Annotated in this window: 110 protein-coding genes and 1 pseudogene (1 of these 111 only partly in view); 50 read left to right on the forward strand and 61 right to left on the reverse strand. The window is 72.7% G+C overall.

Annotation, left to right across the window (positions count from 1 at the left end):
- The first annotated feature begins 37 nt into the window (after window positions 1-37).
- Window positions 38-1084: a zinc-dependent alcohol dehydrogenase family protein gene (locus tag IF06_RS0111115; RefSeq protein WP_030270767.1), complete on the forward strand. Its 1047-nt coding sequence runs from the start codon at window positions 38-40 to the stop codon at window positions 1082-1084.
- Between the two features lie 63 nt (window positions 1085-1147).
- On the opposite strand, the gene IF06_RS0111120 is transcribed toward IF06_RS0111115, so the two are convergent.
- Entirely contained in the window at window positions 1148-4378 is a 3231-nt protein-coding gene (locus IF06_RS0111120) for an Ig-like domain-containing protein (RefSeq protein ID WP_030270773.1), read from the reverse strand.
- Between the two features lie 255 nt (window positions 4379-4633).
- Window positions 4634-5203 (reverse strand): winged helix-turn-helix domain-containing protein, encoded by a 570-nt coding sequence (locus IF06_RS0111125; protein WP_013285208.1) that lies wholly within the window; start codon window positions 5201-5203, stop codon window positions 4634-4636.
- A gap of 259 nt (window positions 5204-5462) precedes the next feature.
- Between IF06_RS0111125 and IF06_RS0111130 the strand changes: the two genes are divergently transcribed.
- Window positions 5463-9860 carry a S8 family serine peptidase gene (locus tag IF06_RS0111130; protein WP_013285207.1) on the forward strand — a complete coding sequence of 1466 codons (4398 nt, stop codon included), beginning with the start codon at window positions 5463-5465 and terminating at the stop codon, window positions 9858-9860.
- Window positions 9861-10020: 160 nt separating this feature from the next.
- Here IF06_RS0111130 and IF06_RS0111135 read toward each other — a convergent pair whose 3' ends face one another.
- Window positions 10021-10512: a winged helix-turn-helix domain-containing protein gene (locus IF06_RS0111135; protein WP_013285206.1), complete on the reverse strand. Its 492-nt coding sequence runs from the start codon at window positions 10510-10512 to the stop codon at window positions 10021-10023.
- Window positions 10513-10798: 286 nt separating this feature from the next.
- Here IF06_RS0111135 and IF06_RS34945 point away from each other — a divergent pair.
- Window positions 10799-10987: pseudogene (locus IF06_RS34945) on the forward strand (hypothetical protein); the annotation flags it as partial.
- Window positions 10988-11017: 30 nt separating this feature from the next.
- On the opposite strand, the gene IF06_RS0111145 reads toward IF06_RS34945, so the two are convergent.
- Window positions 11018-12052 carry a sigma-70 family RNA polymerase sigma factor gene (locus IF06_RS0111145; RefSeq protein ID WP_013285205.1) on the reverse strand — a complete coding sequence of 345 codons (1035 nt, stop codon included), beginning with the start codon at window positions 12050-12052 and terminating at the stop codon, window positions 11018-11020.
- Window positions 12053-12148: 96 nt separating this feature from the next.
- Here IF06_RS0111145 and IF06_RS0111150 point away from each other — a divergent pair, with 96 nt between their 5' ends.
- Window positions 12149-12976, forward strand: a complete 828-nt coding sequence (locus tag IF06_RS0111150; RefSeq protein WP_030270779.1) for an alpha/beta fold hydrolase — start codon at window positions 12149-12151, stop codon at window positions 12974-12976.
- Between the two features lie 68 nt (window positions 12977-13044).
- The gene (locus IF06_RS0111155) at window positions 13045-13272 is read left to right on the forward strand and encodes a hypothetical protein (RefSeq protein WP_030270782.1); all 228 of its coding nucleotides are present in this window, start codon (window positions 13045-13047) and stop codon (window positions 13270-13272) included.
- 48 nt (window positions 13273-13320) lie between these two features.
- Here IF06_RS0111155 and surE read toward each other — a convergent pair whose 3' ends face one another.
- Genes surE through IF06_RS0111170 form a run of 3 tightly spaced genes read right to left on the reverse strand, consistent with a single transcriptional unit; the run spans window position 13321 to window position 15337 of the window.
- Window positions 13321-14151 (reverse strand): 5'/3'-nucleotidase SurE, encoded by an 831-nt coding sequence (gene surE, locus IF06_RS0111160; RefSeq protein ID WP_030270784.1) that lies wholly within the window; start codon window positions 14149-14151, stop codon window positions 13321-13323.
- Complete coding sequence (locus IF06_RS0111165; protein ID WP_030270785.1) at window positions 14141-15082, reverse strand: 1-phosphofructokinase family hexose kinase; 942 nt, start codon at window positions 15080-15082, stop codon at window positions 14141-14143. Before IF06_RS0111165 ends, surE begins: the two co-directional genes overlap by 11 nt.
- A gap of 42 nt (window positions 15083-15124) precedes the next feature.
- On the reverse strand, window positions 15125-15337 hold the full coding sequence (locus tag IF06_RS0111170) for a hypothetical protein (protein ID WP_013285200.1): 213 nt from the start codon (window positions 15335-15337) through the stop codon (window positions 15125-15127).
- 165 nt (window positions 15338-15502) lie between these two features.
- Here IF06_RS0111170 and IF06_RS0111175 point away from each other — a divergent pair, with 165 nt between their 5' ends.
- Complete coding sequence (locus tag IF06_RS0111175; protein ID WP_030270787.1) at window positions 15503-16207, forward strand: hypothetical protein; 705 nt, start codon at window positions 15503-15505, stop codon at window positions 16205-16207.
- 9 nt (window positions 16208-16216) lie between these two features.
- On the opposite strand, the gene IF06_RS0111180 is transcribed toward IF06_RS0111175, so the two are convergent.
- The 4 genes from IF06_RS0111180 to IF06_RS0111195 form a co-directional block, all read right to left on the reverse strand.
- Window positions 16217-16699: a hypothetical protein gene (locus IF06_RS0111180; RefSeq protein WP_030270789.1), complete on the reverse strand. Its 483-nt coding sequence runs from the start codon at window positions 16697-16699 to the stop codon at window positions 16217-16219.
- A 57-nt stretch (window positions 16700-16756) separates the two neighbouring features.
- On the reverse strand, window positions 16757-17710 hold the full coding sequence (locus IF06_RS0111185; protein ID WP_030270790.1) for an FAD-dependent oxidoreductase: 954 nt from the start codon (window positions 17708-17710) through the stop codon (window positions 16757-16759).
- A gap of 70 nt (window positions 17711-17780) precedes the next feature.
- Window positions 17781-18695, reverse strand: coding sequence for a CU044_5270 family protein (locus tag IF06_RS0111190; RefSeq protein WP_013285196.1), 915 nt, complete (start codon window positions 18693-18695; stop codon window positions 17781-17783).
- Window positions 18688-19302 carry an RNA polymerase sigma factor gene (locus tag IF06_RS0111195; protein ID WP_030270792.1) on the reverse strand — a complete coding sequence of 205 codons (615 nt, stop codon included), beginning with the start codon at window positions 19300-19302 and terminating at the stop codon, window positions 18688-18690. The genes IF06_RS0111190 and IF06_RS0111195 overlap by 8 nt, the downstream gene beginning before the upstream one ends.
- Window positions 19303-19480: 178 nt before the next feature.
- Here IF06_RS0111195 and IF06_RS0111200 point away from each other — a divergent pair, with 178 nt between their 5' ends.
- Genes IF06_RS0111200 through IF06_RS0111225 form a run of 6 tightly spaced genes read left to right on the forward strand, consistent with a single transcriptional unit; the run spans window position 19481 to window position 22313 of the window.
- Window positions 19481-19894 carry a YbaB/EbfC family nucleoid-associated protein gene (locus IF06_RS0111200; protein WP_030270794.1) on the forward strand — a complete coding sequence of 138 codons (414 nt, stop codon included), beginning with the start codon at window positions 19481-19483 and terminating at the stop codon, window positions 19892-19894.
- Entirely contained in the window at window positions 19891-20220 is a 330-nt protein-coding gene (locus tag IF06_RS0111205; protein ID WP_013285193.1) for a hypothetical protein, read from the forward strand. The genes IF06_RS0111200 and IF06_RS0111205 overlap by 4 nt, the downstream gene beginning before the upstream one ends.
- A gap of 3 nt (window positions 20221-20223) precedes the next feature.
- Window positions 20224-20718 carry a hypothetical protein gene (locus IF06_RS0111210; protein WP_013285192.1) on the forward strand — a complete coding sequence of 165 codons (495 nt, stop codon included), beginning with the start codon at window positions 20224-20226 and terminating at the stop codon, window positions 20716-20718.
- Window positions 20711-21238 (forward strand): hypothetical protein, encoded by a 528-nt coding sequence (locus IF06_RS0111215; protein WP_013285191.1) that lies wholly within the window; start codon window positions 20711-20713, stop codon window positions 21236-21238. Before IF06_RS0111210 ends, IF06_RS0111215 begins: the two co-directional genes overlap by 8 nt.
- Entirely contained in the window at window positions 21235-21780 is a 546-nt protein-coding gene (locus tag IF06_RS0111220) for an SUKH-4 family immunity protein (RefSeq protein ID WP_013474679.1), read from the forward strand. Before IF06_RS0111215 ends, IF06_RS0111220 begins: the two co-directional genes overlap by 4 nt.
- Window positions 21777-22313: an SUKH-4 family immunity protein gene (locus IF06_RS0111225; protein ID WP_013285189.1), complete on the forward strand. Its 537-nt coding sequence runs from the start codon at window positions 21777-21779 to the stop codon at window positions 22311-22313. Before IF06_RS0111220 ends, IF06_RS0111225 begins: the two co-directional genes overlap by 4 nt.
- Before the next feature lie 2 nt (window positions 22314-22315).
- On the opposite strand, the gene IF06_RS0111230 is transcribed toward IF06_RS0111225, so the two are convergent.
- Window positions 22316-23215 (reverse strand): hypothetical protein, encoded by a 900-nt coding sequence (locus tag IF06_RS0111230; RefSeq protein WP_013285188.1) that lies wholly within the window; start codon window positions 23213-23215, stop codon window positions 22316-22318.
- 48 nt (window positions 23216-23263) lie between these two features.
- The gene (locus IF06_RS0111235; RefSeq protein ID WP_013285187.1) at window positions 23264-23878 is read right to left on the reverse strand and encodes a dihydrofolate reductase family protein; all 615 of its coding nucleotides are present in this window, start codon (window positions 23876-23878) and stop codon (window positions 23264-23266) included.
- A 159-nt stretch (window positions 23879-24037) separates the two neighbouring features.
- Between IF06_RS0111235 and IF06_RS0111240 the strand changes: the two genes are divergently transcribed.
- Entirely contained in the window at window positions 24038-24400 is a 363-nt protein-coding gene (locus tag IF06_RS0111240) for a hypothetical protein (RefSeq protein WP_013285186.1), read from the forward strand.
- A gap of 48 nt (window positions 24401-24448) precedes the next feature.
- On the opposite strand, the gene IF06_RS0111245 is transcribed toward IF06_RS0111240, so the two are convergent.
- Window positions 24449-25186: a VOC family protein gene (locus IF06_RS0111245; protein WP_030270799.1), complete on the reverse strand. Its 738-nt coding sequence runs from the start codon at window positions 25184-25186 to the stop codon at window positions 24449-24451.
- Window positions 25187-25330: 144 nt separating this feature from the next.
- Between IF06_RS0111245 and IF06_RS0111250 the strand changes: the two genes are divergently transcribed.
- Complete coding sequence (locus tag IF06_RS0111250; protein WP_013474672.1) at window positions 25331-25756, forward strand: iron chaperone; 426 nt, start codon at window positions 25331-25333, stop codon at window positions 25754-25756.
- 25 nt (window positions 25757-25781) lie between these two features.
- Here IF06_RS0111250 and IF06_RS0111255 read toward each other — a convergent pair whose 3' ends face one another.
- Together IF06_RS0111255 and IF06_RS0111260 are read right to left on the reverse strand one after the other, a co-directional pair.
- On the reverse strand, window positions 25782-26372 hold the full coding sequence (locus IF06_RS0111255; RefSeq protein WP_030270801.1) for an FAD-dependent oxidoreductase: 591 nt from the start codon (window positions 26370-26372) through the stop codon (window positions 25782-25784).
- A gap of 70 nt (window positions 26373-26442) precedes the next feature.
- Entirely contained in the window at window positions 26443-27159 is a 717-nt protein-coding gene (locus IF06_RS0111260) for a hypothetical protein (RefSeq protein ID WP_030270804.1), read from the reverse strand.
- 205 nt (window positions 27160-27364) lie between these two features.
- On the opposite strand from IF06_RS0111260, the gene IF06_RS0111265 reads away from it, so the two are divergent.
- The 3 genes from IF06_RS0111265 to IF06_RS0111275 are packed head-to-tail and all read left to right on the forward strand — an operon-like array spanning window position 27365 to window position 28516.
- Window positions 27365-27697 (forward strand): ArsR/SmtB family transcription factor, encoded by a 333-nt coding sequence (locus IF06_RS0111265; RefSeq protein WP_013285182.1) that lies wholly within the window; start codon window positions 27365-27367, stop codon window positions 27695-27697.
- Window positions 27694-28170, forward strand: a complete 477-nt coding sequence (locus IF06_RS0111270; RefSeq protein WP_030270807.1) for an SRPBCC family protein — start codon at window positions 27694-27696, stop codon at window positions 28168-28170. Before IF06_RS0111265 ends, IF06_RS0111270 begins: the two co-directional genes overlap by 4 nt.
- Window positions 28148-28516, forward strand: a complete 369-nt coding sequence (locus IF06_RS0111275) for a nuclear transport factor 2 family protein (protein WP_013285180.1) — start codon at window positions 28148-28150, stop codon at window positions 28514-28516. Before IF06_RS0111270 ends, IF06_RS0111275 begins: the two co-directional genes overlap by 23 nt.
- Here IF06_RS0111275 and ftrA read toward each other — a convergent pair.
- Window positions 28483-29484 carry a transcriptional regulator FtrA gene (gene ftrA, locus IF06_RS0111280; RefSeq protein ID WP_030270809.1) on the reverse strand — a complete coding sequence of 334 codons (1002 nt, stop codon included), beginning with the start codon at window positions 29482-29484 and terminating at the stop codon, window positions 28483-28485. The two genes, IF06_RS0111275 and ftrA, sit on opposite strands and share 34 nt — an antisense overlap.
- A gap of 62 nt (window positions 29485-29546) precedes the next feature.
- On the opposite strand from ftrA, the gene IF06_RS0111285 reads away from it, so the two are divergent.
- Window positions 29547-30011: a rhodanese-like domain-containing protein gene (locus tag IF06_RS0111285; protein ID WP_013285178.1), complete on the forward strand. Its 465-nt coding sequence runs from the start codon at window positions 29547-29549 to the stop codon at window positions 30009-30011.
- Between the two features lie 54 nt (window positions 30012-30065).
- Complete coding sequence (locus IF06_RS0111290; RefSeq protein ID WP_030270811.1) at window positions 30066-30644, forward strand: dihydrofolate reductase family protein; 579 nt, start codon at window positions 30066-30068, stop codon at window positions 30642-30644.
- Here the strand turns inward: IF06_RS0111290 and IF06_RS0111295 are convergent.
- The 3 genes from IF06_RS0111295 to IF06_RS0111305 form a co-directional block, all read right to left on the reverse strand.
- The gene (locus tag IF06_RS0111295) at window positions 30626-31336 is read right to left on the reverse strand and encodes a helix-turn-helix domain-containing protein (protein WP_013285176.1); all 711 of its coding nucleotides are present in this window, start codon (window positions 31334-31336) and stop codon (window positions 30626-30628) included. The genes IF06_RS0111290 and IF06_RS0111295 overlap by 19 nt on opposite strands.
- 72 nt (window positions 31337-31408) lie before the next feature.
- Window positions 31409-31921, reverse strand: a complete 513-nt coding sequence (locus tag IF06_RS0111300) for a hypothetical protein (protein WP_232236656.1) — start codon at window positions 31919-31921, stop codon at window positions 31409-31411.
- 27 nt (window positions 31922-31948) lie between these two features.
- Window positions 31949-32842, reverse strand: coding sequence for a sulfotransferase domain-containing protein (locus IF06_RS0111305; RefSeq protein WP_030270814.1), 894 nt, complete (start codon window positions 32840-32842; stop codon window positions 31949-31951).
- Window positions 32843-33086: 244 nt separating this feature from the next.
- Here IF06_RS0111305 and IF06_RS0111310 point away from each other — a divergent pair, with 244 nt between their 5' ends.
- Both IF06_RS0111310 and IF06_RS0111315 read left to right on the forward strand, forming a co-directional pair.
- Complete coding sequence (locus IF06_RS0111310) at window positions 33087-36359, forward strand: hypothetical protein (protein ID WP_030270816.1); 3273 nt, start codon at window positions 33087-33089, stop codon at window positions 36357-36359.
- Window positions 36360-36404: 45 nt separating this feature from the next.
- Window positions 36405-36830, forward strand: a complete 426-nt coding sequence (locus IF06_RS0111315; protein ID WP_030270818.1) for a VOC family protein — start codon at window positions 36405-36407, stop codon at window positions 36828-36830.
- A gap of 3 nt (window positions 36831-36833) precedes the next feature.
- Here the strand turns inward: IF06_RS0111315 and IF06_RS0111320 are convergent, their stop codons facing one another.
- The 4 genes from IF06_RS0111320 to IF06_RS0111330 all read right to left on the reverse strand — a co-directional run bounded on the left by IF06_RS0111320 (window position 36834) and on the right by IF06_RS0111330 (window position 39550).
- Window positions 36834-37823 (reverse strand): BtrH N-terminal domain-containing protein, encoded by a 990-nt coding sequence (locus tag IF06_RS0111320; RefSeq protein ID WP_030270820.1) that lies wholly within the window; start codon window positions 37821-37823, stop codon window positions 36834-36836.
- On the reverse strand, window positions 37820-38359 hold the full coding sequence (locus tag IF06_RS34290) for a hypothetical protein (protein ID WP_232236657.1): 540 nt from the start codon (window positions 38357-38359) through the stop codon (window positions 37820-37822). The genes IF06_RS0111320 and IF06_RS34290 overlap by 4 nt, the downstream gene beginning before the upstream one ends.
- Window positions 38259-38900: a hypothetical protein gene (locus IF06_RS34295; RefSeq protein ID WP_232236658.1), complete on the reverse strand. Its 642-nt coding sequence runs from the start codon at window positions 38898-38900 to the stop codon at window positions 38259-38261. Before IF06_RS34295 ends, IF06_RS34290 begins: the two co-directional genes overlap by 101 nt.
- A gap of 77 nt (window positions 38901-38977) precedes the next feature.
- On the reverse strand, window positions 38978-39550 hold the full coding sequence (locus IF06_RS0111330) for a DUF4240 domain-containing protein (RefSeq protein ID WP_030270822.1): 573 nt from the start codon (window positions 39548-39550) through the stop codon (window positions 38978-38980).
- A gap of 93 nt (window positions 39551-39643) precedes the next feature.
- Between IF06_RS0111330 and IF06_RS0111335 the strand changes: the two genes are divergently transcribed.
- Together IF06_RS0111335 and IF06_RS0111340 are read left to right on the forward strand one after the other, a co-directional pair.
- Window positions 39644-40585: a daunorubicin resistance protein DrrA family ABC transporter ATP-binding protein gene (locus IF06_RS0111335; protein ID WP_013285168.1), complete on the forward strand. Its 942-nt coding sequence runs from the start codon at window positions 39644-39646 to the stop codon at window positions 40583-40585.
- The gene (locus tag IF06_RS0111340; RefSeq protein WP_013285167.1) at window positions 40582-41328 is read left to right on the forward strand and encodes an ABC transporter permease; all 747 of its coding nucleotides are present in this window, start codon (window positions 40582-40584) and stop codon (window positions 41326-41328) included. The genes IF06_RS0111335 and IF06_RS0111340 overlap by 4 nt, the downstream gene beginning before the upstream one ends.
- On the opposite strand, the gene IF06_RS0111345 is transcribed toward IF06_RS0111340, so the two are convergent.
- The 4 genes from IF06_RS0111345 to IF06_RS0111360 are packed head-to-tail and all read right to left on the reverse strand — an operon-like array spanning window position 41312 to window position 46341.
- Entirely contained in the window at window positions 41312-44449 is a 3138-nt protein-coding gene (locus tag IF06_RS0111345; RefSeq protein ID WP_030270824.1) for a BTAD domain-containing putative transcriptional regulator, read from the reverse strand. The genes IF06_RS0111340 and IF06_RS0111345 overlap by 17 nt on opposite strands.
- Window positions 44450-44501: 52 nt before the next feature.
- Window positions 44502-45188, reverse strand: a complete 687-nt coding sequence (locus IF06_RS0111350; protein WP_013285165.1) for a hypothetical protein — start codon at window positions 45186-45188, stop codon at window positions 44502-44504.
- Entirely contained in the window at window positions 45185-46006 is an 822-nt protein-coding gene (locus IF06_RS0111355; protein ID WP_013285164.1) for an ATP-binding cassette domain-containing protein, read from the reverse strand. Before IF06_RS0111355 ends, IF06_RS0111350 begins: the two co-directional genes overlap by 4 nt.
- Window positions 46003-46341 (reverse strand): PadR family transcriptional regulator, encoded by a 339-nt coding sequence (locus tag IF06_RS0111360; protein ID WP_013285163.1) that lies wholly within the window; start codon window positions 46339-46341, stop codon window positions 46003-46005. The genes IF06_RS0111355 and IF06_RS0111360 overlap by 4 nt, the downstream gene beginning before the upstream one ends.
- Window positions 46342-46487: 146 nt before the next feature.
- Between IF06_RS0111360 and IF06_RS0111365 the strand changes: the two genes are divergently transcribed.
- A complete protein-coding gene (locus IF06_RS0111365) occupies window positions 46488-47465 on the forward strand; it encodes a hypothetical protein (RefSeq protein ID WP_030270827.1) in 978 nt (325 codons plus the stop codon).
- A 142-nt stretch (window positions 47466-47607) separates the two neighbouring features.
- Complete coding sequence (locus tag IF06_RS0111370) at window positions 47608-48243, forward strand: helix-turn-helix domain-containing protein (RefSeq protein ID WP_221488115.1); 636 nt, start codon at window positions 47608-47610, stop codon at window positions 48241-48243.
- A 75-nt stretch (window positions 48244-48318) separates the two neighbouring features.
- Here the strand turns inward: IF06_RS0111370 and IF06_RS0111375 are convergent, their stop codons facing one another.
- From IF06_RS0111375 to IF06_RS0111465, 19 genes are all read right to left on the reverse strand, one after another.
- Window positions 48319-49410, reverse strand: coding sequence for an alpha/beta hydrolase (locus IF06_RS0111375; RefSeq protein ID WP_232236660.1), 1092 nt, complete (start codon window positions 49408-49410; stop codon window positions 48319-48321).
- Window positions 49411-49415: 5 nt separating this feature from the next.
- Complete coding sequence (locus IF06_RS0111380) at window positions 49416-50414, reverse strand: LLM class flavin-dependent oxidoreductase (RefSeq protein ID WP_013285159.1); 999 nt, start codon at window positions 50412-50414, stop codon at window positions 49416-49418.
- Complete coding sequence (locus tag IF06_RS0111385; protein ID WP_013285158.1) at window positions 50411-50740, reverse strand: TIGR04076 family protein; 330 nt, start codon at window positions 50738-50740, stop codon at window positions 50411-50413. The genes IF06_RS0111380 and IF06_RS0111385 overlap by 4 nt, the downstream gene beginning before the upstream one ends.
- A complete protein-coding gene (locus IF06_RS0111390; RefSeq protein ID WP_030270832.1) occupies window positions 50737-51741 on the reverse strand; it encodes a zinc-binding dehydrogenase in 1005 nt (334 codons plus the stop codon). The genes IF06_RS0111385 and IF06_RS0111390 overlap by 4 nt, the downstream gene beginning before the upstream one ends.
- Window positions 51738-52151, reverse strand: a complete 414-nt coding sequence (locus tag IF06_RS0111395) for a nuclear transport factor 2 family protein (protein WP_030270835.1) — start codon at window positions 52149-52151, stop codon at window positions 51738-51740. The genes IF06_RS0111390 and IF06_RS0111395 overlap by 4 nt, the downstream gene beginning before the upstream one ends.
- Window positions 52148-53413: an amidohydrolase family protein gene (locus IF06_RS0111400; RefSeq protein ID WP_030270837.1), complete on the reverse strand. Its 1266-nt coding sequence runs from the start codon at window positions 53411-53413 to the stop codon at window positions 52148-52150. The genes IF06_RS0111395 and IF06_RS0111400 overlap by 4 nt, the downstream gene beginning before the upstream one ends.
- Window positions 53410-55080 (reverse strand): hydantoinase B/oxoprolinase family protein, encoded by a 1671-nt coding sequence (locus tag IF06_RS0111405; RefSeq protein WP_013285154.1) that lies wholly within the window; start codon window positions 55078-55080, stop codon window positions 53410-53412. Before IF06_RS0111405 ends, IF06_RS0111400 begins: the two co-directional genes overlap by 4 nt.
- The gene (locus IF06_RS0111410) at window positions 55073-56761 is read right to left on the reverse strand and encodes a hydantoinase B/oxoprolinase family protein (protein ID WP_030270839.1); all 1689 of its coding nucleotides are present in this window, start codon (window positions 56759-56761) and stop codon (window positions 55073-55075) included. Before IF06_RS0111410 ends, IF06_RS0111405 begins: the two co-directional genes overlap by 8 nt.
- Entirely contained in the window at window positions 56758-58809 is a 2052-nt protein-coding gene (locus IF06_RS0111415) for a hydantoinase/oxoprolinase family protein (RefSeq protein WP_013285152.1), read from the reverse strand. Before IF06_RS0111415 ends, IF06_RS0111410 begins: the two co-directional genes overlap by 4 nt.
- The gene (locus IF06_RS0111420) at window positions 58806-60839 is read right to left on the reverse strand and encodes a dipeptide ABC transporter ATP-binding protein (protein ID WP_030270841.1); all 2034 of its coding nucleotides are present in this window, start codon (window positions 60837-60839) and stop codon (window positions 58806-58808) included. Before IF06_RS0111420 ends, IF06_RS0111415 begins: the two co-directional genes overlap by 4 nt.
- Window positions 60840-60841: 2 nt before the next feature.
- Window positions 60842-61726, reverse strand: coding sequence for an ABC transporter permease (locus tag IF06_RS0111425; protein ID WP_030270843.1), 885 nt, complete (start codon window positions 61724-61726; stop codon window positions 60842-60844).
- Window positions 61726-62736 (reverse strand): ABC transporter permease, encoded by a 1011-nt coding sequence (locus tag IF06_RS0111430; RefSeq protein WP_013285149.1) that lies wholly within the window; start codon window positions 62734-62736, stop codon window positions 61726-61728. Before IF06_RS0111430 ends, IF06_RS0111425 begins: the two co-directional genes overlap by 1 nt.
- 15 nt (window positions 62737-62751) lie before the next feature.
- The gene (locus tag IF06_RS0111435; RefSeq protein ID WP_030270845.1) at window positions 62752-64407 is read right to left on the reverse strand and encodes an ABC transporter substrate-binding protein; all 1656 of its coding nucleotides are present in this window, start codon (window positions 64405-64407) and stop codon (window positions 62752-62754) included.
- 277 nt (window positions 64408-64684) lie between these two features.
- Complete coding sequence (locus IF06_RS0111440; RefSeq protein WP_030270847.1) at window positions 64685-65473, reverse strand: ATP-binding cassette domain-containing protein; 789 nt, start codon at window positions 65471-65473, stop codon at window positions 64685-64687.
- Complete coding sequence (locus tag IF06_RS0111445) at window positions 65473-66735, reverse strand: alanine racemase (RefSeq protein WP_030270848.1); 1263 nt, start codon at window positions 66733-66735, stop codon at window positions 65473-65475. The genes IF06_RS0111440 and IF06_RS0111445 overlap by 1 nt, the downstream gene beginning before the upstream one ends.
- 19 nt (window positions 66736-66754) lie before the next feature.
- On the reverse strand, window positions 66755-67735 hold the full coding sequence (locus IF06_RS0111450; protein ID WP_013285145.1) for an ABC transporter permease: 981 nt from the start codon (window positions 67733-67735) through the stop codon (window positions 66755-66757).
- A complete protein-coding gene (locus IF06_RS0111455; RefSeq protein WP_030270849.1) occupies window positions 67736-68713 on the reverse strand; it encodes an ROK family protein in 978 nt (325 codons plus the stop codon). It abuts the gene before it with no gap.
- Window positions 68713-69705 (reverse strand): phosphotriesterase family protein, encoded by a 993-nt coding sequence (locus IF06_RS0111460; protein WP_030270850.1) that lies wholly within the window; start codon window positions 69703-69705, stop codon window positions 68713-68715. Before IF06_RS0111460 ends, IF06_RS0111455 begins: the two co-directional genes overlap by 1 nt.
- A 109-nt stretch (window positions 69706-69814) precedes the next feature.
- On the reverse strand, window positions 69815-70930 hold the full coding sequence (locus IF06_RS0111465; protein WP_030270851.1) for a substrate-binding domain-containing protein: 1116 nt from the start codon (window positions 70928-70930) through the stop codon (window positions 69815-69817).
- 370 nt (window positions 70931-71300) lie between these two features.
- Between IF06_RS0111465 and IF06_RS0111470 the strand changes: the two genes are divergently transcribed.
- From IF06_RS0111470 to IF06_RS0111525, 12 genes are all read left to right on the forward strand, one after another.
- Window positions 71301-72488, forward strand: coding sequence for an ROK family transcriptional regulator (locus IF06_RS0111470; protein WP_030270852.1), 1188 nt, complete (start codon window positions 71301-71303; stop codon window positions 72486-72488).
- 356 nt (window positions 72489-72844) lie between these two features.
- Complete coding sequence (locus tag IF06_RS0111475; protein WP_030270854.1) at window positions 72845-74152, forward strand: cellulose binding domain-containing protein; 1308 nt, start codon at window positions 72845-72847, stop codon at window positions 74150-74152.
- A 288-nt stretch (window positions 74153-74440) separates the two neighbouring features.
- Window positions 74441-76870, forward strand: a complete 2430-nt coding sequence (locus tag IF06_RS0111480; RefSeq protein WP_030270856.1) for a ricin-type beta-trefoil lectin domain protein — start codon at window positions 74441-74443, stop codon at window positions 76868-76870.
- A 124-nt stretch (window positions 76871-76994) separates the two neighbouring features.
- Complete coding sequence (locus IF06_RS0111485) at window positions 76995-78719, forward strand: family 43 glycosylhydrolase (protein ID WP_052166162.1); 1725 nt, start codon at window positions 76995-76997, stop codon at window positions 78717-78719.
- Window positions 78720-78730: 11 nt separating this feature from the next.
- Window positions 78731-79855, forward strand: coding sequence for an RICIN domain-containing protein (locus IF06_RS0111490; protein ID WP_013474637.1), 1125 nt, complete (start codon window positions 78731-78733; stop codon window positions 79853-79855).
- A gap of 104 nt (window positions 79856-79959) precedes the next feature.
- Complete coding sequence (locus tag IF06_RS0111495) at window positions 79960-80376, forward strand: PPOX class F420-dependent oxidoreductase (RefSeq protein WP_013285135.1); 417 nt, start codon at window positions 79960-79962, stop codon at window positions 80374-80376.
- Window positions 80377-80419: 43 nt separating this feature from the next.
- Window positions 80420-81010, forward strand: coding sequence for a DinB family protein (locus tag IF06_RS0111500; RefSeq protein ID WP_030270860.1), 591 nt, complete (start codon window positions 80420-80422; stop codon window positions 81008-81010).
- Between the two features lie 89 nt (window positions 81011-81099).
- Window positions 81100-82911 carry a hypothetical protein gene (locus IF06_RS0111505; RefSeq protein ID WP_030270862.1) on the forward strand — a complete coding sequence of 604 codons (1812 nt, stop codon included), beginning with the start codon at window positions 81100-81102 and terminating at the stop codon, window positions 82909-82911.
- 15 nt (window positions 82912-82926) lie between these two features.
- Window positions 82927-83961, forward strand: coding sequence for a glycosyltransferase family 2 protein (locus IF06_RS0111510; RefSeq protein WP_013285132.1), 1035 nt, complete (start codon window positions 82927-82929; stop codon window positions 83959-83961).
- 114 nt (window positions 83962-84075) lie between these two features.
- Window positions 84076-85206, forward strand: a complete 1131-nt coding sequence (locus IF06_RS0111515) for an SPFH domain-containing protein (RefSeq protein WP_030270864.1) — start codon at window positions 84076-84078, stop codon at window positions 85204-85206.
- A 53-nt stretch (window positions 85207-85259) separates the two neighbouring features.
- On the forward strand, window positions 85260-86291 hold the full coding sequence (locus IF06_RS0111520; RefSeq protein WP_232236662.1) for a hypothetical protein: 1032 nt from the start codon (window positions 85260-85262) through the stop codon (window positions 86289-86291).
- Between the two features lie 147 nt (window positions 86292-86438).
- Window positions 86439-87137, forward strand: coding sequence for a DUF4386 domain-containing protein (locus IF06_RS0111525; RefSeq protein ID WP_030270868.1), 699 nt, complete (start codon window positions 86439-86441; stop codon window positions 87135-87137).
- Window positions 87138-87143: 6 nt separating this feature from the next.
- Here IF06_RS0111525 and IF06_RS0111530 read toward each other — a convergent pair whose 3' ends face one another.
- Window positions 87144-87941: an SDR family NAD(P)-dependent oxidoreductase gene (locus tag IF06_RS0111530; protein ID WP_030270869.1), complete on the reverse strand. Its 798-nt coding sequence runs from the start codon at window positions 87939-87941 to the stop codon at window positions 87144-87146.
- A gap of 87 nt (window positions 87942-88028) precedes the next feature.
- Here IF06_RS0111530 and IF06_RS0111535 point away from each other — a divergent pair, with 87 nt between their 5' ends.
- A complete protein-coding gene (locus IF06_RS0111535; RefSeq protein WP_030270871.1) occupies window positions 88029-88880 on the forward strand; it encodes a helix-turn-helix transcriptional regulator in 852 nt (283 codons plus the stop codon).
- A 74-nt stretch (window positions 88881-88954) separates the two neighbouring features.
- Here the strand turns inward: IF06_RS0111535 and IF06_RS32825 are convergent, their stop codons facing one another.
- Window positions 88955-90190 carry a cellulose-binding domain-containing protein gene (locus IF06_RS32825; RefSeq protein WP_030270873.1) on the reverse strand — a complete coding sequence of 412 codons (1236 nt, stop codon included), beginning with the start codon at window positions 90188-90190 and terminating at the stop codon, window positions 88955-88957.
- 241 nt (window positions 90191-90431) lie between these two features.
- Window positions 90432-91295 (reverse strand): DUF6745 domain-containing protein, encoded by an 864-nt coding sequence (locus IF06_RS0111545; RefSeq protein ID WP_013474629.1) that lies wholly within the window; start codon window positions 91293-91295, stop codon window positions 90432-90434.
- Between the two features lie 152 nt (window positions 91296-91447).
- On the opposite strand from IF06_RS0111545, the gene IF06_RS0111550 reads away from it, so the two are divergent.
- A complete protein-coding gene (locus tag IF06_RS0111550; protein ID WP_030270875.1) occupies window positions 91448-91909 on the forward strand; it encodes an SRPBCC family protein in 462 nt (153 codons plus the stop codon).
- A gap of 46 nt (window positions 91910-91955) precedes the next feature.
- Here the strand turns inward: IF06_RS0111550 and IF06_RS0111555 are convergent, their stop codons facing one another.
- The 4 genes from IF06_RS0111555 to IF06_RS0111570 all read right to left on the reverse strand — a co-directional run bounded on the left by IF06_RS0111555 (window position 91956) and on the right by IF06_RS0111570 (window position 98363).
- Window positions 91956-92648 (reverse strand): hypothetical protein, encoded by a 693-nt coding sequence (locus IF06_RS0111555; RefSeq protein WP_013285123.1) that lies wholly within the window; start codon window positions 92646-92648, stop codon window positions 91956-91958.
- A gap of 16 nt (window positions 92649-92664) precedes the next feature.
- Window positions 92665-94974 (reverse strand): fibronectin type III domain-containing protein, encoded by a 2310-nt coding sequence (locus tag IF06_RS0111560; protein WP_232236663.1) that lies wholly within the window; start codon window positions 94972-94974, stop codon window positions 92665-92667.
- Between the two features lie 161 nt (window positions 94975-95135).
- On the reverse strand, window positions 95136-96995 hold the full coding sequence (locus IF06_RS0111565) for an AfsR/SARP family transcriptional regulator (RefSeq protein ID WP_030270880.1): 1860 nt from the start codon (window positions 96993-96995) through the stop codon (window positions 95136-95138).
- 189 nt (window positions 96996-97184) lie between these two features.
- Window positions 97185-98363, reverse strand: coding sequence for a hypothetical protein (locus IF06_RS0111570; protein WP_030270882.1), 1179 nt, complete (start codon window positions 98361-98363; stop codon window positions 97185-97187).
- A 142-nt stretch (window positions 98364-98505) separates the two neighbouring features.
- On the opposite strand from IF06_RS0111570, the gene IF06_RS0111575 reads away from it, so the two are divergent.
- Together IF06_RS0111575 and IF06_RS0111580 are read left to right on the forward strand one after the other, a co-directional pair.
- Window positions 98506-99078 (forward strand): hypothetical protein, encoded by a 573-nt coding sequence (locus tag IF06_RS0111575; RefSeq protein ID WP_013285119.1) that lies wholly within the window; start codon window positions 98506-98508, stop codon window positions 99076-99078.
- 113 nt (window positions 99079-99191) lie between these two features.
- Window positions 99192-99596 (forward strand): DoxX family protein, encoded by a 405-nt coding sequence (locus IF06_RS0111580; protein ID WP_030270886.1) that lies wholly within the window; start codon window positions 99192-99194, stop codon window positions 99594-99596.
- Between the two features lie 23 nt (window positions 99597-99619).
- Here IF06_RS0111580 and IF06_RS0111585 read toward each other — a convergent pair whose 3' ends face one another.
- Entirely contained in the window at window positions 99620-100744 is a 1125-nt protein-coding gene (locus tag IF06_RS0111585; protein ID WP_030270888.1) for a glycoside hydrolase family 53 protein, read from the reverse strand.
- 11 nt (window positions 100745-100755) lie between these two features.
- On the reverse strand, window positions 100756-101931 hold the full coding sequence (locus tag IF06_RS0111590) for a cellulose binding domain-containing protein (RefSeq protein ID WP_030270889.1): 1176 nt from the start codon (window positions 101929-101931) through the stop codon (window positions 100756-100758).
- Window positions 101932-102141: 210 nt separating this feature from the next.
- Between IF06_RS0111590 and IF06_RS0111595 the strand changes: the two genes are divergently transcribed.
- The 3 genes from IF06_RS0111595 to IF06_RS0111605 all read left to right on the forward strand — a co-directional run bounded on the left by IF06_RS0111595 (window position 102142) and on the right by IF06_RS0111605 (window position 104123).
- Window positions 102142-102420: an FmdB family zinc ribbon protein gene (locus tag IF06_RS0111595; RefSeq protein ID WP_013285115.1), complete on the forward strand. Its 279-nt coding sequence runs from the start codon at window positions 102142-102144 to the stop codon at window positions 102418-102420.
- A 21-nt stretch (window positions 102421-102441) separates the two neighbouring features.
- Window positions 102442-103695 (forward strand): formamidase, encoded by a 1254-nt coding sequence (gene fmdA / locus IF06_RS0111600; protein WP_013285114.1) that lies wholly within the window; start codon window positions 102442-102444, stop codon window positions 103693-103695.
- A 98-nt stretch (window positions 103696-103793) separates the two neighbouring features.
- Entirely contained in the window at window positions 103794-104123 is a 330-nt protein-coding gene (locus IF06_RS0111605; protein WP_013285113.1) for a cupin domain-containing protein, read from the forward strand.
- A gap of 85 nt (window positions 104124-104208) precedes the next feature.
- Here IF06_RS0111605 and IF06_RS0111610 read toward each other — a convergent pair whose 3' ends face one another.
- A complete protein-coding gene (locus tag IF06_RS0111610; protein WP_030270892.1) occupies window positions 104209-105105 on the reverse strand; it encodes a hypothetical protein in 897 nt (298 codons plus the stop codon).
- Window positions 105102-105485, reverse strand: coding sequence for a PadR family transcriptional regulator (locus IF06_RS0111615; protein ID WP_030270894.1), 384 nt, complete (start codon window positions 105483-105485; stop codon window positions 105102-105104). The genes IF06_RS0111610 and IF06_RS0111615 overlap by 4 nt, the downstream gene beginning before the upstream one ends.
- A gap of 91 nt (window positions 105486-105576) precedes the next feature.
- On the opposite strand from IF06_RS0111615, the gene IF06_RS0111620 reads away from it, so the two are divergent.
- Both IF06_RS0111620 and IF06_RS0111625 read left to right on the forward strand, forming a co-directional pair.
- Window positions 105577-106824 (forward strand): FAD-dependent oxidoreductase, encoded by a 1248-nt coding sequence (locus tag IF06_RS0111620; protein ID WP_030270897.1) that lies wholly within the window; start codon window positions 105577-105579, stop codon window positions 106822-106824.
- An 8-nt stretch (window positions 106825-106832) separates the two neighbouring features.
- Window positions 106833-107321 (forward strand): MarR family transcriptional regulator, encoded by a 489-nt coding sequence (locus IF06_RS0111625; protein WP_232236664.1) that lies wholly within the window; start codon window positions 106833-106835, stop codon window positions 107319-107321.
- A gap of 17 nt (window positions 107322-107338) precedes the next feature.
- Here the strand turns inward: IF06_RS0111625 and mraY are convergent, their stop codons facing one another.
- Window positions 107339-108442 carry a phospho-N-acetylmuramoyl-pentapeptide-transferase gene (gene mraY, locus IF06_RS0111630; protein ID WP_030270901.1) on the reverse strand — a complete coding sequence of 368 codons (1104 nt, stop codon included), beginning with the start codon at window positions 108440-108442 and terminating at the stop codon, window positions 107339-107341.
- Between the two features lie 118 nt (window positions 108443-108560).
- Here mraY and IF06_RS0111635 point away from each other — a divergent pair, with 118 nt between their 5' ends.
- From IF06_RS0111635 to IF06_RS0111640, 3 genes are read left to right on the forward strand one after another with little or no spacing between them, the layout of a single operon-like run.
- Window positions 108561-108770 (forward strand): hypothetical protein, encoded by a 210-nt coding sequence (locus tag IF06_RS0111635; RefSeq protein ID WP_013285106.1) that lies wholly within the window; start codon window positions 108561-108563, stop codon window positions 108768-108770.
- Window positions 108771-108783: 13 nt separating this feature from the next.
- Entirely contained in the window at window positions 108784-109119 is a 336-nt protein-coding gene (locus tag IF06_RS34850) for a hypothetical protein (protein WP_157551486.1), read from the forward strand.
- Window positions 109106-109912 carry an aminoglycoside adenylyltransferase domain-containing protein gene (locus IF06_RS0111640; protein WP_030270904.1) on the forward strand — a complete coding sequence of 269 codons (807 nt, stop codon included), beginning with the start codon at window positions 109106-109108 and terminating at the stop codon, window positions 109910-109912. The genes IF06_RS34850 and IF06_RS0111640 overlap by 14 nt, the downstream gene beginning before the upstream one ends.
- A gap of 109 nt (window positions 109913-110021) precedes the next feature.
- Here IF06_RS0111640 and IF06_RS0111645 read toward each other — a convergent pair whose 3' ends face one another.
- On the reverse strand, window positions 110022-110876 hold the full coding sequence (locus IF06_RS0111645) for an aldo/keto reductase (protein ID WP_013474614.1): 855 nt from the start codon (window positions 110874-110876) through the stop codon (window positions 110022-110024).
- Window positions 110877-110972: 96 nt separating this feature from the next.
- Between IF06_RS0111645 and IF06_RS0111650 the strand changes: the two genes are divergently transcribed.
- Window positions 110973-111386: a nuclear transport factor 2 family protein gene (locus IF06_RS0111650; protein WP_013474613.1), complete on the forward strand. Its 414-nt coding sequence runs from the start codon at window positions 110973-110975 to the stop codon at window positions 111384-111386.
- 38 nt (window positions 111387-111424) lie between these two features.
- Here the strand turns inward: IF06_RS0111650 and IF06_RS0111655 are convergent, their stop codons facing one another.
- A protein-coding gene (locus tag IF06_RS0111655) for a phosphotransferase family protein (protein WP_030270906.1) crosses the window boundary here: on the reverse strand, window positions 111425-111438 show its end. Its footprint extends 964 nt past the window's final position; only the last 14 of its 978 coding nucleotides appear in the window; the start codon falls outside the window, past its right edge; the stop codon is at window positions 111425-111427.

Here is a 111438-nt window from a genome sequence, read left to right on the forward strand (position 1 = left end):
GGCGGGAGGTGGGGCGGGTGGGTGTGAGGATCGGGGCATGCGTGCTGTGGTGTTCGAGCAGTTCGGGGTACGGCCGGAGGTCCGGGAGGTGGGCGACCCGGCGCCGGCGCCGGACGGGGTGGTCGTCCGGGTCGGCGCGACCGGCCTGTGCCGCAGCGACTGGCACGGCTGGCAGGGCCACGACCCGGACATCCGCCTGCCGCACGTGCCGGGGCACGAGTTCGCCGGTGTCGTCGTGGCCGCCGGCGCGGACGTCCGCGGCTGGCGGCCCGGCGACCGGGTGACAGCGCCGTTCGTCTGCGCGTGCGGGCGGTGCCCGTCCTGCCTGGCCGGCGACCAGCAGGTCTGCGAGCGGCAGACCCAGCCGGGCTTCACCGGGTGGGGCTCGTTCGCCGACCTGGTCGCGGTACGGCACGCCGACGTCAACCTGGTCCGGCTGCCGGACGAGCTGGACGAGGCGGCCGCTGCCGCGCTCGGCTGCCGGTTCGCCACCGCGTTCCGGGCCGTCGTCGCGCAGGGCCGGGTCGCGGCGGGCGAGTGGGTGGCCGTGCACGGCTGCGGCGGCGTCGGCCTGTCCGCGGTCATGGTGGCGGCGGCGAGCGGGGCGCGGGTGGTGGCGGTGGACGTGTCGTCCGGCGCGCTGGAGCTGGCCCGCCGCAGCGGCGCCGCGGTCTGCGTGGACGCGAGCGCGCTCGGCGGTCCCGCCGAGGTGGCCGCCGCGATCCGGGAGGCCACCGGCGGGGGCGCCCACCTGTCGCTGGACGCGCTCGGCAGTCACGCCACCTGCGTGGCGTCGATCGAGGGCCTGCGCCGGCGCGGCCGGCACGTGCAGGTCGGGCTGCTGCCCGCCGCGCAGGGCCGGCCCGCGCTGCCGATGGACCTGGTGATCGCGTACGAGCTGGAGCTGCGCGGCAGCCACGGCATGCCGGCGCACGCGTACCCGGAGATGCTGCGGCTGGTCACCGCCGGGGTGCTGCGCCCGGCCGAGCTGGTCACCCGCACCATCGACCTCGACGCCGCGCCTGACGCGCTGGCCACGATGGACCGGCCGGCCACCGCCGGGATGTGCCTGATCCGGCCCTGAGACGAGCACGGGCCGGCCCGGCGCCGGGAGACCCGGCGCGGACCGGCCCGCGAGGCCGTCCGGTCAGTCGGTGACGGTCACCGTGACGGTACGGGGCGGCTGCTGGTACTGCCCCCGGTTGTCCATGCCGCGGATCGTCACCGTGTACGTGCCGGCCGGGATCACCGGCGACGTGTACGCGAAGTTCGACCCCGGCGACCCCGGGCTGGTGAGGAACGTGGCGATCCACGGCCAGCTGGTCGGCGCGCCCGCCCGGCCGAACGTGCCGGCCGAGTTCATGCCCTGCCCGGCGCTGTTGCCGATCTGCACCTCGACCTTCTGCATCCCGCCGTCGTCCACGGCCCGGCCGGTGATCACGATCCGGCCACCGGTGTACGCCTGACCCTCGACCGGCGTGATGCTCGGCTCCAGCGTCGGGTCGGTGTCACCCGGGTAGACCAGGTAGCGGGCGGTGGCGCCGCTGGTCGAGTTGTCCTGCTGACCGGCGGTGTCCACGGCCCACGCCTCCACGCTGTACGTGCCGCGCGTGGGCAGGTCGATCGAGAGCGTGAACGCGGTGCTGGTCGCGCCGGGCGCGGCGAGCGTCGCGTCGACTGTGGCGAACGCGGCGGCCATGGTGCCGTTGGGCTGCACGTACCGGCCGGTGTCCAGGTCACGCAGCGCGATCCGGACCGCCCGCACGCCCTTGTCGTCGGTCGCCGTACCGGTCAGGTCCAGGTGCAGCTGGTCGACGTCCTGGTTGGTGCCGGTGAAGCTGAGCAGCCCGTTCGGGAAGGCGTCGCCGGGCACCTGGGCGGTGACTGTGAGCCGGCCCATGTTGGTGCTGGACGTGGTCAGGCCGAGCTTGTCGGTCGCCCGTACCCGGAAGTCGTAGACGCCCGGGGTGAGCGGCACCGTGGTGAACGACCAGTCGAACGTCGCGGCGTCGAGGTTGGTCGGGGAGATCCGGTGGTAGCCGGCGACCGAGTCGGCGCCCCACGTACCGTCGCTGGCGAGCGCCTCGCGGGTGGTGTTGTTGCGCAGGTAGATCTCGACCGACTTCAGGGCGTCGTCGTCGCTCGCCGTACCGGCGAACGTGACCGCGCCACCGGGCGCGACGGTGAACGGCGCCGGGTTGCCCGGCGGGGTCATCGCCACCGGCGAGGTGATCGCTACTGTCGGCGGTACGCCGTTGGCCGAGACGGTCCAGTCGCGGGTGTCGCCACGCAGGTCGCTCTGCCCGGTCGTGTCGACAGCGGTGGCGGTCATCTTCCACTGTCCCTCGACCGGCAGCGTGACCTCGTACTGCCAGGTGGTGGACGTCGCGCCGATCACGTCCGGCTCGCCGCGGAAGGTGTTGTAGACGGCGGCGACGGTGCCGTCGTCCTGGAGGTACCGGTTGTCGGGCGTGCGGAACGAGTAGATGAGCGAGTTGACGCCCTTGTCGTCGGTGGCGGTGCCGGAGGCCACGAAGGTCTGCGTGGCGAGCAGGCCGGCCGACGGCGAGCTGATCCGGGTCGACGGCGGCAGGTCGTCGAAGCGGAACGTCTCGATCTTCTTGACCGCCTTGGTGGTGTCGCCGGCCCCCTTGCGGTCGAACGTCTTCGCCTGCAACTGGTAGACGCCGGCCGGCAGCGTCACCGGCAGGCTCCACGTGGTGGAGGTGGCGTTCGGCGCGGCGACAGTCGTGTTGATCGCCTTGAACGCGCCCCAGGTGGTCAGGTCGGCCTGGAGGTACTTGCCGCTGTTGCGGTCCTGGATCTCCAGCTGGACCCGCGCCACGCCGGCCGGGGCGAGCGCCTGGCCGCTGATCGTGAACGACTCGCCGGCCGGCTTCACCGCGCCCTCGATCGGCGTCGTGACGGTGGTGTCCAGCGCCGCGGGCGCGGGCTGCTTGGAGAGGTCGAAGAAGGCCACCCGGCCGGTGGTCTTGCCGCCCTTGACGTTGCCGTCACCGCCGACGAGCAGGCCGCGCGAGGTGGCGAGCATCGCCTTCTCGCCCTCGTACGAGTTGGAGCCGGGGTTCCACTCCAGCGCGGTGCCGGTGAGCGGGTCCAGCGCGCCGAGGTGGTCGCGGCGGACCACCTGGTCGCCGAGGCCGTAGCCGCTGAGCCCCTGGCCGGTGCCGTATCCGACGTTGTCCAGGCCGGGCCACGGCACGTTCGACGTGGGCGACTCCTGCCAGCTGAAGTGGCCGCCGACGTAGACGGCGGTGTCGGTGATCGCGACCGAGTAGATGCTGTCGAAGTGCCGGGAGATCCAGAGCGGCTCGACGTTGTCGTTTCCGGTCAGCGGGTACGCGATGGCGGTGTCGTTGATCGGCGGCCGGTCGCCGCCGGAGCCGCTGGTGACCACGAAGTACGAGTCGTCCGGCGCGATGTCACCGGCGAAGACGCGCTGGATGCCGCCGACGAAGGAGAGGTTGTCCTCCCACAGCCGGGTGCGCCACGGCAGCAGCGCCTTGGTGGCCGTACCGATGAGCGCCACGCCGTAGCGGTCCTGGCCGGCGATCTGGCGGCCGGTGTGCACGACCAGCAGCTTGCTGCGGTCGTGGGTGAGCTTGAGCTGCTGCACGGTGAGCATGCCGCCGACGCCGATGCCGCCGGTGACCGGCAGGTTGAAGCCGGTGTCGACGGCGCCGGTGGTGGGGTTGAGCGCGGCCAGGCCGCTGCGGCTGACGCCGTTGACGGTGGCGAACTGGCCGCCGACGTAGACGGCGTTGGCGCTGACGGCCAGCGCGGTGGCCCGCGCGTTCGCGGTGGCGGTGAACGCGGCGACCGGTGCGCCGGTGGTCGGGTTCAGCCGGGCGATCTTGCGCTTGGTGACGCCGTTGACGGTGTTGAACGCGCCGGCGATGTAGAGCGACTTGCCGTCCGGCGACGCCTCCACCGCGGCGACCGCGCCGTCGATGACCGGCTTGAACCCGGTGTCCACCTTGCCGGTGTCCAGGTTGTACGACGCCAGGGACCGCTGCGTGATCGCGGACCCGCCGACGTTCGCGATCGAGGTGAACGTGCCGGCGATGAAGACGCGGTTGCCGATCACTTCGATGTCGACGATCTCGCCGTTGGTGATCCGCGGCGTGTCGGTGCGGGGGGTGGTCGGCATCAGCCGGGTGTCCCCGGGGGTGACCAGCGCACGGGTCGCCGTGGTGCGCGCGGCGCCGAGTGCGGCGCTGCTTCCCGTCGCCTGTGCGCCGGTGTGGCCGGCCACGCCGGCGTCCCGCACGGTGACGGTGGCGGCGAGCGCCGGCACTCCCGCCACCACGACCGCGCCGGCGACGACGACCGTCACCGCGCGAAGCCAAACTCGCATCGAGACAACTCTCCCTGTCCGCCGGGACGGCCCCCTCGGGTGATTCCCGAGTCCCCTCCGTCCGCGTGCCGGACGCCACCGTAGGAGGCAAAGACTTCTCGCGATACGTGCCGCACCGGTAATCGACCGGTCGCCATCAATTCCGGCCACACCGGCAGGGCGCCTCCACCGATCGGGTCACCGGCTGTCACCGTCCGGCCGTGCGCGCCGTCCGGTCCGGGACGTGCGGCCTTACACAGCGGACCCAGGGGTGGGTCAGTCGCCCCGTACCCGGGGGTGGCGGTGGTCGGTCAGCCGCAGGCCGACGCCGCGTACCGCCGCGATGGTGACACCGGTGCCCAGTTCGTCGAGCTTACGGCGCAACCGCTTGACCAGGGACTGCACGTCGGCCCGGCCGTGCGTCGGCGCGTCGTGCCAGACCGCGTGGTGCAGCTCGGCGTAGCTCCACACCCGTACCGGCTCGACGGTCAGGCAGGTCAGCAGGTCGCGTTCCAGCCGGGTCAGGGCGGTCTCCCGGTTGCCCCACCGGGCGGTCGACCGGGCCGCGTCGATCACCAGCGCGCCGTCCGGCGCGGGCTTGTCCCGGGGTACGGGTGCAGCCGGCGCGACGGCCGGGGCAGGTGCGTGCGCCGAGGCCGGCGCATCCGTGATCAACTCGCGCAGCTCGTCCAGATCGGCGACCATCAGAAGGGGCGCGACGCCGTCCAGCAGCTCGGTCAGCCGCAGCCGTTCGGCCGGGGACGACGTCACCCCGATGACGAGCGAGAAGGGGCGCTCCGACGGGTCGGTGCCGGAGTTCGCCGCGTTCGTGCCGTCAGTCGTCACCGCGCCCCACCGTGACAAAAACTGTCAACAGGCCGTCCGATCCGGGGGCCTGTTGGTGACATGTTGCTCACGTACGGTCATTGATCGTTCCTTGCTGTCGATCATAGTGTCCACTCAGGCGTCCGGCGCAGACCCGCACGGCGCCTAGGGGGCCTGGGGGGTTCTTTTCACACCGGTGTAGCAGTCGGGAGAGCACGTCTCCTGGCCCTTCTGCCATGGCTCGATCATCAGCGGGTCATCGGAGGAGGAGGCAGCACCGATGCTGAGACGTCCACACAGATGGGGCCCGGCCCGGCGGCTGGTGAGCGCGGGCGCCGCCCTGGTGCTCGCCGCCACCGCGCTGGCCGCGACCGGCACTGCGGCACAGGCCGAGACGGGCGCGGGCGCGGCGGCCGGCGACAAGATCCGTCCCGAGCTCACCCGCCAGCTCCAGGGCAAGAGCGAGGGCGACTTCTGGATCCACTTCGGCGCCAAGGCGGACCTGAGCAAGGCCGCCTCGATCAAGGACTGGAACGAGCGCGGCGCCGCCGTCGCGGCGGCGCTGAAGAAGACAGCCGCCGACAGCCAGTCGAAGATCCGCGCCGAGCTGGACCGCTCGGGCACGAAGTACCAGACCTTCTGGGCGACGAACGCCATCAAGGTCACCGACGGCTCGCTGACCATGGCGCAGAACTTCGCCGCCCACTCCGAGGTGGACGGCCTGTACGCGCCGGTGGAGTACAAGCTGCCGGAGACCACCCCCGGCACCGACGAGAAGTCGGCGAACGCCCTGGAGTGGGGCATCGCCAACATCAACGCCGACGACGTCTGGTCCCAGTACGGCGTCAAGGGCGCCGGGATCACGGTGGCGAGCATCGACAGCGGCGTCCAGTTCAACCACCCGGCGCTGGTGAACGCCTACCGGGGCAACAACGGTGACGGCACCTTCGACCACGACTACAACTGGTTCGACGCCGCAGGCGAGTGCGCCACCGCGCCGTGCGACTCCGACGGCCACGGCACGCACACCATGGGCACCATGGCCGGCGCCGACGGGGCCAACCAGATCGGTGTCGCCCCCGAGGTCAAGTGGATCGCCGCGAACGGGTGCTGCCCGTCCGACGCCGCGCTGATCTCCTCCGGCCAGTGGATGCTGGAGCCCACCGACCTCAACGGGCAGAACCCGGACGCCAGCAAGCGGCCGAACATCATCAACAACTCGTGGGGCACCACGGCGCCGTCGAACGAGCCGTTCATGGAGGACGTCACGAACGCGTGGACCGCCTCCGGCATCTTCGGCGTCTGGTCCAACGGCAACAACGGCCCGTCCTGCCAGACCAGCGGCTCACCGGGCAGCCTGGCGAGCAACTACTCGGCCGGCGCGTACGACGTCAACAACAACATCGCCAGCTTCTCGTCCCGGGGTACCGGGCAGAACGGCGAGATCAAGCCGAACATCTCGGCGCCTGGTGTGAACGTGCGCTCCAGCGTGCCGACCAACTCGTACGCCAGCATCAGCGGCACCTCGATGGCGGCGCCGCACCTGGCCGGCGCGATCGCGCTGCTCTGGTCGGCGGCGCCCACGCTGGTCGGCGACATCACGGCGACCCGCGCGCTGCTCAACGACACGGCGATCGACAAGGGCGACTCGCAGTGCGGCGGCACCACCGACGACAACAACGTCTACGGTGAGGGCCGCCTGGACGCGCTCGCGCTGCTCGCCGCCGCCCCCATCGGCGACAACGGCACGCTGGCCGGCAAGGTCACCGACGCCGCCACCGGGGCCGGGATCGCCGGCGCGACTGTCACCCTCTCCGGGGCGGCCGATCGCACGCTGACCACCGGCGCGGACGGGACGTACTCCTCGCTCCTGCCGGCCGGCGACTACCAGGTGGTCGTCTCGGCGTTCGGGTACGCGACCCGCACCCTGCCGGCGACGATCACCGCGAACACGACGACCACGCTCGACGTGGCGCTCACCGCGGTAGCGAGCGTCACGGTCAGCGGGCAGGTCACCGACGGGTCCGGGCACGGCTGGCCGCTGTACGCGAAGGTGAGCGTCGAGGGCACGCCGATCTCCGACTACACGACGCCGACGACCGGCCGCTACAGCCTGTCGCTGCCGTCCGGGGCGACGTACCGGCTCAAGGTCGAGCCGCAGTACGCCGGCTACCTGACCACCACCAAGGAGGTCACCGTCGGCACGGGCAACGTGACCGCCAACATCGCGGTGCAGGCGAACCCGGAGGCGTGCACCACCGCCCCCGGCTACACCGTCAGCTCCGACGGCGAGTACGAGACGTTCGACGGCACCGGTGTCCCGGACGGCTGGACCGTGGTGGACAACGCCGGCACCGGCCAGGTCTGGGAGTTCACCGACGCCGGTGAGCGCGGCAACCTGACCGGCGGCAGCGGCAACTTCGCCATCATCGACAGCGACAACTACGGCAGCGGCGGGCGGCAGGACACGTCGCTGGTCAGCCCGGTGGTCGACCTGACCGGTGTGACCGCTCCGGTGATCCGGTTCAACCAGGACTACAACTGGCTCAACAGCGACCGCGCAGACGTGGACCTGAGCCTGGACGGCGGCACCACGTGGAGCAACGTGCTCCGGCAGGCGGCCGACGTCCGCGGCCCGCGGGTGACCGAGGTGCCGATCCCGCAGGCGGCCGGCCAGTCGCAGGTGCAGGTGCGCTTCCACTACTACGAGGCGAGCTGGGAATGGTGGTGGCAGGTCGACAACGTCCTCATCGGCAGCAAGCTCGTCTGCAAGCCGGTCAAGGGCGGCCTGGTGCTCGGCCACGTCCGCGACAAGAACGACAACAGCTACGTCAACGGCGCCACGGTGACCAGCAAGGACCGCCCGGCGGAGAAGGCCACCACAGTCGCCACGCCGGACGACACCGAGCTGCCCGACGGCTTCTACTGGATGTTCTCGTCGCTGACCGGGACGCACCCGTTCACCGCCGGTGCCGGCAACTACGTGAGCCAGACCAAGCAGGTGGCGGTCGAGGAGGACTGGGCCACAGCGGCCAACTTCCAGCTCGCCGCCGGCCGGCTGTCGGTGAAGCCGACCTCGATCACCGGCACGGTCCGGATGCCCAGCGGGAAGGTCAGCAAGACGTTCACCGTCACGAACACCGGCGGGGCCCCGGTCACCGCCGAGTTCAGTGAGCGCGACGGCGGGTTCGTGCTGCAACGGGCCGACGGCTCCCGGCTGTCCGAGCAGGCGCTGCTCGGCTCCACCGGCGCACCGGTCCAGCGGCTGACCGCCGCCACGTCGTTCGCGGCCCGCTCGTCGGGCAAGTCGTCGAACGCGATCGCCGCCGCCGCACCGCAGGCGGACCCCTGGACCACCATCCCGGGCTACCCGGCGAACGTGATGGACAACCGGGTCGTCAACGTCGACGGCACCGTCTACTCCATCGCCGGTGGCGACGGCACCGCGTCGAGCGCCAAGAACTACCGGTACGACCCGATCACCCAGGCGTGGACCGGCATCGCCGACCTGCCCGGGGCACGTAACGCCATGACGGTCGGCGTGCTCGACGGCAAGATCATCGCCACCGGTGGCTGGGGTGCCGCCGGACCGGACGCCGCCACCTTCTCGTACGACCCGGCGGCGAACACCTGGACCCGGAAGGCCGACAACCCGGCGCCGCGCGCGGCGGCCGGCCAGGCGGTCGCGGGCGGCAAGCTGTACGCGATCGGCGGCTGCACCACAGCGAGCTGCACGCCGATGGCCAACTCGGTGGTCCGGTACGACCCGGGCGCCGACGCCTGGGAGACGCTGCCGGCGTACCCGAAGTCGGTGGCGTTCCTGTCCTGCGGCGGGATCGACGGCACCGTCTACTGCACCGGTGGCAACGACGGCACCACGTCGCAGAAGGTCGGTTACGCCTTCGACCCGGCCGCAGGCGCCTGGACCGCCATCCCGGACGCGCCGGCCGACAGCTGGGCCTCCTCGTACGCGGTGGCGAACGGCAAGCTGCTGGTCGTCGGCGGGTCGCAGGGCGGCGCCATCACCAACGCCGGCTTCGCGTTCGACCCGGCGACCAACTCGTGGGCCAACCTGCCCAACGCCAACGCCCCCCGCTACCGGGGTGGCGCGGCCTGCGGGTTCTACAAGATCGGCGGTTCGTCGGGCGGCTTCACGGCCACCAAGGACAGCGAGGTCCTGCCCGGCTTCGGCGAGTGCGCCGAGGGCGCGGCCGACGTGAGCTGGCTGACCGTCGACAAGTCGAAGGTCACGCTGGCGCCGGGTGAGAAGGTCACCGTCACGGTCGGCATGGCCGCGAACGTCGACCAGCCCGGCACGTACTCGGCCTCCGTGGTGATCAAGGAGAACACCCCGTACACGGTGGAGCCGGTGGCGGTGACGATGATCGCGCAGCCGCCGACCACCTGGGGCAAGCTGTCCGGCACGGTCTCCGGCAAGAGCTGCCAGGGCGCCACCGCGCCGCTGGCGGGCGTGACCGTGCAGGTCGACTCCTGGGCGAACTCGTACACCTTCACCACCGACGCCCAGGGCCGGTACGCCTACTGGATGGACCGGCGCAACAACCCGCTGACGCTGATCGTCGCGAAGGACGGCTGGAAGCCCCAGACGCGCCAGACGAGGATCAACAGCAGCACGCCCACGGTTGAGGACTTCACCCTCTCCCCCACCCGCTGCTGACCCCAGCGGCTGACGAGGACGGCCCGCCCGGCACACCCGCCGGGCGGGCCGCCCCCTTTCCCCGGCGATCTTGCACTCGCGGCCCCGGCAAGGCAGACAAAAGCCCCACCCGAGGGGCCGTAACTGCAAGATCAACGGCGAAACCGGGCGGGGTCAAGGGTTACGGGGTGAGGCGGAAGCCTACGCCTCGGACGGCGTGGATCATGGCGGGGGCGTCCAGGCGGCCCAGCTTGCGGCGGAGGCGGCGTACCACGGAGTGCATGTCCGAGCCCCGCCCGAGATGGTCGTTGCCCCAGACGGCGCGGTGCAGCCGTGCGTACGTCCACACCTGGCCGGGCGTACCGGTGAGGCAGACGAGCAGGTCGTGCTCCAGCGGCGTCAACCCGATCTCCCGCTCCCGCCAGCGCAGCACCCGCCGGTCGGAGTCGACGGCCAGTTCCCGCCCGGGTGGCTCGGCCGGCGCCTCGTCACTCGCGGGCGGGTGCGGCGCCGGGGCCAGCGCGGGCCGGCGTACCAGGTCGAGGAAGCGGCGGGCCTGATGGGCGCTGGACACGATCAGGAACGACTCGGTGCCGCCGAGCAGTTGGGCGAGCTGCCGGCGCTCGGCCGACGAGGACGCGATGCCGATGACCAAGGACGGGAGCCCTGTCATCCGTTCCCACCTTTCCGGCAGGCCGAACCACAACGCCGGGCGGTCGCCAGGCACGACGATGCGGAGGCACCTGGCTTGCGGAGTTCGACCCGAGGGGTGCGGGAGCTGCGGTTTCGTGAGGCTTCGGGGTGAGCTACCGGGATCATATAGCCGAGCACCGATGATTGGTATAGCAGTTAACGTCGATGTAACTGCCAGCAACAAGGTGTTCGAGGCAAGTTGCGCCGGCGCACGCGTACCGATGAGAGCCGGGGCGTACGGCGGTCCAATGCGTGTGATCACCCACATGCTCTGCCTGGCCGACGGGACGCCGACCCGCGCGGACATCGCGGCCCGCTGCGCCGAACTGGCCGAGGCGCTGCGTGGCCGCGACCGGGGCGTGGTGGTGTGCGACGTGTCCGCGGTGACCGCGCCCGACCTGGTCACGGTCGAGGTGCTGGCACGGATCCGCCTGACCGCGCGGCGGTTCGGCTGGCGGCTGGAGGTACGCGGCGCGGGCGACGACCTACGCGAGCTCGCCGGCCTGCTCGGGCTGGCCGGTGCCCTCCTCGAGCCGGTCCGGCAGCCCGAACAGCGGGAACAGGCGCTCGACGTCGAGGAAGTTGTTGAGCGACGTGATCCGGCCGCCGGAGACGCCGATCACGATCAGCGCCCAGGGCACGTGGCCTGAGCCGTCGGGGTCGCGCCGGTAGTGCCCGAACGCCGGCATCCCGTTGGCGGCGGTCGGCACCAGGCGGGAGCCGCGGCAGCCGCTGCCGGTGCCGGCCATCCACGCCGCGATGTGCTCGGGACCGCGCAGCCACAGCGGCAGCGGCGGCATCGACAGCGTCGCGTCCTCGTGCAGCAGCGCGGTGAGCGCCGCCAGGTCGTACGCCTCGAAGGCCCGCACGTAACGGGCGAGCAGCGCCTGCTGCTCGCTGTCGAGCGGCCGGCGCACCTCGGCCTCGGTGTCGGCCGAAGCGAGCGTGGCGCGCGCCCGTTGCAGCGCGCTGTTGACGCTCGCCACCGACGTGTCGAGCAGGTCGGCGACCTCCTGGGCCGACCAGGCCAGCACCTCGCGCAGGATCAGCACGGCCCGCTGCTTCGGCGGCAGGTGCTGCAACGCCGCGACGAACGCCAGCCGGACCGACTCCCGGCCGGCGACCACCTCGGCCGGATCGGCGACCTCGGGCAGCACCCGGTCGTCGGGCGCCGGGCCGAGCCAGATCTGCTCCGGGCGCGGCTCGCCGGGGTGGGTGGCGGTGCCGACGCCGGCCGGACCGAGGTCCATCGGCCGGATCCGGCGCTGCGCGCTGGTGGACATGGTGAGGCAGACGTTCGTCGCGATCCGGTAGAGCCAGGTCCGCAGCGCGGACCGCCCCTCGAACTTGTCGAAATTACGCCAGGCCCGGACGAACGTGTCCTGCACCGCGTCCTCGGCCTCGAAGGCCGAACCCAGCATCCGGTAGCAGTAGCCGGTCAGCTCCGACCGGTACGCCTCGAGTTGCGCCTCGACGGGGACGCTCGCCACCTCGCTCACCCCGCCGAAACTAGCCCACATGCTGCGTCAATGCGAGCACGTTCGAGCCCGCACCGATGAGTCGGTGCCGCCCGGCCGGTCTGACAGCCGTCAGGTCACCACGTCCGAGGAGCACCGATGACCACAGCGCAGCGCGACGAGACCCACGCCCCGGGGCGGTACGCCGACGTCAACGGCGTCCACCTCTACCACGAGACGCACGGCGAGGGCCGGCCGATGATCCTGCTGCACGGCGGCCTCTGCTCGGGCGAGATGTTCGCCCCGATCCTGCCCGCGCTCACCGCGAGGCACCGGGTGATCCTGGTGGACCTCCAGGGGCACGGCCGCACCGCCGACGTGGACCGGCCGCTCGACATGGCGCTGATGGCCGACGACGTGGCCGCGCTGATCGACCACCTCGGGCTGGACCGGCCGGACGTGGTCGGCTTCTCCCTCGGCGGCGGTGTCGCCCTGCACACCGGTTTCCGGCACCCGGAGAAGGTCGGCCGCCTGGTCGCCGCGTCCGCGCACATCCGCCGCGACGCCGTCTACCCGGAACTGCTGGCGCAGCAGGGCCAGGTCGGCGCCGCGGCGGCCGAGTACATGAAGGACACCCCGATGTACGAGCTGTACCAGCGGGTCGCGCCCCGTCCGGAGGACTTCCCCCGGCTGCTCGACAAGATCGGTGAGGCGATGCGGAAGGACTTCGACCTCACGGAGCAGGTACGTGCCCTGCGGGTGCCGACGCTCGTGGTGGCCGCCGACGCCGACATGGCCCCGCCGAGCCACTTCGTCGAGGTGTTCGGGCTGCTCGACGGCGGCCGGCGCGACGGCGGCTGGACGGGCGAGGGCCGCCCGGCGGGCGGGCACGCGCTGGCGATCCTGCCCGGCCTGACCCACTACGACATCGACCAGTCGCCGCTGTTCGCCGCGGTCACCCTGGCCTTTCTCGACCGGGGCCGCTGACCCGCGCGCGTGTGCCGCGTCCCGTACCGGGGTACCGCTTGCACAGGAGCACCGGTGAGGAGGACGAGATGACCGACCCCAGGTACGCACCGATCGGGCTGGCCGCCGCCGGACGGCTGGTCCCCGACGACGGACAGGCCGACGGCGGTGAGGTCGTCGGCGCCGACGACGCGGCTGCCGACGCCGCCCGGGCCGGCGCCGACGTGGACCTGTCCCGGGCCGACCGGGACAGCGACGGCACCCCGGTGGGTGCCGCCGACGCCGAGGCCGACCGCCGCCGCGCGGCCGGCGAGTGACGCTCTCCGCCCCGCCACCCGTGCGACGGTGGCGGGGCGGAGCCGTCCTCAGCCGTCGACCGGCAGCTCCACGTCGGGCAGGTGCCCGAGCGCCCGGATCGCGGTGACCGCCGCGTACCCGTCGGCCAGCCAGGCGATGTCGGTGCCGGGGACCGCGCGGACCGCGTTCGCCTCCACAGCCGTACGCACGAACCCCTCACCGCGCTCGGCGACGGACACCTGCACCTGACCGAACGGGGCGAGTGTCGCCTGGCGCAGCCCGGCCACCTGATCGGCCGGCCGGTCCGGCACGTTGAGGTTGAGCACGGTGCCCGGATCCGCCCCGGCCAGCCACGGCAGCAGCGTCGCGGCCAGGTCGGCGGCTGTCGACCAGTGGCGGGACTCGTCGTCCACGCTGTCCAGCACCGCGATCGCCGCGCCACCGCTGCCGGCGCTCGCCGCCGCCGGAGTGAGCACGTCGAGCGACACGGCGAGCGCGCGGATGCCGTTGTTGCCGGCGGTCAGCGCCGCGCCGACGGTGCCGGAGTGCAGGACCGCGTGGCCCGCGTTGGCGCCCCGGTTGATGCCGGACAGCAGCAGGTCCGGCACCGGCCCGAACACGCCGAGCCCGGCCAGCACCGCGATGTACGCCGGGGAGGCCGCCACCGCGTACGCGGGCACACCCGGCAGCCCGTCCAGCTCGGTCTCGCGGAACACCAGCCGCCCGTCGTCGGTCACCGCCGACAGCGCCGCGCTCATCCCGCTCGCCTCGGCCTCCGGCGCCGCGACCACCACGTCCATCCCGCGTTCGTACGCCGCCCGGGCCAGCGCGCGGATGCCGGGGGCCTGCACACCGTCGTCGTTGGTCACCAGCACCCGGGGCGGCCGGTCAGTCGTCATCGTCGCCGCCGTCCAGCGGGGTCAGCCGCACCCGGCCGGCCAGTTCGCGTACCGCCTCGGCCCGGCCCGTGCCCAGCCCGTGCCGGGTCACGTTCAGCGCGCCCGCGGCGGCGCCGATGTGCAGCGCCTCCCGCATGTCCCCGCCCCGGGCCAGCACCGCGGCGACCCCGGCGGTCATGGAGTCACCGGCGCCCCGGTGGTCGGCCAGCTCCAGCGGCGGGGCGTGCACCAGCAGCGGCTCGCCGTCCTCCGGCAGCGCCAGCGCGGGCTCCCCGGCGCGGCTGATCAGCACCGTCCGCGCGCCCCGCTCCTGGCACCGGCGACCGGCGTCGCGCAGCGCCTCGACGCTGTCGTCCTTGGCCAGGCCGTCGTCGAGCAGCTCCTCGTGGCTGACCTTCAGCACGCTCACGCCGCCGTCGAGCACCGCCTCCAGGTACGGCCCGGACAGGTCGGCCACCACCTTGCCGCCGTTGGCGCCCAGGTCGGCGGCGAGCCGGCGGTAGATGTCCGGGTCCACCACCTGCGGGTCGGCCGGACCGCTGAGCACGCTGACCGGCGCGCGCAGCCCTTCGGTGAGCGTCACCGTGTACAGCTCGTCGATGTCGTGCCGCACCATCGGCGCCCCCGGGTGCTCGGCGATCTCGGTCCGCTCGCCGTCGCGCCGGTCGTGCACGTACCAGCCGGTGCCGGACTCCCGCCGCACCGTCCGGACCGTGACGTCCTCGTCGTCGAGCAGCTTGCGGACCGCGTCGCCCACCTCGCCGCCGAGACCCACGCACATGGTCACCGGTACGCCGAGCGCCGCGATCATCCGGGTCTGCCACACCCCCTGCCCGCCGGGGTGCAGGTGCAGCTCGGGTACGTCGCCCTGCTGCTCGATCGTCACCGTCAACAGCGGGGCCGGGGCGAACACCATCACCTTCTGCTCCATCCGCCAGTGTTGCCCGCTGACCGGCCCCGGTAATCCCCCAGGTCAGCGCGTACGCGCGGCGGTGCGCCGACGCCGCAGGTACGGCAGCGCGAACAGGTAGAGGCCGCTGATCAGGAGCAGGGCGAGCGGGAGCAGCGGAACGTAGGAGACCCACACGATCGGGTCCTTCTGGGCCAGCGCCACGAAGGTGATCACGACGGTCACGGTGAAGGCGACGGAGAACCAGCGGTGCAGCTGACGGATGCGCGTGTCCATGGACGGTGACCTCTCGCCGGTGGCCTCCCCGGCGGGGAGGCCCGTGCCGGAAACGCTAGGTCCGGGCGCCCGCCCGAGGCTTCTCGATTCCTGACCGGTCCACGGGACGGTTTGCCCGGCAGCCCTACCCTGCCGACAACAGCAGCCGATGCCACGGGGGCAGGCATGCAGATCATCGAACACAGCGTCCTCGGCACCCGGTCCGCCGTGCTCCGTCTACGCCGTCCCGGCAGCCGGTTGGAGTTCCTGGTGTTCCCGATGCTCCACGTGGCGAGCCCGGCGTTCTACGCGGCGGTCACGAAGCGGCTCCGGGAATGCGACCTGCTCGTCGTCGAGGGCGTCAGCGGCCGGTCCGCGGTCGGCTCGGCGTTGACACTCACCTACCGGGCCATGCCGGCCAACCGGCGCTCCGGCCTGGTGACAGACCCCATCCCGTACGCGTCTCTCGGCGTCGAGGTGCTCAACCCGGACGTGTCGGCGGCGGAGTTCGCCCAGGGCTGGCGGGCGATGCCGCTGCGGTACCGCCTCCAGATGTGGCTGGTGATCCCGTTCGTGATGGTAATGCAGTTCTTCGGCGGCACCCGGCGGCTGCTCTCGCCCGAGATCGAGATGAGCGACCTGCCGTCGGCCACCGACGAGCGGTACGCCGACCACGAGTTCACCGAGCACGCCGAGCGCGCGTTCGGCGGCGAACGCGACGAGCGGCTGCTCGCCGCGTTGTCCGAGCTGGTCCGTGCCCGGTCGGCGGAACGCATCGACGTGGCTGTCGTGTACGGCGCCGGGCACGTGCCGGCGATCGTGCGCGGGCTCTTCGAGCTGCACGGATACCGTCCACGCGCCGCCGAATGGCTGACCGTCCTGGAGCGGTGAACAGAGCGCTCAGGCGGCGTCGGAGCGCCGGATGAACCCGGCAACGGCGAGCGCGCTGATCGTGGTCGCCACGGCCGCGGCGAGCACCAGAAGGGTGGTCTCCACCTGCACCGTACGCATGTATTCGCCGCCCTCGGCGGTGGCCGACGCGTAGCGCACGGCTGCCAGCGGGTTGAGCAGCACCGCGGCGATACCGGCGGTCCACGCCCTCGCCGGAAGCCGCTCGTCGTCGGGGCGGACGGTCCGCCGGACGGCCCACCGGCCGAGAGCCGCGAACGTGACGAGCAGCGTGACCGGCAGCAGCCAGAGCACGGCGGGCAGCAGGTCACGCAGGGGCACCACGGCGTCGAGCAGCTCCACCAGGAAACCGGAGCCGTCGTGGGTCACCAGGCCGATCCGGTGGCTGTAGGCGGCGAGCGCGACAAGCGTGCAGCCGATGTGGACGGCGATCAGGGCGACGAGGGCGAACAGTGCGGCGCGGCGGGCGGACACCGGGCCGAGGTTACCGCCCGCCGAGCCCCGACGGTGGACCGTCGCGCGCCGGGGCGGTCAGACGCCCAGGGCCAGGTCGGCCACCTCGGCGGCGCAGCCCCAGGACAGCGTCACCCCGGCGCCGCCGTGCCCGTACGCGTGCACCAGCCGCACGTCCGCCGCGTCCACCTCCACCCGGGGGCCGCCGTGCCGGGCCGGCCGCAGCCCGATCCGCTCCCCCAGCACCGGCGCGTCCGCGAGCTGCGGCACCAGCGCCACGCACCGGCGCCGGATCGCCGCCGCCTCCTCCGGGTCGGGGCGGGTGTGTCCCACCCCGGCCTCGTAGGTGCCGCCGAGCACCACGTCGTGGCGGCGCGGATGCACGTACGTGACGCCCGCCGGGTCGTCCTCGTCGCGTACCGAGACGGTCAGGCCCGGGTTCGCCACCAGCAGGACGTGCCCGCGCGCCGGGTACACGGCCGGGTCGGCGGCGAGCCGGCCGGCGGCCAGGCCGGTCGCGTTCACCACGACCGGGGCGACCTCGTACGCCTCGGCGAGCGTGCCCAGCGCGCGGCCGACGATCCGGCCGCCGCCCGCCTCCAGGCGCTGCCGGAGCCAGGCGAGGTACGGGGTCATCTCCACCGACGGGGCGGTGAACCGCAGCAGCGCGGTGTACGGCGGCTCCGCCGGCTCGGCCGTCAGGTCGCCGCAGGCGTCGGCCCACCAGGGCGGCCCGGCGTAGCGGTGGCGCAACCACATCCGGGTGGGCCGGTCGACCACTCCCGGCACCCCGTCGGCCGCCTGGCGGCGCAGCTCGGCGTGGGTGTCCCGGGCCCAGCGCAGCACCCGGGGATCCTCCTCGGTGTGGCTCGGGTACCAGACCGCGGCGGCCACCGTCGACACCGTGTCGGCCGGGTCGTGGGCGGTCAGGACGGTGACGTGTGCGCCCCGCCGCTGGAGCGTGAGCGCGGTCGTCATCCCGATCACCCCGCCGCCGACCACCACCACGTCCGCCTTCGTCATGACGCCCATGATGGCGCAGGCCCTGGACGCACGACCGGAGCGGGCGGGCCGCCCAGGGAGGCGACCCGCCCGGCGGGCGTCAGCCCTTCTGGCCGACCCGGTCCACGACGGCGACGGACAGCACCGCGGACGTGCCCGCCTCCCCACCCACGCCGAGGAACGCGTACGTCCGCGGGTCGAACACCAGCACCATCAGAGCTGGACTGCGCCCCGGGGAGGGCCAGCTGACGCCCACACCGGAGCGGCCCGCGCCGTCGGTGGCCTTCTCCACCACCTCCAGGCCCGGCGTCGCGGCGGCGGCCTCGAAGAGCGCGGCCCGCGAGCGCGGCCTCAGGTACGAGTCGCCGAGCAGGGACAGCACGTCCTTGGCGGCGGCGTTGACGTCACCGGGCTCGCCGCTGCGGTGCTTGTCCAGGTAGGCGCGCATCGCTGTGGCGTCGGTGGGCACGGCCGGGTCGTAGGCCGGGCTCGGCACGCACGGTTCGGTGCCCGGCAGGAGCTGCCCGCCCTTGTACATCTTCGCGCGGCCGTCCCGGCAGCCGGGGAGCACGAACTCCTGGCGGCCGCCCGCCGGGTGCTCGACGACCAGGCCGTCCCTCGTCCCGTCCACCGACGCCCAGCTCTCCCGCAGCTGCGGACCGTCCTGCATCCGGGTGTAGACGAACTGGTCGGGCCGGGGCTCGACGTCCGGCAGCCGCAACGCCGCCGCCGCCGCGTCGCGCAGCACCTGCCGGGCGTCGGCCCGGGCGGCGGGCGCGCTGCCGCCGATCCGGTCCGGCGCCAGCACCAGCACCGCGGCCAGCGACGCCGCCACCGACGCCGTCGCGACGCCGGTGAGGACCAGCCGCCAGGCCGGCCGTCGTGCCCGCCGAACCGGCGCGGCCTCCGTCGTGGTCATCGCGCCGACCAGCCGGGTACGCGCGGCGCCGAGTCGTTCGTCCGCCGGCAGCTCGGTCTCGTCGCCGAGCCGCTGGAGCAGTCTCATCTCATCCATTACTCAGTACCTCCTCGATGGTGTCGGCCGGTTCGCCGCCGAGCCGTTCCCGCAGCAGCCGGCGCGCCCGGTTCAGCCGCGACCGCACGGTGCCGACCGGGATGCCCAGCGCGGCGGCGACCTCCTCGTACGTCAGGTCCTCCCAGGCGACGAGCAGCAGCACGTCGCGGTCGCCGTCGGCGAGCCCGGCCAGCGCGTCCAGCAGGTGCCGGCGCAGCGACCGCGCGGTCACCTCGGCGGCTACCCGGTCGGCGGGGGACGCCTCGGACGTCGCCGGGTGGTACGCCTGCCGCAGCCGGTACTCCCGTTCCTCGGTGCGCCGCTGCTGGGCGACGAGGTTGGTGGCGATCCCGTACAGCCAGGGGCGGGCGTTCGGGCAGCCGGTGTCGAACCGGTCCCGGCGCCGGAACGCGGCGAGGAACGTGTCCGCGACCAGGTCGTCGGCTGCCGCGGAGCCGAGGCGGCGCGCCAGGTAGCGGTGGATGTGCGGCGCGTGCCGGTCGAAGATCGCGGCGAAGGTCTCCGGTTCCCGTACGGACCGGGCGACGACCTCGGCGTCGGTGAGCGCGCCGACGTCGGCATCCGTCGCCCGTCTCAGTCTTCTCATGCGCGGCCTCTCGGCGAGTGGGGACGTGTCACCTGTTGTCCGCTGCTCGCGTCCGGACGGTTCACGCCCGTGACGGTAGGCCGGTCGGACGGTCCGTCGTGGACCGCGCGGTCGTACGGGGCGGAATCGCTTTGTCCCTCTCGGTTACGCTCGTGGCGTTTGGCCTTGGGGAGGGCTCATGAGTGCGGATCCTTCGATGAGCGGCGACTTCACCCGCATGCTCGACGCGACGATGGCGGCACTTCGGACGGTGGGGCCGCCGCCGGAGGGTGAGGCGGAGACGCCCGCGGTCGGCGAGGCCGCCGACGGGCAGGTACGCGCCGAGATGGGCCGCGACGGCCGGCTCCACTCGCTGCACGTCGAGCCGCGGCTGATGCGGCTCGGCTCCGAGGAGCTGACCGCGCACATCGTCACCGCCGTCAACGCGGCGATCGACGGGCTGCGCGCCGGCCCGGCTCCGCAGGTCGCGGACATGTCGCACTTGCGGGAGCAGTTGCAGGAGGTACGGGACACGGCCGTACCCCGGCTCGGGTCGTTCCTCGACGCGCTCACCGAGGCGCAGGAGCGGCTGGCGCGCGGCGGGCAGCGATGAGCGGCGGCGGCTTCGAGGTGCACCCGCCGCTGATCCGGGCCGCCGGGCGCGGCGTCACCGACGTGGCCAAGCGGTTCAACGGCGAGCTGGAGGCGTTCGAGGCGCGGATGCAGGGCTACGGCGAGCCGTGGGGCGCCGACGACATCGGGTCGCTGATCGGCATCGCGTACACCGAGGTGGCGAACTACATCTTCGACTGCCTCGGCATGGCCGCCGACGAGTTCACCTCGGCGGGCGCCGACATCGCGGGGATGGCCGACTCGTACGAGCGGGTCGACGAGGACGGCGCGGGCACCATGCGCTCGCTGGCCGGCGGGCTGGGGTGAACCGTGGGACTGCAACTACCCGGTGAGCTGGTCACCGCGCTCGGCTGGATCGGCTACACCTGGCCGGCCGCCGACGAGGAGAAGCTCTTCGAGATGGGCCAGGCGTGGCTGGAGTTCGGCGGCCGGATCGGGGCGGCGGCCGGCGAGGCGGACGCGGCCGCCGCGCAGGTGTGGACGCAGAACGTCGGCCCGGCGATCGCGGCGTTCCAGAAGTGGTGGGGCGGCGAGCAGAACGGGCCGCTCGTGCTGCACGACAGCATGCCCGCGGCGATGCTGCTGGGCGCCGGGCTGATCATCTGCGCGGCGATCGTGCTGGCGCTGAAGATCGCGGTGATCGTGCAGCTCGCCATCCTCGCGTTCCAGGTCGCCCAGGCGATCGCCACCGCCGTGGTCACGTTCGGCGCTTCGCTGGCCGAGATCCCGATCTTCCAGATCATCACCCGGGAGATCGTCGGCGCGCTCATCGACCAGGTCATCGGGAGACTGCTCGATGCCTAGCCCGAGGCGCGGCCGGGGCGCCGCCGCGAAACCGGCCGCCGGCAAGATCGTCCGCAAGGCGGTCGAGAAGCTGGAGAAGCCGATCGTCCGGGTCACCGGACCGAACCGGAGCCTGCCCACCAAGGTGGTCCGGGTGGAGCGCCGCGACTTCCACGCCACCGCCCAGTTCCGGCGCAAGATGGCCGCGCTGAAGAAGCTCAGCGACGAGGGCAAGCTCTACAAGGCCACCAACCCGGTGCAGCGCGACAAGAGCATCACCGACGGCTACAAGGACCGGATCCGGCAGAAGATCTGGGACAAGTACTGGCCGCACGACAAGGACCTCGCCAACCGGCTCAGTCAACGGCTCAGCGACTACCATCCCGACCACGTATGGGAACTGCAGCTCGGCGGGCCGGACACCGTCGACAACCTCAAGCTGCTGCATGGTAGAACCAACACGGACATCGGCTCCCAGATCTGGGGGCAGATCCAGAATCTGCCGGACGGAACCCCGATCCGAATAGAGGTAGTGGATTGACTTCCGATCTCGCGCAGCTTCTCGACGAACTCCGCGCCGACCTGGCCGCGGACGAGCCGGCGAGTCTCGCGTACGCGCAGATCGGCGCGCCCGCCGACGACGGTGACGTGCCGGCGGAGCTGCCGGCCGGCCTGCGTGATCTGCTGCTCGCCGCCGACGGCCTGCGGGCCGGGGCGTTCGAGCTGGCCTCGGCCGGCCGGCTCGCCGGGGTGCAGTACTTCCTCGACTACGCGCCCGACTTCTCCCCCATCCCGCAGGACAAGACCGGCTGGCTGGTCGTCGGCACGCGCAGCGACGAGCCGATCTTCGTGGAGCGGGCGACCGGCGCGGTGTGGTACTTCCCGCCGACCGGCACCGAGTGGTTCATGGGCGACGCGTTCGAGGAACTGGCGCCCGACCTCGACTCGTTCGTGCACTACTACGTGCTCGGCCCCGGCTACGCCGAGCTGGTCACCGACGACGACGCGTGGTACGCGTTCCTCGACCGACAGGGCCTGCTCGACGACGCGGACGAGGTCGACGAGGACGAGGCGCAGCCGTGACCGTGACCCGGGAGCAGCTCACCGCGCTGTGGGGTGAGCGGGGCGTCATCTACTTCCCCGACCAGCGTTTCGACGCGATCCTCGGGCCGCTCGGGCCGGAGGTGTTCCCGCCCGACGGTGCGCTGCCGGTCGAGGTGCCGATCCTGTTCACGGTCGACGTCTCGGTCCCCGACGTCGAGCTGTTCTCCACGCTGTCGATCGAGCTGGGCGACCAGGGCCCCCGCCCGTACGTCGTGCTCGGCGCCTCGCCGGAGGACCCGGCGCTGCTGTTCTGCCTGGACGCGGGCACCGGCGCGGTGATCCTGCTCGACCTGGAGACGCCGAACCTGGAGACGGTGAACAGCACGTTCGCCGCGTTCGTGGAATTCCTCTACCGGCTCGGGCAGCTCATCGCCACCGACCCGGGCGGGCGGGAACGGGCCGCACGGGCGGCGGCGATCCGCGACGACCTGCGCCCGGTCGACCCGGTGGCGTTCGCGGAGCCGGAGTCGTGGTGGAACATGGCCTTCGACGAGCTGGAGTCGACCGCCTGACGTCAACCGGCCGCCGGCGCGGGCACCGCCGGTGCGGCGCGGTCCGCGCCGGTCAGCCCGGCGACGAGCAGCAGGTACGCGGCCAGCTCCACCACCGCCGCGAGGGCCGTCATCGGTTGCGGCATCGCGGTCGTGGGTGTGATGGCGTACCAGGCGAACAGGGCGGTGCCGTCGGCCGAGACCGGCAGGCGCACGGCCTCGATGGCCGCGTCGAGCAGCGGCAACGCGAGCACCGCCAGCAGTGCCGCCCCGGTCGCGGCGAGCCGCCGGCCCCGTCCGGCCAGCAGCGCGGCGAGCGCCAGCGCGGCGAGCGCCAGCGCCAGCGGCGGCAGCACCGCGAGGACGAGCGCGGGCACGACGTCGGCTTGGTCGTACCCCGGGCTGTCCACCCGGGTCAGCGTGGTGCGGGTGCGGGTCTCCACGACCCGGGTACCGGCGGCGACGGCGACGCCGATGTCGGTGACCCGGACGGCCGCGTACCCGACGACGGGAGCGGCGGCGACCGCCGCGGCGATCAGGTGCCGCCGCCGGCCACGACCCCGGTACGCGAGCAGCAGCACCGCCACCGCGACAAGCGCCGCCCAGCTCCCGGCGAGCGCCGCGTCGAAGCCGGCCGTCCGGTCGACGGCGCTGTCGTCGCTGCCGTACACCGTCCAGCCGACGTCCCCGGCGCCCGGCTCGGCCGGCATGGTGCGGACCGCGTCCACGATCAGCGGTACGAGCGCCGCCGGCACCGCCCAGCGCGGCGCCGGCAGTCCGGCGGCGACGGCGTACGCGAGTAGCAGCGCCAGGCTCAGCACCTCCGCGCCGCGCCAGAGCGGTGCGGCCGTCAGGACGCCGACGACGTGGGCGACTGCGCACACCGCCGCCGCGAGGATCAGCAGCAGCGGGGCGCGACGCACGCGGCGGATCCTTTCACGACACACCGGCCCGCCGCGGCCCCGTGGTCGTCAGCTGCCGGCCGGCACCTGGTCCTTGACGTCGTCGTAGCCGACAGTGCCCGGCGCCGGGGCCGGGGTGTAGATCACCCGGATCACGCCGGTCGGGTACGCCTCGGTCGCGGCCACCCGCAGGTGGTACGGCGCGTCGCCCTCGTCGAACAGCCGGCGGCCCTTGCGGGCGGCGACCGGGTGCACCAGCAGCCGCAGCTCGTCCACCAGGCCCGCGGCGAGCAGTTGCTGCACCACCGAGATCGAGCCGGGGATGAGGAGGCCCTTGATGCCGGCGTCGGCCTTGAGCGCCCGTACGGCGTCCACCAGGTCGCCCTGGATCAGCTCCGAGTTGCGCCAGGAGAACTCCAGCGGCTGGCGGGACACGACGACCTTGCGCATGTCGCCGAGCTGCTTGGCGAACGGCGCGTCCTCACCGCCGGCGGCCTCGCGGTCCGGCCAGGCGCCGGCGAAGCTGTCGTACGTCTCCCGGCCGATCAGCAGCACGTCGGAGGTGTCGTAGTCCTCGGTGACGGCGCGGCCCATGTTCTCGTCGAAGTACGGGAAGTGCCAGTCGGGGTCGATCTCGGCGACACCGTCGGCCGAGATGAACAGCGTGGAGATGACAGTGGCCATCGCGGTGCTCCCTACCTGTCTGTCTGGGGATGTCGACGGGTGGACCGCCGAGGCTTCGCGAACTCATCGCACCCGCTGTCGATTCTGCGGCCGAAACCCGATGGCCGGTCGCGGCGCGCCGCCGGTACGGTGCCACGACCGTGGCAGAAGGGGTACGTGATGACGGAGACGACGACGCTGTGGCGCCCGACCGGCCCACGGGAGCTCGACCTCGTCCGCGCCTCCGGCTGGCGGGCCTGGCCGCCGCGGCTGCCGGACCAGCCGATCTTCTACCCGGTGCTCAACGAGCAGTACGCCGTCATGATCGCCCGGGACTGGAACGTGCCGGCGTCCGGCGCCGGCTACGTGACGCGCTTCCACGTCGAGCGCGCGTTCGCCGCCCGCTACCCGGTCCGGCAGGTGGGTGGCCGGGACATCCTGGAGCTGTGGGTGCCGGCCGAGGAGCTCGACGAGTTCAACCGGCACCTCGTCGGGCCGATCGAGGTGGTCCACGAGTTCCGGGCGGAGAACCGGCCGGCCTGACCGGCGCCGGGCGGGCGGTCGTACCCGCCCGGCGCCGCGGTCCACGGGTCAGCCCGGGGTGAGCAGGCAGAACTCGTTGCCCTCCGGGTCGACGAGCACCCGCCAGTGGATGTCGGCCCCACCCAGGTCGGCGGCGGTGGCGCCGAGCGCCAGCAGCCGGGCCTCCTCGGCGTCCAGGTCGTCGCCCGGGTAGGGGCGGACGTCGAGGTGGACGCGGTTCCAGCCGGTCTTCGCGTCGGTGCTGCGAGCGAACCGCAGGTACGGCCCGACGCCCTTGGCGGAGCGCAGCACGGCCTGCTGGTCGGTCACCTCGTGCACGGTCCAGTCGGTGGCCCGGCTCCAGAAGCCGGCCATGGCCCGGGGATCGGCGCAGTCGACCACCACCTCGGCGATCGGCCCGGTGTCCGCGTGCCGCGGGTTCGGCTCCCGTACGCAGAACTCGTTGCCCTCCGGGTCGGCCAGGACCGTCCACGGCACGTCGCCCTGACCCACGTCGGCGGGCGTGGCACCGAGCGCGGTCAGGCGCGCGACCATCTCCGCGTGGTGCGCGGCCGAGGTGGTCGCGAGGTCGACGTGGACGCGGTTCTTCGCCGTCTTCGGTTCGGCGGAGACGACGAGGTCGACGTAGAGGAAGCGGGGGTCCGGGTAGGTGAAGCCCTCGGGTTCGAGGTTCGTCACGCCGGGGGCCTCGCTGGAGATCTCCCAGCCGAGCACCTTCGCCCAGAAGCCGCCGAGCGCCACCTCGTCGTGGGCCTTCATGTTGATCTGCACGAGCCGCGTTGCCATGGCCGCGATGCTAGGGCCTGGGCCGTGCCGGCGTGGTCCCGGCAGGTGATCAGGAATCGAGAAGCGCACCGTGACCGCCGCGCCATAGCGTTGTCCTCGGGCGGTCGGCACCACGCGGACCGCGAGTCACGAGGGGGGATCGAGATGTCCGACGGATTCAGCGCCGAGGAACGCGCCGCGATGAAGGAGCGCGCGGCCGAGCTGCGCGCCGAGGGCAAGAAGGGCGCCAAGAAGGCCGACGACCTCCAGGCCGTGCTCGACCGGATCGCGCAGATGGCGCCGGAGGACCGCGAGCTGGCCGAGCGCGTGCACATGACGATCACCTCCGCCGCGCCCGAGCTGGCGCCGAAGACCTGGTACGGCATGCCCGCGTACGCCAACGCGGCCGGCAAGATCGTCGTGTTCTTCCAGGATGCGGGGAAGTTCAAGTACCGCTACTCGACGCTGGGCTTCCAGGAGGCGGCGAACCTCGACGACGGCGACATGTGGCCGGCGTCGTTCGCGCTGGTGAAGTGGAGCCCGGAGGTGGAGAAGAAGATCACCGAGCTGGTGCGGGCCGCCGTGTCCTGACCGTGCCGCCGGACCGGCGGCCCCGTCAGGCGGCGGGCGCCGGGCCGAGGGCGAGCGCCGCGGCGTCGCGGGCGCAGCCCCAGGACAGCATCACGCCGTTGCCCGCGTGGCCGTAGTTGTGCACGACGAGCGCGTCACCACGCCGCTCGGCCTCCACGCGCGGCACCGCCCGGCCGGGACGCAGCCCGACGCGGTGTTCGAGGACCTCGGCGGCGGCCAGGGCGGGTTCGATCGCGACGCACCGGGCGAGGACGTCGGCCTCCTCGGCCGGATCGGGGGTGGTGTCGTCGCTGCGCCGCTGGCCGCCGCCGAGCACCACGTGGTCGCCGTGCGGGAAGATCGACGCCCATGTCGGCGCCATCGGCGCCTCGATGAAGAACCGGTCCAGGCCGGGGTTGCGCACCACGATCCGAGGGCCGCGCACCGGGTGCAGGCCGATGTCGCCGGGCGGGGACAGATTCGGGCCGACCATCGCCCCGGCCAGCGCCGACGTCGTGTGTGCGGGCGGCGCCGCGGTGCGGACGAGCACCCGGGCGCCGCTCTCGACCAGCCGGATGCCGGTGCTGAGCCCGCTCACCCCCGCTCCGAGGACGACGACGTCCGGACGTGCGGCCATGGCGGCTCCATCCACTCGACGGTCGCGGCGGTCCGCCCATTCTGCACCCCCGGGTGGCGCGCCGCCGTCGCTAGCGCTGCCAGGAGTCGAGGCCGCGGACCGCGGACCGGGCGACGTCGTCGGCCAGGCCGGGGTCGTTGCTGGTGCCCTCCCAGCCCTGGTCGTGCACGACCGTGACCGCGTCGGCGACCCGGATCACGAGGATCTGGCTGGTGGTCCGGCCCTCGGCCGGGCTGCCGTCCAGGCTGGTCGCCGGCCGGCTCACCGTCACCAGCAGGGCCTCGTCCCCGGTTCCGGCCATCGGCTCGGACCGGACGGTGACGGTGCCGCCCGAGGCCTGGAACGACCGGCAGTCCGCGACCGCGCCGCGTACCCGGCGCAGGTAGTCGGCCGCGCCGGTGCCCTCGAAGGCGAAGACGGTCTGGTGCAGCGTGCCGTAGGGGACGTTCTCCGGCGGGTCCTTGGGCTGCTTGTAGGCGCTCCTCATGGCGGCGCTCGCGGTGACCGACCGCCCGCCGCTGCGGAACTCCTGGTCGCACAATCCGGGCAGCGCGTCGGTGACCTCCATCGGCTGCGCGTCGGTCTTGCGCAGCTCCGGCGGCAGATCGGCGAAGGCTGACGTCGGAATCGTGACGCGTCCGCCGGACGAGGCCGACGGCGACGGCGTCGCGGTCGTCGAGCCGGCGGCCGGCGGCGAGGTGGTCCCCGCGGCGCCACCGTCGTTCGCGCCGCCGTCGCCACACGCGCCGGCCAGCAGCGCGGTGACGAGCAGGGGTGCGCCAAGCATCCGTCTACGGCGACTCGGTGTCCTCACGTCGACCTCCGTCCCGGGCCCGTCCCGACGAATTCCCGATGCGGCGTCACCCGAAACAGCACCGCCACTCCCCCAACGCCCGGCCCCGCTGCCGGGTTCCGGCCGGTCCACCCACAAGGGTGCGGCGACTCTGCAAACAGGTGCTTGCACAAATGATTGTTTGCGATAGCGTGAGGGCATGCGCTCCGATCCCGACCTCGACCTCGCCTTCGCCGCCCTCGGCGACCCCGTCCGCCGCGCCCTGGTGACCCGCCTCGCCCGTGGTGAGGCCACAGTCGGCGAGCTGGGTGAGCCGTTCGACCTGACGCCGCAGGCCATCTCCCACCACGTCGGCGTCCTGCGCCGGTGCGGCCTGGTCGAGCAGCGACGCGAGGGCACACGGCGACCGTGCCGGCTGCGCGTCGACCGGCTCACCCGGCTGAGCACGTGGATCGACGAGCAGCGCCGCGCCTGGGACGACCGCCTCGACGCGCTGGAGACGCACCTCTCCGCTCCGGAGGCGACCCGGTGAGGGCGGCTACCGAACGAGACGGCGACGAACTGATCGCCCGCCGCCATCTGCCCGCCCTGCCCGACCGGGTGTGGGAGGCCTTCACCTCACCGACCGGGATCGCCGCGTTCTGGGGCGGCTCGCACGCCACCGTGCCGCAGGCGTCGGTGACTGTCGACCTGCGACCCGGCGGGGAGTTCGCGCTCGACACCCGTGCCCCGGACGGCCGGACCGGGCGGCTGCGGTTCGTCTACGTACGCGTCGAACCGCCGAGCGAGCTGGTGTTCGACGAGCCGGTCACCGGCCTGCGCACCACAGTCACGCTGCGGCCCGCCGGACACGGCACCGACCTCACCGTGCACCAGCGCAAGCTTCCGCCCGAGCTGCGCACCGACCAGGCGGCCGACGGGCTCGCCTCGATCCTCGACGCCCTCGCCGCCCACCTCCGACACCACGACGATGGAGACAGCAGTGACCCGAGCAACCCAGCGTGACCTGGTCGCCGAATACTTCGACGGCTTCCGGGCGAGCGACCACGAGCGCATCCTCGCCACGCTCACCGACGACGTCGAGTGGGTCATCCACGGCCACCGCACCACCCGGGGCCGGACGGAGTTCGACGGCGAGATCGAGAATCCGGCCTTCACCGGCAGCCCGCAGCTCGACGTCGAGCGCGTGCACGAGGACGGGCCGGTCGTCGTGGTGACCGGCGAGGGCCGGGGCGTCAGCGTCGAGCACGGGCCGTTCCGCTTCGCCTTCAACGACCTGTTCACGTTCCGGGACGGGCTCATCGCCCGCGTCGACTCCTACGTCGTACCGCTGGGGTCTGCCGGGTCGTGAGCGTGGCGGCCGCCGGGCCGGGTGAAGGCCCGGCGGTACGCCGACGGCGAGGTCCGCATCGCTGCGGTGAAGTGGTGCCGGAACGTCACCGCCGTCTCGAACCCGACCGTCGTGGCGACCTCCTCGATCGGCGCGGTGGTGGTCTCCAGCAGCGGGAGGCTGGCCTGGACGCGCCGCTCGATCAGCCACCGGATCGGGGTGGTGCCGGTGGCCCGCGCGAAGTGCCGCAGGTAGGTACGGGCCGACATGTGCGCCCGCCGCGCCAGCCGGTCGACGGTGATCGGGGCGCTGAGGTTCGCCAGCGCCCAGGACATGCTGGCGGCGAGCCGGTCGTCCTCGGGGTCGCCGGGCACCGGCGCCTCGATGAACTGCGCCTGACCGCCTTCGCGGTGCGGCGGTACGACCAGCCGGCGGGCGACCGCGTTGGCGATCGTCGGACCGTGGTCGCGGCGTACCAAATGGATGCAGAGGTCGAGACCGGCAGCGCTTCCGGCGCTGGTGAGGATGTCCCCGTCGTCGACGTAGAGCACGTCCGGGTCGACGCGTACCGCCGGGTGGCGCCGGGCGAGCAGGTCGGCGTACCGCCAGTGGGTGGTGGCGCGGCGGCCGTCGAGCAGTCCCGCGCCGGCCAGGGCGAACGCGCCCGAGCAGATCGACACGATCCGGGCGCCGCGCCGGTGGGCCGCGCGGAGCGCGTCGGTGAGCGCTGGTGACGGGTCGGCGTGCACGTCGGCGACGCCGGGCACGATCAGCGTGCCGGCGGCGGCGAACGCGTCGAGGCCGTGGCCGGTGTGCAGCGTCGCGCCGCCGACCAGCCGCACCGCGCCGGGTGTCTCCACGCAGACGGTCAGCTCGTACCAGCCGACGTCGAACTCCGGGCGGGGCAGGCCGAAGACCTCCGTGACGATTCCGGTCTCGAACGCCGACATGCCCTCGTACGCCAGCACCGACACGGTGGCACGGTTCATGGCGGGATCTTAGCGAACAGCGTCGCTCGCGCCACTGGAGCGACCGGACGGCGGCCACCACGATGGGTGCCATGTCGAACGTTCTGCGCATCCCCGCTGCCCGTCCCGCCGACGCCCTCGCCCACTTCGCGGCCCGGCTCACCTTCGAGGCCGACGTCAGCGACGTGCACGCCGACCTGGAGGCGGGCGTGACCGGCCTGGTCGTGATCGACTCGCGCTCCCTTCCGGCGTGGCGGCAGGGGCACATCCCCGGCGCCGTGCACCTGCCCACCGCGGAGATCGCCGGCCGGGCGGGCGAGCTGGTACCGGCGGACGCCACTGTGGTCACGTACTGCTGGGGGCCGGGCTGCAACGGCGCCACCCGCGCGGCGCGGGAGTTCGCCCGGCTCGGCCGGCCGGTCAAGGAGATGATCGGCGGGTACGAGTACTGGGTGCGGGAGGGCTTCCCGGTACGCACCGAGGCCGGGCTGGTCCGGCGGCCCGCCGACGACCTCACCGCCCCGGCCGGCGCGACGTGCGGCTGCTGAGGCGTGTCGGTTCCGTACAAGACGGCAGGTGGTGGCCGTTCCTAGCATGGCCGCATGCGTGATCTTGTCTACACCGGATTCATGTCGCTCGACGGCGTGGTGGACTCCCCCGGCGGCGGTCCGGGCGAGGAGCACCGCAGCGGCGGCTGGGTCGTCAAGGACGTCGAGTTCCTGCCGGAGGCGTTCTCGCTCAAGGGTGAGGAGTTGGAACAGACCACGGCGCTGATGTTCGGACGGCGCAGCTACGAGGCGTTCGCGCCGACCTGGCGCGACTCCGAGGACCACGCCGCCTACCGGGATCTGCCGAAGTACGTGGTGTCGTCAAGCCTGCCCGAGGACGCGCTGATCGACGGCTGGGGACCGCTGACCGTCCTGCGGAGCACCGCCGACGTCGCCGCGCTCAGGCAGGGCGACGGCGGCGACATCTTCATCCACGGCAGCGCCGAACTCGCCCGCCGTCTCGCCGAGGCGGACCTGATCGACAGGTACCACCTGCTCGTCTTCCCGGTGCTGCTCGGCGCCGGCAAGGGCCTGTTCAGCCAGGCGGACCGGGACCGGCAGACATTGCGCCTGCGCGACTCCGCCGCCTATCCCAACGGCGTCGTCAAGCTGATCTACGACGTGACCCGCTGAGCCGGGTCCAGCGCTATCGCACCACCGGCGCCCGCGCGCAGCTCACCGGCCGTCCGTCCGACGTACCGGCGCAGCGCGCGGGCCAGGTGCGGTTCGTCCACGTACCCGAAGGTGGTGACCGCGTCGGCGGGCGGGCCGCCGGCGGCCAGCAGCACGGCGGCGCGGCGCGCGCGGTCGATCTGCCGCACCGCGCCCCGGGTCAGCCCGGTCGCCGCCCGGAACCGGCGTTCGAGCGTACGCGGTGACGCCGGTGGACGGCCGCCGCGCAGCGTCTCGGTGACCAGCGGGTCGCGGACCACCGCACCGGCACGGACCAGCCGGTCCACCAGGGCCTCGGCGTCGTCCGGGCCGGGTGTGGGCCACCGGCCGCCGTCGAGCCGGAACGTCCGGCGGCTCACGTCGGGCAGCTCGGCGCCGCTGTCCACCAGCTCGGGCGTGGGTACGAGCCGCAGCGAGGTGCCCACCGCGAACTCGATGCCGACGAATGTGGCGCCCTCGGGCACCGGCGCGGTGCCGGTCGCGGTCTCGGGGCCGGAGACGGCCGCGTGGGAGCGCCCGTCGCGCTGCCAGAACACGAGCCCCCAGCACGGGGTCGCCACCGAGGTCATCTCGTCGACCCGATCGCTGGTGCAGGTCCACACGGTGTCGATCCAGGCCGAGTCGGACGCCCGCGTGGTGAACCGCAGCTCCACGGCAGGAGCATACGGCGGCCACGGGGCACGAGTGGTCGGGCGCCCGGGGAACGGCCGGTCCGGCTCTCCGGCTCAGTCGTGCAAACCCATCGCCCGGCGGATCGGCTCGGCCGTCGTCGGATCTGCCAACCTCATGACGCTGATGAATCCGTTCCAGGTGGTAGCGCCGACGATCACACGCTCGTCCAGCGCCATCATGACGAAGCCAGGTCGCCCCGAAGGGCCTCCCAGCACACCCCGGTCCACGCCTTTGCCGATGACATCCCATTCGTCGCGCAGCCGCACCCGGGCCCAGTGCGGCCTCGCTGACGGCTCTCCGTCGACCGGCCCGACCGAGACGAGAAAGCACCCCTCTTCGTCGAACAACCGGCCCGTGTACGCGAAGTCCCACCACGCCGCGTTGGCGCCCTCGATCAGGCAGGAGTCGTCGAACATGAACTCGACATCCTCCCTGCCGTCCTCCTCCGAGCACGCGGAGAGCATCCAGGCCGCCGAGGCCGGGAGCCCGGCGGAGTCCCAGTGGAAGTCGACCACCTCCACCCCGGCGGTTCCCAGGGAAGCAATGATCATCTCCCGGTCCGGCATTCTTCTCACCCGGCCCTGTGTCCCGCACTACCGTGCGGCGGACTCCTGCCCGTTCCGCTCGTCGTCCCGGGCGGGGTAGCCGAGGATCTCCGCGAGGTCACCGGCCGCCTTCGTGTACGCGGCGTAGATGTCGTCGTCGAAGTGGTTGCGCCAGTCGCCGGACGCACCCTTGCGGTAGTGGGAGATCCGCCCGGGGGTCTCCTTGGACTTCTTCATCTTGGTGAAGCTGTAGCGCGCCAGCAGGGCCTCCAGCTCGGCCGGGGGCAGCGTGATGCCGCAGTGCCGCAGGAGCTGGTCGACCTCGTCGGCCTGCCGCTCGCCGGTGAGGTCCTCGTAGCGGAACAGCCGGAACGTCTCGGCGCTCGGTGCGACCGCCCAGGACCGCATCTGCCCGAACTGCTTCTTGTCGCGCAGGCGGTCGATGACGTAGAGCATGCCCTCCTTCTTCGGCAGTTCCTGGAGGGCCTTGCGTGCCTGCGGGATGTCGCCCATCGGGGCGTGCGAGTTGCGCAGCGAGAAGTAGCTGGAGACGACAACGTCGCGCGGGTCGCGGATCACGAAGAACGCGCGGTAGCTGCCGGCCTTGGGCACTGCCTCGAACCGCTTGTGGGACAGGAAGATCGCCAGGCCGATGCGGCCGGCCGGCACCGGCGCGGTCGCCCCGCCGGAGTAGAAGCGCGGGTCGTAGGGCAGCATCCCGCAGTGGCGGTAGACGGCCGGGTCGCTGAACAGCGCCTTGATCCACTGGCTGCCGGTCTTGCGGACGGTGCAGTGGAAGATGTTGTCGAACTCGCTACGGGCCACCACCGGAACGGTGAGTCGCATGCGGGCGTTGCGCGCTTCCATCTGCGCCCGCCGGGCCTTGACGCGCAGAGAATTCGGCGAATTGTGCTTGGCGAATTCGACGGCCCGATTAATCATTTCCCAACCTCATCCGGACCCCGCGGAGCAGGGGCAGCACGAACACCTTTCCGCACGTCACGCAGGTGAAGTCCGCAGACCTCGCCTGCTCCGCCCCGCGCCCCGACGCGCCGCTAGGAATATCCCCGACGGTCCGATTGATGTCAATCCCGGGCGGCTGGGAGAACGCTGAAAATCTACAATTTCCATAGGAATTGCGGAATAGGCGCGAGGGGGCACCCGCGCGGAACCGCGCACCGGCACAATGAGCGCCGTGCTCACCGCCACCCGCGACCTGCTGACCGCCCTCGACCCGCTGTCCCACCGCGACCGGACGCGGCGTCTCGTGGCATGGGCACGCACCGCGCCCGACCGGGCACAGGTCTGCGCCGACCTGCGCCGGCACGGCCCCTACGAGCGGCGTCTCGCGCTGCTCGCCGCGCTGGCCAGCCGGGACACCGCGGCCGTCCTGGCCGCGACGTTCGACCCGGAACCCTCGATCGCCGCCACCGCGCTGACCGCCGCCGTGCGGGCCGGCGTGACGCCCGCCGACCTGACCGACCAGCCGGCCGGCGCGCGGCGGCGCGTCTACCGGGCGCTGCGCCGCAACCCGGTGCCGGCCGTCGCCGACGCGCTGATCATCGGAGTACGCGAGCGGTTCGGCGACCACGAGGCCGCCGCGCTGCTGCCGGCCTGCGGCCCCGAGACGGTACGGGCCTGGCTGCCCGACCTGGAACACGCGCTGAACCCGGAACGGCTGATGCGGACGCACAGCGACATCGTTCTGGCGCGCACCGGTGAGCGGCTCGCCGCGGCCCCGCCCGAGTCGCGCGGGCGGATCTGGGCGGAGGCCGCCGGCGCGGTGCTGCGCGGTGAGCCCGCGCGGGCCCTGGACCTGCTCGACGCGTACGCGCCCGAGGAGTCGCTGCCCGGCCCGATCGTCGCGTACGGGCGGCTCGCCGCACACGACGCGCGCCGGGTCGTACGCCTGCTCACGTCGCCCGGCCGCGCGGCCTGGCTGGCCCGGACCGTGCTGCCCCGGGCGCTGCTGCTCCGCCTCACCACGCTGCCCACTGGTGAACTGGTCCCGCTGGCCGCCCGGCTGCGGGAGCACGACCGTGCGCTCGCCGCGTTGCTGCGCGCCGTGCCGCCGAGCCGCCGCGCCGAGCTGTACGACGGAGCGCTGGCCGACACCGACACCACGGCGCTGCTACCCGGCGCCGCGGTGATGGAGGTGCTGCCGGCTGCGGTACGGGCACGCGAGGCGGCCCGCGTGCTGACCCTCCCGTCCGTCCGGGAGCGGGAGGAGCAGGTGCGGTTCTGGAGCGCGTACCTGCCGTGGCCGGAGGCGTCCGCGTCGGCGAGCGCGGCGCTGCGCTCCGGCGACGCGGACGAACGGGCGGACGGGTGGCGGCTGCTGGTGGCGGCCGCGCGCCGCTCCCGTGATCCGCGGACGGTGGCCCAGGTGGTGGTCCGGCTGGGCCGGCTGCGCAACGAGCAGGACCCGGTACGCGCCGCCGCGCTCACCGCGCTGGCCACTGTGGCGCCGCTGCTCACCGCCACGAGCGCGGGCGGGCTGACCGGGCTCACCACCGACGCGGTCGACGCCCGGGACACCTCGGCGACCACCACCACGGCGTTGAGCCGGCTCGCCGTCGACGTCCTCACGCTTCACGTGGACGTGCCGGAGCTGACCGAGTGGGCACTGCGCACGATCGACGCGGTGAGCAGCGACGCGAACGTGCCGGTGCTGCGCCGGCTCGACACGGTGCTGCGCCACGGCCAGGAGAGGGTGGTGTTCGACCGGCTGCGCGGCCGGATCGAGGCCGGCGTGGCGCGCGGCCGGTACGGACTGCTGTTCGCGCTCACCCACGCGCTCGGCCGGCGCGCCTGGCGTCTGCCGGAGCTTCAAGACCTGCTGCGCCGGACGATCGGGCCGGGCACCCTGCCCGCTGTGGCCCGTACGGCCGTCGGGCTGTGGCTCGCCGATCCGCGTACCCGCTCGCGGCGCGTCGCCGAGGTGCTCGACGTCGACGCGTCGGCGGTGGCGATCCACGAGGTGTGGGCGATCGTCTGCACGTCCCGCACCGACCTGCTCGACCGCGTGCTGGACCGGCCGCCGCGCGGCCGGTTCGTGGAGAACGGGAAGCGGTGGGTGCCCGGCCCGGCGCCGCGGGCACAGCGGTGGCTTCCGCGCCACCAGGAACGCTTCGTGGCGCTTCAGGCGCGCGTCGTCGCCGACTCCGGTCACCGGGTGTGGCAGCGGGCGGCGGCGATCCGGGCCGCCGCCGGGGCCGGCCCGGCCGGACGCGAGATGGTGCTGCGCCACGTCGACGCGTCCGAGGTGCCGGTCGCCGAGGCGGCGCTGGGCGCGCTGGCCTGGACCGACCGGCCGGACGAGGCGTTCCCGCTGCTGCTCCGGTACGCCGACGGCGACCGGGCCCGCGTCGCGCTGTACGCCGCCGGACGGGCCGCCCGCCACGTCCCGCCGGTCCGGCTGGCCGAGTTGCTGGGCGGGGTGCTCACCGGCGCCGCGAAGGTCACCAGCCGCAAGGAGGCCGCGCGGCTCCTGGCCCGCTACGCGCAGGTGGACGTGATGGTGGTGCTCGGGGAGGCGTACGCCGCTCGGGGCACGCACCGCGACGTGCGCGCGGCGATCGTCTCCGCCGCCCGGCAGCGGCTGGGCACCGAGGCGACCTGGGCCGTGCTGCGCGCGGCGGTGCACGCCGGCCGGGAGGAACGGCGGGCGGTGCTCGGCGCGTACCCGTCGGGGATCTCGGAGCGCCACCGCCGCGCCTACGCCGCGCTGGTGGTGCAGGCGTGCCGGGCCGACGACCGGGAGGTCCGGCGCGCCGCGTTCGCCGCGCTCGGCGAGTGGTCGCCGTGGCTGACCGACGTCACCGACCTGGTCGTGGACCGGCTCACCGACCCGGACGAGACGACGCCGGCCATCGGGGTGGCGAACCTGCTGCGGGCCGGTGGCGACACGGCGTTCCGGGCCGCGCTGGCCCGGCTGGTGGAGCGGGACGCGGCCGACGACGACCCGGGCGGCCCGGCCGCCGACCGGCCCGCCCGGCGGCGCGTCGAACTGCTCACGGAGGGCGCGGCCCTCTGGTCCGACAGCCGCCCCGCCGGCGCCGACCGGGCCGGGCTGGTCGAGGCGGCGCGGTGGCTCGCCGGCCAGGACGGCTTCCTGGGTACGGCCACCGGGCTGCTCGTCGAACTCGGCCGGCTCGACGAGCTGGACGAGGTCGCCGCACTCTGCGCCGGCCGGCCCGTGGTAGCGGTCCGCACCGCGCAACGCGTCGGCGATCGCCTGCTCACCATGCGGCGGCGGCCCGATCCGGCGGCCCTCGCCGAGACGGTGGACCACCTCGCCGGGCGCGGAGACCTGGCCGCTGGCCTGTTCGCGGTGGCGCTGGTCGCGCACGGGTCGGAGTTCGGCTGGAAGACGCCGTGGCGGGACCTGCTCGTCGGGTTGCGCCGTCATCCGGACGCCGACGTACGGGAGGCCGCGTACACGCTCGACATGAGCTGACCACGCCGGGCGTCGCCCTATGCTCGGAGCGTGACGCTTCAGCGGATGGATCACGTCAGCGTCGTGGTGGACGACCTGCCGGCCGCGATCGCCTTCTTCACCGAACTCGGGATGGAGGTGGAGGGCGAGATGCCGGTCGAGGGGCAGTGGGTGGACCGGGTCAACGGCATCGAAGGCGTGCGGGTCGACATCGCGATGATGCGGACGCCGGACGGCCACGGCAAGCTCGAACTGACGCGGTTCCGGGCGCCGGCACTCGTCGCCGCCGAACCGCCGGACGCGCCGCCGAACACGCTGGGCCTGCGGTCGGTCATGTTCGCCGTGGACGACGTCGACGACACGGTGGCCCGGCTGCGGGCCCACGGCGGTGAGCTGATCGGTGAGGTGGCGGAGTACGGGGACGTCTACCGGCTCTGCTACCTGCGCGGCCCGGCGGGCGTCATCGTGGCGCTGGCCGAGCAGCTCGGCTGACGCCTACCCGGCGTCGACGGCGGCCAGCACCGTCATCGCCTCGCGTTCACGGACGGCCAGGTCGGCGAGGACCACAGACGCGCGGGTCAGGTGGGTGGCGTCCCCGGTCCGCCCGGCGGTGGCGATGTGGTCGGCGACGGCGGTCCACAGCGGCGCGATGTCGGCGTACATCAGCTGTGCCCGGCGCAGGTGGGCGTCACCGGTGACGGTGGCGGCCTCGGCGAGGAAGTCCCGGTACATGGTGCGGAACAGCGCGCCGCCGGTGCCGCCGCGTTCCATCAGCGTCGCGGCGAGCGGAAGGTCGCGTGCCGGATCGGCGGCGCGGTCCAGCCAGCGGGTCACCCGGGCGGCGGCGGTGGCGATCCCCCGGTGGCCGAGGTTGGCGATCGGCGGGTCGAGGAACGCCCCGGCGTTGGCGCGTACCGCCGCGCGGACGGCGGCGTCCAGGTCCGGCGGGCCGCCGGGCGCGGTGAGCGTGTACGACAGGTGGCGCGCGGTCATCGGCCCGCGCGCGGCGCGGGCCCGGGCCAGGCTGTCCAGCGTGGTGGTCACCGCGCCGCCCTGCTGGGCGGTGTCGACCAGGTGGGCGTGTGAGTCGTCGTAGCCGTACACGGCGACTGTGTGCCCGCCGAAGTGGACCCGGGTGGTGAAGTAGTCCAGGTGGTACGAGTCCAGTTGCAGGCCGACCGGATGCCCGGCGTCCAGCGCCTCGGTGACGTTCCGCCACGCCCTGGCCGCCGACGTCGTCTCCCGGACGCGCAGGTCCAACCCGAGGCGGTCGGCTGCGGCGCGGGTCACGCACAGCGGCTTGGTGCGCCCGCCGAGGAACGGCACGTCCATGCCCTTGGCGTCCCAGTAGACGAAGCCGAGCCCCTCGCCGAGACCGAACAGCATCGGCTCGGACAGGTCCAGGCCCGCGTGCCGGGTCAGCACGCCGAGCGTGGTGGTCTCGCAGTGCACCCCGCCGGTCGGCGTCACGTCGTCGAGAATCACGTCGCCTCCTGTTCCGCCGTCACGGCGCTCGGATCGTGCGTCGCGGCGGCGCCCGGATCGTGCGCTCCATCGGCGGTGCCCGGGGCGTCCCCGGAGGGCGGGGTCAGCAGCGGGCGCAGCGGTCCGTCGCCGGGGATGCCGGGCATCCGGCGGGCCACCCCGGCGAGCAGGTCGGCGGCCTGGACGCGCGGGTCGTCGCGCGAATCGGTCATCACCAGCCCGGCCAGCGGTGACGGACCGGCAGGGTCGACCGCGGCCAGTGCCGCCTGGAGGCGGCGCAGCCGGTCCTGGGTGAGCGCGCTCTGCTCGTCGTGGATCACCAGCACCCGCCGCCGGCCGCCGCTCCAGTGCAGGACGGTCTCGGCCAGCGCCGGCAGCAGCGGCTCCAGCGGTGGCGGGATCGTCCGGTCGCCCGCGTACAACCTGGCCTGCACCTCAGCCACCCGGGCCGGATCGAGCGCGTCGAGGACCGCGCCGGCCGCCTCGTCGCCGACGTGACGCCGTAACGCGTCCCGCGCGGCGAAGAACCGTTGCACGCTCCGGTCGTCCGCCCGATCCCGCCGCTTGGTGCGCAGCATCTCGACGACGGCGGCGAGGAAGACCGCCCAGCCGGGTCCGGCCGCCCGCCCGGCCCGGTGCAGCGCCGCCGCGGCCTGACGCCCGGTCACCGGCGAGGCGGGTGCCCGCCGCGTACGACGGCTCGGCCAGCAGCAGGTCGACGACCCGGGTGGCGAGGAAGAACTCCTTGTCGACCAGGTGCACGTGCGCCCGGCCGCGCAGCGCGGACAGGAACCACTCCACCGCCTCGGCGGCCTCGCGGCGGCGCAGGAACTGCCGGGACTTGACCTCGTCGGGCGAGAACCGGAACCCGGACCGCAGCGTACGGATCAACGCAGCGGCCTCGTCACGGCTCAGGTCGACGCTGGCGTGGACGATCACCGGGGTGGCCGGATCGAGCAGGTTGGTCCCGGAGAAACCGGACTCGTCGCAGGCGATCTCCAGCACCGCGCCGGTCAGCGCCTCGCCGGGTGGCAGCCCACCCTGGAGCGGCAGCCTCGCACCCGTCGACCCGGCCATGCCGACCATGCTCGCCCACCCGGCCCGCGGCGGACCAGCGGTTAACCCGGATCGGGCCGGCGGCGGGCCGTGACCCGTCATTCCACCGGCCGGTAGATCGCCGCCAGGCGCGGCAGGCGGGCGCGCATCTGCTCGTCGTCGTCGAAGTCGAAGTCCTCACCGGCCGGGTCGGCCGGCGCCGGGCCGGGGGGAGCAGCGTGGTCGGCGGCGTCGAGCGCCTCCCAGAACGCGTCGGTGCCGGCGCCGGTCGCCTCGGCGTAGGCGTCGCCCGCCGCGCTCAGCACCGCCTCGCACTCGACCGCGTCGTCTTCCGGGTCGACGCCGGCCTCGGCGAGTGAGTCGGAATCGGCGACGGCCCGCTCCCAGACCGCCCGCCCCTGCGCGACCAGCCAGCCGCGGAAGTAGTCGAATCCGTCGTCCGAGCAGCCGCCGCGCATCAGGTAGGCGGCCGCCCACAGGTCCCAGCGCCACGCCTTTAGATTCACGTCGTCGTACGCCTGCTGGAAGCCCACGATCGCTGCCGGGCTCAGCACCGACAGCTCCGCGACGAGGTGCCGGGCCACCGCGTCGGCCCCCTCGGCGGTGACCGTCTCGCGGCCCGCGGCACGGCGCGCCCGCTCCACGATGTCCCAGAACGTCTCCCGATCCACGGCGGGACCGTACGCCGGCCCACCGACAAGCTGTCAGCGGCCGTGTCAGCGCCGTGTCAGGGCGGTGGCGGTACGGCCGCCCATGGTGGTCGCATGACGAGTTCAGCGATAACGGTCTCCGGGCTGCGCAAGGCGTACAAGGACAAGGTGGTGCTCGACGGCATCGATCTGGACGTCCCCGCCGGGACGATCTTCTCCCTGCTCGGCCCGAACGGAGCCGGCAAGACGACAGCGATCAACATCCTGACCACCCTGATCCGCGCCGACGCCGGGTCGGTGCGGGTGGCCGGGCACGACGTCGTCACCGAGGCCAAGGCGGTCCGCGCGGCGATCGGCGTGACCGGGCAGTTCGCGGCGGTGGACGAACTGCTGACCGGGCGGGAGAACCTGCAACTGATGGTCGACCTCGGCCCGCGCAACCGCGTGCCCGGCAAGCGGGTCGTCGCGGAGTTGCTGGAACGGTTCGACCTGGTCGAGGCCGCCGACAAGCCGGTGTCGACGTACTCCGGGGGCATGCGCCGCAAGCTGGACCTGGCGATGACGCTGGTCGGCGAGCCGCGGATCATCTTCCTGGACGAGCCGACGACCGGGCTGGACCCGCGCAGCCGCCGCACCATGTGGTCGATCATCAGGGATCTGGTGGCCGGCGGCGTGACGGTCTTCCTCACCACCCAGTACCTCGACGAGGCCGACCGTCTCGCCGACCGGATCGCGGTGCTCGACCAGGGCCGGCTGGTCGCCCAGGGCACGCCGGAGGAGCTGAAGCGCCGGATCCCCGGCACGCACGTGCGGTTGCGGTTCGGCACCGTCGCCGAACTCGACGCGGCGGCGCTGGTGCTGCCCGAGGCGGTACGCGACGAGGAGGCGCTGGCGCTGCGGGTGCCCGCCGACGGCGGAACCGCGGCGCTGCGCGCCCTGCTCGACCGGCTCGACGCGCACGCGATCAACGCCGACGACCTGTCCGTGCAGACCCCCGACCTCGACGACGTGTTCCTGGCCCTGACGGGCCGTACCCCGGAGGTGGCCGCCAGATGAGCAGAAACCACTCGGTCGTCATGCTGCGCCGCAACCTGACGCACCTGCGCCGCAACCCGACCTCGGTGTTCAACGCGGTGCTGATGCCGATCATCGTCATGCTGATGTTCGTGTACATGCTCGGCGACGCGTTCTCCGTCGGCGTCGACTACGTCGACTACGCGACGCCGGGCCTGATGCTGCTGGCGGTCTGCTACGGCCTCGGCGGCACCGCGACGTCGGTGAACTCCGACATGACCAAGGGCATCATCAACCGTTTCAAGGTCATGCACGTCTCCCGGGGCGCGGTGCTGACCGGCCACGTCGTCGCCACCGTGCTGACGAACGTCCTCGCGGTCGCGGCCCTGGTCGGGGTGGCGTTCCTGCTCGGCTTCCGCCCGGCCGCCGATCCCCTGCACTGGCTCGGCGTGGCCGGCGTGGTGGTGCTGCTCAGCGTCGCCGTCAGCTGGTTCACAGTCGCGCTGGGCCTGTTCGCGAAGTCGCCGGAGTCGGCGGGCATGGCCTCCGTGCCGCTGGTCCTGCTGCCGTTCTTCAGCAGCGCGATCGTGCCCGCGGACAAGATGGGGCCGGGACTGCGGCAGTTCGCCGAGTACCAGCCGTTCACGCCGATCATCGAGACCCTGCGCGGCCTGCTCGACGGCGCGCCGTCGGCCGGCGACGTGATCCCCGCGGTCGTCTGGTGCGCCGGCATCGCGGTGGTCGGCTACCTGTGGGCGCGGTCCACGTTCACGAAGCGAGCGTGATCTCGACCAGCCGCTCCCAGCCGGTCTCCCGGCCCTGTGCGACCGCCTCGGCGAACTCCGCGTCGCCGAGGCGGTCGCGCGCCGCCGCCTCGATCCGCGGCACGTCGGGGTGGGCGCGGTCGGGCAGCCCGCGTACCGCGGTGGCGGCGCCGAGCAGCCGCGCCGCGTGGTCCGGCCGGTCCAGCCGCACCGCCAGGTCCGCGACACCGACGAGCACCTGCGCGGTCAGCGGCGCGTAGCCACCCTCGCGCGCCGCCCGGCACGCCGCCGCCCGATGGGTACGAGCCTGCTCGACGTCCTCGGCCAGGTAACCCAGCAGATCCTGGGTGCCCGCCCGGACACTCGCCAGGTCCGCCTCGTCGCCGAGCAGCGCCGACACCGACCGCAGCTGCGCGTACGCCTCGTCCGCGTCACCGTCGTGGCGGGCCAGGTACGCCCGGACCAGCGCCAGTTCGGCCAGCGCGCCCGGCCAGGCGACCCCCGCGGCGAGCCGGTGCGCCTCGGCCAGCGCGGCGGCGCTCGCCGTCTCGTCGCCGCCCAGCCGGTACAGCCAGGCCAGCCGCGCCCGCATCCGGATCACGTCCTCGACGGCGCCGACTTCGGTGACCGCCGTGACCGCCTGCTCGTAGTAGTCGCAGGCGGCGGCGACGTCACCGCGTACGGCGATCAGCTCGGCCAGCTCGCTGAGTGCGAACGAGATCCCGAAGCGTTCACCGACCGCCCGGAACTCGGCGAGCGCCTGCCGCAGGCACGCCTCCGCCTGCGCCGCCTCGACGCCGAGGATGACCCGCAGCTTGCCCAGGTGCAGCCGGGCCAGCGCGCGTACCCACGGGTCCTCATGGTCGAGCAGCGACTCCCAGGCGGGCAGCAGCGCGTCCGGCTCCCGCAGCATGCGCTCCATCGGCACGACCAGGGCCAGCTCCGGGTGACCACCGTGGCCTTCGCCGCTCAACCGGTACGCCTTGTGGATCCACTCGGCCGCGTGCTGCGCGTCGCCCGGCCCGGAGCTGAGGAACAGCACCACGAGTCCGTACACCACGGCTCGGATGTCGTCGGGCACGTCGCCGGGCGCCTCGGTGGCCGCGATGATCAGTTCCATGCCCTCGGTCCGGTGGCCGCCGAGCCACCAGTACCAGCCGGCGCCGGCCGCGAGCCGCATCGCCTCGCGCCCCTCACCCGCGGCGAGCGCCCCCCGCACGGCTGCGGTGATGTTGTCGTGCTCGGCTTCCAGCCGGGCGAGCCAGGTGAGCTGGTCGGCGCGGCGCAGCCGCGGCTCGGCGGTCTCGGCCAGCTCGGTGAAGTACGCCAGGTGCGCGCGACGGGCGAGGTCCGCCTCCCCCGCCTCGGCGAGCCGCTGCGCGGCATACTCCTTGATCGTGCCGAGCATGCGGTAGTGCGGCGCGACGTCACCGGCGGCGACCAGCAGCGACTTGTCGGTCAGCGCGGTGAGCAGGTCGAGCACGTCGCCCGGCTCGACGGCGCCGCCGGCGCAGACCCGCTCGGCCGCGTCCAGGCTCGCCCCGCCGGAGAACACCGACAGCCGGCGCAGCACCGCGCGTTCGGCGTCGCTGAGCAGCTCCCAGCTCCAGTCGACCATCGCGCGCAGCGTCCGGTGCCGGGGCAGGGCGGTCCGGCTGCCGCCGGTGAGCAGCCGGAACCGGTCGTCGAGCCGGGTGGCGAGCTGATCGACGGACATGGTGCGCAGCCGCGCCGCGGCCAGTTCGATCGCCAGCGGCATGCCGTCGAGCGCCCGGCAGATCCGCGCCATCGTCGTCGCGGTACGGGCGTCGAAGGCGAGGTCCCGGCGTACCGCCGCGGCCCGGTCCCGCAGCAGGCGCACGGCGGGCGACGACTCGACCTCGGCGATCGGGGCGTCGCCGTCCGGCAGGCCCAGCGGCGCGACCGGCCACAGCGCCTCCCCGGTGATGCCGAGCGGTTCCCGGCTCGTGGCCAGGATCCGCAGCCGCCGGCACTCGCCGAGCAGCCGGTGCGCCAGCGCCGCCGCCTGGTCGACGACGTGTTCGCAGTTGTCCAGGATCAGCAGCATCTCCCGGTCCCGGATCGCCGCGACGAGCCGGTCGGCCGGTTCCGCGCTGCCCGCGTCGCCGAGCAGCGCGTCGCGCAGGCCGAGCCCGGAGATCGTCGCCTGCACCACGTCCCCGCCGGCGCTGACGGCGGCGAACTCCACCAGCCACACGCCGTCCGGCAGGTCGCCCGTCATCCGGCGCCCGGTCTCCGTGGCCAGCCTGGTCTTCCCGGAGCCGCCCGGGCCGGTGAGCGTGGTGAGCCGGTGCTCGGCCACCAGCGTGCCGACCGCGGTGAGGTCGGCGTCCCGGCCGACGAAGCTGGTCAGCTCGGCGCGCAGGTTGGTGCGGCGGGTGTCCTCCCGGCGGACCGTCTCGCCGCGCAGCAGGGCGACGTGCAGCGCCGACAGTTCCGGCGACGGGTCGGCGCCCAGCGCGTCGGCGAGCGCGTCGGCGGTGCGCTGGTAGACCAGCAGCGCCTCGGTGTCGCGGCCGGCCGCGACGAGCGCGCGCATCAGCGCCGTGGCGAGCCGCTCGCGCACGGGATGGGCGGCCACCAGGTCGGTCAGCTCCGGGATCAGGTCGGCCTCCCGGCCGAGCCCGATCTCGGCGTCGTACCGGTCCTCCGTCGCGGTCAGGCGCAGCCGTTCCAGCCGGGTGGCCGCCGCGTCGAGCGCCGGACTGTCGGGCAGGCCGATGTCGCGCAGCGCGTCGCCGCGCCACAGGCCCAGCGCCTCGCGCAGCAGCCGTACCCGCTGCGGCCCGTCGCCGTCGCGGGCCCGGCGGACGAGACGCTCGAACCGTACGGCGTCGACGGCGTCGGGCTCGACGGCGAGCCGGTAGCCGTCGGGCAGCCCGTCGACGGTGCCCGCCGGCAGCGCCTTGCGCAGCCGGGAGACCAGCCGTTGCAGCGCGTTCGCGGCGTCGGCGGGCGGCTGCTCGCCCCAGATCCAGTCGACGAGCGTCGCCTTCGGGACCACGCGACCGGGCTGGAGCGCGAGGGCGGCCAGCAGCCCGCGCAGCCGCGCGCCCGGCACGTCGGCCGGTACGCCACCGTCCGTGGTGACCTGGAACGGCCCGAGCAACCCGATCTGCACCCGCCGATCCTGCCACGCCCGGCGACCGGGTCCGGTCCGCCGCCCCCGCCGGTCAGGTGGCCAGGCGCAGGTGGCGGCGCTGCCGCAGCCGCACCGCGGCGGCCGCCACGACCAGCAGCGTGAGTGCGACAGCGAAGGCCAGCCCGTGGGTCAGGCCGCGGTTGAGGTAGCCGCCGTCGGTGTGGTCGACGGCGTACGTGGCGAGCTCGCGGCTGAACCAGAACGGCAACGCGCGGGTGGCGCTGCCCGCCGGGTCCATCACCATCTGGAGACCGACCACTGTGAGCAGCACCAGCGTGCCCTCCAGCTCGCGCGGCAGCACGGCGCTCAGCAGCAGGCCGAACGGCACCGACACGAACACGGTCAGCGCCATGATCAGGGCGATCGCGCCGTACCGGACGTCGCGCTGGTCGGCCAGGACGAGCAGGAAGTACGGAGTGGAGAGGAGCATGCCGACGGTCCACAGCGCGAGCAGCCGGCCGAGCACCAGGTGCCGGCTGCCGTAGCCGGAGAGCCGCAGGCGGGGTTCGATGCCGCGCGCCGCGCTGCCCGCGAACAGCGCGGCGGTGCTGAGCGCCCAGCCCAGGCCGAGGCAGACGAAGCGGATCGACTGTCCGAGGTGGTCGCCGCGGCGGCTCAGATAGAACGCCAGCGGCATCAGCAGCAGGATGACCAGCACGGTACGGCGGCGCAGCAGCTCGCGCAGGGCGGCCTCGGCCACCACCAGGGTCCGGCTCACGCGTCACGCTCCCCGGCCAGGTCGAGCACGACGTCGACGCGGTCGAGCTGGTTGAGCAGGTGGGTGACGACCACGACGGCCTTGCCGGCGTCGCGCCAGCGCCACACCTCGTGCCAGAAGTCGAGGTAGGTGCCCCTGTCGAACCCCTGGTAGGGCTCGTCGAGGAGCAGCACGTCCGGCTCGCCGAGCCGGGCCAGCACCAGGTTGAGCTTCTGCCGCGTGCCGCCGGAGAGGTGCCGGGCCTGGATGCGTCGCGGCGGTGTCCACTCCAGCCCGGCCGCCTCCGCGCGACCGGCCCGACGGGCCGCCGTCCGGCCCAGCCCCCGGCCGGCGCCGATCAGCACGAAGTGCTCGTCCGGGCTGAGGAACTCGGCGGTGCCGCCGTCCTGCGGGCAGTAGCCGAGCGTGCCGTGCACCTCGACGGTGCCCGCCTCCGGGCTCAGCAGGCCGGCGCAGATCCGCAGGAAGGTGCTCTTGCCGGCGCCGTTGGCGCCGACCACCGCCGCGATCTGGCCCGCCCGGACGGTGAGGTCGACCCGGTCCAGGACGGTCCGCCCCCGGTAGCGCTTGGTGATGCCGCGCGCGGCGAGCCGCACCGGTCCGGGCTGGCGACGTGGCGGTCGCACGTCGGGGCCACCGAGGCTGTCGACCACCGCCCGGGCGTACGTCTCCGGCGCGCCGAAGACCCGCAGCGGCGACTCCCCGCTGTCGAGCAGGTGGGTGGCCGCCTCGGCGACGACGTGACCGGTCAGGTCGGGCCCCACCCCGTGCCGGCGCAGCTCGCCGGTCAGGGCGGCGAGCCAGGGTTCGTGGTTCACCGCTTCGGCTCCTCGCGCAGTATCGTGCCCACGCTCGACGCGAAGGCGCTCCAGTCGATCGCGGCGGCCCGCAACGCCGCGCTGCCGGCCGGGCTGATCCGGTAGTACTTCCTCGCGGGCCCGGTCCCGCCCTCCCGCCAGTGCGCGGTGAGCAGGCCGGAGCGCTGCAACCGCAGCAGCACCGGATAGAGGGTGCCGCCCTGCACGGCGCCCAGCCCGTGGGCCCGCAGCGCCTGGGACAGCTCGTAGCCGTAGGACTCGCCCCGGCTCAGCAGCGCGAGCACGCAGAGGTCGAGCACCCCGCGCAGCCACTGCGCCCGCCGTTCCTGGTTCATCCCGCTCCGCACTGTCCCGATCGGACGACATCCGGCGATGACGGTAGCGCCGCTATCTAGGTAGCGCAACCACCTAGTGGGGCCTCCTCCGGTCCGGCGAGGCTGATAGGTTGCGCCCTCCGCACAGGTTCGACGGGGGAATGCGCATGTCCGACACGGGGGCCGGATCCGAGCAGGGACCGGCGGGGGACGCGGAACAGCGGGGAGAGACCGCCTGGATGCGGCCGGCCGGCGAGCCGCCCGGCGTTCCCGGGCCGCCACCACCGCCCGCCACCGGGCCGGGTCACGGGTCGCCCGTTCCGGGTTACGGGCCGCCCATCGCTGGTCCGCCGTACGGTCCGGCCACGCCGGCTGCGCCGTTCGGGCCGTACCCGCCACCCGGCCCGCCGTCGTCCGGCCGCAGCCGCGGTCTGGTCGTCGCCGTCGCGGTGCTGAGCGTGCTGCTGCTGGTGGCGTGCTCGGGCCTGATCGGCGGCGCGTTCCTGCTGGGTTCCTCGCCCCGCGAGACGGCCGGGCGGGAGCCCGCCGCGCCGCCGGTGGCGCCCTCGCGGTCGTCCGGCGCGACGCCCACGCCGGGTGCGACGGCGAGCGCGGAGCCGTCGGCGCGCGGGCCGCAGCCGAGCGACTTCCCGGCGGCGCAGATCTCCGATCTCAACGACGTGTGCGACGGGGTTCTCTACTTCCCGCAGTCGCCGAAGCGCACCGGAGCGGCGCCGCATCCGGTGGCACTGCTCGTCGGCACCGACCTGGGCACGGGCAACCGCCGCCACGACCAGGTCTACTACTACGACGAGGGCCTGTCGAAGCGGGTGGAGCGGACCTGGGCGTCGGAGGACCCGAAGACCGTGCAGATGGTCGCCTGCCTGGATCGCACGAGCACCGGCGCGACGATCCGCAAGTGCCGGTACGACGACCCGAAGCCGGACACGCTGACGCTGCTGAAGGCCACCTACCGCCTGCGGGTGTACGAGGTGGCGACCGGCCGCCGACTGCTGGACAAGACCATGGGCGGGGACGACCAGCAGTGCCCGTACGTGGTCCTGTACGGCTCGGACAAGAAGATCTACGCCGAGGTCAGCCACCGATCGCTGCTCGGGGCGCTGCGCAACCTGGTGAAGCGGTAGGCGGGCGACGCCGGCCGCGGTCCACCGGGACGATGTGGGGAAACCGGCCGCACGGCCCCTCGCGGACCGGCCGGGATGTTCGATACCATCGAACATCCCGGCGGACGTCCCGCCACCTCGACAGGAGGTCCCCGTGCGGCCCATGAACAGTCAGCCGCCGTCGGAGCAGGCCGGCTCCGGTGGCGCCGCGGACGAGAACACGCCCGCGGGCGTCGTCGGCGGCCGGATCCGGCGCTACCGCAAGGAGCGCGGGCTGACGCTGCGCGGCCTCGCCTCCCGCTCCGGGCTGTCCATCGGCTTCCTGTCCCAGGTCGAGCGGGGCATCTCCTCCATCGGGCTGACCGCCCTCGGCAGCGTCGCCAAGGCGCTCGACCGGTCGGTGGCCGACTTCTTCGACGCCGGCACCGCCGCGCCGGACAGCACCGTCTCCTCGCTTCCCCGGCACTTCACGCTGACCAGGGCGGAGACGGCCGCCACGCAGTACGTGTCCGGGCAGCAGACCTACCGCATGCTCTCCGACCGCGGGCCGGACCTGGTACTCGAACCGATGCTCGTGCACATCGCGCCGGGCGGGCGCCGGGAGAACGCGTACGGTCACCGGGGCGAGGAGTTCGCGTACGTCATCTCCGGCGAACTGCTCTACGAGGTCGAGGGCGTCGAGCACCGGCTGTTCCCGGGCGACAGCGTGCACCTGCGCTCGTCGGTGCCGCACCAGCTCTACAACGACACCGACGCGGTGACGACTGTGGTCTCGGTGGTCACGCCCCGCCTGTTCTGACCCGCGCCCCCGGGCACCACGAATCGCCCTCCGTGTTCACGTAGGTGAACCCGGAGGGCGATTCAGCGTCCGGCGTCAGCGGCCGAGGCGTGCGTCCACGGCGGTCATCGTGTCCTGCCAGACGGCCGAGGCCGGGTCGATGACGGCGAAGTGGTCCCCCGGCTGTTCGAGGTGGCGGATCTCGTCCCCGGCGGCTGCCGCCGCGGCGGCGTAGCGCCGGTTGGCGTCGACGAGGTCGAGGCTGTCCTCCGTTCCCTGCACGAGCAGTGTGGGCACCCCTGTCGGCAGCCGGAGCATCGGGTCGCTCTCGGCGTACCGGCGTGGTGCCGTCACCGGTGAGCCGCCCAGCGCCGCGGCGACCGCGCCGTCGCCGAGGTAGCGCCGCTCGCCCTCGGTGAGGTCGAGCACCCCGGCCAGCGACACCGCGAGCGCGACACGCGGCCCGCTCGTATGCGCGGCGAGGTCCGCCGCGGCGCGCAACGCGAGCTGCCCGCCGGCCGAGTGTCCCAGCACGACGATCCGGTCCAGGTCGACCAACCGGTCGCGGGCCGGTTCCCGCAACGCGAGGAGGCCCGCCTGCACGTCCTGTGTAGTCGCGTCCCAGCCGTGCCGGTCCGGGCGCCGGTACTCCAGGTTCCAGCTCGCGTACCCGCGCCCGGCCAGGTCGACGGCGAGCGCGTCCATCAGGTCCGCGCCCCAGATGGACCGCCAGAACCCGCCGTGCAGCAGCACCGCGACCGGCGCCGGCCCGGCGTCCGGGGTGGACGGCAGCCGCAGGTCGCCCCACTGGTCCGGGTCCGGGCCGTAGGCGATCCGGGTGGCCGGCGCGCGGAGGCGGTGCACGGCGTGCCGGATCGCCCAGGCCAGGCCCCACAGTCCCCGCCCGGCCAGGTGGACCGCCCCGGGCACCGGCGGCTCGACTGTGAGGTCGTACCAGACCGCGCCGGACGGCTGCGCGCCGATCAGGGCACGGGCCGCAGCCGTGGGGCCGGGGAGCACCACCACCGGCTGGTCGGTCGCGGCGAGCAGCACGCGCATCTCGTCGGCCGAGGCAGCGGTGACGACCCCGCCGGAGACGTCGAGTTCGGCGCAGGTGGCGGCGGTCAGCGACGCCAGCAGGGCCGCGTCGGCCACCAGGCCGGGGCCGACCAGGACGGTGAGCCGCACCTGACTCACCTGCGCAGCAACGGCAGGACGGCCGAGCCGAGCAGGTCGACGCCGCGCTCGTCGGTGAGGCCGTGCGGCGTGCCGAACTCGACCCGGCGCACGCCCGCGTCGATGAGCGCCTGGGCCTGCGCGGCGACCTGCTCCGGGGTGCCGGAGAAGGCGAACCGGTCGAGCACGTCGTCCGGGATCAGCCGGCCCGCCGCCTCGTCCTCGCCCGCGTCGACCAGCTCGCCGACGCGCTTGACCAGGTCGTCGGGCATCTCGACGGTCGGGTCCAGCTCGGCCACCACCGCCAGGTACATGGCCACCTCGGTGCGGGCCTTGGCGCGGGCCACCTCGCCGTCGGTGTCGACGACTGTGACAGCGCCGAGCACGATGCCGACGTCCGCGACGTCGCGCCCGGCCTTCTCCGCGCCGGTTCGCAGCCGTTCGCGGATCACCGGGACCATGTCCGGGTTGGCGCTGCCGCCCACCTTGATCTCGTCGGCGATCCGCCCGGCCAGCGCCGCGCCCTGCGGGCCCCACGCGCCGAGCAGCAGCGGCGGGTCGGGCCGCTGCACGTCGTAGCGCAGGGCGGTGCCGGGGGCGAGCGAGAAGACCTTTCCGGTGAAGCCGCTGCGGTCGCCGCGCAGCAGGCGGTAGACGACCTGGACGGCCTCCTCGATCGTGGTCAGCGGCCGCGGCTGCGGCAGGCCGACAGCGCCCAGCCAGGTCCCCCGGGCCAGGCCCAGGTAGGCCCGCCCGTGCGAGGCCAGGTCCAGGGCGGCGATCTGACCGGCGATCTCGTACGGCGCCATCGAGTACGGGTTCAGGCAGGCCGCGCCGAGGCGTACCCGTTCGGTCGCCTGTGCCATCTCCAGCAGCGGGAAGATCGGCGGCTGGTACATCAGGTCGCCGAAGACGGTGAGCACGTCGAAGCCGTGCGCCTCGGCGGCGCGGGCCAGCCGGGCGTAGGCGCCGGCCGGCTTGTCGCTCTGGAGGCCGAGTCCGATCTCGACGGTCATGTCAGGTCCGCCGAGTTCATCGTGCGCCGGCAGGTCCGTTCCACCTTCATGACGAGCCGCTCCTCCGGGTCGGGGCAGATGAAGTGGGAGTCCTGGGCCAGCCAGTCCCCCGGCGCCAGGTCACGCTGCTTGGCGGCGAGGAAGGGCAGCACCGAGGCGAGCGCGTACACGCAGAAGTGCTTTCCCTCGGGCAGCCGCAGGTGCGCGCTGTTTGTCAGTTCGAAGTGGTCGCCCACGGCCATGCCGCACACCGACCGGCCCTCGATCCGGTCGACTGTCACCTTCAGGTCGTAGATCTCCATGTCGCCGTCGGCGCTGTCGCTCACGGCCCCTCCCCCTTGTCGATCCGTACGATGATCTTGCCGGTGGTCCGGCGTTCGGCCAGTTCGGTGAGCGCCGCGGGCGCCTCGTCCAGCGAGACGACGCGGCTGACCGGCGGCCGGACCGCGCCGGAGGCGCACATGTCGAACAGCTCCTGGTAGGCGGCCTCGACGGCACTGGCCCGCCGCCACGGGTACTGCGAGCCCCAGGACAGGCCGACGAGCGTCGCGTTCGCCGCCATCAGCCGCAGCGGGTCGACAGGCGGCGGTGCGCCACCGGCGGCGCCCACCGCCACCAGGCGTCCCTCGAACGCGAGGCACTCCCAGGAGCGGGCGAACACGTCGCCGCCCACCGGGTCCACGACGACGTCCACGCCCCGCCCGCCGGTGGCCGCGAGCACGGCGGGCACGAAGTCGTCCGCCGTGTAGTCGATCGCCACCTGGGCGCCGTGGTCGCGGCAGATCGCGATCTTGGCCGGACCGCCGGCGGTGGCCAGGACCCGCGCGCCACGGGCGACGGCCAGCTGGATCGCGGCGATGCCCACCCCGCCGGCGCCCGCGTGCACCAGCACCGTCTGCCCGGCCGTGAGACCGGATCGTTCCAGCGCGAACCACGCCGTCTGGTAGGTGACCGGCAGCGCCGCCGCGGTGACCGGATCGACGGTGGACGGTCGCGGCACCACCACCGCGGCGTCCACAGTCACCGTGCTGCCGAGCGCGCCGCGCGGCAGCGCCGGGCAGGCGAGCACCTCCTGACCCAGCAGGTGCTCGGCCCCGGCGCCGGCGGCGACGACCCGGCCGGCCGTCTCCACGCCGGGTGTCATCGGCGGGTCCGGCCGCACCGGATACTCGCCCCGGCAGAGCATGACGTCCAGGAAGTTCAGCCCGACCGTACGGACGGCGAGCTGCACCTCACCGGGGCCGGGCGGCGGGTCGTCGGGCAGGTCGGCGACCGACAGCACGTCCGCCGGCTCACCGGTCCGCCCGGCGACCAGCCGCCGGATCACGCCGCGCCCACCGGTTCCCGGACCAGCTCGGCGTGGTGGTGCACGATCACCCAGCGGCCGTCGATCCGGCGCACCACGTCGGTGACCCGGGTGATCTCCGGCTCGTCGTCCGGGCCGAGCTGCGAGACCAGCTCGTACCGGGCCACGCCGAAGTCCTCCCACACGTCGATGCGCTTGTCCCGCGGGGCGAGCACCGCCAGCCGGGGCCGCTGCCCCGCGGCGTCGCGCCGGGCGCGGTACTCGTCCAGTTCGGCCCGGGTCCGCAGCGGCCCGGGCAGGTGCGTCTCCCAGGTGGTCACGTCGGGGTCCAGGTGCGTGTCGAACCGCTGCTGGTCCCCCGCGAGGAACGCGTCGTACATGTCGTCGATGCCGGCGGCGATCTCCGCCGCGCCTGCCTGCGCGAACGTCATCGCGTCTCCTCCTGGTTACGGTCGTCGCGGGCGATCTGCCCGCCCTTCATCACCCACCGCACGTCCCGGAACGCCGAGGTGTCGGCGAGCGGGTCGGCGTCGGTCGCGATCAGGTCGGCGAGCTTGCCGGCCTCGACCGTGCCGAGATCGGATTCGGCGCCGAGCCACCGGATCGGGCCGAGCGTGCCGGCGTGGATGGCCCGCGCGGCGCCGATCCGCTCGGACATGTACTCCAGCTCCCGGATCGAGGCGGTGGTGCCCTCGAACTCCCAGAACGGGGGGACGTCGCTGCCGAGCAGCACCTCCACGCCCGCGGCGATGGCCATCTCGAAGCTCTCCAGGTGCCGGGGGCCGGCGCCGAGCGACCGGCACTGCATCCACTCCGGCACGCCCAGCTCGTCGAAGAACTCCTTGCAGCGCGTCACCAGCAGCGTCGGCACGAGCGCCGTGCCACGCTCGGCCATCCGCGCCGCGACCTGCGGGGTGAGCTGGTAGCCGTGCTCCACACAGTCCAGTCCCAGCTCGACCGCCGCGCCGATCACCTCGGCCGGTCCGGCGTGCGCTGTCACCTTGCGGCCCCACGCGTGCGCGGTCTCGATCGCCGCCGTCATCTCGTCGGCGAAGAGCTGCGGCGTGTGGATGCTCTCGTGCTCACCGGCGATGCCGCCCGAGATCATCACCTTGATCAGGTCCGCGCCGGCCTTGATCTGGCTGCGCACGCCCTGTCGGAAGCCGACCGGGCCGTCGCACTCGAGCGTGTCGTTGCCCTCGTGGCCGTGCCCGCCGGTGCACACCAGCGCCCGTCCGGCGGTGTAGATGCGCGGACCCGGGACACGCCCGGCGTTGATCGCCCGCCGCAGCGCGAAGTCGGCGTGGTCCTTCTCCGCCACGCAGCGCACGGTGGTCACGCCGGTGTGCAGCGTGCGCCGTGCCCCGTCGGCCATGTAGTGGGCGAGGTCGTACGCGCCCATCCCCTTGACGTCGTCGCCGGCGGAGCCGGGCAGCGACAGCGAGAAGTGGGTGTGCATGTTGACCAGGCCGGGCGTCACGTACGCGCCGTCGAGGTCCACCTCGGTCAGCCGGCCGGCGGCCCGCGCCTGCTCGGCCACCTCGGCGTACGGCCCGACGGCGGCGATCCGGTCACCCCGGACCCACACCCCGGCGCCGGTCACGGGCGCCATGCCGTCCACCACGCGGGCGTCCAGCACTGTGCAGTTGCCGAGCAGCACGCTCGGCTGTTCGGGCGAATAGGCGGCACTCACGCGATCACTCCATAAACGTCTCGGGCGGCCCGCGCAGAGACGTAGCCCTCGGCCACGTCCCGTCGCACCGCCTCCGGATCCCGACTCCTCGGGTCACCGTGCCCGCCGCCACCGGCGGTCAGCAACGTCACCCGATCCCCCACCGCCACCGCGGTACGCCGTGTGCTCACCCGGTGCTCCCGGTCCGTGCCCGGGAAGACGACCACCTGGTTCGGCTCCGGCTGCTCGCCGCCGGCCAGCGCCCACGGCGCGCTCTTCGTCTTCTTGATCACCGACAGGAACTCACCCGGCGTCACGAACCGGATGTCCCGCCGCAGGCCGCACCCACCCCGGAACCGGCCGGCGCCACCGGAGTCGGTACGGATCTCCAGGCGCTCGAAGAACATCCCGGTCTTCGACTCCAGCACCTCAACCGGCGTGTTGCGCGCCTGGGTCTGGCACAGGTGGTTCGCCGGTCCGATGCCGTCGTGCCGGGGCGTGCCGCCCCAGCCGACCGGGTCGTTGTTGCTGACCGCGAACATGTCGCCGGTGTCCGGGTGCCGGCCGACCATCATGAACCCGGGCACGTCGCCCCCGGAGGAGGCGGCCAGCCGGTCCGGCATGCCCTGCGCCAGCGCCTTGAGGATCAGCTCCAGCGCGACGGTGCCGGTCCACTGGGTGAACGTGGCGGCCGGATACTGCGCGTGGAACAACGTACCGGGCTCGGCGCGTACCCGCAGGGGCGCGAAGTGCCCGGCGTTGGTCTGCTCGTGCGGCGTGGTGACGCCCTTGAACGCGACCCGGCAGGTGGCGATGGTCGCGCCCAGCGGCAGGTTCACCGGCCCGGGCACCGCCGGGGACGACCCGGCGAAGTCCACTGTGAACTCGCCGTCGGCGACGGTGACGGTGACCCGCATCCGGATCGGGTCGTCGCTGACCCCGTCGTCGTCGAGCCAGTCCTCGGCGGTCCAGCTGCCCTGCGGCAGCGCGGCCACCGCCTCCCCGGCGCGCCGCGCGGCGGCGTCGATCACCCGGTCGACGACCGCGTCGACCACCGCCGGACCGTAGTCGCGGTACAACTCGGTCACCCGCCGCTCACCGGTACGCAGCGCGGCGATCTGCGCGTTGAGGTCGCCGAGGACGAGTTCCGGCATCCGTGAGTTGAACCGGATCAGCTCGTGGATCTCCGGCACCGGCTCGCCCCGGGAGTACACCTTCGTGCCGGGGAAGATGATCCCCTCCTGGTGCATGTCCGTGGAGTCGAGCACGTAACCGGGATCCTTGGCGCCCAGGTCCATCCAGTGCGCCCGGATGCACAGGAAACCGATCAGCTCCTCGCTGTCCGGCAGCACCACCGGCGCGAACATCGTCGCGTCGTACGTGTGCGCCGCGTTCCAGTACGGGTAGTTGAGCAGCACCACGTCGCCGCGGTGCAGGTTCTCCACGCCGACGTACTCGACGCCCTTGCGCAGGGAGTAGTCGTTGGCGCCGAGGAAGCGGGACAATCCCGTCGACTCCGCGACCAGCCGCAGCCGCCGGTCGTAGACGGAGATGCCGAAGTCGTACACCTCGTAGATCACCGGGTTGAACGCGGTGCGCACCAGCGCGGCCCGCATCTCCTCGGCGGCCGAGACGAGATGGCTGCGGACGACCTCGACGGTTGCCCCGTCGACCGTCGGCTCACCCATCGACGTCCACTCCGTAGACGTCCCGGGCCGCCTCCGGGGAGACGTAGCCCTCGGCCACGTCGCGCCGGACCGCCTCGGGGTCGCGGCCGCGCGGGTCGCCGTGCCCGCCGCCACCGGCGGTCAGAAGGGTGACCCGGTCGCCCACAGCGACCGTCGTGCGCTTGGTGCTCACCCGGTGCTCGCGGTCGGTGCCCGGGAACACCACGATCTGGTTCGGCTCCGGCTGCAAGCCGCCGTCGAGCGCCCACGGCGCGCTCTTCGTCTTCTTGATGACGGTGAGGAACTCACCGGGCGTCACGAACCGGATGTCCCGCCGCAGGCCGCAACCACCACGGAACCGGCCGGCGCCACCGGAGTCCTCGCGGATCTCCCAGCGCTCGAAGAACATCCCGGTCTTGGCCTCCATGACCTCGATCGGGGTGCCCCGGCCGGTGCTGCCGGAGACGTGGGTGGCGGCGTCCATCCCGTCGTGCTGCGCGGTGCCGCCCCAGCCCACCAGGTCGTTGTTGCTGACCGCGAACATCTTCCCGGTGTCCGGGTGCAGGCCGACCATCATGAAGCCGGGCACGTCGCCGCCGGAGGAGGCGGGCAGCAGGTCCGGCATGCCCTGGGCCAGCGCCTTGAGGATCAGCTCCACCGCGACGATGCCGGTCCAGAGCGTGAACGTCGGCTGCGGGTAGACGGCGTGGAACAGCGTGCCCGGCTCGGCCCGCACCTCCAGCGGCGCCACGGTGCCGGCGTTCGACGGCTCGTCCCGGGAGGTGAGCGACTTCAGCACGACCTTGCAGATCGCCTCGGTCGCGCCGAACGGCATGTTGATCGGGCCGCGGGTGGCGGGCGCCGAACCGGCGAAGTCGACGACGAAGCGCCCGTCGGCGATGGTGACGGTAACGCGCATCTTCACCGGGTCGTCGCTGATGCCGTCGTCGTCCACCCAGTCCTCGGCGGTCCAGGTGCCCTGCGGCAGCGTGGCCAGCGCCGCGCGGGCGCGGGCCTCACCGTCGGTGATGATCCGGTCGATCGCCTGGTTCACGGTGTCCCGGCCGAACTTCTCGATGATCTCCAGCATCCGCCGCTCGCCGGTGCGCAGCGCGGCGATCTGCGCGTGCAGGTCACCCAGCACCGCGTCCGGCATCCGCGAGTTGAACCGGATCAGCTCGTGGATCTCGCGCACCGGCTCGCCCCGGGACACGACCTTGGTGCCCGGGAAGATGAGCCCCTCCTGATGCATGTCGGTCGAGTCAAGCACGTAGCCGGGGTCCTTGGCGCCCAGGTCCATCCAGTGCGCGCGGACGCAGAGGAAGCCGACCAGGTCGCCGTCCGCGTCGGGGTCCGCCTCGTCCGGCCGGAACACCGGCGCGAACAGCGTCGCGTCGAACGCGTGCGCCGCGTTCCAGTACGGGTAGTTGAGCAGCACCACGTCACCGCGGTGCAGGTTCTCCCGGCCCACGTACTCCACGCCCTTGCGCAGCGAGAAGTCGTTCGCGCCGAGGAAGAACGTCAGCCCGGTGGCCTCGGCGACCAGCCGCAGGTCGGCGTCGTACATCGACAGGCCGAAGTCGTGCACCTCGTAGATGACCGGGTTGAAGGAGGTACGGATGAGGGTGGCCCGCATCTCCTCCGCGGCCGACAGCAGATAGCTGCGGACGACCTCGACCTGGGCTCCGTCCAGCGTGGTCATGCGGCTTCCTCCAGGGTGACGAGCAGGTATCCGTGGTCGTCGACGGTGACCCGCTGGCCGCTGGGCACCACTGTGGTGGAGGTGCCCTCGTCGATCAGCGCCGGTCCGTCGAAGGTGTCGCCCGGCTCCAGGCGGGCCCGGTCGTAGACCGCGAACGGCACCACCGCCTGCTGCCCGAAGTCGTAGGCGTCGCGGTGCGCCAGCAGCGCCTGCGACGGGTCGCCGTCGCCGCGCGGCAGGGTCTCCAGCTCCGGCCGGTCGGTGCGCCCGATGCCGCGTACCCGCAGGTTGAGGATCTGGAGCGGGTTGCCCATGGTGTGGCCGTACCGGGTGCGGTGCGTCTCGTCGAACGCGGCGCGGATCGCGTCACGGTCCAGCTCACGCCCGACGGTGACCATCAGGCTGTGCTCCTGGCCGAGGTAGCGCAGCTCGAACTGCCGCTCCAGTACCGCCTCGCCGGCCGGCACGCCCTGCGCCACCAGCGACGCGACCGCCTCGGCCTCAACGGCCTTGAACAGCTGCTCCAGCTCCGACAGGTCGGCGTCGTCGAGCGTGGCCATCACGGTACGGCTGAAGTCGTTGACGATGTCGGCCGAGAGCATGCCCCAGGCGGAGAAGCCGGACGGCGCGAACGGCACGACCACCTCGCCGATGCCCATCTCCCGGGCCAGCAGCGGTGCCAGCAGCGGGCCGGCGCCACCGAACGCGAGCAGCGCGAACTGCCGGGGGTCGTGCCCCCGCTCGACGGTGATCTGCCGGACCGCGCCGACGGTGCGGGCCAGCAGCACGTCGAACACTCCCGCCGCCGCGTTCTCCACGCTCAGGCCGAGCGGGTCGGCGAGCTGCTCCTGGATCGCGGCGCGCGCCTCGGCGTCGCGCAGCCCCATGGTGCCGGCGAGGAAGCGGTCCGGGTCCATGTAGCCGAGCACCACCGCCGCGTCGGTGACAGTCGGCTTGGTGCCGCCACGGCCGTAGCAGACCGGGCCGGGGTCGGCGCCGGCGCTCTGCGGGCCGACCTTGAGCAGGCCGTGGTCGAGCCAGGCGATCGAGCCGCCGCCGGCGCCGATGGTACGGATGTCGTACGTCGGGATGAGCAGCGGGAAATGCTCCAGCTGGGCCTCGTACGCGGCGACCGGGTTGCCGCGCTCGATCACGCAGGCGTCCAGCGAGGTGCCGCCGATGTCGAACGTGAGCACGTTGTCGCGGCCCAGCTCGGAGGCGACGTAGGCGGCACCGACGATGCCGCCGGCCGGGCCGGACAGCACCGTGTGCGTGGGGGCGGTCTTGGCGACCGCGCTGGTCATCGAGCCGCCGCCGGAGCGCATGATCAGGAAGCGCCCGGAGAAGCCGCGCTCGGCCAGGCCGGCCTCCAGCTCGTCCACGTACCGCTCGAAGATCGGCCGGATGTACGCCTCCAGCACCGTGGTGCTGGTGCGCTCGTACTCCCGGTACTCGCGCACGATGTCGGTCGACAGCGACAGGCTGACCTCGGGGAACTCCTCGTGGATCAGGCGCGCGGCCTCCCGCTCGTGGCTCGGGTCGAGGAACGAGTGCAGGAAGCAGATGGCGATCGAGGTGACCTGCTGGTCCACCACGAGCGTGCGGGCGGCCTCCCGGACGCTGTCCGGGTCCAGCGGCTCCACCACGCGGCCCCGGTAGTCCAGCCGGCCCCGCACACCGGCGGTGAAGCGGCGCTGCACCAGGCTCTCCGGCCGCTGGTACTGGAAGTCGTACATGTGGTCGGACGGCACGTTGCCGCGGCCGATCAGGAAGACGTCCCGGAAGCCCTCGTTGGTGATGATGCCGGTACGGCCACCACGGCGTTCCAGCACCGCGTTGAGGCCGAGGGTGGTGCCGTGGATGAACAGCTCCACCTCGGACAGGTCGGTGCCGAGCGCGGTGATCGCGTTGAGGACACCGTCCGCAGGCCGGGCCGGGGTCGTGGCCGCCTTGCGGAACCGGACCCGGTTGGTGCGAGTGTCCAGCTCCATGGCGTCCACGAAGGTCCCGCCGATGTCGACGGCGAGCCGGATGGGGCGACGGGTCATGGCGTGACAGCCTGCCTTCCGATGAGGGCGGGAAGCTCGGGAACGCGCCAGCAGGCGGCCCGGCTCTCGCCGTACGACTGAAGCTCCTGCTGCTCCGCTCGGCACCGGTCGGTGACGAACGGGCACCGGGCGGCCAGTGGGCACCCGGTCGCGGCGTCGGCTTCCTCCAGGTCCTTGACCAGCTCGACGGCCTCGCCGTCGGACCCGGTCGTCCCGCCGAGGCGGGGGGCGCTGCCCAGCAGCGCGCGGGTGTACGGGTGCCGGGGCGTGTCGAAGACGACGTCCACCGGCCCCTCCTCGACGACCCGGCCGAGGTAGAGCACCACGACGCGGTCGGCGAACCCGCGCACGGTGGCCAGGTCGTGGGAGATGAACACCGAGGCGCGTTCCGCGTCGGCGGCCACGTCGGCGATCACGTCGAGGATCTGCGCCTGGACGGTGACGTCCAGCGCCGAGGTCGGCTCGTCGAAGACGATCAGGTCCGGCTCGCCGACCAGCGCGCGGGCGATGCCGATGCGTTGCGCCTGACCACCGGACAGCTCGTGCGGGTAGCGCTGGAGGATCGACCGGTCCAGCTCCATCCGGTCCAGCACGGCGGTGACGCGCTCCTCCCGCTGCGCCGGGGACAGGCCCGCGGCGCGCAGCGGCTCGGCGATGGAGTCGCCGACGGGACGGCGCGGGCTGAGCGAGCCGATCGGGTCCTGGAACACGAGCTGGGCCCGGGTCCGTGCCCGGCGCAGTGCCCGGCCCCGCGGACGGGGGCGGCCCGGCTGCTTGACCAGTGCCTGCCCGGCGACCGTGACGGTGCCGGACGTGGGCGCGACCAGGCCCATCACGAGCTTCGCGAGGGTGCTCTTGCCGCAGCCGCTCTCGCCCACCACACCGAGCGTCTCGCCCGGCCCGAGCCGCAGCGTGACGCCGCGCAGCGCGTGGTGCCCGCCGGAACCGAACCGGCTGCGGTAGACGACGTGCGCGTCCTCGATCTCCAGCACGGCGGGCTTCGCGTCCGCGCCGGCCGAGACCGCGCCGGACGCTGCCGGCGTGTGCGACACCTGCGGCACGTCGGCGTCCAGCGGCCGGGTCTGCGGGTGGAAGCAGGCGAGCGACCACTCGCCGCCACCGGGTACCGGCACTGTGGCCGGGCGCCGGGACGAGCAGGTGCCGTCGGCGTGCGCGCACCGGGCGACGAACGGGCAGTTGTGCGGCTCCTGCGTCAGCAGCGGCATGGCGCCGGGAGTGGCGACGACCGGCCGGCCGCCGACGTCCGGCACCGAACGCAGCAGCGCCCGGGTGTACGGGTGCGCGGGATCCCGCAGCACCTGCGCGGCCGGTCCGCTCTCCACCACGGTGCCGGCGTATAGCACCACCACCCGGTCGCAGACCTCCGCGATGGAGGCCAGGTCGTGCGAGATCAGCAGGACGCCCCGGCCGTCGGTGTCGGCGGCGTGCCGGAACTGACGCAGGATCTCCCGGGTCAGGGTCACGTCCAGGCCGGTGGTCGGCTCGTCGGCGATCAGCAGCTCCGGCGCGCAGCCGGTGGCCAGCGAGATCATCACCCGCTGGGCCATGCCGCCGGACAGCTCGTGGGCGTACGCGTCGAGCCGCCGCTGCGGGCTGCGGATGCCGACCGCCTCGAACAGCTCGCGCGCCGCCTCCCGGGCCCGGTCGCCGGACATGTCCTGGTGGGTGGCGAGCCGGTCGACGAGCTGCTTGCCGATGGTGCGGGTGGGGCTGAGCGCGCCGCGCGGGTTCTGGAAGCAGATCGCCACCCCGCGCCCGCGGTGGGCGGCGAGCGCGGTGTCGTCCATCCGCAGCACGTCCGAGTCGCCGAACAGCACCCGGCCGGTGGCGTGCGAGCCGCCGGGCAGCAGCCCGACGACGGCGCGGGCCACCATGCTCTTGCCGCCGCCGCTCTCGCCGACCAGGCCGACGACCTCGCCGGGCCGGACGGCGAAACTGACGCCGCTGAGCGCGGCGACCTGCCGGCCGGGCCGGCGGATCGTCACGGAGAGGTTCTCGATCGACAGCATGGTCACCGCCGCTTCGCGTTCGCGCGGTCCTGCAGGCCTTCGCCGAGCAGGCTGAACCCCAGGACGCAGACGAACAGGGCCAGGCCGGGCGGGACCGAGGTCCACCACCGGCCGCCGACCACGTCCGCGGCACCCAGGCTGATCATGGCGCCCCACTCCGCCTCGGGGATGCTCACGCCCAGGCCGAGGAAGGAGAGCCCGGCCAAAGTGAGCATGGCCCAGCCGCAGTTCAGCGGCGCGATCACCCGGACCGGGGTGAGGCTGTTGGGGAGCAGGTGCCGCCAGAGCACGCCGATCGGTGACGCTCCGGAGGTGATCGCGGCATCCACGAACGGCAGTTCCCGCAGCGACCGCACCTCGGCGCGGACCAGCCGGGCGTACGCCGGCGCGTTCACCGCCGCGATCGTGATGATCAGGTTGATCGTGCCGTTGCCGAGCAGCGCGGCCACCGCGAGCGCCAGGATGAACGTGGGGAACGACTGGAAGATGTCGACCACCCGCATCAGCACGTCGTCGAGCCAGCCGCCGAAGTAGCCGGCGACCAGGCCGAGCAGCGTGCCGACGACCACCGCGAGCGCCACGGCGGCCAGCGCGATGCCCAGGTCGAGCCGGGCGGCGTAGAGCACCCGGCTCCAGATGTCCATGCCGTTGCCGTCGGTGCCGAGCAGGTGGCTGCCGCCCGGCGCGACGAGCGTGTTCGCCGCGTCGATCTCGGTCTCGCCCCACTGGCTCAGCAGCGGCGCGAACACCGCCAGCAGCGCGACCACCGACAGGATGCTCGCCCCGGCGATGATCATGCGGCGGGCGAATCGGCTGTCCCGGTCGCCGCCGGGCACGACCACCGGCGCGGCGGCGGGACCGTCGGGGACGGTTCGCAGCTCGGCCATCAGAGCCTCACTCTCGGGTCGAGGATCGCGTGGACCACGTCGGCGATGAGGAACACCAGCACGTAGCACAGCGCGATGACCAGCACCGACGCCTGCACCACCGGGTAGTCCCGGTAGAGCAGGCCGCGCAGGGCCCACTGGCCGAAGCCCTGCCACGAGTACACGTACTCAACGAGCACGGTGGAGCCGATCGCCGTACCGAAGACCAGCGCGGCCAGCGACGGCAGCCGGACCAGCGTCGCCCGCAGCAGGTAGCCGTAGTGCAGCGTGCGGTCGCGCAGCCCGTGCGCCTTCGCCGCGGCGTACGACTCCGAGTGCAGCACCTCCAGCGCGGAGGCCCGGACGCTGCGCAGCAGCGGGGCGACCACGCCGACCACGAGGGTCAGCACCGGCAGCACCAGGTACGCCGCGGCCGAGGCGATCGCCGGCCCGTTGGCGGTGAGGACGGCGTCGACGAGGTCGGCGCCGGTGAGGGGGGTCAGGCCGGTGTCCGGGTCGACGCGTCCGTTGGGGGCCGGGAACCAGCCGAGGATGCTGTAGCCGACGAGCACCAGCACCAGGCCGAGCCAGAACTCCGGTACGGAGTTGCCGACCAGCGCGAAGATCCGGACGCTGTGGTCGCCGGCCCGGTTGGCCCGCTTGGCCGACCAGATGCCCAGCACCGTCGCCACCACGAGCGCGATGCTCACCGAGATGACGACGAGTTCCAGGGTCGGACCCACCCGCAGCGCCATCTCCGAGCCCACGGAGCTGCCGCTCTGGATCGACGTCCCGAAGTCACCGGTCAGCAGCCCGCCGAGGTAGTCGAGGAACTGCTGCCACAGGGACTGGTCCAGCCCGAAGCGGGCACGGGCCGCGGCGGCGTCCTCCTCTGTGGCGTTCTGCCCGAGGATGCTGCGGACCGGGTCGCCCGGCAGCACTCGGACCAGGAGGAAGGCCAGGACGACCACTCCGAGCAGAACGGGGATCAGCTGGAGTAGTCGCCTGACGACGAACCGGAAGATGCGCATGGGTGGGTGACGTCCCTAGGCCGAAGCGCTCAGGTAGCGCAGGCGGGCGAGGCCGTCCATCGGCTGCACCCAGCCGGCGACGGACTCCCGGACGGGCAGGTTGAAGTTGGGCTGGCAGATGACCACCCACGGCACGTCGGCGGCGAGGATCTCCTGGACCCGCTTCCACAGCGCGTTGCGGGCGGCCGTGTCGACAGTGGTGTGCGACTTCTCGTAGATCTGCTCGATCTCCGGGTTGCTGTAGTTCGAGTAGTTGAGGTTGGCGCCCTTGACGAAGCTCGTCGCCAGCATGTACTCGACGTCGTCCACCCAGAGCTGCCCGGAGGTGATCTGGAGCGGGATGTTCTTCTTCGTCCGCCGCTCGCCCAGGGTGGCCGGGTCCAGCGGGGTCAGCTTGAGCCGGATGCCCGCCTTCGCCGCCTCGCCCTGCACCTGGACGGCGATCTTCTGCTGCTCCTCGTTGTCGGCCTCGAAGACCAGCTCGGAGTCGAGCGACGCCCGGCCGGCGGCGGCCATGGCGGCCTTCGCCTTCTCCAGGTCGTAGGTGAACGGGTAGCCGCTCTCGTCGTAGCCGGGCATGTCCAGCGGGACCGGGCTCTTGGCCGCGCGGGCGTCGCCGCCGTACACGTTGTTGATGATCTGCTCGTAGGGCACCGCGTACGCGAGCGCCTTGCGGATGTTCACGTCGTTGAACGGCGCGGCGGTCACCGACATCTGGATGGCGACCTGGCGGTTGCTGGCCGCCGAGATGACCTTGATGCCGGCCGCCTTCTTGAGGTCCTGGATGTCGCGCTGGCTGATGCCCAGGGCGATGTCGATGTCACCGGCCTGGAGCTGGAGCCGCTGGTTGGAGGCGGCCGGCACCACGGAGATCCGGATGGTCGGCGTCTTGGCCGGGTCCGGGCCCGGGTAGCCGGTGTTCGCGCTGAGCTCGATCTCCTGGCCCTGGGTGGCCTTGGCGACGTTGAAGTAGCCGCCGGTCGGCGGGTTCTTCGCGAACCACTCCTTGGCCCAGGGGTCGCTGCCGCTGGCGTGCTTCTTGGCCTCGACGGAGTCGAAGACGTACAGCGAGATCGCCTGGATCTGCCGGGTCAGCGCGCTCGGGAACGCCTGGTGGAACTCCACCGTGTAGTCGTCGACGACCTTGACCTGGTCCGCGCTGGTCAGGCCGATGGTGCGGTAGACGCCGGCCACGTTGGCCTGGGCGGCGAACGCGCGGTCCTTCGACCACTTCACGTCGGCGGCCTTCATCTCGTTGCCGCTGGCGAACTTGACGCCGCGACGCAGCTTGAGCGTCCACACCTTCTGCTCGGCGTCCGGCTCGAACGACTCGGCGAACGTCGGGGTGATGTTCTGGGTGTCGAGGATCTGGCTGCCGCCGGCGTTGGTGACCCCGTAGTCGATCAGGTACGGGAAGACGTTCTTGTAGAGCATCAGCGCGGTCAGGTCGAAACCGACGAAGTCCTGGTCCCAGCTCGACAGATAGCTGGAGACGGCGATGCGCAGCGTCTTGGCGGAGGCGCCGCTGGACTTGCCGTCCGTGGACTTGCTGCCGCTGTCCGCGGCGCAGGCGCCGGTGGCGAACAGGAGCGCGACGCTGCCACCCAACTGCAGGACGCCGCGGCGGGAGAGCGCGGGCGAGGAGGCGCCCGGACGGGGTGAACGAGCCATGAGAAGCCCTCCTAGAAGCACGAGGCGAATGGCCCGAGCTGCGGACCTACCTGGTGTTCTACCGGATTAGGCACGAGTGAACAATAGGGTGAACGGTGTTCACTGAACACGCCCGCGCTGTGAAATTAGAGCGCTCCCGAAGTGCGGGATGACCCCGGTGTCAGCGTTCACATGAGTTCACCGAAACGTTACGTACGACGGATCGAACGGGGCCGGAAACGCCGATGACCCCGGGAGGGACACCCGGGGTCATCGTGCGCGCGGCGGTCCGCGCGGCTCAGGGGTGGCCGGTCTCCTCGGACGCGCCGGTGATCATCGAGACGATCTCGTTGCGGCTGGTCCCGGTGATGTCGCGGACGCCGACCTGGCGTCCCCGGCGCAGCACCGCCACCCGGTCGGCGATACGGAACACCTGGTCCAGGTTGTGGCTGACGACGAGCACGGCGGCACCACGTTCCCGCAGCTTCAGGATCAGCTGCTCCACCTTGGCGGTCTCGGCCACGCCCAGCGCCGCTGTCGGTTCGTCCATCAGTACCAGGCCGCTGGCCCAGTCGGTGGCGCGGCAGATCGCCACCGCCTGGCGCTGCCCGCCGGACAGGTCCCGGATCGTCGCCTTCGCGCTGGGGATGCGCACGTCCAGCGCGTCCACCAGCTCCTGCGTCTCCCGGGCCATCCGGCGCCGGTCGAGCAGGCGCAGCGGACCGCGGGTCAGCTCCCGGCCCAGGAACATGTTCATGTAGACCGGCTGCGAGTCGGCCAGGGCCAGGTCCTGGTAGACCACCTCGACTCCCTGCCGCCGGGCGTCGGAGGCGTCCCGGAACGTCACCGGGCGCCCGTGCATCTCCAGCTCACCCTCGGTGGGCTGGTAAACCCCCGAAATGATCTTCACAAGGGTGGACTTGCCGGCGCCGTTGTCGCCGACCAGCGCGGTGATCTGCCCGGCGGCCAGTTCCAGGTCGAAGCGCTCGATCGCGACCACGCCGCCGAACTGCTTGCGGATGCCGCTCAGCCGCAGCGGCGGGGCGCCCGCCCGGGTCGCGTCGTCCTTGTGGATGACAGTGCTCATCATGCCCTCCCTGCGCTGCGAGCCGCCTGGTTACCAGTGCCGGGCCCGTCGCCCGCCTCGATGTCGTCCAGCCCGATCGGCGCCGAACCGTCGGCGGCGTACACACCGGCCACGGCCGGGGCGCCCGACCGCACACCGGTGACACCGGCGGTCAGCGCCCGGGTGACGAACGCCTGCGGCCGGAACCCGAACAGGACCGTGTCTCCGGGTGCGACGCCCGGCGCGGCCGTCACGTCGGCCATCGCGTAGTAGTCGATCGCCTCGGGCGCGGGCATCTCGACGTCGACCAGGTACGCGTCGTCGAGACCACCGCCCCGGGGCACGATCAGCGCCCGGGTGCCGCCCAGGCCGAGCACCGGATCGACGTAGAGCCCACCGCCGAAGACGTACGCCCGCCCGTCCCACAGGTGGGACACCTCGCTGACGTAGAGCACGGCGGGCTCCTCGACCAGGTCGGTGACCGCGTGCCAGGGCGTCGTGCCGGTGAGCCCGTGGCCGGGTTCGACCTGCGTCACGCCCGCCTCGGCCAGCATGGCCAGGATCGCCGCCGACGTCGTACCCGGGGCGTTGATCTCGACGTGCGACCACCCGGCGGCGCGCAACGCCACGGCGGCGGCCCGCAGGGTGCCGAGGTTCGGGGTCGGCACGACCCGCCCGGCGGCCGGATCGAACAGCTGGGTCGGGAAGCTGGTGACCCCGGCGAACCGGGCGCCGTCGAGGGCGTCGAGCCGGTGGGCGACAGCGACGATCTCCTCGGCCGGCCAGCCGCCCTCGTGGCCCCGGTAGAACCGGTCGCCCGGCGCCGCGATCCGGGCGAGCAGCGCCTGCTCCCGCCCGGCCGCCGCGCTCGCGGCGGCCGCCTCCGCGGCCTTGGCGTCGTTGAAGACCGTCCAGTACGCGGGCGCGAGCGCGGCGGCGACCGCGGCCTCGTGCCGGGGGATCTGCACCAGATGACCGAGGTGACCGATGCCGAGCCCGCCGTGCCGGTCGGCGAGCGCGCACTGGAGGTCGACGCCGACCGCCTCGGTGATGCCCGCGTCGCGGACCGTCCGGCAGAAGTCGGGGTTGCGCCCGACCTGCTTGGTCATGGCGTAGACCGACAGCCCGTGCCGGCCGGCCTCGGCCCGGATGGCGGCGGCGTTCGCCGCTACCGTGTCGAGGTCCAGCGCGTAGCAGTTGGCGGGCAGGTCACCGCTGTCGTGCAGGTTCGCGGCGGCGGCGAGCAGGCCCGGATTGCGGCGTCGCAGCAGGTCCAGAAACATGCGGTTGCTTCCTTCCGGGTCAGCTTCGCCGCTCGCGCAGCGAGAGGGAGACGGCCACCAGGATGATCGCGCCGCGCGCCATCATCTGCTGGGACACGGACAGGCCGGCCAGGATCAGGCCGTTGTTGAGCATGCCCATCAGCAGGCTGCCCAGCACCGCGCCGATGATCGAGCCCTTGCCGCCGAAGAGGCTGGTGCCACCGACGATGACGGCGGCGATGACGGACATCAGGTCGGCCTCGCCGAGGGTGTACCGGGCGCCCTGGAGGCGGCCGGCGTAGAGCAGGCCGGCGAGCGCCGCACACATCGCGCTGCCCATCAACACCATGATCTTGACGCGGATCACCTTGATGCCGCTGACCCGGGCCGCCGCCACGTTGTCGCCGATGGCGAGCGTGTGCGCGCCGTACCGGGTCTGCCGCAGCACGAGGTAGCCGACCACCGCGGCCGCCACCGACCAGAGCACCAGGCCGGGGATGCCGAGGATCTCGCCCTGGCCGAAGAAGGACAGGAACGCGTCGTTGCTGACCGGCACCGACTGGAGGCCGGTGACCTCGCGGGCCAGACCGGCCACCGCGCCCATGGTGGCGAGCGTGACCAGGAAGCTGGGCAGCCGGACGAGCGTCACGAAGACGCCGTTGACCAGGCCGACCGCCGCGCCCGCGGCGAGGCCCGCCGCCACACCGAGCAGCATGCTGTCGGTCTCCCGCATCGTCACCGCGCCGACGAGCGCGGAGAGCGCGACGACCGAGCCGATGGACAGGTCGATCTCACCCGCGGCCAGTACGAAGACCAGCCCGACCGCCATGATCGTGATCGGCGCGGTCTGGATGACGATGTTGGTGAGGTTGCTCGTGGTCAGGAAGCCGTTGCCGCCCTGGGTGATGGCGAAGAACAGGAACACGACCGCGAAGCCGATGTAGACCACGTAGTCGCGCCAGTTGATCCGGCGCCAGGCCGGGACGGCGCTGGTCTTCACCGCCGCATCGGTGTGGGTCATCTATCGTCCCTCCGCTGTCTGGAAAGAGGTGTTCCGGTGGGCCGGTGCGTCGTCGCGGACGTCGGCCTCCCGGCGGGCGACCGCGACGGCGCCGAGCAGGCCGGCCCGGTCGCCGAGCCGGCTGGTCTTGATCAACGGGGCGTCCGCGCTGAGCGCGGCGACCCAGCGCCGGACCGGTTCGACGAGTTCGGCACGGGAGCCGATGCCGCCGCCCAGGACGACCGCCTCCGGGTCCAGGACGGCGGTGACCGCGACGACCGCCAGGGCGATCAGGCGGGCCTCCTCGTCGATGGCCGCGAGGGCGCCCGGGTCACCGGCCGCGGCCCGGTCGAAGACGTCGGGCACGCTCGCCTGCTCGCCGGACACCGCGCGGTAGCGGGCGGCGAGGGCCGCGCCCGCGACCGCCTCCTCCAGCGCGCCCTTCACCTGGTTGTCCTTGTCGAACGGGTCGGTGCCCAGGGGCAGGTAGGAGATCTCCCCGGCCGCGCCACGCGCGCCGCGGACCAGTTCGCCGTCGAGCACGATGCCCATACCGACGCCGGTGCCGACCGCCACGAACACGAAGTGCCGGTGGCTACGACCGCTGCCCAGCCACCGCTCCCCGGCGGCGGCCATGTTGACGTCGTTGTCCAGCACGACCGGGTGGCCCAGCCGGCGGGTCAGCTCGGCCCGCACGTCGAGGGCCTCCAGGTCGGAGACGTTGGGCGACAGCTCGATGGCGCCGGTGGCCGGGTCGGGTACGCCGGGCAGGCCGATCGCGCTGGCCCGCACGTCGGACCAGTCGACGCCGGCCCGGGCGGCCAGCTCGCGCAGCAGCGCGTCGATCTGCGCCGCCACCGCCGTGCCGCCCCGGGGGTCGGTCGGCTGCACCTGCTCGGCCAGGACGAGACCGTCGAGGTCGGCGAGCGCGGCCCGCAGCTTGGTGCCGCCGAGGTCGACGCCGGCGACGTAGCCGCACGGACGCGGATGCGCGGCCATCAGCCGACCGTCAGGAGCCGGGCCGGGTTGGCCGTCAGCATCTGGTCGATCGCCTCCGGCGGCACACCGAGCCGGGCGAGACCCGGCACGATCTCCCGGCCCAGGTACGAGTACCCGAGGCGGCCGTGCGTGCCCGGGTTCAGGTACGCCTCGGCGCCGGTCAGGTCCATCGAGAGCAGGATCCGGTCGGCGTACCCGTCCCGGACCAGCCCGGCGAGCATGTCCAGCCGGGCCCGGTCGGGCCGGTGGTACGCGCGCTTGGCGAACTCGCCCTCCGGCGGGTCGGCCGGCAGCGGGGCGAGTACGAAGTCCCAGAACTGCTTGCCGAGCGTGTCGAAGGCGATGTTGACGCCGGTGGCCAGCACGGCCCGCAGGTAGTCCGGGTCGGGGTTGATGTCCAGGTGGCCGATGACGACGCGGGAGAGGTCGGCCTTCTCCTCGCGCAGGATCTCGACCTGCTCCAGCGCCATCGTGCCGTGGGTGGTGTGGGTGTTCACCGCCAGGCCGGTGGCGACGTGGGCGCGGGCGGCGGCCCGCAGGCACTTCTCCTCGTGCGGGGTGATCTCGTTCAGGCCGGTGGCCTGCTCGCCGAAGATGCCGACCTTGATCCCGGTGTCCCCGACGCCGATCGTGGCGTCGGCGACGAAGCGCTCCCGCATCTCGTCCACGCTCGCGGACAGCGCCCAGCCCGGGGAGTACGGCTCCAGGTAGATCGCCGACCCGGCGACCACGTGCAGGCCGGTACGCAGTGCCACCTCACGCAGCAGCGTCACGTCGTGACCGACCACCTCGTACGGGGACAGGTCCACGATCGTGCCGAAGCCCAGCTCCGGCAGTCCGTTCACCGCGCCGGCGGCGAGGTCGGCGCGGTCGTCCCCGGCGCCACCGGACAGCCACGGCCCGGGCACCAGCGCGCCGAGGTGCTCGTGGCTCAGCACCCGGCCGAGCGACTCGGGAGGCACCGGCCCGAGGACTGTCTGGACGTACCCCATGTGCTTCTTCCTCTCGTCTCGCGGTGGTCGCGGTCCCGGCGGTGGGCCGGGCCGCGTCCGGCGAGGTCCGGGGCCCGTTCGGGGAGGCCCCGGACCTCGCGGCCCGGCGTCAGTTGCCGAGCACCTCGGCCGGGGGCTCCTGGCCGTAGTCGTCGCGCCAGGCGTCGGCGATGTTGTCCTTGGTGGCGGCCATCGGCGATCCGACGACCAGCTCCGGGGCCTTCTTGCCGAGCAGGCCGTACGCGGCCACGATGCCCAGGTTCTCGCCGAGGCGGGTCGAGCCGTTGGCGACGACACCGGCGACGTTGCCGCCCTTGACCATGTCGACGGCGAGGTTCGCCTCCAGGTCGTTCGTGACGATCTTGACGTCGGTACGGCCCTGCTGCCGGGTCGCGGCGAGCACGCCCTCGGCGGCGGTGGCCCAGGCGACGTAGACGCCCTTGAGGTCGGCGTGGCGGGTCAGCATCGCGGTGGCGATGTCCTCGGTGCGCGCCGGGTCGGAGAACCCGGCCTCCTCGACGATCTCGATGTCCGGGTAGAGGTAGCCCAGCCAGTCCTTGAACGCCTTGTCCCGCTGGTTGGTGAACCAGAAGTCGGCGTCGTGGTAGACGTAGCCGACCTTGCCCTTGCCGCCGAGCGCCTTGCCGAGCATCTCCGCGTTGGCCTTGCCGAACGCGGTCAGGTCGGCGGTGACGATGCCGACGATCTGCTCGCCGGACTTGTAGCCCTTCGGCGGGGTGGTCATCACGACGAGCTTGACGCCGGCGTCCACGGCGGGCTTGAAGGCCGCCGCCGCCGCGGTCGGGTCGACGGCGATGGTGACGATCAGGTCGGGCTTGAGCGCCAGCACTGTCTGCACGTTGTTGGCCTGCCGTGCCGCGTCGAACTCGGCGCTGGTGCTGGCCAGCACCTTGATGCCGAGCTGGTCGAACTCCTTGCGGACGCCGGACTCCACGGCCTTGGTCAGCGCGGAGCCCTCGTGCCAGACGAAGGCGGCGGAGTACTCGCCGTCCTTGACCTTCTGCCGCTCCTCGGGGGTGAGCGAGAGCTGGTCGGCGGCGGTCGGCGTCTCGCCGCCGGGGCCGACGAACGACAGGCTGGGTTCGGTACGCGGGCCGCTCGACGCGCCGCCGCTCCCGGAGGTCTCGTTCGAGCAGGCGCCGACCATGAGCGCCAGGGCGCAGAGCGCGCCGAGGGCGGCACCACGTCTACGGCTGAGAATCATTGCTCTTCCCTTCACAGCAACGGGGTCTGGAACCGGTGATTCCGGACTGACACGGGGGTCCGATGCGACCGGCACGGCGCGTGCGGGGGCACCCGCCGCCGTCCCTGGGGGCCGGCGACCTCTATTTCCGTTCAGGGTGAAAGTATTATCGCGTTCATCACAGGGAGTCAAGAGTGCTGGTCAGAGATTCGACCCACTCCGTCCGGCACTCCTCCACCGCGCTTCACCTCGGGTTTCGCGCTTGGGCCGGGCGGGAGCCGGAGACGGGGCGCGCCGGGGAAGTCCGCCGGGACGACATGGCCCGGGGTGGTTGCTCATCCACCGGCGCAGCTTTAGCATTCGGTCGGAAATAAAATCGGCGGAGGTGGGCGTGGAATCTCGGGCACCCCGGGCGGCGAACCGGTCCACGGTGCTGGCCCACGTGCTGACCCATGGTCCGGTGAGCCGTACGGCCATCGGCCAGGAGACCGACCTCTCCCCCGCCACCGTGTCGCGGATCGTGGAACAACTGCTCGACGAAGGGCTGCTGACCGAGACCGACGGCGCGCCGACCACCACCCGGGGCCGGCGGGCGACCCGGGTGGCGATCGCCGCCGGACGCGGCGTGGTCTGCGGGGTCGACGTCGGAGGCTCCAACGTCCGGCTGGTCGTCGCCGACCTCGCCGCCCGGCCGCTGACCGGCCGGACCGTGCCCACGCCCGCCGACTACGACGCCCCCCGGCTGGCCCAGTGGCTGGCCGACCTGATCGTCGCGACAGTCGGCGCCGACCGGGAACGGCTCGACTGCGTCGCGGTGGGCCTGCCCGGCGCCGTCCGGCAGGGCGACCGGGCGGTCTCCAACGCCCCGAACCTGCCCCAGGTGGAGGACCCGCTGTTCCTGCGGCTGCTGGAGAAGCACCTGGGCACCGCGGTCGAGGTGGACAACGACTCCAACTACGCGCTGCTCGGGGAGCTGCGCTTCGGCGCCGCCCGGGACGCGCAGACCGCGGTGATGCTCACCATCGGGGCGGGGCTCGGCGCCGGCGTCGCCATCGACCGCCGGCTGTTCCGGGGGCGCAGCGGCCTGGTCGGCGAGTTCGGCCACCTGCCCGCCGGTCCGCTCGGCGCACCGCTCGAACGGATCATCAGCGGCTCCGGCATCCTCGCCCGGGCCCGCGAGCTCGGCCTGTCGTTCGACAACGCGGCCGACGTGTTCCGCTCGGCCGACCCCCGCCTGGCGCCGGTCCGGCAGTACGTCGAGCAGGCGCTGCTGGTCATCCTCACCGCGGCGGTGGTCGCCTACGAACCGGAGGTGATCGTCCTCGGCGGCGGCATCTCCCACGCGCTCACACCCGACCTGGTCCGGCTGCGCGGCCGGCTGCACGAGATCGTGCCCGCTGCCGAGGCGACAGTGCACGGCGCGGAACTCGGCGACCTCTCCGGCGCGCTGGGCGCCGTGGTCGCGGCGCTGCACACCGCGTACCGGCGACTCGGGCTCGCGGAGGCCGACCTGGCCCGCGTACCCCAGCCGGACGCCCTCGCCGGCTGCGACCTGCGGGCCCTGGCCGACCACGCCTGAGCAGGCGGCGCCGCCCGCGCCGTACGCTCCTGTGAGCGCTCACCCGGCGGCCCACCCGGCACTCCTCCGGGCCCGGCCGGTTGAACATGTTATCGATAACCTGCTATGTTCCGGCACGGGAGCGAAGGGCACGCTCCCCGTCACCCCCGCAATCGGCAAGGCGACCCGAGGCACCTTCCTCGCCGCCCCGCCGGTCGGTGACCGGTCCGGGCCGCTCCGCCGATGCACGCCGACGCAGGCGGCCACGGACGACTTCGGCCCCGGCCGCACGCGCGGCTCCGCGCCCTCTTCGCAGGCGACGTCGGCATCGACGGACGGTCCGGCCTGCACCGCCACCCAGGGCAAGGAGTCAAGCAATGGCGAAACGAACACCGCTTCTCTCATCCATCGCCGCCGCGGCCGTGCTCCTCGCGGCGGTCGCCGGCGGCGCGCTCAACGGCGGCCTCGGCGAGACGGCACAGGCGTCGACGAACGGCACACTCGCCGCGACCGCCGGCTGCGGCAAGGCACCCACGCTGTCCAGCGGGACGCGCACCATCTCCAGCGGCGGACAGAACCGCAGCTACATCCTGCGCATCCCGGACGGGTACGACCGCAACCGCCCGTACCGGCTGATCTTCGGGTTCCACTGGCTCAACGGCTCGGCGAACAACGTCGCCTCGGCCGGCTACTACGGCCTGCTGCCGCTGTCGAACAACAGCACGATCTTCGTCGCGCCGCAGGGCATCGACAACGGCTGGGCCAACACCAACGGCCGCGACCTGACGCTGTTCGACGACATCTCCCGGCAGATCGAGAACGACCTCTGCGTCGACACCAGCCAGCGGTTCGCGCTCGGCTGGAGCTACGGCGGGGCGATGAGCTACGCGGTGGCCTGCGCCCGGCCCACTGTCGTCCGCGCGGTCACCGTCATCTCCGGCGCCAACCTCAGCGGCTGCAACGGCGGCACCCAGCCGGTCGCCTACTTCGGCATCCACGGCATCTACGACAGCGTGCTGAACATCTCCGCGGGCCGGTCGCTGCGGGACACGTTCGTCCGCAACAACGGCTGCACCGCGCAGAGCCCGCGCGAGCCGAGCCGGGGCAGCCTCACCCACATCACCACCACGTACTCCGGCTGCCGCGAGGGCTACCCGGTGCAGTGGGCCGCGTTCGACGGCGACCACACCCCCAGCCCGGTGGACGGGTCGTCCAGCCCGAACGACTCCCGGACCTGGACGTCGGGGGAGATCTGGCGGTTCTTCAGCCAGTTCGCGTCCACCACACCGCCGCCCACCACCGCGCCGCCGACCACCGCCCCGCCCACCACGCCTCCGCCCACCACGCCTCCGCCGACCACGCCCCCGCCGACCGGTGAGCCGGGCGCCTGCACCGCCACCTACCGGACCGTGAACACCTGGCCCGGCGGCTACCAGGCCGAGGTCACGGTGGCCAACAACGGCGCCGCCACGCTCAACGGCTGGACCGTACGCCTGACCCTGGCCTCCGGCCAGGCGATCAGCAGCCTCTGGAACGGCGTCAACACCGGCACCTCCGGCTCGGTGTCGGTCCGCAACGCGGCGTACAACGGGACGCTGGGCGCGAACGCCTCGACGACGTTCGGGTTCACCGCCACCGGGAACGGCGCCACGGCGCCCAGCGGCGTCAGCTGCACCAGCCCCTGACCGGGCCGGCCCGCCGATCCCCGCACGGGGAGCCGGGCCGAGGGGTGGCACCGCGGCACCCCCGGCCCGGCACCGGCGGGACGACCGACGCCCCGCCGGACGCCGGGATGTGCTCTAATTAACTCTGGTCGATGTTTGCGCTAACATTCACGACCCCGCAGGCCACCACCACCGGCACCCCTGGGGCCACCGCACCGCTGCTGTTAGCGTTTACACCGACGGCCATCCACAACTCGCGAGGCACCGTCCCGGACGGTCGGGGCGCCCGCGCGTACCCGAGGAGCCGTCATGGTGATCCCCCGTCCCCGGCCCGTCCGATCCGGGCCATCGCGTCTCGCCGCACCCGCCCTCGCTCTCGCCCTGGCCGCCACCGGCGGCGGCCTGACGCTCGCCGCGACCCCCGCGCAGGCGGCCACCTCGATCACCGTCAACGGCGCCTCCGGCGGCCAGACGTTCGACGGGGTCGGCGCGGTCAGCGGCGGCGGCGGCAACAGCCGGCTGCTGATCGACTATCCCGAGCCGCAACGCGGGCAGATCCTGGACTACCTGTTCAAGCCCGGCCACGGCGCCGCGTTGCAGATCCTCAAGGTCGAGATGGGCGGCGACACCAACTCCACCAGCGGCTCCGAGCCGAGCCACGAGCACGTCCGGGGCGATCTCAACTGCAACCGCGGCTACCAGTGGTGGATCATGGAGCAGGCCAAGGCCCGCAACCCCGCCATCAAGCTGGCGGCACTGCCCTGGGGCGCTCCCGGGTGGATCGGCAACGGCAACTTCATGTCCCAGGACATGATCAACTACTTCGTGGACTGGCTGGGCTGCGCGCGGCAGCACAACCTGACCATGGACTACATCACCGCCGCCCAGAACGAGAAGCGGACCGACGCGAACTGGACCATCAGCCTGCGTCAGGCGCTGAACGCCAACGGCTACAGCGGCGTGAAGATCATCTACGGGGACGACTACCCGGGCAGCTGGGGCCCGGCGAACGCCGTCGCCGGCAACACCACGCTGCGCAACAGCATCGACGTGCTCAGCGGCCACTACCCGTGCGGCTACCTCAGCGCGCAGACCACCTGCACCGTCTCGTCCACCGCCACCAGCACCGGCAAGACGCTGTGGAACAGCGAGGGCGGCTCGCAGGACTACAACGACGGCGCCAAGCCGCTGGCCCGCGGCATCAACCGCGGCTACATCGACGGCCGGATGGTCGCCTACCTCAACTGGGACCTGATCGCCGCGATCACACCGAACCTGCCCTGGTCCACGGTCGGGCTGATCCTGGCCAACCAGCCCTGGTCCGGCTGGTACTCGGTCGGCAAGAACACCTGGGCGCTGGCGCACACCACCCAGTTCACCGCGCCCGGCTGGCGCTACCTCGACTCGTCCTCGGGCTACCTGGGCGGCAACCGCAACAACGGCAGCTACGTGTCGCTGCGCTCCCCCACCGGCGGCGACTACAGCACCGTCATCGAGACCATGGACGCCACATCGGCGCAGCAGCTCACCGTGAACGTCACCGGCGGGCTCTCCACCGGTCAGGTGCACGTCTGGTCCACGAACCTGAACTCGACGAACCCGAACGACTTCTTCGTCCGCGGTGCGGACATCACCCCGTCGGGCGGATCGTTCTCGCTCACCGTCCAGCCCGGACACCTCTACACCGTCACCACGACCACCGGGCAGGGCAAGGGCACCGCCACCAGCCCGGCACAGGGCTCGCTCGGCCTGCCGTACCGCGACGACTTCGACGGCTACGCGGCCGGGCGGATACCGAAGTACCTCCAGGACATGCAGGGCGCGTTCGAGACCGTCGGCTGCGGCGGCGGCCGGGCCGGCATGTGCCTGCGGCAGATGTCCGCGCAGGCCCCGATCACCTGGAAGACGCTCGCCGACCCGGCCACCTACGGCGGGAACCTGAGCTGGGGCAACTACACCGTCTCCGCCGACGTCCTGCTCGAACAGTCCGGCTACGCCCAGATCCAGGGCCGCGTCGGCACCACGAACCTCGACCCGATCGGCCGGTACAACGGCTACTTCCTGCGGGTCACCGACTCCGGCTCGTGGTCGATCCTGCGCAACAACACCGCCGGGCAGCTCGCCACGCTGCGCAGCGGGAACGTCGCCGCGCTCGGCACCGACCGCTGGCACAGCCTCGCGCTGGGCTTCGCCGGCTCCACCATCACCGCCACCATCGACGGCACGACTGTCGGCACGGTCACCGACTCCACGTTCGGCACCGGCCAGGTCGGCTTCGGCACCAGCCAGGGCGAGACCGCCCAGTTCGACGACCTGTCGGTGGTCGCCGGCCCGGGCGGCAACCCCGGGGGTACGAGCGGCGCCCTGCTCAACCCCAACTCCAGCCGCTGCCTGGACGTGCCGAACCAGTCCCAGACCAACGGCACCCAGGTGACGTTGTGGGAGTGCAACGGCGGCGCGAACCAGCAGTGGACGGCGACCTCCGGCCGGCAGCTCCAGGTGTACGGCGGCAAGTGCCTCGACGCCGAGGGCCAGGGCACCTCGTCCGGCACCCGGGTCATCATCTGGGACTGCAACGGCGGCGCCAACCAGCAGTGGAACGTCAACACCGACGGCACGATCACCGGCGTCCAGTCCGGACTGTGCCTGAGCCCGAACGGCGGCGGGACCGGCAACGGCACCCCGATCGTCCTGTCCGCCTGCACCGGCGGCAGCAGCCAGAAGTGGAGCCGGGCGTGACGGCCCGACCTTCGCCGACCGTACCCATCCGCCGCGGCGCGGCCTACCGGGGAGACGACCTGTGACCTCAACGCTATGGAGACCCGACCGCCGGACCAGACGATGGCTCGCGCTGGCCGTGACGATGCTCGCCCTGCTGGGGCTGGCCCCGGTCATCGCCGGAGGGCTGACCCCGACCGTCGCCCGGGCGGACAACCCGATCGTGCAGACGATCTACACGGCCGACCCGGCCCCGCTGGTCCACGACGGCCGCGTCTACCTCTACACCGGCCACGACGAGGACAACTCGACCTGGTTCACCATGAAGGAGTGGCGGGTCTTCTCGTCCGACGACATGGTGAACTGGACCGACCACGGGTCGCCGCTCAGCCTCGCCACGTTCAGCTGGGCCAAGCAGGACGCGTGGGCCGGCCAGGCGGTCCAGCGCAACGGCAAGTTCTACTGGTACGTGCCGATGGTCGTCCGGGCGACCGGCCAGATGGGCATCGGGGTGGCGGTGGCGGACAGCCCCACCGGGCCGTTCCGTGACGCCATCGGGCGTCCGCTGGTGAGCAACGGCGAGATCGACCCGACGGTGTTCATCGACGACGACGGCCAGGCGTACCTGTACTGGGGCAACCCGCGACTGTGGTACGTGAAGCTGAACGCGGACATGACCTCGTACTCCGGCAGCCCCACCCAGATCCCGCTGACCACCGCGGGCTTCGGGGCGCGGACCGGTGACGCGAACCGGCCGACCCTCTACGAGGAGGGGCCGTGGGTGTACAAGCGCAACGGCCTCTACTACATGGCGTTCGCGGCCAAGTGCTGCTCGGAGTTCGTCGCCTACTCGACCGCGCCCGGGCCGCTGGGCCCGTGGACGTACCGCGGGACGATCATGCCGACCCAGGGCAGCAGCTTCACCAACCATCCCGGGATCATCGACTTCAAGGGCAACTCGTACTTCTTCTACCACAACGGCGCGTTGCCCGGCGGCGGCGGTTTCACCAGGTCGGTGGCGGTGGAGAAGTTCTCCTACGGCGCTGACGGCTCGATCCCCACGATCAACATGACCACCACCGGCGCCCCGCAGGTCGGCACCGTGAACCCGTACTCCCGGCAGGAGGCCGAGACGATGGCCTGGGGGCTGGGGGTCGAGACCGAGGCGTCCTCCCTGGGCGGGAGGAACGTCGGCTACATCGACAACGGGGACTACATCAAGGTCAAGGGCGTGGCCTTCGGCGCCGGCGCGACCAAGTTCACCGCCATGGTGGCCTCGGCCGGCAGCGGGGGGTCCATCGAGCTGCGCCTGGACAGCGTGACCGGCCCGCTGGTGGGCACCTGCCAGGTGACCCCCACCGGCGACTGGCAGACCTGGACCAACCCGAGCTGCCCGGTCAGCGGCGCCACCGGCACCCACGACCTCTACCTGCGGTTCACCGGCGGCAGCGGCTCGCTGTTCAACATCGACCACTGGTGGTTCACCTCCGGCCTCAGCGGCACCCCGCCGCCGGTCCCCCCGTCGACCCCGCCACCCTCCTCTCCCCCGCCGCCCAGCACGCCGCCGCCGACCGGCGACGCCTGCACCGCGACCTACCGCACCACCAACTCCTGGTCCGGCGGTTTCCAGGCCGAGGTGACGGTCACCGCGGGCGCCGCGGCGCTCAACGGCTGGTCGGTGCGGTGGAACCTCGCCGGTGGTCAGAGCATCAGCCAGGTCTGGAGCGGCACGCTGAGCACCAGCGGATCCACGGCGACCGTCCGCAACGCGGCGTACAACGGCTCCGTGCCCGCGTCCGGCTCGACCACGTTCGGCTTCATCGCCGACGGCTCACCGTCCACCCCGTCCCTGACCTGCACCAGCCCGTGAGAGGAGCGTTCATGCGTACCGGAGCGAGGAGATGGCTCACCGCGGGCGCCGCGCTGGCGCTGCTGGCCGCCGGCGTGCTGACGCCCGCCGGCCCGGCGGGCGCGGAGTCCAACGGCGGCACCCGGGTGATGCCGCTCGGTGACTCCATCACCGAGGGCACCCAGGTGCCGGGCGGTTACCGGATCGGCCTGTGGCAGCGGCTGGCCGGCGGCGGCTACCGGGTCGACCTGGTCGGCTCGCAGTTCAACGGGCCGGGCAACCTCGGCGACCACGACCACGAGGGCCACCCCGGCTGGCGCATCGACCAGATCGACGCCAACATCACCGGCTGGCTGAACGCCTACCAGCCGCGCACCGTGCTGCTGCACATCGGCACCAACGACATCCTGCAGAACTACAACGTCTCGACCGCGCCGAACCGGCTCTCCTCGCTCATCGACCGCATCACCACCACGGCGCCGAACGCGGACGTGTTCGTCGCGCAGATCATCCCGCTCGCCAACTCCGGCCAGGCGGCGGCGGTGCGCACGTTCAACGCCGCGCTGCCCGGCATCGTGCAGTCGAAGGTGAACGCCGGCAAGCGGGTCCACCTGGTCGACCAGCACTCGGCGCTGACCACCGCCGACCTGATCGACGGCATCCACCCGACCGCCACCGGCTACGACAAGATGGCAGCGGTCTGGTACCGCGCGTTGCAGTCGGTGTCAGGCAGCATCGGCACCCCCGGCAGCGGCGGCGGCACGTACCAGAACGTGCAGCTCGTCGGCGCCGGCTCGGGCCGGTGCCTGGACGTGCCGAACGGCAGCACCACGAACGGCACCGCGGTGCAGCTGTACGACTGCTGGGGCGGCACCATGCAGCGCTGGACCTACACCTCGGCCAAGCAGTTGCAGGTGCTTGGCAACAAGTGCCTCGACGCGAGTGGGCGGGGCACCGCGAACGGCACCAGCGTGATCATCTGGGACTGCAACGGCCAGCCCAACCAGCAGTGGAACCTCAACGCCAACGGCACGATCAGCGGCGTCCAGTCCGGGCGCTGCCTGGACGCGGCCGGCTACGGCACCGCCAACGGGACCAGGATCAACCTCTGGGACTGCCACGGCGGCACCAACCAGCAGTGGAGCGCACGCGCCTGACCGGCGTGCGACGGGCTCCCCGGCGGGCGCCGCCGGGGAGCCCGTCCGGGCGGCGCCGTCCGCATGACCAGCGGCGGACCCGGCGGGTACGTAGAGTGAGAGCCATGTCGAAGCCGCCGCTGCCCGAGCCCGCCGTCGCCATGCTGCGCAAGCCGAACCCGGCCGTCATCGCCACGCTGCGCGACGGCCAGCCGGTGTCCGCGGCCACCTGGTACCTGTGGGAGGACGGCCGCGTCCTGGTGAACATGGACGAGGGCCGCCGCCGGCTGGCGCACCTGCGCAGCGATCCCCGGGTCTCCCTGACCGTGCTGGACGAGGAGAACTGGTACACCCACGTCAGCCTCATCGGGCGCGTCGCCGAGTTGCGCGACGACGACGGCCTGGCGGACATCGACCGGATCTCGCAGCACTACACCGGGCGCCCCTACCCCCGGCGGGACCGCGCCCGGGTCAGCGCCTGGATCGAGATCGAGCGCTGGCACGGGTGGGGCGCGCACAAGGACAGCAGCCAGACCGGCTGACGCCGCCCCCACGATGTCCGACCCATGCGGAAGAGTGTCGGGCATGAGTGAGCCGTACGACCCGAAGGCAACGCTGCACCACTACCTGCGCGCGATCCGGGAGAATCTGATCTGGAAGCTCGACGGGCTGAGCGAACGTGAGGCCCGGCTTCCCCGCACCGCGACCGGCAACAACTTCCTGGGCCTGCTCAAGCACTGCCTGAACGTCGAGGCCGGCTACTTCGGGACCACGTTCGGCCGCCAGTTCCCCACCCCCGGGGAACTGGTTCCGGACGACGCGTTCGACGGCGACCCGCAGGCGGACTGGTACGCCCGGGCCGACGAGACAAAGGACGGGCTGATCGACCTGTACCGCCGCGTCGGGGCGTTCGCGGACGAGACGATCGAGACGCTGCCGCTGGACGCGCCGGGGCGGGTGCCGTGGTGGCAGCCGGGCCGGCAGGACGTGACACTGCACCATGTCATCGTGCACGTCTGCGTCGACCTGGCCCGGCACGCCGGGCACGCCGACGTCATGCGCGAGCAGCACGACGCGGCGATCGGGCTGGGGCGGGACAACCGGAACGTTCCCGAGGGCTACGACTGGCCGGCGTACGTCAGTAAGCTGTCGGCGCTCGCCGACCGGTTCGAGTAGCCGGCCCTTCCGGTATTCCGGCCGGAAGTTTCAACCACATTTCGGACAGCGGATCGACAGGACCAGCAGCATCGTGAAGCATCTATCCCATGAAGATCCGGCCCGCCGTCGCCCCGCCGGCCGCTGAGGACACCGGTCCCGCGCGGCCTCCCGCCGAGCCGCCCTCGGACGACCGCCCCTCGGACGACCGCCCCTCCGACGGCAGACGCCGGTGGCGGCCGAACCCGGAGTGGACGCTGGCGATCCTGGGCAGCCTGCTGCTGGCGGTGGTGCTGACCTGGCCGACGATGCGGCACCCGGCGACCACGATCCCCGGCGACCTCGGCGACCCGACGTTGCAGGCGTGGCAGGTCGCCTGGTCGGGGCACGCCCTGCTCAGCGACCCGGCCAACCTCTGGAACTCGAACACGTTCTACCCGGAGCGCTACACCTACGCCTACAGCGACACGCTGCTCGGGTACGCCCCGTTCGGGATGCTCGGCTCCGGCTTCGAGGCCGCTGTGATCCGCTACAACGTGCTCTACGTGCTGCTGCACGCGCTGGCGTTCCTCGGGGCGTACGCGCTGGCCCGGCAGCTCGGCGCCAACCGCTGGGGCGGTGCGGTCGCCGGGATCGCGTGGGCGTACGCGCCCTGGCGGCTGGCGCACTCCGGCCACCTGAACATCCTGTCCAGCGGCGGGATCGCGCTGGCGCTGGCGATGCTGGCGCGCGGCCACGGCTGGTCGCTGCGTCACGGATACCGGCCGGAGCGCCGCCGGCCCGGCTGGGCGGTGGCCGGGTGGCTCGTCGCGGCCTGGCAGGTGACGCTCGGCTTCGGCATCGGGCTGCCGCTCGTCTACTTCCTGCTGGCCGCCGTGCTGGTGGCGGCCGGCTGCTACGGCTGGTCCTGGTGGCGCAAGCGCGAGCGCCCCCCGTTCGGCCGGCGGCTGCTCGTCGCGGACCTGGCCGGCGGCGCCGTGTTCGGCACCGTGACGCTGCTGCTCGGTCTGGTCTACCTGCGCGTGGTCGACCTCAACCCGCAGGCCGTCCGCTCGCTGGACTGGACCAAGATGTTCTCCCCGCCGCTGATCGGGTTCGTCACCGCGCCGGGCGACTCGTGGCTGTGGGGGGAACGGCACGCCGCCGCCCGCGAGCAGCTGTCCTGGCCGCCGGAGATGGCGCTGCTACCCGGCATGACGCTGATCGGGCTGGCCGCGGCGGGGCTGTTCGTCTCGGCGTTCCCGGTGCGGCACCGGATCGCGCTGGGGCTCGGCGTGGCCGGCACCGTGCTGCTGGGCCTGGGCGCCACGCTCGGCGGGGACGGCGACCCCGGCTACCTGACGTTGTCCAACCTCCTGCCGGGCTGGGACGCGTTGCGTACCCCGGGCCGGATGATGCACTGGACCAGCCTGCTGCTCGCCGTGCTGGCGGCCGGGCTGGTGACGGCGCTGGCCGAGTCGTGGCGCCGGCCCGCGGCCGCACGCGTGTCCCGGGCCGCGGCGGCGCTGGTCCTGCTGGTGCCGCTCGCCCTGGTCACGCTGGAGGGCGTCAACCGCACGCCGCACCCGACCGTGCCGACGCCACCGGCCGCGATGCGGACCGCGCCGGAACCGATGCTGGTGCTGCCGGCCGGCGGGGTGGGCGATCTGAACTACATGCTGTGGTCCACCGACGGGTTCCCCCGGATCACCAACGGGCTCGGCGGCTTCGAGCCGGTCACCCAGGCCCAGACGCGGGTCGCCGTGGCGACGTTCCCCGACGCGGGCAGCGTGGCCTACCTGCGCGGGATCGGCGTGCGGTCGGTCGTCGCGGTGCCGAGCCGCGCGGCGGGGACGCCGTGGGAGGGCATCGAGAACCGGCCGGTCGACGGGCTGGGCATCACCCGGGAGGATGTCGATGGCACGCTTGTCTACCGCCTCTGACGGCATGGGCGCCGGATGCGTGTGTCCGGGCCGGGCGGGGTGAGCACCGTGCGGTTGTCGGTGGTGGTGCCCTGCTTCAACGAGGAAGCGTCGGTGGAGCGGCTGCACGAGATGCTCAGCGCCGCGCTCGCCGAGCTGACCGACGTGGACGTCGAGGTGGTGTACGTCGACGACGGCAGCGAGGACGGCACGCTGGCGGCGCTGCGCCGGCTCGCCGCGGCCGACCCGGCCGTCTGCTACACGTCGCTGAGCCGCAACTTCGGCAAGGAGGCGGCCATGCTCGCCGGCCTGCGCCGGGCCACCGGCGACGCGGTCGTCATCATGGACGCCGACCTGCAGCACCCGCCGCGGTTGCTGCCCGAGATGGTGATGCTCTACCGCCAGGGGTTCGACCAGGTGATCGCCCGCCGGGACCGCCGCGGTGACCGGTTCATCCGGATGGTCGCCTCGCGCTCCTTCTACCGCCTGGTCAACTGGTGGATAGACGTCCGCCTGCTCGACGGCGCCGGTGACTTCCGGCTGCTGTCCCGGCTCGCGGTGAACGCGATCCTGGCGATGCCGGAGTACAACCGCTTCTCCAAGGGCCTGTTCTCCTGGATCGGCTTCCGCACCGCCGTGGTGGCGCACCGCAACGAGACCCGGCAGGCCGGGCAGAGCCGCTGGACGTTCGGCAAGCTGTTCAACTACGCGTTCGACGGCCTGCTGTCGTTCAACAACCGGCCGCTGCGCCTGGCGATCTACGGCGGACTGTTCCTCACGCTCATCGCGGTGGGCTACATGGCCTGGGTGGTCGCCGACGCCGTGGAGAAGGGCATCGACGTGCCCGGCTACACCACCATCATCGTCAGCGTGATCGGGCTCGGCGGCATCCAGATGATGATTCTCGGGGTGATCGGCGAGTACATCGGCCGGATCTACTACGAGACGAAGCGCCGTCCGCACTATCTGGTGCAGGAGACCGAACGCGTCGTCGACACCCCCGGCCGGGCGTCCCGGATTCCGGAGCAGCGTACGGCCACCGGCGAATCGATGGCCGGCGAAACCGGCTGAGCAACCCCGATCGGTGGGCGCCGATAGGCGCAGAATCGTTCTCTTTTCGCAGGTGGCGGGCGGTTGCTATGGTCGCCCGCGACGCCGGAGACCGGCGCCGAGGAAAGGGTTGCGATGGGGCTGATGGACAAGCTCCGGGGCGAACTCATCGACATCATCGAGTGGCTGGACGACAGCCGCGACACGATGGTCTGGCGATTCCCCCGGTATCAGAACGAGATCAAGATGGGCGCCAAACTGGTCGTCCGGGAGTCCCAGACGGCGGTGTTCGTCAACGAGGGGAAGATCGCCGACGTCTTCGAACCCGGGACGTACACGCTGGAGACCCGCAACCTGCCGATCCTGTCCACGCTGAAGGGCTGGAAGTACGGCTTCAACTCGCCGTTCAAGGCCGAGGTGTACTTCGTCAACACCCGGCAGTTCACCGACATGAAGTGGGGCACCCAGAACCCGGTCATCCTGCGCGACGCCGAGTTCGGCGTCGTCCGGGTAAGGGCGTTCGGCGCCTTCGCGGCCCGCGTGGTGGACGCGTCGCGGCTGCTGCGGGAACTGGTCGGCACCGATCCGCAGTTCCGCACCGAGGAGGTGCAGGAATACCTGCGGCAGCTCATGGTGGGACGCCTCGGCGGCGCGCTCGCCACGGCCGGCGTGCCGCTGCTGGACCTCGCCGCGCACCAGGACGCGATCGGCCGGCGGCTGGCCGCCGTGCTGACCGAGGAACTGGCCGAGGTCGGAATCGCGATCCCCAAGTTCGTCATCGAGAACGTGTCGGTGCCGCCGGAGGTCGAGCAGGCGCTGGACAAGCGGACCAGCATGGGCGCGGTCGGCGACCTGGACCGGTACACCCGTTTCCAGGCCGCGAACGCGATGGAGGCCGCGGCGAACAACCCGGGTGGCGAGGCGGGCGCGGGCATCGGCCTGGGCCTCGGCATGGCGATGGGCCAGCAGATGGCCCGGTCGATGGGCGGTGGCGCGGCCACGCACCCGGCCCAGCCCGCCGCCACGCAGCCGGCCGCCGCCGAGCCGCCGCCGCTGCCGGGCCAGGCCCAGTGGTACGTCGGCGTCGGCGGCCAGCGGCAGGGCCCGTACGACCTCGGCGTGCTGGCCGAGCAGGCGAACGCGGGCGCGCTCGGGGCGGACACGCTCGTCTGGCGTACCGGGATGGCGCAGTGGCAGCCCGCCGGGCAGGTGCCCGAGCTGGCGTCGGTGCTCGCCAGCGTCCCGCCGCCGCTGCCGCCGCAATGAGCGACACGGCTGTCTCGCCGCCCTCCTACCAGTGCGGGGGGTGCGGCGCCCGGGTGGAGTTCGCGCCCGGCACGACCGCGCTGAGCTGCCCGTACTGCGGGCACCGGCAGGAGATCGCCGGCGCCGGCCGGGAGGTGCGTGAGCACGCGTACGCGGAACTGGCGTCGCTGCCCCGCAAGCCGGTGGCGAGCGTCGGGGCGCACACGTTCGTCTGCCCGGGCTGCGGCGCCCGGACGGAGAGCGACGCGCTGGCGCAGCGCTGCCAGTTCTGCGCGGCTCCCCTGGTGGCCGACGCCGGGGCGGGCGAGCTGATCGCGCCGGAGGCGGTGCTGCCGTTCGCCGTGGACCGCAACGGTGTGCGGACGGCCCTGGGCCAGTGGTGCCGCAGCCGCTGGTTCGCGCCCGGGAGCCTGAAGAAGATCAGCGAGGCGGAGACGCTCAAGGGCACGTACCTGCCGCACTGGACGTTCGACGCGCGGACCGTGTCGGACTACCAGGGTCAGCGGGGCGAGCACTACTACGTCACCGAGACGTACACGGTGACAGTCGACGGCAGGCAGGAGACGCGGACCCGGCAGGTGCGGCACACCCGGTGGCATCCGGCCGCCGGCACCGTACGCCGGGACTTCGACGACGTGCTGGTGCCGGCCACCACCCACCTGCCCACCGAGCAGTTGGACAAGCTGGCGCCGTGGCCGCTGACCGAGGCGGCCGCGTACCACGGCGACTACCTGGCCGGATATCAGGCGCTGCGGTACGACACCGAGCCCGAGGCGGGCCTGACCGAGGCGAAGGCGCGGATGGCGCCGGTCATCGAGGGGGACTGCCGGTCGGACATCGGCGGTGACGAGCAGCGGGTGTCCGCCGTGGACACCACGTACTCCGACGTGTCGTACAAGCTGATCCTGCTGCCGGTGTGGATCGCCGCGTACCTGCACGCGGGCCGGTCGTACCAGGTTCTGGTGAACGCGCGGACCGGTGAGGTCATCGGCGAACGTCCCTACAGCACGGCGAAGATCGTGGCGGCGGTGCTGGCCGCGCTGGCGCTCGTCGCGCTCGTGGTGGCGTACGCGATGAGCCGCTGACGCGCACGGGCCACCGGTGTGCCGCACCGGTGGCCCGTGCGCATCGCGCGAGGTGACTGCCCGAGCGGCCGATGTGCCGCCGCGCGGGTCCACAGCAGAGTGAGGGCATCACCACCATCGGCCGGGCGGCGACGGAGGGAAGCCCCGATGGACTCACTGCGGAAGACCTCGCTGGTCGCTGGCGGCGCCTATCTGCTCACCTTCGTCTCGATCCCCACCGTGGCCCTGTACGCCCCGGTCCGCGAGTCGGACTACGTCCTCGGCACCACCTCGCAGGCTCCGGTCGTCCTCGGCGGCGTCCTGGAGATGATCGTCGCGCTCGCCTGCATCGGCACCTCCGTCGCGCTGTACCCGGTGCTCGCGCGCCAGGGTCCGGCCCGGGCGCTGGGCTTCGTCGGCGCCCGGGTACTCGAAGCCGCAGGCATCCTCGTCGGCGTCGCGAGCATCCTGACGCTCGTCGCGCTGCGGCAGTCCGACGCCGGGCCGGACGCGCTCGTCACCGGCCGCGCGCTCGTCGCGTTCTACGACTCGGTCTTCCTGCTCAGCCAGGGTTTCCTGCCCGCCGTGAACGCGCTGCTGCTGGGCACCCTGCTCTACCAGTCCCGCCTCGTGCCGCGCGTGCTGCCGGTGCTCGGGCTCGTCGGCGCGCCACTGCTCGTCGCCTCCGACCTGGGCACCCTGTTCGGCGCGTGGGACCGGCTGTCAGCGGTGGCGGCGGTCGCCGCGCTCCCCATCGCGGTGTGGGAGTTCTCGCTCGGCGTCTACCTGGTCGTCAAGGGCTTCCGGCCCTCCCCCGTGACGGACGGCGCGGTCGAGCCCCGTCCGGTCCAGGACGCCGCCGTCTGAGCCGGGTCAGGCCCGCGCGCCGCCGTCGACCCGCAGCACCGTACCGGTGACGAAGGAGGCGCGGTCGCTGAGCAGCCAGGCGGCGGCCTGGGCGATCTCGTCCGGTTCGGCGGCCCGGCGCAACGGGCTGGCGGCCGCGAGCCGGTCGATGATGCCGGGCGACTCCGCGTCCCAGGAGCGCATCATCTCGGTGAGCGTGCTGCCCGGGGCGATCGCGTTGACGCGGATGCCCTCCGGCCCGTAGGTGATCGCCGCGGACTCGGTGAGGCTGTTCACCGCGCGCTTCATCGCCCCGTACGCGGGCAGTGCGGGGTTGCCCATCAGGCTGCCGACGCTGGAGTTGTTGACGATCGCGCCGGTGCCCGCCGTGGCCCGGATCGCGGCGACCTCGGCGACCAGGGCGAGCCACGGTCCCTTGAGGTTGACGGTGTAGACGTGGTCGAAGTCGTCTTCGCGTACCCGGTCCATCGGTCCGGGCGGCACGATCGTCGCGCCGTTGTTGAAGGCGACGTCGAGGCGGCCGTACACCTCGACCGTGCGGTCGACGGCGGCGCGCACGCTGGCCGCGTCGGCCAGGTCGCAGACCACGTACTCGGCGGTGCCGCCGGCGGCCCGGACCTGCTCGGTGACCGCCTTCAACTGTTCCTCGGTCCGGGCGGCGAGCAGCACCCGGGCGCCCTCGGCGGCGAACAGCCGGGCCGCCGCGGCGCCGATGCCGCGCCCGGCGCCGGTGATGAAGGCGACCTTGCCGGCCAGCAGGCCGACGGTCGGGTGGACGATCGTGTCGGTTCGTGTGGTGTCCATGCCGGCAAGCCTGCGTCCGGTCGCGGAGCCCATCCAGGTACCGCCGGTACCTGGATACGCGCCGCCGCACGAGGGCACACTGGGGTCGTGGACCGACGTGAGCTGGCAGTGTTCCTGCGCAGCAGGCGGGAGCGGATCACCCCGGCCGACGTGGGCCTGCCCGCCGGACGGCGTCGCCGCACCCCGGGACTGCGCCGCGAGGAGGCGGCGCGGCTGGCGTTCATCTCCACCGAGTACTACACCCGGCTGGAGCAGGGCCGGGGTCCGCGTCCGTCGCGGGAGGTGCTGGCCGGGCTGGCCCGCGCGCTGCGGCTGTCCGACGCCGAACGCGACCACCTCCACCACCTGGCCGGGGCGCCGCCCGCGCCGCCGTCCGGGCCACCCCGGGAGGTGCGGCAGAGCGTGCTGGACCTGCTGCACCGGCTGCCGCAGGCGGCGGCGTTCGTGACCTCGGCGGCGTTCGAGGTGATCGCCTGGAACGACCTCGCGGCGGCGCTCATGGAGGACTTCTCCGCAGTGCCCCGGCGGGACCGCAACCTGGTCCGCCGGGCGTTCCTCGGCCCGCACCTGCACGGCGCGGGGCTGTACGACGTGTCGGACGTGGGCGAGTTCGCCCGCCACTCGGTCGGGCGGTTGCGTGCCGCGGCGGCCCGCTATCCGGACGACCCGGAGATGGCCGCGCTGATCGCGGAGCTGCTCGCCGGGAGCGAGGAGTTCGCCCGCCTGTGGGCCTCCCACGAGGTGGGCGGCGCGCGGACGCTGTGCAAGACGTTCCGGCACCCGCTGGTCGGGCCGGTGACTGTCAACTGCGACGTCCTCGACATCACCGACCGCGACCAGCAGGTGGTCATCTACACCGCCACACCTGGCTCACCGTCGGAGGAGGCGCTGCGGCTGCTCTCCGTGATCGGCACCCAGCGGATGACTGTCGAGCGCTGAGCCGGCGCTCTCGGTGGAACGCCATGGGTGTCCGCGCTCCCGTTCGGCACCCATGACGTTCCACTCGCGGTGGGTCAGCAGCCGATCCGGGTGAAGCCCATCGCCACGTCGTCGTACCAGAGGGTGTCGGCGCCGCCACCGTAGCTCTCCCAGCCCAGCTTCAGGTCGGTGAGCTGCGGTCGCCAGGTGCGGCTGTACCACTGGCCGTCGATGTCGTGCGTCGGCACGCCGTCGGCGGTCAGCCCGGCCACGGCGACACCGTCCAGCCAGGTACGCAACTGGCCGGCGGAGCCGTCCACCATGAACTCCAGGCAGGCCCAGCGGTTGGTGGGCAGCGGCACGCTCTGCGCCACCCCGGCCGGGCTCTGCTCGGGCAGCGTGGCGTCGTCGGAGGCACGGTTCCACTGGAGCGCGCCGTTCTGGCCGCCCAGCCGCAGGTCGCGGTTGCCGTCGGCGGCGTCGGACATGGTGATCATCGTGGTGTGGTCGGTGGGCTGGGCGGTGGTGTGCCGGACCCAGATCCGGGCGTACCTGACGCTGCCCAGGCCGCTGAGGTTCTTCGTGGTCCGGACGAACACGTGATTGCAGTACCCGGCGGCACCGTTGATGCGTATCGCGCGGCTGCCGCTGTGCGTGGTGGTCGTGTCGATGGAGGCCGTGCCGGCGCCGGAACAGTCCGGGCTCACCACGCTCCAGTCACCCGACGGCGTCGAGCCGGTCTGGTTCTCGAAGCCGTCGCACAGCACCGCCCCCGCACACCCGCTGGGCGGCGGCGTGGTCGGCGGCGGCGTCGTGGGAGGTGGCGTCGTGGGCGGCGGGGTGGTCGGTGGAGCAGTCGTGGGTGGGGCGGTGGTCGGCACCGCCGTGGTGGGCGGCGGCGTGGTCGGGCCGGTGCCGTTGCACGGTACGCCGTTCAGGCTGAACCCGGTCGGCGCGCCGCCGGCGGTGCTGTACGTGCCCTGCACGCCGAACTCGGTCGAGCCGCCGGCCGGGATGCTGCCGTTGTACGACATGTTGCGGGCGGTCACCGTCGACCCGGACTGGCTCACAGTGGCGTTCCAGCCGTTCGTGACGCGCTCGTCCCCGGCGTACGTCCAGGTGACCGTCCAACTGGAGACGGCGGTGTCACCCGGTGACACCTTGATGTTCGCGGTGAACCCGCCGGGCCACTGGTTGGGTGTGTAGTCGACCCGGCAGCCCTGTGCGGCTGCGGCCGGGCCGGTGAGCAGGGCCGTACCGGCCGCGGTGACGGCGGCCAGCGCGGCGACGGCCGCCACGAGCGGGGCGGGGCGGGCACGGAGAATCGTCATGGGAAGTCCTTCGGCGTCGGACAGGGCGCAGCGGCGCGCGTCGTCGTCGGACGCGGCGGTGCGCGAGGATGCGGCGCGGCGGTGCGCCACGGTGAGTGGTCGATGCGTACGACCGATGTGCCCGGCTCGAAAGGCGGCCCGGTCAGCCGCCGGGGTCCGGTCTGCGGACCTCGGCGGCGCCCGAGCCCAATCTATTTACCGTCGCCTATCCAATCAAGGTCTCCGCCCGCGCGGATGCCCGTCATCCCGGATCGGCGCCCACGCCGCTCAGCAGCGGTTGCCAGCCGTCGCGGTAGCGCACACCGCCGGGTCGCAGCCGGACCCGGTCGTGCGGCGTACCGGGGACCGGCTCGATCCGGATCACCTGTGGCCGGTCCACCACGACGCAGACCTCCTCCCCCGGCCACCACCAGCCGCAGGAGCGGGCCAGGTCGGCCCAGGTGTCCAGGTGTCCGGCCTCGTCCGGCCCGTACCGGGCGAGGCCGAGCCGGCGCAGCACGTCGTAGTAGGCGATCCAGGACGCGTCCTGCTGCCCGTACCAGCACACGGGCACCGGGCCGTCGCCCGCGAGCGCCGCACGCACCGGCAGGTAGAACCCGTGCGCGAGGCTGCGGTGCAGCGCCGCGCGTACCCCCTGGTGCAGGACGACGGCGAGCGGTACGCCGCCGTCGAACGCCCGCTGCGGCGCCAGCTCGGGCCACGGCTCCTTGGCCTTGCCCCTGCGTGCTGGTGACAGCTCGGGATCGGTGTGCACGACGCCCGCGCTGAGCGCGCCCCGGAGCTGGGAGACGACCATGGCGATGTCGCTCGCCAGCAGCGGTGTCCGGGGCGGCCGTACCGCCCGGATGCGCTCGTGGAGCCGGTCGAGGGTGGGCCAGCCGCTGACCAGAGGCAGTGCCTTCGCCGGCGAGTCGACCCATTCGAAGCGGGGTCGCGGCCGCGACGCCCTCGCGTAGACGGCGGTCAGGCAGCGCTCGGCGGTGGGCTTGTCGGCCGGCTGTGTGGACAGGGCGTGGTCGAGCCATTCCTGGCGGATCCGGACCGCCTGCTGCCACAGGTCGTGCGGGGTCTTCGCGGCGTCGTCGCGCCGCGTGGGGGCGCTCATCGCGCCGGGGCGTCGCCGCCCTTCCGGTAGGAGATCATGGAACGACTCTGACCCATGTCGCGGCACCGCTCAAGCGAATTCCGTACCGTGGCCGCATCCGCAGTGCCCGGCCAGGAGAGAAGGGAACACCGCTGCCCGTGGACAGTGACCGCTTGACCCGACCCCCTGTCATCACCGCGCAGATGCTCATCCGCCGGCCCGCCGCCGAGGTCTTCGAGGCGTTCGCCGACCCGGCGGTTACCACGAGGTTCTGGTTCACCAGGAGCAGCGGCCGGCTGGAACCCGGCGCCGTCGTCACCTGGGACTGGGAGATGTACGGCGTCTCCACCGTCGTCACCGTCAAGGACGTGGAGGAGAACCGCCGCATCCTGGCCGAGTGGGATCCGGAGTCCCCCACCCAGGTCGAGTGGCGGTTCCTGCCGGGTGAGGACGACACCACGCTGGTCCGGATCACCGAGACCGGCTTCGCCGGCACCGCCGACCAGGCAGTGAGCAGGGCGATCGACTCGATGGGCGGGTTCACCATGGTCCTCTGCGCCTGCAAGGCGCTGCTGGAGCAGGGTGTGCTGCTGAACGCTGTCGGCGACGCCCACCCGGCCGGATTCGAGGACTGACCGCGGCTGCGGTGGGCGGGCCGGGGCCCACCCACCGCAGGCCGGTCTAGCTGCCGAGCGTGGCCTTCGCCGCGTCGATGGCGTCGAGCAGCCGTTCCTGGTGCTCGAAGCCGTCGTCGTCGGCCACAGGGCTCGCCCCGCATTCACGCTGCCGCGCGTGCAGCAGCGTCTCGTCCACCGGAGTCACCGGGAAGGCCAGCGGGTCGAGGTCGGGTGCCCCGTCCGCGTCCTCGACGACGAGCCACTTGTTCGCCTCGTCGTAGCGGACCACACCGGCGGCGATTCCCCTGGTCCACTGGTCGAAGAGGACGGCCAGGCTGGGGGCGGCCCGGACCGACTCCCAGGCGTCCTCCCCGACCGGGTAGCGCCAGATCTCCCCCTCGTGCTCGCCCGCGAGGACGAACGTGTAGAGCAGGAAGTCGAAGTGGAACAGCGGTAGTTGCTGCCGCCAGGGGAACGGCGTGCCGATCGACAGCCCCAGGTAGTCGAGCGCGTCCCCACCGTCCGGCCACGGCATCCGCCATCCGCCGTTCGGGAGCAACCGCGCGTCCGGCCAGCGCTGCGACTGCAACCAGGCCAGCTGATCCGCGACGTGGTCCACGTCGAAGATCCGGCGCACCCGGTCCGGCGGCGGCCCGGCCGGCGACTCGCCCGAATCGGGCCAGTCGAGGCCGGCGGCAGTCGCCGCGACGCGGTACTCCCGCACCGCTTCGCGCAGTACGCGCATGTCGTCGAGCATCAGGAGGCTCCTCGGCTCACGGTGCCACGGGCGTCATGCACAGGCTAGCCCCGCCGCCGCTGAGCTTGAAGGCGAAGCTCGGGCCGCCGGCCTCGACCCACGGCTTCACCGGCAGCACGACGAACTTGGTCTTGTCGCTCACCTTGCACTTGCCGTAGAACGCGTTGATGTCGTTGGCCTGCGGAAGCGACTCGGCTGTCGACACCAGCTTCAGGCTGGCGACCTGGCCGGTCAGGTCGACCGCCTGGTCGGTCGACCAGAACGGGAACTCGTCGCAGGTCTGCCCGGGAACCCGTACGTCGCACGCGTTCGGTTTGAACGCCGCGGTGCCGAACCAGCCGCGGCTGTGGCCCTTGGCGCGCGCCGCCTGCCCGCCGACGCTTCGCGCCGGGTAGAACCACACCGCCCGGGTCGGCGGCTGCGGATATCCGCCGTCGCCCATGGCGGCCACGATGTGCTTGCCGGTCTCGGTCATGTCGGCGCCCTTGTAGTTCTTGGCCCCGGGTACGTAGACGATGATGTCGTCGTCGCATCCGGCCTTGCCCTGGGTGCCGCGCTGCGCCGTACATGCCTGGTCGATGATCCGCTTGAGGCGCGCGTCCTCCGTGGAGTCCCAGGCGAAGGGCAGGTTGCGCTGGTTCGCCACCAGCTTCGTCGTCTTGATGACCTCGGCGTAGACCTTCAGGCTGTTGTACCACTCGCCCTCGTCCAGGCCCCAGTTGTCGAACTGCTCGAAGTCGACGTCGTGCGAGATCGGGTACTCGATGAGCCCGTTGACGCCGATGGTGCCGGGGAAGAGGATGGCGAGCAGCGTGCCCAGCGCGGCCCCGAGGCCGAGGCCGCCGAGGCCGACGACCCACCACGAGATGCTGGCGGCAGCTACCGGGGCGACCGCGGCCGCCGCGGCCGTCTCCGCGACGGGAGCGATGAGCGTCGCGCAGGCGCCACTGCTCAGACACCAGGCGATCGGCACCACAGCCGCCTGCAACAGCAGCGGCCGGGGCTGCGTGTCGTCGATCGACGAGATGACCGGACCGCGGCCGGAGGGAGCGATGGCGAACAGCGTGCGGGTGAGGTCGTCTGCACAGTCGACGAGCTTCTCGCCGGACGGTGGCAGGACGGCGTCGAGGCAGCTGGTGTCGGCTGCCCGGTAACAGCCGAGGAAGATCTGCGTGGCGCCGGAGGGCACCGGCACACTCGCACGCGAGCTGGCCGCGATGTAGATGTCACCACCGGCGCCCGCGCATTGCGACGCTTCACTGGCGGTGGTCTGCGTGACCGCCGGCGACAGCTCGTCCACGTGGATCATCGTGGTGAAGTCGCCGGCGAGTTCCCGCACCACAGTGCCGTCGGCGCTCAGCGCCTCCACCCGGAAGGCGTACGGCGTGTACTCCTCGAGCGGCTCGATCGGGAGCTTGATGACGCTGTCCGCCGTACACGGGCTGGCCACGTTGCCGTTGCCGTCCTCGCAGAGCTGGTCTCGCTCGAAGTGGTCGTAGATCTCGCCGTCGAGGTAGGCGCGGTAGCTCGCCTCGGTGGCCGGGTTCGGGTGCCAGCTGGCCATGGCGCCGCCCTCGTCCGGGTCCAGGGTCAGGCCGGCGTCCACGTCGGGCGGCGGCGGCAGGGCGTCGGTCGTGAACGACGTCGTGGCGGGCGTCTTCGACCGGTTGCCGGCCAGGTCGACGGCGACCACGGAGACCGTGTGGTTGCTGGACGGCTGGAGTCCGGTGATCGAGTACGAGCGGGTGCCGACCGTGGTCCGGTGCGGGGTGCCCCCGTCGACGGTGACCTCGTATCCGGCGAGACCGTAGTTGTCGGTCGCGGCACCCCAGGTCACCTTGGCGCCGGTGGCCGTGATCGTGCCGACCGCCAGGTTCGGAACGTTGCTCGGCGGGATCAGGTCCAGCACGGTGATGTCGCGCAGGATCCGTGCGTAGCGGCCGGGTTCGCGCTGGGCACGGGTGCAGACCTTCACCGGACCCAGTCGCGGTGGGCGCATGCTGGCGGTCCAGGAGGCCGACCAGTCCGTGACGCCCTCCGGCGGCGGGCCGTAGGTGAAGCTGGTCGAGGTGGTCTTCTCGACCGAGACGTCCACCATCGTGGCCTGCTTGTGCACGTAGCCGCTGACGGCGATCCTGCCGTTCGCGTCGACCGCGACCTCCGACCCGGCTGCCGGTCCTTCGAGGCGGATGGACGCGTGGTTGACGTCGTCCGGCACGGACGGGTCGGCGCATGCCGGCAGTTGCGCCTCGGTGACGACCTGGGCGGATGCCGGCTGGCTGATCATGCTGAGCGGGAGGAGGATCGCGACGGCGAATGCCGTCATGCGTATGGACCGACTGAAATAGCGATGACGTCTGTAGCCTGACATGCCGCCCCGTCTCACTGAGATTGGTCGATGACGAGCGGAGCCTGTCACGGCGATCTATATTCGAGATACTTTGTCGTCTACGCTCGCCGGACGACCCGAGCGGTCGGCAGAATCGATCACCCGGATCGGGACGACAACGTGAGGAACGGGTTCCCCCGGACGAGCCGCGACGCCGGCCCGGAGGGCACTGTCGACAATTCGGCGGCGTAATCCCTGACCAGCGCCGGCAGCCGGTAGCGGGCAGCACCGTCCCGGGCGACCAGGTGCGCATCGACCAGGCCTTCCATGGCCCGCCTGATCCGTTCGGTGGACTCGCCGAGTTGCGCCGCGGCACGGTCCACCGCCGCCGGAGCCTCCGGGCAGGCGGCGAGAAGCTCGAACAGCCGGCCGGCCACCTCGTCCTCCGAGGCGACGACCGCGACGGCGGCGGCCAGGCTCGCTCGCACGGACAGGTCGTCGTAACTCAGCAGATCCAGCGTGCTCCCTCCCGCTGTGAGTTCGCCGACCAGCGCGGCCACCGGCATCCCCGGCCACGTCGCCAGTCTCGAGCCGGCGACCCGCAGCGCCAGCACCGATCCGGCACACAGGCCGATCAGCTCGGCTGTCGCGCCCGGATCCGCGGCCAGCCGTTCCGGACCGGCGAGCGCGGCCAGCAGTTCCCGGGCGCCGGGTTCGGCCAACGGCGACAGGGCGACCCGCCGTACACCGTCGAGGTTGCCCAGAGCGCGCCGGGCCACGGCGATCAGGGCAGGACCGGGACTGGCGGGCAGTAGGGGCCGCACCTGGGCCGCGCTGGTGACGCCGTCGAGGACCAGCAGCAGCCGGCGTCCGGCGGTGAGCGAGCGCAGGCGCCCGGCGCGCTCGTCGGCGCTGTCGGGCATGTCGCCCGGCGCGACGCCGAGCGCGCGCAGCACCCGGGCCAGCAACTCCGCCGGGGTGACCGAGGCCCGGTACGCGACGTCGACGAAGATCTGCCCGTCGGTGAACTCACCGGCCACCGCGTGGGCCGCGTGTACGGCGAGCCCGGTCTTGCCGCTTCCCGGCGGGCCCGTGACGACCACGACAGCGGGTGCGCGGCCCGTCGCTCCCGTGCTGACCTCCCCCGCTTCCCTGGTGCGCCCGACGAAGGTGACCAGATCCGGTGGCAGCTCCCGGGGCACCGTCCGGCTGGTCTCGGCGGCGGGAGCCGGATCGGCGGTCGACGGTGCCGCGATCACCGGCGGCGGCCGGGTGTACGAGACGTCCGGCGCCCGTTCCAGGATCGCCCGGTGCAGGGCGGCCAGTTCCTCGCCCGGCTCGATGCCGAGGTGCTGGTCCAGCCGGGCGCGCGCGTCCCGGTAGGCGGCCAGTGCGGCCGGCACCTCACCGCAGCGGTACAGCGCGAGCATCAGCTGCCCCCACGCCCGTTCCCGCAACGGGTACGCGGCCAGATGCTCACGCAGCCCGGGTAGCAGCTCGGCATGCCGGCCGACCGCCAGGCGGGCATCGGTCAGCACCTCGAACACCTGAAGCCGCTGCTCCTCCAGGCTCGCCCAGCGGTTGTCGAGCGTGGTGCCGGTCGGCAGCCCTTCGCCCGCCGCGCCGCGCCACAACGCGAGCGCGGCGTCGAGCGCGGGAACGGCGTCGAGCGCATACCCCCTGACCAGTGCCGTACGGCCGTTCTCCGCCAGCCGGTGGAACTCCGTGACATCCAGCTCGTCGGGCTGCATCCGCAGCTCGTACGCGTTCGGACGCGTCACCAGCCGGTCGCCCACCATCCGGCGCAGCGCCGCCGCGTGCGAACGCAGGTTGGCCGTCGCCGAAGGCGGGGGGACGTCGGACCAGACCATGGCGGCCAGCCGGTCCAGGGACACCGACCGGTTCGCCGCCAGCGCGAGCCCGGCGAGCACGGCCCGCCGCTTTCCCGGTCCCGGCGCGACGCGCCGGCCGCCGACCCGCAGCTCGACAGGGCCCAGAAGCCGAATGTCCAATTGCATCCCGTCGCTCCCCCGTCGAACTCCGAGGCCGCCCACAGTAGGCGGCCCCGCAGATCAGGACAAGGCATTTCGATAAGGGCCAAATGTGACGGGAATCAATGCAAGTAGCGGTGTGTCGACGTAACGGAAACACCGCAGAAAACGCCCGACTAGATCATGACGGCGACGAGCCACCGGCTCGTCGAGCGGTCAGGCGCCGGCCATCGGTGCCGGCGCGAACATGGGCGGCGCCGGATCGGCTGCCCGGATCGCGGCCACGAGCTGTGCCAGTTGCGGGTAGCCCCCGGCCGCGCGGAGAAGGTGATCCGCCTCGGCGTGGTTCCCGAGATACGACTCGGCGGCCGCACGCAGAAGAAGCGCGACGGCGCAGAGGTCGCGCGGCTCGGCGCCGGGACGGACGTCGAGAAGCAGCGATCGCGCATCCTCGGGCCGCTGGTCGAGCAGGTGAGCCAGGCTCATCACGATCCGGGCGGACAACGCTCGCGGCTGCGTCCGGACGGCGATCCGGGCGAGTTCCGAGATCTCCCGCACCTCCCGGCGTTCCACCGGCGCGCCGGTCACCACCGCGGCGTACAGGTACCACATTCCGAACTGGAGGCTCAGCATCTGGCCGATCGCCGCGGCGGCCGCGGGATCGGTGCCGCCCGCGCGAGCCAGCGCCGCGAGCCGCTCGGCCTCCTCGACCAGATCCGCCGACTGCGTGTGTCCCGCGCTCAATCTCTGCTGGTAGGCAGCGAGGGCCAGGAGCGGATCGCTGCCGTCGCGGGCCTGAATCCCGACCCGGTGGACGTCACCACCCGCTCGGGCGACCGCCCGCAGCGCCCTGACCACCTCCTCCTGGTAGTAGCCGGCCCGCAGCCCTTCACGGGCGGCTGCCGGAGACCGGAGCCAGCGGAGCAGGTTGTGGCCGTCGCTGTGGGTCGAACGCCCCGGAACGAGGTTGGTCAGGCCGAGCAGCGCCCCGACGAACGCGGCGCCGAGCAGCGTCAACCGCGTCAACGCCGTACCGGTGGACGCCGACGCGACGACGAGTGCCGTCGCGGCGCACAGGTTGGCCAGCGGGCCACCGAGATAGAACAGCACCATCCGCAGCGGTAAGGCCGTCATCGACGGCGACGGCCGGACCGACACCTCGTTGCGCCAGCCGTTGAAGGGCGCGATACGGACCGCGATGACCGGCAGGCGCAGCAGCTTCGCCACGACGAGGTGACCGCACTCGTGCAGGACGAGGTGCAGCCACAACGACACGCAGGTGAGGCCGGCGGCGACGATCGCATCCATCACCGACTCGGTGACGAGCAGCGCGAACGCCGTCGCCTCCACCGCCAGGAGGAGTGACACGGCGACCAGCCGACGGCGGACCTTCACCAGGAGATGGTACGGCCGGACAGACGGCGGCAGTGGGACACGCGCGCGCTCACGCCCGGCACAACCACGACCCGGCGGTACGGCCGTAAAGCCCCGACCCGGGCCGGATCAACTGTTGACGCCGGATGACACGCTTGCGCCGATGGATGCGTTCGTCTCACAGTTGCCCGCGCTGCTCGGTGTCGTCGTCGGCGCCCTCGGTACGGGTCTGGTGACCTTTTTGTCCACCAGGAGTCAGTGGAAGCGTGGTCAATCCGTACGGTGGGACGAACGACGACTGGAGGCGTACGGCGAGTTCGCGCAGGTCCTCAAGGAGATCCAGGCGATCTCACTGCGGGTCCTGGCCGCGGCGGACGGCGACAAGTACCGCTCAGGGCTGGACAAGGCCGCGGCACTGCCCCGGCTCGCCGACGCGGACATCAGGCACACCCTCGCGTGGGAACGCCTGTTGCTGCTCGGGGATGCCGCCACAGTCGCCGCCGCGCAGGACTGGCGCGAGGCGGTCTGGCAGCTGGAGCACCGGGCCCGCGAGGTCGGGGAGACCACCGAGCCGCTGACCGACGTCTACCAGCAGGCCAACGCGTGCCGTGATCGCTTCTATGACGCGGCTCGGCGCGGCCTGGGCGTGAGCGGCGGATCAGTCGCCCAGTCCGACCGCCTGCAGCAGCGCCTCGCATCCCCTGAGAACCACCAGCCCGCGTCCTCCGGCAGCTGATTCTGGACTTCGTACCCTCTCCGGCGCGATGAGTTCACGCGCCCCGGCCGGTCTGACCTGGTGTATCCGATCGGATGCGGGAAACCGGCAGACCACCAGGAGGGACGAGAACCATGACCGTCGTCGACACCACTCCCCCGCCCGTCGCGCGCGGGTTGCACCGGACGCTGTGGGCACTGCAAGTCTTCCTCGGGGTCTTCCTCATCGTCGCCTCCGCCGGCCCCAAGCTGTTCGGCGAGACGAACGCGGTCCAGACCTTCGAGGACATGGGCGCCGCGCCCTGGTTCCGTTATCTCGTCGGCCTGCTGGAACTGGCCGGTGGCATCGGGCTGCTCGTGCCTCGGCTGGCCGGCCTGGCCGCCGTCGGGCTCGCGCTGCTCATGGTCGGCGCCGCCGTCACCCAGGCGTTCATCCTGCACGGCGGCGCGCTGGTGCTCACGCCCGTGGTGCTGTTCGCGCTGTTCGTGTTCATCGCGCGGGGCCGCCGCCACTCGATCCGCCGGCTCCTCGAGCGCTGAGCGGGGGTGCGCCGGCCGGCCCGTCAGGGCGTCCAGCGCACCCCCGGGTTCACCCGCCCGGACCAGTCGAAGACGGCCATGTTGTCCCACTGGTTCCCGGTGCCGTTGATGTTCGCCGGATCCCAGCCGTTGCCGCTGACGGCGTACCAGGTCGGTTCCCAGTAGAAGACACCGATCGCGCCGGCGTTGCGGGCGGTGTTCTGGACCCAGTCGAACTCCTGGGCCTGCCCGGCCCAGGTCGCGCCGATGCCGTCGCAGGTCGCGTCGCCGATGGCGTTCGGCTCGCCGTCCGCGTTGTCCCGGGTGAAGGGGTACGCGGTCTCCACGATCACCACCGGCTTCCCGTAGCGGTTCCGCAGGTCGACGATGTTGTTGTAGAGGTTCGCCAGGCTGCCGTGCCACATGCAGTAGTACGACAGGGCGGTCATGTCCCACTGCACGCCCTGGGCACGGATGCCGTCGTAGAACCACCGCGCGTTGGCGTTGCTGTCGGCGTTCGCGGTGTGGATCATCACGGGGATGCCGCCGCCGCAGGCCTTCACCGCGTTGTAGCCCTGCTTCAGCAGGCCGGCCAGCGGGGCGAAGTCGTTGTTGACGACCTTTCCCTCGTTCCACAGTATCCCGACGTTGATCTCGTTGCCGATCTGCACGCTGTCCGGCAGGGTGCCCTGCCCGCGCAGGGCGGCGCAGACGTCGTAGGTGAACGCGTACACGTCGTTGCGCAACTGGCTCAGGCTGTGCCCGGCCCAGGCCGCGGGCTTGTACTGCTTGCCGGGGTCGGCCCAGGTGTCGGAGTAGTGGAAGTCGATCAGCACCTTGAGGCCCTTGGCCTTCGCCACGCGCGCCTGGGCCAGCACCCTGCTCTTGTTGTTGTAGCCGCTGGCCGGGTTGTTCCACACGCGCAGCCGGACGTAGTTGAGGCCGACGGACCTGAGGATGTCCAGCGGGTCGCGCGCCACCCCGCCTGCGTCGTAGTACTTCGCGCCCAGATCCAGGCTGCGCTGCAACGAGGAGACGTCGGCGCCCCGCATGCTGAGCGTGTTCGCGGCGGCGACGGGCGCGGGCGTACCCCCGAATGTGGTGGTGACGGCGAGGGCGACGGCCGTGACGGCCCCGGCGAGGGCGCGGCGGCGGTGGAGTGTGCTCACGAGACTTCCTCTCAGCCGACAGTGCAGGGGGCGCCGTTGAGCGAGAAACCGGTCGGCGGCGCGTCGCTCGCACTCCACCGCCCCTGGAAGCCGAAGGTCGCGGAGCCGTTCGGCGCGATGACGCGGTTCCAGTCGGCGTTGCGGGCGGTCACGGCGGCGCCGGTCTGGCCGACTGTGGCGTTCCACGCGGTGGTGACGTGCTGGTCCCCCGGGAAGCTGAAGGTGACGATCCAGCCGTCGACCGACGTCGTCCCGGTGTTCTGGACCGTCACCGCGGCCACGAAACCGCCGGGCCACTCGGACTGGTTCCGGTAGGTCACCCGGCAGGTCGAGGGCGGCGGGGGCGGCGGCGTGGACGTCGTCGGCAGTGTGACCGTGTTGGACGCGATCGACACGTTGCCGGCCGCGTCCCGGGCCCGCACGTAGTACAGGTTGCGCAGCGGCGTCGACGGGGGCAGCGGCGCCGTGTACGTGGTGCCCGGCACGGTGGCGACTCGGGTCGAGGTGAACCAGCCGTCGAACCGGTAGACGTCGTACCCGAGCACGCCGGCGTCGTCGGTCGACGGCGACCAGGACAGCGTGGCGGTCGAGGCGGTCACCTCGCCGACTGTGAGGTTCTGCGGCGCGCTCGGCGGGGTGGTGTCCGGGCCGGTGTCGGTCACCGGGGTGACCACCGTCAGCGCGTCGGTGGACGGCGATCGGCGCCCGGACCCGTCCCGGGCCGACACCCGGAACGAGTACTGCCGGCCCGGCTGGATGTAGCCGGTGATCGTGGTGGTGGTGACGTCGCCGAGGCTGATGCCGTAGACCACGTCGTCGAACGCCTGGTAGTAGGTGACGTCGTACCCGGCGACGGGGCAGCAGCCGGGCCTGGCGGCCGTCCAGGTGAGGGTGACCGACGTGGTCCGTACCTGGGTGGCGGTCAGGTTCGTGGGCGCGCTCGGCGGGAACGGCGTGGTGCTGGGCGTGCTGGGCGTCGAGGTGGGCGGCGCCGCCGTCCCGGTCGGCTCCGCGGCGGGCACCGCTGCGCCGCCGGGCGCCGGGGCGACAGCGGGGTACGCGGTGCCGGCGTCCGCCGACGGCGCGACGGTCAGAGCGGCACCGAGCACTGCCGTGGACAGCACGACCGCGGCCGTCAGACCCGGCCGCAGACGGCGGAACAGCAAGGACGAGAAGACGGCAGCCATAGGTCGACAATGCCCGCCATACATCGATGATCGCCAACGTGTCCCACACCTCGGCCGGTGCCACGGCCCCGCAGGCCGCCGCGAGGCGCGACCTCCGCTTCATTCGTCGTTTTGCGCCGCTTATGTCAGCAATCGGTCACAATCGGATAGACAGGGTGAGCCGCTGCGGAACGGCCACCGCACGCACGAAAGGCTGGACGGGAAGCGGCGATGGCCACCTTCGAGTACCGCTGCGCGCAGGACGGCAGCTTCGATGTCGCGATGCCGGTCGGCACCGCGGGCCCGTCGACGAACTGCCCCCGATGCGGGTTCCCGGCGACACGGGTGTTCTCCGCGCCCCGGCTCACCCGCATACCGGCGGCGCTGCGCGAGGCCGTGGACCGGACCGAGCGCAGCGCGGAACAGCCGGAGGTGGTCGGGCGCGTGCCCGGCCGTCGCCCGGCGCGTCACTCGACGAACCCGGCCCACGCCCGCCTGCCCCGATGGTGACCACGAGAAGGGCTCAACGCCGTGCCTGAACTACTGTTCCCCCTCGACTCCACGAAGAGGTTCACCGACCAGGAGAAGGTCGGGCACAACCGCTGGCATCCCGACGTCCCGCCCGTGGCGACGGTACGGCCCGGACAGTCGTTCCGTGTCCACTGCCGCGAGTGGTTCGACGGCGCGATCCACAACGACGACTCCGCCGAGGACATCCGGGACGCTCCGCTGACCCGGGTCCACGCTCTCAGCGGCCCGTTCGCAGTCGAGGGCGCCGAGCCGGGCGACCTGCTCATGGTCGACATCCTCGACATGGGCCCGATCCCGCAGGAGTCCGGTCCGCTGGCCGGCCAGGGCTGGGGTTACACGGGCATCTTCCCCACCGGCAACGGCGGCGGCTTCCTGACCGAGCAATTCCCCGACGCCTACAAGGCGGTCTGGGACTTCACCGGCCACAAGGCCACCTCACGGCACATCCCCGGGGTCTCGTTCACCGGAATCTCCCACCCGGGGCTGATGGGCACCGCCCCGTCCGCGTCGCTGCTGGCGACCTGGAACCAGCGGGAGGGGGCGCTGATCGCCACCGCGCCCGACCGGGTGCCGCCCCTGGCCCTGCCCCCCGAGCCGCAGGACGCGATCCTCGGCAGCCTCACCGGCGCCGACTTCGACCGGGTCGCTGCGGAGGCGGCGCGGACCGCTCCGCCCCGGGAGAACGGCGGGAACCAGGACATCAAGAACTTCACCGTCGGCAGCCGGGTCTTCTACCCGGTGTACGTGACGGGAGCCAACCTGTCCCTCGGCGACCTGCACTTCTCGCAGGGCGACGGGGAGATCACCTTCTGCGGCGCCATCGAGATGGGCGGCTTCGTCGACCTGCACGTAGACCTGATCAAGAACGGCATGCAGACGTACGGCGTCGCCGAGAACACGATCTTCATTCCGGGCGACACCCCGCCGCAGTTCTCCCAGTGGCTGGCCTTCTCCGGGCTCTCGGTCACCCTCGACGGCGAACAGCGGTACCTCGACTCGCAGCTCGCCTACCAGCGCGCCTGCCTGCACGCCATCGACTACCTGACCCGCTTCGGCTACCAGCCGGAACAGGCGTACCTGCTGCTCGGTGCCGCACCCATCGAGGGCCGGCTCTCCGGCGTGGTGGACATCCCCAACTCCTGCGCGACCGTCTACCTGCCCACCGAGATCTTCGACTTCGACATCCGCCCCTCGGCTTCCGGTCCGACCCGGATCGATCCGGGCAAGGGCGCCCCGAAGGCCACCATGCCGTAGGCAGGTGCCCCTGAGGGCCGGCGGATCGGCGACGGGCGGCCGCGCTACGGTTCCCGGACGAGGATCGCGCCCGGCGCGACGAGGAGATGGGACACCTCATGCAGAAGTCATCCCTGACCGCACTGGCCCGCGAGCAGCTGAAGCTCGCGCACGGCTCCTCCAGCGGCCGCAGCAGCTCCACCGTCTACGGCGGTCACGAGCACAGGCTCCGACAGACGCTGATCGCGCTGACCGCCGGGCAGATGCTCAGCGAGCACGAGAATCCCGGCGAGGCCACCGTCCACGTCCTGCACGGCCGGGTCCGGCTCGGCGCCGGCGAGACGTCCTGGGACGGCGCACCCGGCGATCTGCTGATCGTGCCGGACCGCCGGCACACGCTGGAGGCGCTCGAAGACTCAGCGGTGCTGCTCACCGTCGCCAAGCGCTGACGACCGCACGCGTCCTCATCGGGCTTCGATGACGGAGTGGCCCCTGCCGGGCGGTCCGGCCGGGGCCGGGCCGCCCGTCCGCCGGTCAGGCGCGGGTGCGCTGCCGCAACCGGGTCGAGACGATCGCGCCGACCGCCATGAGGACCGCAACGGTCAGGGACGGCAGGGCGTCCGGCCGGCGCAGCAGTTCTTCCGTCAACCCGGCGTTGTCCAGCTGGTGGAGCGTGCCCAGCAGGAGGGTCGGGACGACCGCGATCAGCAGTCGCTGGTCGGCGGTCGCCACCCACAGGAAGGCGGCCACCCCGGCGATCACCATGGCGGCGGCGACGATCCGCGGGACCGCGTCGACCATGCGGAGGCCACCCGCGGGGATCAGATGCAGGGCGAGGATTCCGGCGGTGACCAGGACGGCGTTGGCGCGAGGTGCCGGCGGCACGTCCGCCGGCCGCCGCAGGCCCAGCACGATCAGCGGCGTGGCGACAACCGGCGCCCACCACTGCGGCAGGCCGTTGAGGAACAGGTACGGGGAGATCAGGCTCGGCACCACCGCCCCGGCAACAGCCAGGACGGCGGCGGTGCGGGCACGGCCGGCGACGAGCGCCACCAGCGCCGCGATCAGCACGACCTCGTGGACGCCCTGATTGCGCAGGACGGTCACCGGGTCCGAGAGTCCGCCGTACCGGAACGCCTCGACGATGTCGTCCAGGCCGATGAGGACACCCAGCGCCAGCACCGCCAGGGCGCCGAGGTGGATGCCCTGCCAGAACAGCACGGCAGTGGGACGGGCCGCGGCGCTGCCGCCGTACACCCGCAGGCCGCCCCGGAGGAGCGAGACCGCCTCCCGGGCGCTGGGCCAGCGACGGGTGGTGGGTTCGTCCCCGATCAACGTGTCGATCAGTTCGTCGGCGCGTTCCCGGCGGTAGCCGGCCGGGTAGGCCCGCAGCAGCATGCGGTAACGCCTCTCCAGGACATCGGAACTCATGCTGGTCTGATCCTCACGGTAGAAGGTTGACGGGCACTTGCCTGCGATGCGACCCGGCGCGGCAGGCGGTCCATGACCACCCGGGCGGCCTGGGCGAGCCGGTCGGCCTCCTCGGTGAGTACGCGGCAGCCCTCGTCGGTGAGCCGGTAGTAGCGACGGGCACGCCCGTTGACGATCTCCTCACCGTCGGCGGCGACGAGTTCCTCGCCGAGCAGCCGGTCGATCACCGAGTACAGCGATCCGGCAGCGAGGGTCACCCGCCCGTCGGACAGCTCGGTCACCCTCTTGATCACGGCGTAACCGTGGAGCGGCCCACTGAGCAGGGCAGCGAGGACGAAGTACGACGGTTCCCGTAGCGCGGGACGCGAAGCAGATCCCATGAGCCGAATATACAACCAACTTGAGTATCAGTCCAAGGTGACTGTTCACAGTGGCCATTGCCCAAATCATCTTAATGATTAAGGTAATCGGATGAGCGCATCGACCGACTTCTCAGTAGCGATCGCCGGCGCCGGCCTCTCCGGCCTCTGCCTGGCCCAGTACCTGACGCGCGCCGGCATCGACGTGCACGTCTACGAGCGGGATCCCGGTCCCTTCGTCCGGCGGCAGGGCTACCGGATCATCCTCGACCGGTACGGGCTGGCGGCGCTGCGCGAGAGCCTGCCCCGCCCTCTGTACCGCCTGGCGCTGGCCACCGGCGACGAGCCCGGCGGGCACCTGCGCTTCACCGACAGACGGCTGCGGGACGCCTTCACGATCACCTTCAAGGACGACCCGCACGAGACCCGCCAGGTGGACCGGCTGACCCTGCGGTCGATCCTGCAGTCCGGGCTGGACGGGCGCATCCACTACGGCAGGGCCGCCGTCGCGGTGGACAACGGCGGTCCGGCCGGGCTGCGGCTGCGGTTCTCCGACGGCAGCGCCGCCGCGGCGACAGTCGTGGTGGGCGCGGAGGGCGTCGGCTCGGCGCTGCGCGCGCAGCTCATGCCGGACGCCGACCCGGCGGACACCCCGATGGCGGGCATCTACGGCCGGTCGCCGTTGTGGCGCGACGGCGCAAGCGTCATCCCGGACGCGCTGCGTACCAGCGGAGTCCTGTCCATCGCCGACCGGCCCGGCAGCGCCTTCTTCTTCACCTCAATGCGGTTCGGCGAGAGCCCGCGGGAGGCGTTCTCGCGCCTGGCTCCGGGCAGCTACGCCCCCACCGGCGACGACTACGTCATGTGGGCACTGCTGCTCCGGCGGGACGAGCTGCCTCAAGGCGTCCGCGGGGACCTGCGGGCGCTGTGGCACGTGGCGGCCCGGATGAGCATCGACTTCCACCCGCTCGTCCGGCGGCTGGTCGACACGGCGGAACTGGACGCCACTGTGCTCAACCTGTTCGCCACCGGCCGGCGCCCGCACCGGTGGGCGGTGCCCCGGGCGACGATGATGGGCGATGCCGTACACGTCATGCCGCCGTTCGGCGCTCATGGCGGCAACACCGCGCTGCGCGACGCCGCACTGCTCGGCCACCGGCTGGTCGAGGCCCGGCGGAACGGCACATCCGTGGAGGAGGCGATCGCCGGATACCAGGACGAGATGGTGCCGTACGCCTTCCACGCCGTCGACAACGCCGCGAGGCTGATGCACCGTCTCACCGGTGGCGCCGCCGCACCGCACTGGGTGCTCACCCGCGTGCTACCTCGGCTGCACCGGGTCACAGTGCCGGAGGCATGATTGCCCGCGTGTCCCACGATTCGGCCCGCGCCTCCGCGATCGCCGACCTCATGCGCGCCGGGCGGGAGACGTCGCGGCTGTCCATGGTGTTCCGGTACGCCGTCGCGGAGCGGCTGGGCCTCGCCGTGAGCGACCTGGAGTGCCTCGACTACCTGGCGGACATCGGCTCCGCCACCGCGGGGCAGATCGCCGAGCGGACCAACCTCACCACCGGTGCGGTCACCAGCATGCTCCGCCGGCTCCAGCAGGCCGGCTACGTGACGACCGAGCGCGACCCGGCAGACCGGCGGCGGGTCGTCGTCACCATACGGCCGGAGCGGATCGCCGACCTGGAGCGGCCGTACGAGCGTTTCGCCGAGCGAGCGGAACGGCTCGTCGAGGGCTACAGCGCCGAGGAGGTCAGGCTGCTGGTCCGGCACCACGACCGCCTCCAGGCGATGTACCTCGCCGAGTTGGACCACCTCCGCGACGGCGACACCGCCCAGCGGTCCACCTGAACCGGCGTCTCCTGTCGCTATCCCACGGTCGCCAGGAAGTCCGAGTAGAACAGGCCCAGGCCGGCCGCGACGCAGACACCGGCCACGATCCAGAAGCGGACCACGATGGTGGACTCGCTCCAGCCGGCCAGCTCGAAGTGGTGGTGCATCGGCACCATCCGGAAGACCCGCTTGCCGGTGGTCCGGAACGAGACGATCTGGATCACCCAGGTCGTGGTGATGATGACGAAGAGCCCACCGATCAGGATCGAGAGCAGCGTCGTACGGGTCACCACCGCCAGCCCGCCGATCAGGCCACCCAGCCCGAGCGCGCCCACGTCACCCATGAAGATCCGCGCCGGGGACGTGTTCCACCACAGGAAGCCCACACAGGCACCGGCCGCGGCTGCCGCGATCATGGCGATCTCCAGCGGATCGCGGACCTGGTAGCAGTACTCGTTCACGCGGGCGTACCCGTCGTCGGCGCACCAGTGCCGGTACTGCCAGAAGCCGATCAGCGAGTACGCGCCGAGCACCAGGATCGACGCGCCGGTGGCCAGGCCGTCGAGGCCGTCGGTGAGGTTCACACCGTTGGACATCGCCGTGATCACGAAGATGAAGACCATGACCGCGCCGACCTTGCCGACGTCCAGCCAACTGATGTCGCGGATGAGCGAGATGTGCTCGCTGGCCACGGTCTGGCCGTTGGTGCTGGGCACGTACAGCGCGGCCACGCCGAACCCGCCGCCGACGAGCGCCTGGCCGAGCAGCTTGCCCTTGGCGGACAGCCCGTCGGAGTTGCGCCGGCGCACCTTGAGGAAGTCGTCGAAGAATCCGACCGCGCCGCAGAAGACGAACAACCCGAGCAGCACCAGGGCCGTCATGGTGGGCCCCTCCTGCGCGATCTGCCGTTCGGGCAGGGTGGTCAGGGCGAGATGCCCGGCGACGTACGCGAGGACCGTCGCCACGATGAAGACGACGCCGCCCATCGTGGGCGTACCCTTCTTTCCCTCGTTGCTGGCGAGCCCGATCGACCGGATCGGCTGACCGGCCTTCAGCGCGCTGAAGACGCGAATCGCCACCGGCGTGCCGAACAGGGAGATCACGAACGCGACAGCGGCCGCGACGATGACCGCCCTCACGGACGGCCCTTCACGAAGTCATCGATCACGACACGTGAGCTTGCCATCCGGAGGCGGACGGAGCAGCCCCTGAGCTTCACCACGCCGAAGCTGGCCCGCACGCCGTAGCGTCGACGGCATGAGAACGATTGTGGTGTCGCTCGCGGTGGCCGCGGTGGTGTTGCTCGCGCTCGTCGTCTTCGTCGCCCGGCGCGACCGGTCGAGGCGCCCGTCGGACGAGGACTCGGCTGCGGTCCGCCGGGCCGCCGCCGACCAGCACCGGCACGACGCGCAGCGGCAGGCCACATCGGGTCTCGCGGAGCGGCACCGCAACCCGCCGAGCACGTAGGCGCGACCGGCGCATGCGGTTGCGCGTACAGCCGCTGCTTCTGCCCGCCGGAGAGCCGCCGGAACTGCGCGCCGAGCAGCTCCCGCAGCTTCCCGTTGTCGCGTTGCGGGTCGATGCCGACGATCTCGCCCTGCTCGACGGCGAAGCTGACGCCGTCCACAGCGGTGTGCTCGCCGTAGCGCTTGACGAGGCTGCCCACCTCGATGACTGCCATGGCAGAAGCGTGCCGTCCGAGGTGGTTGATGCCGGGGTCAGCCGAGCCTCGGCGTACTGCCGGCGTGGACGGGTCGACTTACTCGATGGCGGCCAGGCGGGCCGTGGCGCAGGATCACCTGGTGGTCCCACCTGACATGGTTCTCTCCGATCTCCGCGAGGCGTGGCGCCGGGTGCTGGCCGGCAGGCTCCTGGGCCTGTACCTGCACGGCTCGCTGGTGGCAGGCGACTTCGCCGTGAACCGCAGCGACCTCGACCTGCTCGCGGTGCTCACCGACGATCCGGACGAGAAGCTCCTCGACGTACTCGCCGAACTGCATTCCGACCTCGACCGGCGGCACCCGCAGTGGGCCGGCCGGATCGAGGTGGAGTACGTGTCACTGGACGCGGTGCGCGCCGATCCCGGCCGGGACCACGTGATCGCCCGGATCAGTCCCGGGGAGTCGTTGCACCTGTTGCCCGCCACCACCCACCGCGTCGTGACCTGGTCCGCCGTGCACGACCACTGCCGTACGCTGCTGGGACCGCCGGCCGGTGAGCTGCTCCCCGCCGTCGACCCCGGCCTCGTCCGCGCGGCCCTGCTGGACCACGTCCGCGACTGGCCGGCCTGGGTGCTCGAGATGACCCCACCTGGAGCCCAGTCGTACGCGGTGCTCACGCTCTGCCGGGCGTTCCAGCGCCTCCGCAACGGCCGGCAACTGTCCAAGCGGCAGGCCGCCGAGCAGACGATCACCGCCTGCCCTCGATGGGCGGACCTCATCGCCTGGGCGCGCGACTGGTGGTACGACTCCGGCCAGGACACCGATCCCGGCCGGTTCGACGAGGTCCGGGCATTCGTGACCGAACTCAGCGCCGCCATCCTGGCCCCGACCGATGGTGGGCAGTGGCGCGAGCTGGACTGCGACGCCGCGACGAAGCAGGCGAGCTAGACGGCCTCCACGGCGATCAGGGCCATCCCGGCCAGGAACGCCGACCTAACCGCTGCCGGCAAAGGGTGAGACCTTCCGTCGAGGGTCGTGGACTCGTGGCAGGGCGCCGCTAGTCGAGCCGGGCCAGTTCCTCGGGGGACAGGCGCAGCGCCCCGGCGGCCAGGTTCTCGACCAGATGGTCGGGGTCGCCCGTACCGGGGATGGCCAGCATGTGCGGCCCGCGGCTGAGGGTCCACGCGATGCGCACCTGCGCCGGCGTCGCCCCGTGCGCCCGGGCGACGGCCGCCACCGCCTCGTTGCCGGCCACGCCACCTGCCTCACGTCCGTCGCCGGCGATCGCGAAGAACGGCACGAAGGCGACGCCCTGCTCCCCGCAGGTGCGCACGAGCTGGTCGTGCACACGTCGGGTGTCGACGCCGTACGGGTTCTGCACGCAGACCACCGGGGCGATCGCCTGTGCCTGCGCGAGGTGCTGCGGACGGATGTTCGACAGGCCGAGATGCCGGATGAGCCCGGCGTCCCGCAGGTCGGCCAGCGCGCCGAAGTGCTCCGCGACCGACTCCAGCCCGTTCTGGCGCAGGTTGACGACGTCCAGGTGGTCACGGCCCAGCTGGCGCAGGTTCTCCTCGACCTGTCCGCGCAGTTGGTCGGGCCGGGCCAGCGGCAGCCACTCGCCGGAGGGGTCGCGGCCCGGCCCGACCTTCGTGGTGATGACCAGTTCGCCGGCGTACGGCGAGAGCGCCGTATTGATCAGCTCGTTGGCCGACCGCAGTGGCGAGAAGTAGAACGCCGCCGTGTCGATGTGGTTGACGCCGAGCTCGACCGCCCGGCGCAGCACGCCGATGACGCGTTCGCGGTCGCTCGCCACACCGCGGTTGCCGGTCAGGCGCATCGCGCCGAATCCGATCCGGTTGACGGTCAGGTCGCCGAGCGTCCAGGTGCCTGCGGACGCCGCAGTAATCATGTTGGGCACCGGGCGAACCTAGCCATCCCCGCTGACCTGCACAGGCGGTCATCCGCCCGATACCGGTTCCCGGAGATCGCTGTTAGGTTATCTACAGTGAACGACGATGATTTTCCCACGGGGAACGGCGGCGCGGATCTCGCCGGGGTCGAGGGCTTACGCGCCGCTGAACGGCGTCTTCAACGTGCCCAGCTGTCCTCCGACGTCGCGGAGTTGGATCGGCTGATCGACGACCGCCTCGTGTTCACCGGGCCTGACGGCCGTCTCTACTCCAAGCAGGACGACCTGCACGCGCACCGATCCGGCCAGCAGACGATGACCCGGGTCGACGAGGAGGACCTGGCCGTGCTCGCCGTCGGCGGCACCGGGGTGACGTGGTTCCTCGGCACGCTGGAAGGCACCCTTGCCGGCGAGCCGTTCGTCGCCCGGGTCCGCTACACGCGCACATGGATCCTCGACGAGGACGAGGGGTGGCGCCTGCTCGCGGCACACGTCGGTCCGGCCGGCTGAGACACCCTCGCGCACGGTCCCGTGGTGCCGGGCTGCCGTCAGATCGCGGCGA

The organism is Micromonospora globosa (assembly GCF_000717585.1).
GTDB classification, from domain to species: Bacteria; Actinomycetota; Actinomycetes; order Mycobacteriales; family Micromonosporaceae; genus Micromonospora; species Micromonospora aurantiaca.

Excerpts from the sequence above, each read along its gene's own strand:
- IF06_RS0111115 (WP_030270767.1), top strand. The coding sequence starts at position 38 with ATGCGTGCTGTGGTGTTCGAGCAGTTCGGGGTACGGCCGGAGGTCCGG.
- IF06_RS0111120 (WP_030270773.1), bottom strand. The coding sequence starts at position 4,378 with ATGCGAGTTTGGCTTCGCGCGGTGACGGTCGTCGTCGCCGGCGCGGTC.
- IF06_RS0111130 (WP_013285207.1), top strand. The coding sequence starts at position 5,463 with ATGCTGAGACGTCCACACAGATGGGGCCCGGCCCGGCGGCTGGTGAGC.
- IF06_RS0111135 (WP_013285206.1), bottom strand. The coding sequence starts at position 10,512 with ATGACAGGGCTCCCGTCCTTGGTCATCGGCATCGCGTCCTCGTCGGCC.
- IF06_RS0111145 (WP_013285205.1), bottom strand. The coding sequence starts at position 12,052 with ATGTGGGCTAGTTTCGGCGGGGTGAGCGAGGTGGCGAGCGTCCCCGTC.
- IF06_RS0111150 (WP_030270779.1), top strand. The coding sequence starts at position 12,149 with ATGACCACAGCGCAGCGCGACGAGACCCACGCCCCGGGGCGGTACGCC.
- IF06_RS0111155 (WP_030270782.1), top strand. The coding sequence starts at position 13,045 with ATGACCGACCCCAGGTACGCACCGATCGGGCTGGCCGCCGCCGGACGG.
- surE (WP_030270784.1), bottom strand. The coding sequence starts at position 14,151 with ATGACGACTGACCGGCCGCCCCGGGTGCTGGTGACCAACGACGACGGT.
- IF06_RS0111165 (WP_030270785.1), bottom strand. The coding sequence starts at position 15,082 with ATGGAGCAGAAGGTGATGGTGTTCGCCCCGGCCCCGCTGTTGACGGTG.
- IF06_RS0111170 (WP_013285200.1), bottom strand. The coding sequence starts at position 15,337 with ATGGACACGCGCATCCGTCAGCTGCACCGCTGGTTCTCCGTCGCCTTC.
- IF06_RS0111175 (WP_030270787.1), top strand. The coding sequence starts at position 15,503 with ATGCAGATCATCGAACACAGCGTCCTCGGCACCCGGTCCGCCGTGCTC.
- IF06_RS0111185 (WP_030270790.1), bottom strand. The coding sequence starts at position 17,710 with ATGGGCGTCATGACGAAGGCGGACGTGGTGGTGGTCGGCGGCGGGGTG.
- IF06_RS0111190 (WP_013285196.1), bottom strand. The coding sequence starts at position 18,695 with ATGGATGAGATGAGACTGCTCCAGCGGCTCGGCGACGAGACCGAGCTG.
- IF06_RS0111195 (WP_030270792.1), bottom strand. The coding sequence starts at position 19,302 with ATGAGAAGACTGAGACGGGCGACGGATGCCGACGTCGGCGCGCTCACC.
- IF06_RS0111200 (WP_030270794.1), top strand. The coding sequence starts at position 19,481 with ATGAGTGCGGATCCTTCGATGAGCGGCGACTTCACCCGCATGCTCGAC.
- IF06_RS0111205 (WP_013285193.1), top strand. The coding sequence starts at position 19,891 with ATGAGCGGCGGCGGCTTCGAGGTGCACCCGCCGCTGATCCGGGCCGCC.
- IF06_RS0111215 (WP_013285191.1), top strand. The coding sequence starts at position 20,711 with ATGCCTAGCCCGAGGCGCGGCCGGGGCGCCGCCGCGAAACCGGCCGCC.
- IF06_RS0111235 (WP_013285187.1), bottom strand. The coding sequence starts at position 23,878 with ATGGCCACTGTCATCTCCACGCTGTTCATCTCGGCCGACGGTGTCGCC.
- IF06_RS0111240 (WP_013285186.1), top strand. The coding sequence starts at position 24,038 with ATGACGGAGACGACGACGCTGTGGCGCCCGACCGGCCCACGGGAGCTC.
- IF06_RS0111245 (WP_030270799.1), bottom strand. The coding sequence starts at position 25,186 with ATGGCAACGCGGCTCGTGCAGATCAACATGAAGGCCCACGACGAGGTG.
- IF06_RS0111250 (WP_013474672.1), top strand. The coding sequence starts at position 25,331 with ATGTCCGACGGATTCAGCGCCGAGGAACGCGCCGCGATGAAGGAGCGC.
- IF06_RS0111255 (WP_030270801.1), bottom strand. The coding sequence starts at position 26,372 with ATGGCCGCACGTCCGGACGTCGTCGTCCTCGGAGCGGGGGTGAGCGGG.
- IF06_RS0111260 (WP_030270804.1), bottom strand. The coding sequence starts at position 27,159 with ATGCTTGGCGCACCCCTGCTCGTCACCGCGCTGCTGGCCGGCGCGTGT.
- IF06_RS0111265 (WP_013285182.1), top strand. The coding sequence starts at position 27,365 with ATGCGCTCCGATCCCGACCTCGACCTCGCCTTCGCCGCCCTCGGCGAC.
- ftrA (WP_030270809.1), bottom strand. The coding sequence starts at position 29,484 with ATGAACCGTGCCACCGTGTCGGTGCTGGCGTACGAGGGCATGTCGGCG.
- IF06_RS0111285 (WP_013285178.1), top strand. The coding sequence starts at position 29,547 with ATGGGTGCCATGTCGAACGTTCTGCGCATCCCCGCTGCCCGTCCCGCC.
- IF06_RS0111290 (WP_030270811.1), top strand. The coding sequence starts at position 30,066 with ATGCGTGATCTTGTCTACACCGGATTCATGTCGCTCGACGGCGTGGTG.
- IF06_RS0111300 (WP_232236656.1), bottom strand. The coding sequence starts at position 31,921 with ATGCCGGACCGGGAGATGATCATTGCTTCCCTGGGAACCGCCGGGGTG.
- IF06_RS0111305 (WP_030270814.1), bottom strand. The coding sequence starts at position 32,842 with ATGATTAATCGGGCCGTCGAATTCGCCAAGCACAATTCGCCGAATTCT.
- IF06_RS0111310 (WP_030270816.1), top strand. The coding sequence starts at position 33,087 with ATGAGCGCCGTGCTCACCGCCACCCGCGACCTGCTGACCGCCCTCGAC.
- IF06_RS0111315 (WP_030270818.1), top strand. The coding sequence starts at position 36,405 with ATGGATCACGTCAGCGTCGTGGTGGACGACCTGCCGGCCGCGATCGCC.
- IF06_RS34295 (WP_232236658.1), bottom strand. The coding sequence starts at position 38,900 with ATGGCCGGGTCGACGGGTGCGAGGCTGCCGCTCCAGGGTGGGCTGCCA.
- IF06_RS0111335 (WP_013285168.1), top strand. The coding sequence starts at position 39,644 with ATGACGAGTTCAGCGATAACGGTCTCCGGGCTGCGCAAGGCGTACAAG.
- IF06_RS0111340 (WP_013285167.1), top strand. The coding sequence starts at position 40,582 with ATGAGCAGAAACCACTCGGTCGTCATGCTGCGCCGCAACCTGACGCAC.
- IF06_RS0111360 (WP_013285163.1), bottom strand. The coding sequence starts at position 46,341 with ATGAACCAGGAACGGCGGGCGCAGTGGCTGCGCGGGGTGCTCGACCTC.
- IF06_RS0111365 (WP_030270827.1), top strand. The coding sequence starts at position 46,488 with ATGTCCGACACGGGGGCCGGATCCGAGCAGGGACCGGCGGGGGACGCG.
- IF06_RS0111370 (WP_221488115.1), top strand. The coding sequence starts at position 47,608 with ATGAACAGTCAGCCGCCGTCGGAGCAGGCCGGCTCCGGTGGCGCCGCG.
- IF06_RS0111380 (WP_013285159.1), bottom strand. The coding sequence starts at position 50,414 with ATGACCGTCGAGATCGGACTCGGCCTCCAGAGCGACAAGCCGGCCGGC.
- IF06_RS0111395 (WP_030270835.1), bottom strand. The coding sequence starts at position 52,151 with ATGACGTTCGCGCAGGCAGGCGCGGCGGAGATCGCCGCCGGCATCGAC.
- IF06_RS0111405 (WP_013285154.1), bottom strand. The coding sequence starts at position 55,080 with ATGGGTGAGCCGACGGTCGACGGGGCAACCGTCGAGGTCGTCCGCAGC.
- IF06_RS0111410 (WP_030270839.1), bottom strand. The coding sequence starts at position 56,761 with ATGACCACGCTGGACGGAGCCCAGGTCGAGGTCGTCCGCAGCTATCTG.
- IF06_RS0111415 (WP_013285152.1), bottom strand. The coding sequence starts at position 58,809 with ATGACCCGTCGCCCCATCCGGCTCGCCGTCGACATCGGCGGGACCTTC.
- IF06_RS0111420 (WP_030270841.1), bottom strand. The coding sequence starts at position 60,839 with ATGCTGTCGATCGAGAACCTCTCCGTGACGATCCGCCGGCCCGGCCGG.
- IF06_RS0111425 (WP_030270843.1), bottom strand. The coding sequence starts at position 61,726 with ATGGCCGAGCTGCGAACCGTCCCCGACGGTCCCGCCGCCGCGCCGGTG.
- IF06_RS0111430 (WP_013285149.1), bottom strand. The coding sequence starts at position 62,736 with ATGCGCATCTTCCGGTTCGTCGTCAGGCGACTACTCCAGCTGATCCCC.
- IF06_RS0111435 (WP_030270845.1), bottom strand. The coding sequence starts at position 64,407 with ATGGCTCGTTCACCCCGTCCGGGCGCCTCCTCGCCCGCGCTCTCCCGC.
- IF06_RS0111440 (WP_030270847.1), bottom strand. The coding sequence starts at position 65,473 with ATGAGCACTGTCATCCACAAGGACGACGCGACCCGGGCGGGCGCCCCG.
- IF06_RS0111445 (WP_030270848.1), bottom strand. The coding sequence starts at position 66,735 with ATGTTTCTGGACCTGCTGCGACGCCGCAATCCGGGCCTGCTCGCCGCC.
- IF06_RS0111450 (WP_013285145.1), bottom strand. The coding sequence starts at position 67,735 with ATGACCCACACCGATGCGGCGGTGAAGACCAGCGCCGTCCCGGCCTGG.
- IF06_RS0111455 (WP_030270849.1), bottom strand. The coding sequence starts at position 68,713 with ATGGCCGCGCATCCGCGTCCGTGCGGCTACGTCGCCGGCGTCGACCTC.
- IF06_RS0111460 (WP_030270850.1), bottom strand. The coding sequence starts at position 69,705 with ATGGGGTACGTCCAGACAGTCCTCGGGCCGGTGCCTCCCGAGTCGCTC.
- IF06_RS0111465 (WP_030270851.1), bottom strand. The coding sequence starts at position 70,930 with ATGATTCTCAGCCGTAGACGTGGTGCCGCCCTCGGCGCGCTCTGCGCC.
- IF06_RS0111475 (WP_030270854.1), top strand. The coding sequence starts at position 72,845 with ATGGCGAAACGAACACCGCTTCTCTCATCCATCGCCGCCGCGGCCGTG.
- IF06_RS0111480 (WP_030270856.1), top strand. The coding sequence starts at position 74,441 with ATGGTGATCCCCCGTCCCCGGCCCGTCCGATCCGGGCCATCGCGTCTC.
- IF06_RS0111485 (WP_052166162.1), top strand. The coding sequence starts at position 76,995 with ATGCTCGCCCTGCTGGGGCTGGCCCCGGTCATCGCCGGAGGGCTGACC.
- IF06_RS0111490 (WP_013474637.1), top strand. The coding sequence starts at position 78,731 with ATGCGTACCGGAGCGAGGAGATGGCTCACCGCGGGCGCCGCGCTGGCG.
- IF06_RS0111495 (WP_013285135.1), top strand. The coding sequence starts at position 79,960 with ATGTCGAAGCCGCCGCTGCCCGAGCCCGCCGTCGCCATGCTGCGCAAG.
- IF06_RS0111500 (WP_030270860.1), top strand. The coding sequence starts at position 80,420 with ATGAGTGAGCCGTACGACCCGAAGGCAACGCTGCACCACTACCTGCGC.
- IF06_RS0111505 (WP_030270862.1), top strand. The coding sequence starts at position 81,100 with ATGAAGATCCGGCCCGCCGTCGCCCCGCCGGCCGCTGAGGACACCGGT.
- IF06_RS0111510 (WP_013285132.1), top strand. The coding sequence starts at position 82,927 with ATGCGTGTGTCCGGGCCGGGCGGGGTGAGCACCGTGCGGTTGTCGGTG.
- IF06_RS0111515 (WP_030270864.1), top strand. The coding sequence starts at position 84,076 with ATGGGGCTGATGGACAAGCTCCGGGGCGAACTCATCGACATCATCGAG.
- IF06_RS0111525 (WP_030270868.1), top strand. The coding sequence starts at position 86,439 with ATGGACTCACTGCGGAAGACCTCGCTGGTCGCTGGCGGCGCCTATCTG.
- IF06_RS0111530 (WP_030270869.1), bottom strand. The coding sequence starts at position 87,941 with ATGGACACCACACGAACCGACACGATCGTCCACCCGACCGTCGGCCTG.
- IF06_RS32825 (WP_030270873.1), bottom strand. The coding sequence starts at position 90,190 with ATGACGATTCTCCGTGCCCGCCCCGCCCCGCTCGTGGCGGCCGTCGCC.
- IF06_RS0111545 (WP_013474629.1), bottom strand. The coding sequence starts at position 91,295 with ATGAGCGCCCCCACGCGGCGCGACGACGCCGCGAAGACCCCGCACGAC.
- IF06_RS0111555 (WP_013285123.1), bottom strand. The coding sequence starts at position 92,648 with ATGCTCGACGACATGCGCGTACTGCGCGAAGCGGTGCGGGAGTACCGC.
- IF06_RS0111560 (WP_232236663.1), bottom strand. The coding sequence starts at position 94,974 with ATGACGGCATTCGCCGTCGCGATCCTCCTCCCGCTCAGCATGATCAGC.
- IF06_RS0111565 (WP_030270880.1), bottom strand. The coding sequence starts at position 96,995 with ATGCAATTGGACATTCGGCTTCTGGGCCCTGTCGAGCTGCGGGTCGGC.
- IF06_RS0111575 (WP_013285119.1), top strand. The coding sequence starts at position 98,506 with ATGGATGCGTTCGTCTCACAGTTGCCCGCGCTGCTCGGTGTCGTCGTC.
- IF06_RS0111580 (WP_030270886.1), top strand. The coding sequence starts at position 99,192 with ATGACCGTCGTCGACACCACTCCCCCGCCCGTCGCGCGCGGGTTGCAC.
- IF06_RS0111590 (WP_030270889.1), bottom strand. The coding sequence starts at position 101,931 with ATGGCTGCCGTCTTCTCGTCCTTGCTGTTCCGCCGTCTGCGGCCGGGT.
- IF06_RS0111595 (WP_013285115.1), top strand. The coding sequence starts at position 102,142 with ATGGCCACCTTCGAGTACCGCTGCGCGCAGGACGGCAGCTTCGATGTC.
- IF06_RS0111605 (WP_013285113.1), top strand. The coding sequence starts at position 103,794 with ATGCAGAAGTCATCCCTGACCGCACTGGCCCGCGAGCAGCTGAAGCTC.
- IF06_RS0111610 (WP_030270892.1), bottom strand. The coding sequence starts at position 105,105 with ATGAGTTCCGATGTCCTGGAGAGGCGTTACCGCATGCTGCTGCGGGCC.
- IF06_RS0111615 (WP_030270894.1), bottom strand. The coding sequence starts at position 105,485 with ATGGGATCTGCTTCGCGTCCCGCGCTACGGGAACCGTCGTACTTCGTC.
- IF06_RS0111620 (WP_030270897.1), top strand. The coding sequence starts at position 105,577 with ATGAGCGCATCGACCGACTTCTCAGTAGCGATCGCCGGCGCCGGCCTC.
- IF06_RS0111635 (WP_013285106.1), top strand. The coding sequence starts at position 108,561 with ATGAGAACGATTGTGGTGTCGCTCGCGGTGGCCGCGGTGGTGTTGCTC.
- IF06_RS34850 (WP_157551486.1), top strand. The coding sequence starts at position 108,784 with ATGCGGTTGCGCGTACAGCCGCTGCTTCTGCCCGCCGGAGAGCCGCCG.
- IF06_RS0111645 (WP_013474614.1), bottom strand. The coding sequence starts at position 110,876 with ATGATTACTGCGGCGTCCGCAGGCACCTGGACGCTCGGCGACCTGACC.